The organism is Streptomyces sporangiiformans, assembly GCF_005768555.2.
Lineage (GTDB): Bacteria > Actinomycetota > Actinomycetes > Streptomycetales > Streptomycetaceae > Streptomyces > Streptomyces sporangiiformans.
Genome location: NZ_VCHX02000173.1, coordinates 1 through 87,350, shown reverse-complemented (window position 1 = coordinate 87,350; position 87,350 = coordinate 1). Strand labels below are relative to the sequence as shown.

At 66.2% G+C, this 87,350-nt stretch carries 72 protein-coding genes, 1 tRNA gene and 7 pseudogenes; 52 read left to right on the top strand and 28 right to left on the bottom strand.

The window, feature by feature from the left end; translation table 11 throughout:
* The first annotated feature begins 93 nt into the window (after positions 1-93).
* From FGD71_RS30320 to FGD71_RS30295, 6 genes are all read left to right on the top strand, one after another.
* Positions 94-1,533 (top strand): FAD-binding oxidoreductase, encoded by a 1,440-nt coding sequence (locus FGD71_RS30320; protein ID WP_119103735.1) that lies wholly within the window; start codon positions 94-96, stop codon positions 1,531-1,533.
* Positions 1,534-1,768: 235 nt separating this feature from the next.
* Entirely contained in the window at positions 1,769-3,127 is a 1,359-nt protein-coding gene (locus FGD71_RS30315) for an alkaline phosphatase PhoX (RefSeq protein ID WP_119103734.1), read from the top strand.
* A 170-nt stretch (positions 3,128-3,297) separates the two neighbouring features.
* Positions 3,298-3,756: an SRPBCC family protein gene (locus FGD71_RS30310; protein ID WP_240436845.1), complete on the top strand. Its 459-nt coding sequence runs from the start codon at positions 3,298-3,300 to the stop codon at positions 3,754-3,756.
* A 256-nt stretch (positions 3,757-4,012) separates the two neighbouring features.
* Positions 4,013-4,378, top strand: a complete 366-nt coding sequence (locus FGD71_RS30305) for a DUF1707 SHOCT-like domain-containing protein (RefSeq protein WP_119103732.1) — start codon at positions 4,013-4,015, stop codon at positions 4,376-4,378.
* Complete coding sequence (locus FGD71_RS30300; protein ID WP_240436846.1) at positions 4,375-5,085, top strand: helix-turn-helix domain-containing protein; 711 nt, start codon at positions 4,375-4,377, stop codon at positions 5,083-5,085. Before FGD71_RS30305 ends, FGD71_RS30300 begins: the two co-directional genes overlap by 4 nt.
* Before the next feature lie 231 nt (positions 5,086-5,316).
* Complete coding sequence (locus tag FGD71_RS30295) at positions 5,317-6,207, top strand: alpha/beta hydrolase (RefSeq protein WP_119103730.1); 891 nt, start codon at positions 5,317-5,319, stop codon at positions 6,205-6,207.
* Between the two features lie 189 nt (positions 6,208-6,396).
* Here the strand turns inward: FGD71_RS30295 and FGD71_RS30290 are convergent.
* From FGD71_RS30290 to FGD71_RS30270, 4 genes and pseudogenes are all read right to left on the bottom strand, one after another.
* Positions 6,397-7,094: pseudogene (locus tag FGD71_RS30290) on the bottom strand (IS5 family transposase); the annotation flags it as partial.
* A 70-nt stretch (positions 7,095-7,164) separates the two neighbouring features.
* Positions 7,165-7,689 carry a hypothetical protein gene (locus FGD71_RS30280; protein WP_140935982.1) on the bottom strand — a complete coding sequence of 175 codons (525 nt, stop codon included), beginning with the start codon at positions 7,687-7,689 and terminating at the stop codon, positions 7,165-7,167.
* Between the two features lie 877 nt (positions 7,690-8,566).
* Positions 8,567-9,010: an IS66 family transposase gene (locus FGD71_RS50265; RefSeq protein WP_162931266.1), complete on the bottom strand. Its 444-nt coding sequence runs from the start codon at positions 9,008-9,010 to the stop codon at positions 8,567-8,569.
* On the bottom strand, positions 8,961-9,611 hold the full coding sequence (locus FGD71_RS30270; protein ID WP_140935981.1) for a DUF6444 domain-containing protein: 651 nt from the start codon (positions 9,609-9,611) through the stop codon (positions 8,961-8,963). Before FGD71_RS30270 ends, FGD71_RS50265 begins: the two co-directional genes overlap by 50 nt.
* A gap of 317 nt (positions 9,612-9,928) precedes the next feature.
* Here FGD71_RS30270 and dpdE point away from each other — a divergent pair, with 317 nt between their 5' ends.
* Genes dpdE through dpdD form a run of 8 tightly spaced genes read left to right on the top strand, consistent with a single transcriptional unit; the run spans position 9,929 to position 27,446 of the window.
* Complete coding sequence (gene dpdE, locus FGD71_RS30265) at positions 9,929-13,222, top strand: protein DpdE (RefSeq protein WP_276147166.1); 3,294 nt, start codon at positions 9,929-9,931, stop codon at positions 13,220-13,222.
* On the top strand, positions 13,222-15,816 hold the full coding sequence (gene dpdF / locus FGD71_RS30260; protein ID WP_119103725.1) for a protein DpdF: 2,595 nt from the start codon (positions 13,222-13,224) through the stop codon (positions 15,814-15,816). Before dpdE ends, dpdF begins: the two co-directional genes overlap by 1 nt.
* Positions 15,816-16,679: a protein DpdG gene (gene dpdG, locus FGD71_RS30255; protein ID WP_140935980.1), complete on the top strand. Its 864-nt coding sequence runs from the start codon at positions 15,816-15,818 to the stop codon at positions 16,677-16,679. The genes dpdF and dpdG overlap by 1 nt, the downstream gene beginning before the upstream one ends.
* Complete coding sequence (dpdH, locus tag FGD71_RS30250; RefSeq protein WP_338120092.1) at positions 16,579-19,731, top strand: protein DpdH; 3,153 nt, start codon at positions 16,579-16,581, stop codon at positions 19,729-19,731. Before dpdG ends, dpdH begins: the two co-directional genes overlap by 101 nt.
* On the top strand, positions 19,728-20,411 hold the full coding sequence (locus FGD71_RS30245) for a hypothetical protein (RefSeq protein WP_119103723.1): 684 nt from the start codon (positions 19,728-19,730) through the stop codon (positions 20,409-20,411). Before dpdH ends, FGD71_RS30245 begins: the two co-directional genes overlap by 4 nt.
* A gap of 6 nt (positions 20,412-20,417) precedes the next feature.
* Positions 20,418-24,896, top strand: a complete 4,479-nt coding sequence (gene dpdJ, locus FGD71_RS30240) for a protein DpdJ (protein ID WP_240436844.1) — start codon at positions 20,418-20,420, stop codon at positions 24,894-24,896.
* Entirely contained in the window at positions 24,893-25,420 is a 528-nt protein-coding gene (gene dpdK / locus FGD71_RS30235; RefSeq protein WP_140935978.1) for a phospholipase D-like domain-containing protein DpdK, read from the top strand. The genes dpdJ and dpdK overlap by 4 nt, the downstream gene beginning before the upstream one ends.
* A complete protein-coding gene (dpdD, locus tag FGD71_RS30230; RefSeq protein WP_140935977.1) occupies positions 25,410-27,446 on the top strand; it encodes a protein DpdD in 2,037 nt (678 codons plus the stop codon). Before dpdK ends, dpdD begins: the two co-directional genes overlap by 11 nt.
* A gap of 122 nt (positions 27,447-27,568) precedes the next feature.
* On the opposite strand, the gene dbpB (FGD71_RS30225) is transcribed toward dpdD, so the two are convergent.
* Genes dbpB (FGD71_RS30225) through FGD71_RS30210 form a run of 4 tightly spaced genes read right to left on the bottom strand, consistent with a single transcriptional unit; the run spans position 27,569 to position 31,958 of the window.
* Positions 27,569-28,672 (bottom strand): DGQHR domain-containing protein DpdB, encoded by a 1,104-nt coding sequence (dbpB, locus tag FGD71_RS30225; RefSeq protein ID WP_119103719.1) that lies wholly within the window; start codon positions 28,670-28,672, stop codon positions 27,569-27,571.
* Between the two features lie 45 nt (positions 28,673-28,717).
* A complete protein-coding gene (gene dpdA / locus FGD71_RS30220) occupies positions 28,718-29,938 on the bottom strand; it encodes a tRNA-guanine transglycosylase DpdA (RefSeq protein ID WP_119103718.1) in 1,221 nt (406 codons plus the stop codon).
* Positions 29,935-31,068 (bottom strand): DGQHR domain-containing protein DpdB, encoded by a 1,134-nt coding sequence (gene dbpB, locus FGD71_RS30215; RefSeq protein ID WP_119103717.1) that lies wholly within the window; start codon positions 31,066-31,068, stop codon positions 29,935-29,937. Before dbpB (FGD71_RS30215) ends, dpdA begins: the two co-directional genes overlap by 4 nt.
* Positions 31,065-31,958: a hypothetical protein gene (locus FGD71_RS30210; RefSeq protein ID WP_119103716.1), complete on the bottom strand. Its 894-nt coding sequence runs from the start codon at positions 31,956-31,958 to the stop codon at positions 31,065-31,067. Before FGD71_RS30210 ends, dbpB (FGD71_RS30215) begins: the two co-directional genes overlap by 4 nt.
* Before the next feature lie 114 nt (positions 31,959-32,072).
* Here FGD71_RS30210 and queC point away from each other — a divergent pair, with 114 nt between their 5' ends.
* The 4 genes from queC to FGD71_RS30190 are packed head-to-tail and all read left to right on the top strand — an operon-like array spanning position 32,073 to position 34,529.
* Positions 32,073-32,765: a 7-cyano-7-deazaguanine synthase QueC gene (gene queC / locus FGD71_RS30205; RefSeq protein WP_119103715.1), complete on the top strand. Its 693-nt coding sequence runs from the start codon at positions 32,073-32,075 to the stop codon at positions 32,763-32,765.
* 2 nt (positions 32,766-32,767) lie between these two features.
* Positions 32,768-33,403 (top strand): 7-carboxy-7-deazaguanine synthase, encoded by a 636-nt coding sequence (queE, locus tag FGD71_RS30200; protein WP_119103714.1) that lies wholly within the window; start codon positions 32,768-32,770, stop codon positions 33,401-33,403.
* Complete coding sequence (gene queD / locus FGD71_RS30195; protein ID WP_119103713.1) at positions 33,404-33,760, top strand: 6-carboxytetrahydropterin synthase QueD; 357 nt, start codon at positions 33,404-33,406, stop codon at positions 33,758-33,760.
* A 1-nt stretch (position 33,761) separates the two neighbouring features.
* Positions 33,762-34,529 (top strand): GTP cyclohydrolase I FolE2, encoded by a 768-nt coding sequence (locus FGD71_RS30190; RefSeq protein ID WP_119103712.1) that lies wholly within the window; start codon positions 33,762-33,764, stop codon positions 34,527-34,529.
* A gap of 399 nt (positions 34,530-34,928) precedes the next feature.
* Here the strand turns inward: FGD71_RS30190 and FGD71_RS30185 are convergent, their stop codons facing one another.
* Both FGD71_RS30185 and FGD71_RS30180 read right to left on the bottom strand, forming a co-directional pair.
* A complete protein-coding gene (locus FGD71_RS30185; RefSeq protein WP_119103711.1) occupies positions 34,929-36,101 on the bottom strand; it encodes a serine hydrolase domain-containing protein in 1,173 nt (390 codons plus the stop codon).
* 73 nt (positions 36,102-36,174) lie between these two features.
* Positions 36,175-37,518 (bottom strand): NsdA family TPR-like regulatory protein, encoded by a 1,344-nt coding sequence (locus tag FGD71_RS30180; protein ID WP_119103710.1) that lies wholly within the window; start codon positions 37,516-37,518, stop codon positions 36,175-36,177.
* A 253-nt stretch (positions 37,519-37,771) separates the two neighbouring features.
* Here FGD71_RS30180 and FGD71_RS47580 point away from each other — a divergent pair, with 253 nt between their 5' ends.
* The 5 genes and pseudogenes from FGD71_RS47580 to FGD71_RS30160 all read left to right on the top strand — a co-directional run bounded on the left by FGD71_RS47580 (position 37,772) and on the right by FGD71_RS30160 (position 42,321).
* Positions 37,772-38,263, top strand: a complete 492-nt coding sequence (locus FGD71_RS47580; protein WP_240436843.1) for an ATP-binding protein — start codon at positions 37,772-37,774, stop codon at positions 38,261-38,263.
* A gap of 351 nt (positions 38,264-38,614) precedes the next feature.
* Positions 38,615-38,782, top strand: coding sequence for a hypothetical protein (locus FGD71_RS47575; RefSeq protein WP_162931265.1), 168 nt, complete (start codon positions 38,615-38,617; stop codon positions 38,780-38,782).
* An 87-nt stretch (positions 38,783-38,869) separates the two neighbouring features.
* Positions 38,870-39,814: pseudogene (locus tag FGD71_RS30165) on the top strand (JmjC domain-containing protein); the annotation flags it as partial.
* Between the two features lie 817 nt (positions 39,815-40,631).
* Positions 40,632-40,775 (top strand): hypothetical protein, encoded by a 144-nt coding sequence (locus tag FGD71_RS47570; protein WP_162931264.1) that lies wholly within the window; start codon positions 40,632-40,634, stop codon positions 40,773-40,775.
* Between the two features lie 37 nt (positions 40,776-40,812).
* On the top strand, positions 40,813-42,321 hold the full coding sequence (locus FGD71_RS30160) for a recombinase family protein (RefSeq protein WP_181359306.1): 1,509 nt from the start codon (positions 40,813-40,815) through the stop codon (positions 42,319-42,321).
* 725 nt (positions 42,322-43,046) lie between these two features.
* Here FGD71_RS30160 and FGD71_RS30155 read toward each other — a convergent pair.
* From FGD71_RS30155 to FGD71_RS30140, 4 genes are all read right to left on the bottom strand, one after another.
* The gene (locus FGD71_RS30155) at positions 43,047-44,198 is read right to left on the bottom strand and encodes a substrate-binding domain-containing protein (protein WP_119103708.1); all 1,152 of its coding nucleotides are present in this window, start codon (positions 44,196-44,198) and stop codon (positions 43,047-43,049) included.
* Between the two features lie 122 nt (positions 44,199-44,320).
* Positions 44,321-45,445, bottom strand: a complete 1,125-nt coding sequence (locus FGD71_RS30150; RefSeq protein WP_119103707.1) for an ABC transporter permease — start codon at positions 45,443-45,445, stop codon at positions 44,321-44,323.
* Entirely contained in the window at positions 45,445-46,971 is a 1,527-nt protein-coding gene (locus FGD71_RS30145; protein WP_240436842.1) for a sugar ABC transporter ATP-binding protein, read from the bottom strand. Before FGD71_RS30145 ends, FGD71_RS30150 begins: the two co-directional genes overlap by 1 nt.
* A gap of 188 nt (positions 46,972-47,159) precedes the next feature.
* Positions 47,160-47,957, bottom strand: coding sequence for an IclR family transcriptional regulator (locus tag FGD71_RS30140; RefSeq protein ID WP_119103705.1), 798 nt, complete (start codon positions 47,955-47,957; stop codon positions 47,160-47,162).
* Positions 47,958-48,161: 204 nt separating this feature from the next.
* Here FGD71_RS30140 and FGD71_RS30135 point away from each other — a divergent pair.
* Together FGD71_RS30135 and FGD71_RS30130 are read left to right on the top strand one after the other, a co-directional pair.
* Positions 48,162-49,040 (top strand): annotated as a pseudogene (locus FGD71_RS30135) (cyclase family protein).
* Between the two features lie 433 nt (positions 49,041-49,473).
* Complete coding sequence (locus FGD71_RS30130) at positions 49,474-50,133, top strand: helix-turn-helix transcriptional regulator (RefSeq protein ID WP_162931263.1); 660 nt, start codon at positions 49,474-49,476, stop codon at positions 50,131-50,133.
* A 121-nt stretch (positions 50,134-50,254) separates the two neighbouring features.
* On the opposite strand, the gene FGD71_RS30125 is transcribed toward FGD71_RS30130, so the two are convergent.
* Positions 50,255-51,526: an APC family permease gene (locus tag FGD71_RS30125; RefSeq protein WP_162931262.1), complete on the bottom strand. Its 1,272-nt coding sequence runs from the start codon at positions 51,524-51,526 to the stop codon at positions 50,255-50,257.
* Positions 51,527-51,712: 186 nt separating this feature from the next.
* Here FGD71_RS30125 and FGD71_RS30120 point away from each other — a divergent pair, with 186 nt between their 5' ends.
* The 16 genes from FGD71_RS30120 to FGD71_RS30045 all read left to right on the top strand — a co-directional run bounded on the left by FGD71_RS30120 (position 51,713) and on the right by FGD71_RS30045 (position 66,216).
* Positions 51,713-52,105 carry a cupin domain-containing protein gene (locus FGD71_RS30120; RefSeq protein WP_119103702.1) on the top strand — a complete coding sequence of 131 codons (393 nt, stop codon included), beginning with the start codon at positions 51,713-51,715 and terminating at the stop codon, positions 52,103-52,105.
* Entirely contained in the window at positions 52,102-53,388 is a 1,287-nt protein-coding gene (locus tag FGD71_RS30115) for a class I tRNA ligase family protein (RefSeq protein ID WP_119103701.1), read from the top strand. Before FGD71_RS30120 ends, FGD71_RS30115 begins: the two co-directional genes overlap by 4 nt.
* The gene (locus FGD71_RS30110; RefSeq protein WP_140935976.1) at positions 53,385-54,419 is read left to right on the top strand and encodes an NAD(P)/FAD-dependent oxidoreductase; all 1,035 of its coding nucleotides are present in this window, start codon (positions 53,385-53,387) and stop codon (positions 54,417-54,419) included. The genes FGD71_RS30115 and FGD71_RS30110 overlap by 4 nt, the downstream gene beginning before the upstream one ends.
* A 79-nt stretch (positions 54,420-54,498) precedes the next feature.
* A complete protein-coding gene (locus FGD71_RS30105; protein WP_119103699.1) occupies positions 54,499-55,752 on the top strand; it encodes a lysine N(6)-hydroxylase/L-ornithine N(5)-oxygenase family protein in 1,254 nt (417 codons plus the stop codon).
* Positions 55,752-56,153 carry an avidin-fold protein gene (locus tag FGD71_RS30100; protein WP_119103698.1) on the top strand — a complete coding sequence of 134 codons (402 nt, stop codon included), beginning with the start codon at positions 55,752-55,754 and terminating at the stop codon, positions 56,151-56,153. The genes FGD71_RS30105 and FGD71_RS30100 overlap by 1 nt, the downstream gene beginning before the upstream one ends.
* A 92-nt stretch (positions 56,154-56,245) precedes the next feature.
* Positions 56,246-56,737: a methylated-DNA--[protein]-cysteine S-methyltransferase gene (locus FGD71_RS30095; RefSeq protein WP_119103697.1), complete on the top strand. Its 492-nt coding sequence runs from the start codon at positions 56,246-56,248 to the stop codon at positions 56,735-56,737.
* Between the two features lie 184 nt (positions 56,738-56,921).
* On the top strand, positions 56,922-57,419 hold the full coding sequence (locus FGD71_RS30090; RefSeq protein ID WP_119103696.1) for a DUF3291 domain-containing protein: 498 nt from the start codon (positions 56,922-56,924) through the stop codon (positions 57,417-57,419).
* Positions 57,416-58,063, top strand: a complete 648-nt coding sequence (locus FGD71_RS30085; protein ID WP_240436841.1) for a nucleoside/nucleotide kinase family protein — start codon at positions 57,416-57,418, stop codon at positions 58,061-58,063. The genes FGD71_RS30090 and FGD71_RS30085 overlap by 4 nt, the downstream gene beginning before the upstream one ends.
* The gene (locus FGD71_RS30080; RefSeq protein ID WP_119103695.1) at positions 58,060-59,745 is read left to right on the top strand and encodes a GH3 auxin-responsive promoter family protein; all 1,686 of its coding nucleotides are present in this window, start codon (positions 58,060-58,062) and stop codon (positions 59,743-59,745) included. Before FGD71_RS30085 ends, FGD71_RS30080 begins: the two co-directional genes overlap by 4 nt.
* 27 nt (positions 59,746-59,772) lie before the next feature.
* The gene (locus FGD71_RS30075) at positions 59,773-60,630 is read left to right on the top strand and encodes a class I SAM-dependent methyltransferase (protein WP_119103694.1); all 858 of its coding nucleotides are present in this window, start codon (positions 59,773-59,775) and stop codon (positions 60,628-60,630) included.
* A complete protein-coding gene (locus FGD71_RS49230) occupies positions 60,627-62,054 on the top strand; it encodes an FAD-dependent oxidoreductase (RefSeq protein WP_119103693.1) in 1,428 nt (475 codons plus the stop codon). Before FGD71_RS30075 ends, FGD71_RS49230 begins: the two co-directional genes overlap by 4 nt.
* Positions 62,054-63,178, top strand: coding sequence for a hypothetical protein (locus FGD71_RS30065; RefSeq protein WP_119103692.1), 1,125 nt, complete (start codon positions 62,054-62,056; stop codon positions 63,176-63,178). Before FGD71_RS49230 ends, FGD71_RS30065 begins: the two co-directional genes overlap by 1 nt.
* The gene (locus FGD71_RS30060; protein WP_119103691.1) at positions 63,175-63,930 is read left to right on the top strand and encodes a DUF6182 family protein; all 756 of its coding nucleotides are present in this window, start codon (positions 63,175-63,177) and stop codon (positions 63,928-63,930) included. Before FGD71_RS30065 ends, FGD71_RS30060 begins: the two co-directional genes overlap by 4 nt.
* A gap of 2 nt (positions 63,931-63,932) precedes the next feature.
* Complete coding sequence (locus tag FGD71_RS30055) at positions 63,933-64,577, top strand: LysR substrate-binding domain-containing protein (RefSeq protein ID WP_162931261.1); 645 nt, start codon at positions 63,933-63,935, stop codon at positions 64,575-64,577.
* Positions 64,574-65,365, top strand: a complete 792-nt coding sequence (locus tag FGD71_RS30050) for an alpha/beta fold hydrolase (protein ID WP_240436840.1) — start codon at positions 64,574-64,576, stop codon at positions 65,363-65,365. The genes FGD71_RS30055 and FGD71_RS30050 overlap by 4 nt, the downstream gene beginning before the upstream one ends.
* The gene (locus tag FGD71_RS30045) at positions 65,359-66,216 is read left to right on the top strand and encodes a class I SAM-dependent methyltransferase (RefSeq protein ID WP_119103690.1); all 858 of its coding nucleotides are present in this window, start codon (positions 65,359-65,361) and stop codon (positions 66,214-66,216) included. The genes FGD71_RS30050 and FGD71_RS30045 overlap by 7 nt, the downstream gene beginning before the upstream one ends.
* Before the next feature lie 3 nt (positions 66,217-66,219).
* Here the strand turns inward: FGD71_RS30045 and FGD71_RS30040 are convergent, their stop codons facing one another.
* Positions 66,220-66,645 carry a peptide deformylase gene (locus tag FGD71_RS30040; RefSeq protein WP_240436839.1) on the bottom strand — a complete coding sequence of 142 codons (426 nt, stop codon included), beginning with the start codon at positions 66,643-66,645 and terminating at the stop codon, positions 66,220-66,222.
* A 198-nt stretch (positions 66,646-66,843) separates the two neighbouring features.
* On the opposite strand from FGD71_RS30040, the gene FGD71_RS49750 reads away from it, so the two are divergent.
* Positions 66,844-66,978 (top strand): hypothetical protein, encoded by a 135-nt coding sequence (locus tag FGD71_RS49750; protein ID WP_276147164.1) that lies wholly within the window; start codon positions 66,844-66,846, stop codon positions 66,976-66,978.
* A gap of 200 nt (positions 66,979-67,178) precedes the next feature.
* Here FGD71_RS49750 and FGD71_RS50260 read toward each other — a convergent pair whose 3' ends face one another.
* The 3 genes from FGD71_RS50260 to FGD71_RS30020 form a co-directional block, all read right to left on the bottom strand.
* A complete protein-coding gene (locus FGD71_RS50260) occupies positions 67,179-67,646 on the bottom strand; it encodes a hypothetical protein (protein ID WP_420878360.1) in 468 nt (155 codons plus the stop codon).
* 163 nt (positions 67,647-67,809) lie between these two features.
* Entirely contained in the window at positions 67,810-68,130 is a 321-nt protein-coding gene (locus tag FGD71_RS30025; RefSeq protein WP_119103688.1) for a hypothetical protein, read from the bottom strand.
* 546 nt (positions 68,131-68,676) lie between these two features.
* Positions 68,677-69,909, bottom strand: coding sequence for an N-6 DNA methylase (locus FGD71_RS30020; protein WP_162931259.1), 1,233 nt, complete (start codon positions 69,907-69,909; stop codon positions 68,677-68,679).
* A gap of 319 nt (positions 69,910-70,228) precedes the next feature.
* Here FGD71_RS30020 and FGD71_RS30015 point away from each other — a divergent pair, with 319 nt between their 5' ends.
* From FGD71_RS30015 to FGD71_RS30000, 4 genes are all read left to right on the top strand, one after another.
* On the top strand, positions 70,229-72,313 hold the full coding sequence (locus FGD71_RS30015; RefSeq protein WP_162931258.1) for a sensor histidine kinase: 2,085 nt from the start codon (positions 70,229-70,231) through the stop codon (positions 72,311-72,313).
* 44 nt (positions 72,314-72,357) lie between these two features.
* Positions 72,358-73,068: a DNA-binding transcriptional response regulator gene (locus FGD71_RS30010; protein WP_140935975.1), complete on the top strand. Its 711-nt coding sequence runs from the start codon at positions 72,358-72,360 to the stop codon at positions 73,066-73,068.
* 130 nt (positions 73,069-73,198) lie between these two features.
* The gene (locus FGD71_RS30005) at positions 73,199-74,134 is read left to right on the top strand and encodes a ComEC/Rec2 family competence protein (protein WP_140935974.1); all 936 of its coding nucleotides are present in this window, start codon (positions 73,199-73,201) and stop codon (positions 74,132-74,134) included.
* A 606-nt stretch (positions 74,135-74,740) separates the two neighbouring features.
* Entirely contained in the window at positions 74,741-75,265 is a 525-nt protein-coding gene (locus FGD71_RS30000; protein WP_140935973.1) for a hypothetical protein, read from the top strand.
* Between the two features lie 432 nt (positions 75,266-75,697).
* Here the strand turns inward: FGD71_RS30000 and FGD71_RS29995 are convergent, their stop codons facing one another.
* On the bottom strand, positions 75,698-76,276 hold the full coding sequence (locus FGD71_RS29995; RefSeq protein WP_140935972.1) for a hypothetical protein: 579 nt from the start codon (positions 76,274-76,276) through the stop codon (positions 75,698-75,700).
* Between the two features lie 690 nt (positions 76,277-76,966).
* Between FGD71_RS29995 and FGD71_RS29990 the strand changes: the two genes are divergently transcribed.
* Positions 76,967-78,763: an IS481 family transposase gene (locus FGD71_RS29990; RefSeq protein WP_420878363.1), complete on the top strand. Its 1,797-nt coding sequence runs from the start codon at positions 76,967-76,969 to the stop codon at positions 78,761-78,763.
* A gap of 15 nt (positions 78,764-78,778) precedes the next feature.
* On the opposite strand, the pseudogene FGD71_RS29985 reads toward FGD71_RS29990, so the two are convergent.
* Positions 78,779-79,735: pseudogene (locus FGD71_RS29985) on the bottom strand (DUF1152 domain-containing protein); the annotation flags it as partial.
* Here FGD71_RS29985 and FGD71_RS47560 point away from each other — a divergent pair.
* The 3 genes and pseudogenes from FGD71_RS47560 to FGD71_RS29975 form a co-directional block, all read left to right on the top strand.
* A pseudogene (locus FGD71_RS47560) lies at positions 79,728-79,868 on the top strand (tyrosine-type recombinase/integrase); the annotation flags it as partial. The pseudogenes FGD71_RS29985 and FGD71_RS47560 overlap by 8 nt on opposite strands.
* Positions 79,869-79,964: 96 nt before the next feature.
* Positions 79,965-80,588, top strand: a pseudogene (locus FGD71_RS29980) (transposase); the annotation flags it as partial.
* Between the two features lie 664 nt (positions 80,589-81,252).
* Positions 81,253-81,858: a dihydrofolate reductase family protein gene (locus tag FGD71_RS29975; protein WP_044577946.1), complete on the top strand. Its 606-nt coding sequence runs from the start codon at positions 81,253-81,255 to the stop codon at positions 81,856-81,858.
* 268 nt (positions 81,859-82,126) lie between these two features.
* On the opposite strand, the gene FGD71_RS29970 is transcribed toward FGD71_RS29975, so the two are convergent.
* Positions 82,127-82,972: an SDR family NAD(P)-dependent oxidoreductase gene (locus FGD71_RS29970; RefSeq protein ID WP_119103678.1), complete on the bottom strand. Its 846-nt coding sequence runs from the start codon at positions 82,970-82,972 to the stop codon at positions 82,127-82,129.
* Positions 82,973-83,000: 28 nt separating this feature from the next.
* Entirely contained in the window at positions 83,001-83,399 is a 399-nt protein-coding gene (locus tag FGD71_RS29965; RefSeq protein WP_119103677.1) for a PPOX class F420-dependent oxidoreductase, read from the bottom strand.
* 162 nt (positions 83,400-83,561) lie between these two features.
* On the opposite strand from FGD71_RS29965, the gene FGD71_RS29960 reads away from it, so the two are divergent.
* Entirely contained in the window at positions 83,562-84,101 is a 540-nt protein-coding gene (locus tag FGD71_RS29960; protein WP_119103676.1) for a TetR/AcrR family transcriptional regulator, read from the top strand.
* Positions 84,102-84,185: 84 nt separating this feature from the next.
* Here FGD71_RS29960 and FGD71_RS29955 read toward each other — a convergent pair whose 3' ends face one another.
* From FGD71_RS29955 to FGD71_RS50250, 3 genes are all read right to left on the bottom strand, one after another.
* Complete coding sequence (locus FGD71_RS29955) at positions 84,186-84,992, bottom strand: transposase (protein ID WP_420878362.1); 807 nt, start codon at positions 84,990-84,992, stop codon at positions 84,186-84,188.
* Entirely contained in the window at positions 84,875-85,336 is a 462-nt protein-coding gene (locus FGD71_RS50255; RefSeq protein WP_162931257.1) for a transposase, read from the bottom strand. The genes FGD71_RS29955 and FGD71_RS50255 overlap by 118 nt, the downstream gene beginning before the upstream one ends.
* A gap of 121 nt (positions 85,337-85,457) precedes the next feature.
* Complete coding sequence (locus FGD71_RS50250; protein WP_420878361.1) at positions 85,458-85,661, bottom strand: hypothetical protein; 204 nt, start codon at positions 85,659-85,661, stop codon at positions 85,458-85,460.
* 248 nt (positions 85,662-85,909) lie between these two features.
* On the opposite strand from FGD71_RS50250, the pseudogene FGD71_RS29940 reads away from it, so the two are divergent.
* Positions 85,910-86,342, top strand: a pseudogene (locus tag FGD71_RS29940) (transposase); the annotation flags it as partial.
* 151 nt (positions 86,343-86,493) lie between these two features.
* On the opposite strand, the gene FGD71_RS29935 reads toward FGD71_RS29940, so the two are convergent.
* Both FGD71_RS29935 and FGD71_RS29930 read right to left on the bottom strand, forming a co-directional pair.
* The gene (locus FGD71_RS29935) at positions 86,494-86,865 is read right to left on the bottom strand and encodes a VOC family protein (RefSeq protein ID WP_119103672.1); all 372 of its coding nucleotides are present in this window, start codon (positions 86,863-86,865) and stop codon (positions 86,494-86,496) included.
* Between the two features lie 324 nt (positions 86,866-87,189).
* A tRNA-Arg gene (locus FGD71_RS29930) sits at positions 87,190-87,261 on the bottom strand.
* Positions 87,262-87,350: the final 89 nt, after the last annotated feature.

Genomic DNA, 87,350 nt, shown 5'->3' with positions numbered 1-87,350 from the left:
ACCCCCCGGACCCGCCGGACCCGCCGGACCCCCGGACCCCGGATAGCGCCCCCTTCCGCCCGGCGTGATGCTGAAGAGACGGAGGTGACCACCATGAACGAGGACTACCCCCGAGGCGCGGAGACGGCATCGAGCGGGCCGATCAGCGACGACTTCGCCGCACGGCTGCACGGGCGCCTCATCCGGCCCCAGGACCCGGACTACGAGCCGACCCGAGCACTGTGGAACGGCATGATCGACCGGCGGCCGGCCCTCGTGGCACGGTGCCGTGGCGACGACGACGTGGTCGCCTCCGTGAACTTCGCCCGTGACAACGGGCTGCCGCTCGCGGTGCGCGGAGGCGGCCACGGCGTGGCCGGCCAAGCCGTCTGCGACGGCGGGTTGGTCGTCGACCTGTCAGAGATGACGGACACCGACATCGACCCCGACGGCCTCACCGGCCGCGCTCAAGGCGGCTGCACCCTGGCAGACCTGGACCGCGCAACCCAGCGGTACGGACTCGCCGCACCCATGGGCGTGGTCTCGGCGACCGGCATCGCCGGACTCACCCTGTCGGGCGGAATGGGGTGGCTCCGGCGCAAGTACGGGCTGAGCTGCGACAACCTCGTGTCCGCCAGTGTGGTCACCGCGGACGGGAGGCTGCTGACCGCGAGCGAGAACGAGAACGAGGACCTCTTCTGGGCGATCCGCGGAGGCGGCGGAAACTTCGGCGTCGTGACCTCCTTCGACTACCGCCTGCACCCCGTGGGGCCCCGGGTCTTCCTGTGCAACGTGTACTACCCCTTGGAACGCGCCGCAGAGGTGCTCAGGGCCTGCGAGCGCTACGTCGCGGAGGTGCCCGAGGAGGCGGCACCGCTCGCCGTCGTCGGCCGGATACCCAGGGCCGAGGCGTTCCCGGCGGCGGTGCACGGGGAACCCTTCGTCGCGCTCCTCGCCGTGTCGCCCGGCGCAGGTGGGGCCGCGGCCGAGGAGGGGGAGCGCGCGCTGCGGCCGCTTCGAGAGGTCACCGAGCCTCTCTGCGACCTCAGCGAGGTCACCGGCTACACCGAGGCGCAGCAGTTCCTGGACGAGGACTACCCGGACGGCAGGCTCTACTACTGGAAGTCCGTGAACGCACCCGAGCTCAGCGACAAGTTGATCGAGCGCCTCACCGAACACGCCGCCGCGGCCCCCTCGCCCGACTCGACCATCGACGTCTGGTACCAGGGCGGCGCGATGGCACGGGTGGGCGAACAGGAGACCGCCTTCGCCAACCGCGACGTGCCCTACCTCTTCGGAATCGAGGGGAACTGGGACCGCGAGGGCGACTCGGAGCGAAACGTGGCCTGGGTCCGCGACACCTTCGCCGACCTGCGCCACTTCTCCACCGGGGGCGTATACCTCAACTTCCCCGGCTTCCTGGAGGAAGGGGAGCAGCTCCTGCGGGAGGGCTACGGCGGAAACTACGAACGGCTGTCGGCGGTCAAGGCGAAGTACGATCCCGGCAATTTGTTCCGCCTCAACGCGAACATCCAGCCGACTCAGGGGAACTGAAGTCGTCGCCCAGAGCTTGGCGGTTCACGGCGAGGCGGGTCCCGCCGGCCGTCCCATCCTCTCCCCCCGTACTTCCGCCTGTTGGGAGTGCGGCCGTCACCCATGGCCTGAACAGTTCCCTCGCGGTGGCTGAAAGGGATTCTCCCAATGCTCACTTTCCGTTGGGAAAAGGATCCGGCGGCTGCTCCTAGGGTGACTCGCGCCGCCCCCGGTCCGTTGTATCGAGAGGACTCCCATGACAGGCAAGTCCGCCGGAAGACCGACCGGTTCCGGTTTTGAACGACGCACCCTCCTGCGCGGGGCTGCCGTGGCCGCTGCCGCGTCCGTCCCGTTCCAGGCCCTCGCGGCGCGGACGGCGGCGGCCGCGCCGGCCAAGCTCGAGTTCGATGCCGGGTACGGCCCGCTGCGGCCGGTCAAGGACCAGGCGACCGGCCTGGAACTGCTGCACCTGCCGCGCGGGTTCGAGTACATCTCCTATGGCTGGACGAACGACCTCATGGACGACGGGGTGCGCACCCCGGGCTCGCACGACGGCATGGCCGCCTTCCGGTACGGGGACCGGCTCCACCTCGTCCGCAACCACGAGCGCGGCGCCGGACCCGCCTTCACCGCCCCGGCCTACAACCCCGAGGCCGGCGGCGGGACCACCACCCTGGTCTTCGACCCGGACGCCGGCCAGTGGCTGGAGTCCTACGGCAGCCTCGGCGGCACCATCCGCAACTGCGCCGGTGGTCCCACCCCCTGGAACACCTGGCTCACCTGCGAGGAGACCTTCTCCACGACGGCCGGCAAGCGCCACGGCTACATCTTCGAGGTGGCCTCGGAGGGCAAGGGCAACCCCGAGCCCTACACGGCCATGGGCCGGTTCAACCACGAGGCCGTCGCCGTCGACCCGGCAACCGGCTACGTCTACGAGACCGAGGACCGCGGCGACGCCTCGCTGTACCGGTTCGTTCCGGCGGTGCCGGGCGACCTGGCCAAGGGCGGCCGGCTCGAGGCCCTGCGCATCGGCAGCACGAGGTACGACACCCGCCTCGACAGTGAGAAGGCGTACGGCACCGTCTCCTGGGTGCCCGTGGACGACGTCGACCCGGCGACGGACACGGTGCGGCTCCAGGCGCAGGCGAACGGCGCCGCGGTGTTCAGCCGCCTCGAGGGCGCCTGGTACGGCAACGACCGCATCTACGTGATCACGACCGACGGTGGTCCCGCCCGCCAGGGGCAGGTCTTCGAACTCGACCCGGCCACCGACGAGTTCCGGGTGCTCTTCGCCTCTCCCGGCGCCGATGTGCTCAACGCACCGGACAACATGTGTGTCAGCCCTCGCGGCGGCCTGGTGCTCTGCGAGGACGGCGGCGGCACCGAGTACGTGCACGGGCTGACCATGGAGGGCGAGATCTTCCGCTTCGCCGTCAACAGCGTCGACCTGCGCGGCGGCACCGCGGGCAAGAACGTCCCGGCTGACGACCACAGGGGTTCCGAGTGGGCGGGCTCCGTGTTCGAACCGAAGGGCGGCAACTGGCTTTTCGTCAACATCCAGAGCCCCGGCATCACATTCGCGATCACCGGACCCTGGACCCGGGGCGCGCTCTGATCCGTCCGCCGGGCACCGTCCGATCATCCCGGCGCGCAGAGGGCTGCCTTGCGCCATTGCCTCTCGGCATGCAGACCACAGGTCAGTCGACTGAGATCGTGGTCTGGGGCTGGGCTACGTAGGATGAGCGTGCTGGTCAATCTCGGGGCCTTCGGTGGAGGAGGTTCGTGATGACACACGATGGCGAGCTGAGACTGCATCTGCAGCGTGTCCTCCGCGCACCGCGCTCGGTCGTATTCCGAGCGTTGACCGAACCGCAGGAACTGACCAAGTGGTGGGGCCCTGACGGGTTCGCCATCCCGAGTGTGGAAAGCGACCTTCGGCCAGGCGGCAGCTATCGGATCGCGATGCAACCTCCGGAAGGCGATCTGTTCTACCTGGCGGGGGAATTCGTCGAGGTCGACCCTCCGGAACGCCTGTCGTACACCTTCCGGTGGGAGGATCCCGATCCCGAGGATCGGGAGACGGTGGTGAAGCTGTCGCTTCGCGATATCGGCGCCGCACGGGCCGAGTTGGTCTTGAGCCAGGGCGACTTCGCCACGGAACGGCGCCAAGCTCTCCACGAGGAGGGCTGGACTCAGAGTCTCGACAAGCTTGAGGAACTGATGTCGTCGTATGCGTCGACCTGAGGCCAGCAGTCGTTGTCGGGTCGTCGTCCAGGGCGACGAAGCCCAGGTCGACCCCGGGGCGACGAAGCCTGGGGTGGCGGCGAAGCCTGGGGCGGGCGACGGCCCCCAGGCCGGCCGATGTGCGGATCCACGCTAACCATCACATCTCCTTCTTGATCGGGCTGACCGGGATCCATGTCGCGATATAGCGTCAGTCCTCTAGTCGCGCCGCTGTCTGCGTCGCGCGAAGACGTTCGACAGGCACCAGGACGGAAGCATGTCGGGAGAGATCTCGCCCACCGGGAAGCCCTCCGGCCCCGGCTCGTCGCCCGAGCTGCGGGCCTCTCATGCGGACCGGGACCGGGCGGTGGACGTGCTGCGTGTCGCGGCGGGGGACGGCCGACTGACCGCGGCTGAGTTGGACGAGCGCCTGGAGGCTGCCCTGTCGGCGCGGACCGTCAGAGAACTGACCGCGCTCACTGCTGACCTGCCGCCCGTGTCGGCCTCGACCGGCGCGGCCGTGGCAGAGGTCAAGGACGTACTCCGGATCGACCAGAGGTTCAGTGCGGTCAAACGTGTGGGGCCGCCCGTACCCCCGCACTTGTCCGCCGGGCGGAGGGGGAGGACTTCTTCCTCACCCTGATCTGCGAGGGGTCCGGGACCGTGCGGCAGGACGACCGGTGGGGCGCGATGGGACCGGGCGACTTCACACTGGTCGACAGCGTCAGGCCGTACGCCTTCCGATTCGAGGAGCGCTTCCGCTCGGTGGTCTTGCAGATACCGCGCGGGATGCTCACCTCCCGGTGCGCGGCGGCCGAACGGATCACAGCCGTGCCGTTCCGGGCCACGGGCGGCCCGGGCGCGTTCGTCAGCCCCGTCCTGCGCGCGCTCGCCGAAGAGGGCCGCGCTCTCGACGAAGGGCCGGCCCGCTCGGTCACGGCGAACGTCCTGGACCTTCTCGCCACTGTGTGCGACGCCCATGGAAACAGCGTCGACGCAGCGGGGTGGGCCGTCCACCGCCGCGACCTGAGTCGGGCCAAGGAGTACCTGGACGAACGGCTGCACGATCCCGGGCTCACTCTGCTCGCCGTCGGCCACGCCCTCGGTTTCTCCCTGCGCTATCTCCACCAGCTCTTCCAGGAAGCGGGAACCACGCCCCGGACCTGGCTCTACGACCGGCGACTCGACCGGGCCCGCACCATGCTGCTGAGGCGGCCGGGCCATGACGCCCCGACGATCGCCGACATCGCCCTGCGCGTCGGCTTCAAGGACCCGTCACACTTCTCCCGGGCGTTCAAGGCACGGTACGGCACCAGTCCCGCCAACTGCCGTACTTCGCCCGGAAGTTGACGTCGGCCCCGAGAGCGAGGGCTCAGGGCCGGCCGGGGCGGTGGCGACCGCGACGCGATCACCAAGCTGCACGAGCCGGCGATCGCGATGATCAGCAGAGGCCCGGGGACGTGCCCGTCACCCAGTGCTCCCGTTCGGGAGACAGTGCGCTCACTGTTGCGCGACGCGAGATCAGCGTCCATTATCAGGAATCCTGTCATTTTAAACTTGTAGCGCTAGGCGGACCGGACCATGCCCATCAGTCCCAGAATCCAGGCCAGAGGGATCCAGCTGCTGCTCGGCGGCATGATGGCCCGCGTGCACAAGGACCTGCGCTTCACCGACATCCCGAAACGCACCGAATCCCTCCGGGTGGAGACCGGTGCCGGACCGGTGACCTGCACTGTCTACCGCCCGCCGGCCACCGGCACCCCCGCCCCCGTGTACGTCAACTTCCACGGCGGCGGCTTCGTCGTCGGCCGCCCCGAGCAGGACGACCACATCTGCCGCTACATAGCCGCCACGGCCGGCTGCGTCGTGATCAACGTGGACTACGCCGTCGCCCCGCAGCGGCCGTACCCCGCACCCGTCACCCAGGCATACGACGTCACCGCGTGGGTCGTCGAGAACGGCCCCGCCAACAACTGGGACGGCTCGCGACTCGCCGTGGGCGGACACAGCGCCGGGGCCAACCTCACCGCCGCGGTCTGTCGCACGGCCCGAGACCGCGGCACCTTCTCGCCCCGGCTCCAAATCATCGACTCCGCACCGCTCGACCAGCTCTCCGACCCCGCCACCAAGCTTTCCCCCATCGCCAAGCCGCTGCTCAGCCCCCACCTCATGCGTGTCTTCACCGCCGCCTACCTCCCGGATCCTGCCGACCGCGCCCATCCCCTCGTCTCTCCCGGTCTGGCCGACGACCTTGCCGGGCTCCCGCCCGCCCTGGTCATCACCGCGGAGAACGACCGCCTGCGGGACGAGGGCGACGCCTACGCCAAGGCCCTGGACGCCGCAGGCGTCCCAGTCACCCACCGCGTCTTCGAGGACGTCGACCACTACTTCACACACACCGGCCCGGTGCCGGCCGGCAAGGAGGCCATCGAACTGATGGCCAACGCCCTGCGCACCGCACTCACCACCTGACGCTGCCGCCGCGCACTCGGGCCGGCCTCGCGGACCGTGCGGATGGGTCCTTGCGCGGGCGACCGCCACGGTACGTCGAGGGCCGGGCGGCACGCCCGCCGGCGAAGTCGGCTCACGCGACCTCTTCGACCCGAAGCAACTCGGATCAGGGTCTGAACTGGGGTGAGTCTGGTTGCATTGCCGTGACGGTTACTGGTGCGGATGTGGTGCGGCAACCGCCAGGAAGTGCTCGGCCTTGCGTTCGTAGCGGCGGTGCAGGCGTTGGCATCCGGCGAGCCAGGACACCGTCCTCTCAACGACCCAACGGTGTCGGCCGAGCCGCTGTGAGGACTCGATGCCCTTGCGGGCGATGCGGTGACGGATGCCGCGCTTGCGCAGCCATCGGCGCAGGTGGTCGTAGTCGTAGCCCTTGTCGGCATGGAGCTTGGCAGGGCGCCGACGGCGCGGGCCGCGCCGTGAGCGGATGGGCGGGATACCGCGTGCGAGTGGTTCGAGGCCCTGGCTGTCGTGCATGTGGGCGCCGGAGACGCCCAGCGACAAGGGCAGTCCGTTCCGGTCCGTGATCAGGTGGATTTTCGATCCTGGTTTGCCACGGTCGGTCGGATTCGGTCCGGTCAGTGGCCCCCTTTTGCCGCCCTCACACTGACGGAGGCGATCGCGCACCGCGACCAGTCCAGCTCACCTCTGGCACCGAGTTCGTCGAGGATGACCCGGTGCAGCCTGGCCCAGACCCTCGCCCGGCTGCACTAAGCGAAACGCCCATAGACGGTGGGCCAAGCCGGACCGAACACCGGCGGCAACTGCCGCCACGTGCAGCCCGAGGAAGCCACGAAGATGATCGCCGCCAGCGTCTCCCGGTCACCGGCCCGCCGACGACCTCCGCCTTGCCGCGAAGATGTCCTATCTCGGGCCATCCCAGGGCAGTGGACTCGTGAGCGGGACTGCTGGACTTCATCGTCACGCCGGAACCGCGAGTGCGACCCGCTCTTCCTGCCCTTGCCATGTGACCCAAAGGTGCGTCGGCATGCGCGGGCTTCCCGTCCGATAGATCAAGAACTCGCGCGCCTCTCCAGGAGCGAGTTCCACGTTGCTGATCCCGGCTCGGAAGTTGAACGCTCGATCTTGGGTGCTGATGCCCGGGGCATCGTGAATCGTCACTCGCGTTGCCACGGCTCCACCAACGTTGCGAAGACGCAAGCGGCTGCCGCCTCCCGTGCGCTCGACTCGCAACTCCACCTGTGGCTCTGCCGCTCGTTGCCGCTCTTCAGCTTCCTGCCGCTGAAGAGCGAGTGAGCCCTCCGCCGCGCTTGCTGACCGCTCGGCAGCATCCGACGAACGTCGTGCCTCCCGTGCAGACACCTGCGATGCCTGAGCTGACTGCTCCGATGCCCGAGCAGAACGGACGCCGAGCCGGTAGCTGATGATCACCGAAACGATCGATACCGCCAGAGCTGCCCACCCAGGCAGGTCGCCTATCTCCATGGCTGGGGACGATACGACGCGATTGGCTGACTCAGGCCAGAGACTGAGTGCCTCCACGAGCACGTTGCAGTCATTCCGGCGGCCTCACGACCAAGCACTGACGCGGTGCATTGAGCGGCGAGAACGCGCAGCGCGCGCCTCAGTAAGCGTCCGTTGACCTGCTGTGAAGCGCCTCAAGATCAACACGTCATTACAACGTGATCACTGTCATGGAGCTGCATCCGGCGGCAACTGGCTGCACACACGCGAAGACCCCGACCACGGCGTTTCCGCTGATGACGGGGTCTTTAGGCACCTCATACAGGGTGCCCCCGGCGGGGGATGCGGGACATAGGAATGGGGGAAATCGTCGGTCGGGGGCGGGCAGTTGGTGATCGAGAGGGTTGTACCGCTGCATCTGCATCGGCGGCAGGTTCAAGCCCTCGCAGGAGCCGCTCCAATGGGCTGGTCGCGCCACATCCCCGGCGACCGTGGCGGACACGCTCACGGTGGCCGCCCCGCGTCGTCGGCAGACGCGTCGACATATTGATGTCCCTGGAATGCGACGACCGGAGGCGAGCGCCAGCCGGTCGTCGCATGCCGGGGCCTTCCGGCAGGGGAGGTCATCCTTCGGCGTCAACACCCCGTGATCATCACCGGCGGTGTCCTTGTGGCCGCGTGAGTCTGTCCGGATGCGTCGTCGAGGAGTGGCTGTGCCACGCCCCGTACCCGAAGCGTCTGGTGCTCTTGGCGGAAACGTCTTGTCAGTGGCCGGGTGCCAGGCTGCTCTTCGGAACAGAATCCGGCGTACAGCCCGACATATCTGCCGCTACCTGCGGTTTCATCTATGTGTAACCTGCGGTAATGCGCCTTTCGGGACTGTCGTGCACTTGCTGTCTTACGCAGTAAAAGTCTCTGAGAAGTCTCTCCGGCGGAGCTGAACGCCCCTTAGGAATCCCAAGAGATGATCTTGGTTCGTTGACGGTGTCGAGTTCATCGGCGTCGAGTGCGTCGCCCCGGCCGACGGCGCGGGCCGCACCTGCGAGGCGGTTGGCTGCCCAAAGGGTGTAGGCCATGGCGCAGGCCCACAACTGGTCCTCGGGGTCGGCGTTGTGGATGCCGCGCAGTCGCGCAGCAGGTGGACGCCGCACCAGGCGTGCAGAACGTGGTGGAGGTGGGTGTAGCCGTCGTAGCCGTCGCGTACGAGGACTCCAGCCAGGTGGTGCAGGACCCCGCTGGCGTCGATACTGTCCGCGCTGCGGGTGAAGTTCTCCTCCGCGTGGCGCGGGCGATCAGGCGCGGAGCGTCGGCAGGGAGATGTCCCCCAGCAGTCGCGCCGCACGTCCCCGCAGACAGGCAGCGAACCTGGTGGAGACCTTCAGCCCGCACAACGCTATGACCAGCAGCGTCGGACGGTGGATCGGCAGGTGGTGGCCAAGACCGCGTAGGCGACCTTGGTAGTGACCTTGGGCCCCTACTGGGCTGCGGACTCCACTGTGCGGGAACGCACCGCTTGCCCGCGCGCCGCAGCCCGGGCAGTACTTGGTCGCGGCCGCGCACTTGGTCACCTCAACGGGAGCGGGTTTTGGCAGGTCGAAGACCTGGCGCCATCGCACCCCCACCGCGGGTACGCCGGCCAGAAGCGTTGCCCAGCCCTGGCACGAGGCCGGTGCGAGGATTGCGGTCCGATGGTCTCCGACCTCGACCTCGCGCAGCGGGGTCGCGGGATTCTTGGACTGCTTGCCATGATTGCGGTCGGGCTTCCTACGCGAGGAGTTGCTCTTCGGACGGCCCCCGGGCCCATCCGAGGACGGCGGTCTAGACGAGGTGGAGGAGTCCTTCGACAGCCGCAGCACGATCTCTCGGACCTGCGCGGTCAGCTCCCGGACTTGCACGAGCAGCGCATCGATCCGAGCATCCTTCGCCGCCAACTTGGCACCCACCGCGGCGAGATCAGCATCACAACCCTCATCGGACAGCTACCCAAGATTCGATCGTTACCGACACTCCGGGCTCAGCGCCCCTGAGGGAGGGCAAGACTCGGGACCACTCGCTCACAGTATTCGCGCCTCTGGGGTGGCAGCCCGGAGTCGCGTCAGTTGCTCCAACCGCAGCGCTGCGCACCTGCGCGTTTTCGCTGGTAGCAGCACCGAACGGATTGGGGGCAGATCGGACTGTCAGTGGGTGGGGCTACAGTGAACGTACATAGCATGAACTACCGGGGGGTAGGAGATTGGGTAAACGTGCTATTGGTGCCTTTGTGTCGTTTCCGGGGGGATCTGGAATCGGCAGCGTTGGGGCCATGGACGGGGACCGTCTTCGGGTCGACTACTTCGAGTCGCCTGCGGACGTTGTGACAGAGTCGACCTGGGTGCACGAGTCGAAGGTGCGAGGCGAGGTGCTCGCACCGGAGGAGCGCATCTGGTGGCGCAGTCCGGACGGCCTGTGGAACGCAGGACGCGTTAAGCTCGCCGAGCCTTCACGGCGCTCCTACGTCGTGAGGTTCCCGAATGTCGAATTCGACCTTCCCGTACCTGAGGCGCAGCTCTACGTTCGGTGGGATCGCCCAGTGCAGGACCCTGTTGCGGATCTGACCGTCCGCGGCGGCAGTACGACGCCGTATCGGGACGCGAGGCTCCCGATGCTCAAGAGCCTCATCCGGCAGCGTGGCGCCTGCGCCGACATGAGCACGTTCCTCTCCTCGACGGTGGAGATCTTTCCTCACCAGGTGAACGCCGCTCTGACGGTCCTCTCCGACCCTGTCCAGCGGTACCTGCTGGCCGACGAGGTCGGCCTGGGGAAGACGATCGAGGCAGGGTACGTCGTTCGTCAGATCCTCATCGACAATCCCCGTGCGTGCGTGGTCGTCGTTTCACCGTCCGCTCTTCGACGACAGTGGCTGTCCGAACTGAAGGACAAGTTCCATATCGGGGACTTCCCCGATGCAGCGATCGTCGTGACCAGCCACGAGACGCCAGAGAAGTGGGCTGGATACAGGCATGCCGACCTCGTCGTGGTGGACGAGGCCCACGCGCTTGTGCAGGCAGGCCCGGATGAGACGCCATACAAGGAGTTGCGCGAGCTTGCGCACTCGGCGGAGCGGCTCCTGCTGCTCTCCGCCACGCCCGTAACGTCGGGCTACCTGACGAACCTCGGTCTCCTTCACCTGCTTGACCCGGAGCTCTACTCGTGGGAGAAGCGCCACGAGTTCGAAGATCGCTACCGCATGCGCGAGGGGCTGGCCAACTCGGTCTTCTCCCTGGACCCGGAGTACACCTATGTCATCCGGGACAGCATCGACGAGATACGAGAGCAGGTGCCTTCGAGCGATGTCCGGCTCGCTGAGCTCGCTGACCAGGCCCTCGACATGCTCGACGAGGAAGACGAACTGAAGGATCCCGACCAGCAGGACGAGTTCGCACGCCGGGTTACTGAGCTGCGCGCTCACATCAGTGAGACGTACCGGATCCACCGCCGAGTGATCCGCAACCGGCGTGAGGTGGTCCTGCAAGAGGGCAGTGGCCCGGACGCCCTGGTGCTCCCCTACGAGGTGCGCGGCCGACGCCGTCCCGAGGTCATCCACTCGCCTTCGCCGGTCGTGGAGGCCGGCGGTGACTTCGTGATGGGCTGGTGGAATGCGGTTCGCGAGCACCTGGAAAACGAGGGACTGAACGATCAGCTCCCGCAGTACGCCATGCCCCTGGCGGTCCTCACGTCTCGGGCTCCCGCACTTCCATACGATGCCATCGATGCCCTTCGGTGGCGGGTGACATCCGACACCGATGCGGCCGAGCGTGCTGGGCTCTCGTCGAACGAGCAGGAACTGCTCTCCAGTGTGCCGGTGGTTCCCTGCGAGCAGGCCATGCTGGCCGAGGCCGAGAGGCGGTGGCCTGCAGGGAGCGAGCCGACTGCGGAGAGCCTCAAGAACGTCATCCGGGCGTTCCTTCCGAAGATGCGCAAGGCGAAGCGCACCGTCATCTTCTGCGGGCCCGGCCGTCTGGCTGGCGCGCTCGTAGGGCGGCTGCGTTGCGACTTCCCCAAGGCAGTGATCGCCGAGCACACGCGTGCCCTGGGCGCGGTCCAAGCGGCGGCCGAACTTGCTCGCTGGACAGACCAAGCACTCGGGCAGGCGGTGCTCCTCGCCGACGACACCGCCGAAGACGGCCTGAACCTGCAGGTAGCCGACTGCGTCGTCCACCTGAGGCTTCCCTGGTCGCCCAACCAGTTGGAGCAGCGCTTGGGGCGCGTTGACCGCTATCCCGGTCCGGCTCTGTCCGGAGCGAGTGATCCAGCACCTCAGTTCCGGCTCGCTGAGGAGAACGGCCCCGACGGCTCCTTCACGGAGGCCTGGGCTGCCCTTCTGGCGGACGGCTACAAGGTCTTCGACGGTTCTGTCTCCGCCCTGCAGGACGCCATTGCCCAGTCGGTGACCGACGTATGGGTAGGCGCGGCTGAGGAAGGGCCGGAAGGGTTTGTCGCACAGCGGGAGGCTGTGACAGCCCAACTCGGCAGGGAGCGCGATGAGATCCGCAAGATGGACCTCTTGGAGTCCATCCACGTGTCGACGCGGCGCCTGCCCAGCGTTCCGGCCGCGTTGGCCGAGGTCGAGCTCGATTGGTCCGAGACGGAGAAGGCGCTCCTTGCCTACACGGACGCCACCAGCGGCGGGATCAAGCTCCGTTCCATCGATCGGTCCATTCAGGGATCCCCGGCTTGGCGCTATCTGATCAACGATAGTTCGACTTGTCCGCTTCTCGCTCCTCGCCATTGGAAGCGGGTCAAAGACCGCATTCCGGACGATGGGATCGCTCACGGCATGTTCAATCGGTCGCGCGCTCTTCGGAGTGGCGACGCACGACTGTTCCGCGTGGGCAACCCGCTGGTGGATATGTTGTCTGAAGCCGTCCTCAACGACAGTCTCGGCCAGAGCGCGGCCTTCCGGCGGATCGACCGCGGCATGCGACCGGGGCAGGAGCCGCAGCCATACTTTGCCTTTGACTTCCTCATCGAGGCGGACACCTCTGCCGCGCTACGGCACGTGAAGGACAGCCCTGACGCCGAAAAGGCTCTCCGGCGCCAAGCGGACCGGATCTTTCCCCCTGTCGTCAGGCGCGTCTGGATCGAGTCGGGAACCAATCGGCCTGTGACGAACGAGGCCCAGTTGGCCTTCTTGAACCGCCCGTACGACAAGAGCAAGGGCGACCGCAACTACAGCAGTCGACGTGCCTCAGAGCTGTTCGAGGTGTTCGGAGGACAGGACCACGCGGCGACGTACGCAGAGGACGCACAACAGGCAGCGCTGAGTTTCTTGCACAAGCACACGGACCTCGCGGCAGTCTGTCAGGATGCCCAGCACAAAGCGTTGGAAGTTTCCGCGGTTCTGCACTCGCAGGCTCAGGCACGAAAGGCGGCCGGTCGGCTTCTCCGGGACACGGAAAGCCTGGTCACCGACGCCGAGGTGTTGACCTCTCTCGCCGAGGGACTGTCGCAGCCCATTGTCAGCGTTGTGGCGGCTGCCTGCCTGATACGTCGCGGATTGGAACTGGCCTACTGATGTCCGAAGACGCATGGGTAAGCGCTCAGCGCCTGTTGAACAAATGGCCCGAGGTGAAGCCGGACATCCTGGCCAAGGGCGTCCTGCGCCGTCTGGGCGATGCCCTGTCCGGGCTGCAGCGTGGTGCCGCAGGTTGCCTGGACGTCGTCGCCCTGACTCGGCAACTCATCTTGCACCACCAGGCGTTGGGTCGGACGGGACGGTTGTCGGTCCCCTTGCGGGAGGGCCTGCCCACCGTCGATCAGTGGCGGCAGGGCGGCTGCGACGTGGTGGTCGATGGTAGCCGCGTTCTCCTGCGAGGACTGGAATGGGCTCCAGTAGAGGATGAGGGGCCGGCGCGAGAAGCGGGTCTTGCCCAGGTCCGTGAAGCAGTGCTGGGCAAGGACGCTGGCCTGCGCCGTGTCCTGGAAGCCGGACCGGCCGACCCGTTCTGGACGGACATCCTCGGTTACGACCATTATCTCTCCAAAGGGCAGCGCCAGGCTGCGCGCTCGGTAGTCCTGATGCCGCCGGGCGAGACACTCCTGGTGTGCCTGCCCACCGGCCATGGCAAGACGCCAGTGGCACTGGCCGGTGCAATGCTGGCTGGCCGGAGCAGTGGTGTGTCGCTGATGGTCGTGCCCACCGTGGTCCTGGCGATTGACATGGAGCGACGTGTCCGCGACTTGCTGAGCAGACGTGATCCTGACGCTCTGCACAAGCGGTACGCGTATTTCGGGGAACTGAATCAGGCCGACAAGGAGCAGATGCGATCGGATATCTCGGCCGGGCGGCAAGCATTGGTGATCGCTTCCCCGGAAGCTGTGGTTGCTGGGCTCAGCAAGGCGCTTCGGGATGCCGCCCAGTCCGGGAACCTGAACTACGTCATCCTCGACGAGGCACACCTCGTCGAGCAGTGGGGCAACGAGTTCCGCTCGGAGTTCCAGAGCCTCGCTGCCCCGCACCGGGCCTGGCGAGAGATTGCTCCAAAGCGGCGTTCGCCCAGGACAGTCGCGATGAGTGCCACGTTGACGGAACAGCAGATAGCGACGCTGCGGGATCTGTTCGGCTCCAGTGAAAGCACTAGCATGGTCTGGGCTTCCGAACTGCGCAGCGAGCCTGCCTACTTCCTGGACGCCTTCGGCTCAGAAGAGCAACGGGCCGAAGCAGTCCTGCAGGCTGTTGCGTGCCTCCCGAAACCGATGGTGCTGTACACCTCGCAGAAGAAACACGCCAACGAGTGGGCCGAGACGCTTCGCGCTGCGGGCATGCAGCGGGTGGCTGTCGTACACGGCGACGTCAACGACGTAGGGCGTCGTCGAGCGCTCGAGGGCTGGTCGGGCCGGACGAGTCACGGCGCCGTACCCACGGAGTACGACGTCGTCGTCGGCACCTCCGCATTCGGGCTGGGCGTCGACCTAGACGATGTACGAAGTGTCGTGCATGCATGCGTGCCCGAAACCGTGGACCGCTACTACCAAGAGGTCGGACGTGGTGGCCGCGACGGCAGTCCCTCGCTTGCCTACCTGGCAGCGGCGCCTGGGGACCAGAACATAGCCCAATCACTGAACGAGCAGAAGATCCTCATGCCGGACACAGCCTGGGGACGATGGCGGGCGATGTTCACCAAGGGACAGCACCTCCACGGAGACCGGTATCTGCTCGACTTAACGGTCCGGCCACCGCGGATGTCCGTTGGGTACGCCACGCATAAGGACTGGAACGTTCGCCTCCTCAACCTGCTGGATCGCCTCGGGTTGGTCAGGACTTTTCCTCCCACGCCCCCAGTCCGTGAGTCCGAGGAAAACTCCTCGGACTGGCAGCAGCGGATGGCGGCGCACTACGAAACTGCCCGGGACCGGATCGAGATCGAGTTGGTGGAGGGGCAGACCAACGATCCGGAGTACTTCCGCGTCGCATACGACCGCATCCGCTCGAGCATCAAGGACGCACAGAGGAAGTCTCTGCGCAGGATGCTGGACGTCTTGGGTCATGAGCGGTGCATTGCGAACACTCTGGCCGAGTACTTCTCGGTTGCGGGTGCCAAGGGCGGGCGTCACTACACAATGGCGGCCTGCCGCGGATGCCCGTTCTGCCGGCGTCAGGGGCTTCCGTCTGAGGGGGCGGCGTGTTATTACCGCAAGCCGCTCTCGCCGGACCCGGACCTCATCGAGTGGCCCTCACCTAAAAGCCCTTTGGCCCACCTGCACCCGCAGACCTCGCACTTCAGCATCTATTGGCAGGACCTTGCGGAGCGCAAGGAACAGTTGCTCCCTGTGCTTGTGAAGTTGGCGCGGTCGGGCGTATCTCACTTTGCCGGTCCTGGCGTCCGCGAGGAGATAGCTCAACAGATACAGCAGCAAGCACCAGGCCATCCGGTGATCGTCGACCATGATGGCAGCCTTGTCGACAGTGGTACAACAGCCACAGTCGCCTGGGTTGCTGATGACACGGCGTCACCACTCGAAGGAGCACTCCGGTACCGGCTTGAGGACGGTGATCCTCTGTATCTACTGCTCCCTCGGCAAGTCGAGGATCCGTCCAGGCCCGGTGTGCCCTTCGTGACTACCCACCCGTCGTTGAACATCCAGCAAGTAAGAAGCGAGTTCAGGTAATGGCATTGCTCAACACGCCCGTGCCGTATCCCGGCGAAATCTGGGTCGTCGTACGCTTCCTGGCTGCGCAATCCGGGCCTGTGGCCTACGACACGCTGCGAGCATTTCTCGAGCCACACACCCGCAGCTCGAAAAATCTTGCCACCGTTCACTACGCACTCTCCACGCTCCGATCCTTGGGGCTCGCACACGATAGCGAGGACCAAAAGTGGACCCTGGCGGGCTGCCTTACGTCGCTGCGTCCAGACGACTACTGGGCATTCCAGGCCGGTCTGCGATCCGCTGTACTGGGGCTTCGAGGGCACCGACCAGCCGAGACCGCTGACGATCTGAGACGAGCTCTGGCGTGGAGCTTGTCCCGAGACCCGTTCACCGAATCCTTCAACTGGGCCCTCGTGGACAGTCAGCACCAGAAGGATGCGCCAGACGGCGAGCTGGTCTTCGTGAATGATACGCGGTGGTCACCGTTCACGACTTGGGCGACGGCGCTCGGCCTAGGCGCCTCCGCTCCGCACGTAGCGCAGCGTTACGTTCCGGATTGCACCTGTGCTGTCCGGCAAGTAATCACAGAGCACCTCTCGCCGGGAGCTCCGGCAGATGCCCTGAGTGTCATCCGGCTCCTGCGCGAACAGATCCCCGTTGTCCCTGGCGGTGCCCTCTCGGAAGACCTGGGCTACTTGCTTCGCGACGAACGGACGGTCGGTACAGCAATTTCTTTCGCTCTCATGAGAGGCGAACACGAGAAGTGGCTGGTCATGAACAATGACTCAGACGCCAAGCAACCGGTCAAATTGCACGATCCCGATCGTCTTTCCGTTCGTCTTTGTTCATCCATCACTCGGCAGGAGTTCGCCGATGTCTAGTTTTAGGCGTTATGTCTGCTGGGATGTGGAAAGCGTGACTTCCACAATCCAGACCGAGGCCGTTGTCGCCTCGCCATCCGTTTTTTTCGCTACCCACACTCCGCTGGCCATTCAGCGTTCAAGGATTGACGGGCGGTCGTTCAACAACGCCGGAGAAACTGTCACGGAAGAAGATGTTCGGGACGACTTCCTCAACCGTCAGACAAGTACCAAAACACTGCTCATGCCCGTGGTCGGCGAGTCAGGTTCAGGGAAGTCCCACCTGATCCGCTGGGTTAGGGAGAGAATCCACGCATCCGATGACCGAAAGATCATCTATCTCGAAAAGTCGAAGACTAGCCTGCGACACGTCATCGAATCCCTCCTCGACGGAATTGAAGACGAGGAAATCGCGCAAATCCGTAAGGATATTCGCCAGGTAACCGGAAGTTTCGACGCCACTTCACTTGCGCGTCGCCTTATCATGCAGTTGAGCGTTGCTCTGGCGGATCTAGGCAAAGAGTCCGTATCTGGAAAGAAGCGCCAACTTGTCGGCCCGCGAGGTGTCTCACTACTGCTTCAGGACCCACTTCTGCAGGAGCAGATGCTTGAGTCCGGAAAGTTCATTCCGCAGTTCGCTCAACATTTCTTGAGCGACCGCGAGTCCGAAGTTGAGCGTCCGCCCCGTTTTTCCCTGGAAGATCTACCCCTCAGCCCTGAGGCCATCACAGGGGACATGGCTGCGCCTACCCGGCAAATTTTCGGCATACTAATGTCCCGACCGGAGTTGCAGGGCCTGACTGTCGAGTTGCTCAACGAGCACTTGGACAAGGCGGTTCGGGAAATCTCGACGCTGGGAGGCGGCCGCCTTCTCGGAGCGATGCAGAAGGTTCGCGAGATTTACGCCCGACAGGGTAAGGAGATCATCCTCCTAGTAGAAGACTTCGCATTGATCCAAGGAGTTCAGGGTGAACTCCTTGACGCGATCACCGAGACCTCCGAGCGGGAAGGGCGGAGGGTACTCGCCCCCATGCGGACTCTTATGGCGCTCACGAGTGGATACTTTCACGACCTACCCGAGACGGCGGCCACAAGAATCTCTGCATCTACAGGCGGTTTCGTATACAACTTGGATATTGTTCTGGAAGAAGGGAAGACGGGCACCGAGGAGCTCGCATCGTTTGTTGCAAGGTATCTCAATGCCGCACGGGTGGGTCGAACGGCACTGGAGGGAACCAGCAACGGATCGGTCCCGAACAAGTGCGAAGATTGTCCGGTTCGGAGTATTTGTCACGATTCCTTTGGTGTGTCGGCGCAAGGGTATGGCTTGTATCCCTTCAACCGTTCGGCGTTGACCCGCGTGGTCCACAGTTTGGCCCCCAAGGAGAACCCGTTCTCCTTCACTCCACGCAACATTCTCAGCAACGGAGTCATCCCTATCCTCAACGACGCTTACAGCGCGATCGAGAAGGGTGCATTCCCCAGTGCTTTCTTCCAGGATAACTACAAGGGCGTAAAGGGTATTACGAGGTCACTGCCCAACAGCGTCAGCGAAGAAATTGATGCGCGAGATCCCTTGAATGCCAAGCGTCGGCGTACTGCGCTCGAATTCTGGGCTGACTCTCCTACCCAGTTGTCGAACTTGGAGCAGGGTATCCGCGAGGCATTTTCCCTGCCCGCACTTGACAGTCTGACTGAGAAGCCCATCTCTACCCCGAAGGGCGAAGCCGCGGCTTCTGAACCCGACACGCCGATCACCCCGCCGCCACGCGCGGACGAATCACCGGTTCTTCGGCGAAAAATCCAGGTCGTGGAAGACTGGGCCGCTGACGGCTCCCGTCTCACCTCGGAGGAGGCAAACAATATCCGAACCGTCATTTCCAGATCGGTGCTGTACAGGGAAGACTGGCTCACTCCTCCCGTTAAGCCTGTCGGTCTCACGGAAGCCGACAAGTCGGGCTGGAATTTGAAAAACGTGAAATCTAGCCAGGTGTCGATCGAGGATGCCAGCGCAGAGGCGATGAACGCTGGTGCAGCAATCGTACTGAAACGCAACCCTGCGACCGGCGAGTTCTTCAAGAGCCTCATCAGAATTTACGCAGACGCCGACGGGATACGCGCACAGGACATTCTCCGCCTCGCCAGCATGGCTGAGCATTATCGTCCGGCTATGCGGGGGCGTGTTGTGCGGAGCTTGGAACGCGCTGACGAAGACTTGATCGTCGGGTTGAGAGTCTCTTTGCTCGGGGCCGCGCTTGCTGGGCAGGTCGTCCCTGGCATGCCCATCGAAGCCCTGTACGCCGCAGCCTTTGACAAGGGCCAGGAATGGCAGCGTCCTGATAGTTCCTGTCGCACCGAACTGTGGATGACGAGGCTTGATAACCACATGCAGCATCGTGCCGGTCTTGTGGACACACTTCTGAACTCCCTGGGACTTGGGCAGGGTGTCGGCACAGTGCATGTTATCGACGCGACTCGCGCCATGCCGCTTCTGCAAAAGGCCGCAGAAAAATGGGACCTTTCGGCCTTGGAACTTCCGAAGTGGGCCAAGAGCGCCGCGGCACCCCTGCGTGCCGGCTGGGAGCCCTTGTTGCGTGGACAGTTCCACGAACTTAAGACGCTTCTCGATGAAATCCGAGAGCGGTTCCCTCGAGCGAGTGGGCCCGGTGACAGGCTCGTCCAGCAGGTGTCCATTGCCATGCAGATGGCGAAGGCGGAGGGCATCACCGGACCACAGGGACCCGAACTCGAGACCCGGGCCGCCGCCATGGCAGACGCCGACTGGGGCTCTCTTAGTGCGTTGGAACGAGATCTGTCCCGAGTCGCCACGGATCTCTACGGTGAGCAGGTCGAAAGCATCCTTGCTGTGGTGGCTCCTATTCGCTCACCACATCTCAGGGCGATGTACGACTACCTCAAGGTTGCCGACTCCTTGCTGGACACGGCCCTGGCTGCAGCGCGACTGCAGACCGAGAACGCGGTCAGTGACGCCGCGGAGCAGTTGGCAGGTCTGCTCGAGGAGTGGAAGCAGGCCGCAGATGGCGCCCGTACCGACGCGGAGGCAGGCGAGTGAGCAGCGTTACAGTTCTGGAAAAGGCTCAGGAGTTGCAGAACATTGCTCGCAGCATCTCTGAGGGCCAGAAGCAGCGGGACGACCAGGAGCGGGTGCTCCGGCGCATCGATGAGGTGCGTACAGCGCTGAGGGCTGCGCTGGTCCAACGGCAGATTGCGGTTCTGCTGCGCGAACGTACAGGTCAGGCTCTGGACGTGCCCGGGTTCGATGCTGCAAGGTCCAAGCTCGAATCGAAGTCACGGGGTGGTCTGCCCGGTGACCGGGCTTTCGTCGATTCCAAGCGCGCCTTGGAAGCGTTCACCAGTGAGCTGAGTGCTTCGATCAAGCAGCTCTGGAAGGCGTGGGCCACGGCGGGAATCCAGGAGGTCTCGCCGGCTCGGTTTGCCACTCTTGGCCCCGATGAGCGGCTTGAGGCGACTGAGCTCTACGAATCGATGAAGGCGAATGCAAGTCGGACCAAGGTCGACAGCGCCAGCATCGTCACGTTCTGCAGCCACCGTAACACGCTGCTGAGGCTCCTTGAGAACGCGCCGGACGATGCTCCGGAAGAGCTCCTCGAGCTCATCAACCGGCTCGACGCAGGCGGGGTCACTCTTCGAGACCTCACTGACGCGAACATCGCCCTGCTGCGAAAGTACGACCAGGACAGCTGGTTCACCGTCACTCGGAAGGCAGACTGACAAGCTGTGGCACCCACGACACTGCGCCGCACCGTCCTGGGCGAGGCTCTCACTGCCCTGGAGAACCAGGAACTGCCCCTACTCTCTTGGGGCGTCACAGACGGCATGCTCTCCGAGGAAGAGGTGGTGGACGCTCTCTGGTCGGTAATCGAGAAGAACGAGGACGCCGCGTCGCTGTTCTCCGACGCCGACCAATTGAAGGATGCGCTGCTGAACCAGCAGCTTCTCTTCCGCGTGCCTTACGGCGGGCCCGGGCGGTACCGCACCAGGTTCGCCGAAGGGGTTCGACTGACTGCCTCCTTGCGGCAGATCTTCGGCCCGAGGCCGGGTGCGCAACTACAGCCGAACTGGTGGGAGATGGGTCGGCCCTTGGTTGCCGACTACCGTCTGCATGTCTCCGAGCGCCGCTATCCGAAGCGTGACGTCGCGGCCGCCAAGGCGATCGCCGAAATGACGGTGACGCCGGGGTGGACGGAGACCCACTCCAAGGTCGCCGGGGTGCTGATCGGTTCTTACTTGCTCTCGCGCTTCCAGGTCGACGCCACCAAGGCAGTCACCAATTCCTTGGCCTATGGAGATTCGCGTGGCGTCGTGGTAGGTGCCGGCACGGGCAGCGGCAAGACCCTCGCGTTCTATCTTCCGGCGTTCGCCGCCATGGCCAACGACAAGCGCAAGACGGTACATACACTGGCGCTCTACCCGCGGATTGAACTGCTTCGCGACCAGTTGCGCGATGCGATCAAGAATGCCCTTGAACTCAAGCAGCGAGGCCTGCCCAGCCCTCGGATCGGCGTGCTCTACGGGCGTACACCGCCCAGTGCCGATGATGTTGCCGGAGGGACGTACGAATGGGCAGGACACGGAGGAGCCCGCGTCTGTCCATATCTGACGTGCCCCACGGGAGACGGCGGCGCCATGCTTTGGTCTGACGCGGACAGGGCCCGGCGCTCTGAGGTGCTGCGGTGTTCCGTGTGCCGGCGGGAGATACCCGATGGCCTCCTGTCCCTGTCGCGGGAGTCGATCAACGGCCTTCCGCCCAAACTGCTCTTCACAACGACCGAGATGCTCAACCGCAACAGTGCTGGGTCGAAGTTGAGTAGGACCCTCGGCTGGACGGACGATGGCCCCCGTGTGGTCCTGCTCGACGAGGTACACACGTACTCCGGCTCTACGGGCGCGCAAACTGCCTTGCTGCTCCGACGCTGGCGTCACGCTCGCCGTGGTCGGGTCACCTTCGTTGGGCTCAGCGCCACCCTGCGTCAGGCCGACCGTTTCATGGCGGAACTTGTTGGATTGCCTGCGGAAAGCGTCACCCTCATCGAGCCCCACAGTGAGGACATGGAGGCAGAGGGGCGCGAGTACCACCTGGCGCTCCGCGGCGACCCGTTGTCGGGTACGAGTCTCCTGTCTACGACGATTCAGACGGCGATGCTCCATGGGCGCCTACTCGACAGGAATCGTCCTCCGAGGACGACACTCCACGGAACCAAGGGGTTCCTCTTTACGGACGACTTGGACGTCACCAACCGATTGTATGACGACCTCCGGGACGCGGAAGGAGGGCAGTACGGAAAGAGCCGCAGAAAGCCGGGTTCCGCGGTGCTGGCTGCTCTGCGTTCCATGGACCTTCCTGCGGAAGAAAATCGTTACCTCACGGGTCAGTCCTGGAACCTTCCGGAGCAGATCGGGCACAACCTAAGTTCCGATCTCAGCGAGAGGCCTTTGAGGATCGGCCGGACTTCGTCCCAGGATGCCGGCGTAGACGCGGATGCCGATCTTGTCGTCGCGACGGCCTCTCTCGAGGTCGGCTTCAATGATCCCAATGTCGGACTGGTGGTCCAGCATAAGGCGCCGCGCGACCCGGCCTCCTTCCTTCAGCGCCGGGGGCGAGCCGGTCGTGAGAGGGGCACTCGACCGCTCACCATTGTTGCCCTGTCTGACTTCGGGAGGGACCGGCTCGCCTACCAGGGGTACGAGTCTCTCTTCGCTCCGGAGGTAACGGCTCGCACCTTGCCTGTAAACAACCGCCACATCATCAAGATCCAAGGTGCTCAGGCATTCGTTGATTGGCTCGGAGGCCGCCTCCGTAGCCGGAAACTGTGGGTCAGTGCACGGACGTTGCTGACCGGGAACACTCAACCAGACTTTGCTGCATCACAGTTGCCGGAAGCTAGGCAAGCGGTTGTTGAGGATTTGGAGAAGCTCCTTGACGGGGACGATGCCCTCCTGCACTCCCTGGCCCGCCATCTACGAGGCGCGCTGAGCCTCAGCACCGACGAAGTGCAGGCACTGCTGTGGGAGCAGCCGCGGTCCCTCTTGTTGGCAGTAGCCCCCACGCTCTTGCGGCGTCTCTACGCCGGCGCATCGCCCATACACAAGGATCCTGGCACGGAGCGGCGGGCCTTCCTGCCCGAATTCGTCACAACCTCGCTCTTCGCTCCGCTGAATCTGCCAGAGGTGAGCTTCACGCTCCCCTTCGCTACTTCCGACGATGACGAGGACAAACTGCCCGTAGGCCGAGCCCTCCGTGAGGCTGTGCCTGGCCGCGTCAGCCGCCGATTCGGGTATCGCGATGATCGCCACCGTACGTGGCTGGAGGTACCCACCACGGTTCGTGACGCGGTGATCGATCTGAGCGACATTCTCCATGCGACCGAACCGCAGGGCCGCTGGGACACCGGTCTTGCGGAGGTGAAGACGGTTGCGGTCACTCGCCCGCGACGGATAAAGCTCGCTCAGCCGGACAAGGAGATCGCAACCTCCTCCCAGGGCACTCCCTTGTGGGCAACCCAGTTCGTGGACAACCCTGCGGGTCCTCCCATTGCCGCGGACGTGCCCAAGGTCCCCGAATGGCGGGACCGTGTGCTCTCCGTCGGATTTGCCGTTCACGCCTCGGGGAACCCCACCGAGGTGCGTCGCATGACCTACGGCGCTCTGGCTGAAGTGATCAAGGGCACGCCGGGAAAGCGGCATAAGGTTGCGATCGGCTATGTCCATGAGGGTGAGAAAGCAGCCATGGGCTTCTCCTCCTCCGTCGACGCGGCTCAGATTCAGGTCAAGCCGCTGGACTTGTCCCTGCCGAGCGTAGTGGCGCATCTGAACTCTCCGCAGTGGCGTTCCAAGGCATTCATGAACACTGTCATGGAAGACAAGCGAATAGCTGAAGCGACCAATTCTTTCCAGCGTGGGTGGCTGACCTTGGTCTACCTCTCCGCCTTCGCACTGGAGGGGCTCGAAGGTAAGAAGCCTCAGGCTATTCACGCTGAACTGTCATTGGGTGCTTGGCGCGGCAGTATTACGCAGGTAATTCCGCTGCTCTACAGGCAGGATCCGTCGGCCTCACCCACGGGCGCCGGCGGTCCCGCAGATCGCGTCATCAGTGACCTGCAGGCGCTCAGTCAGAATCCTGACGTCATCACGGTGCTTGACGAAGCGGGCTCACTGCTGTTCGGCGAGAAACTCCATGCCCGCACGGTCGGCCTCGCCCGGCGCGCCTATCTGGACACCTTGGCCGCAGCGGTCCTGGAGGCGGTCACACGAGCCTGTCCCGACGCCCGGGAGCAGGACCTGACGCTCGACGTGGTGCCCGGTGCAGGCTCCGTGCCGGATCAGATTTGGATCAGCGAGACTTCCGAGGGCGGGCTCGGAGTCTTGGAGAAGTTGGCGGAGACGTACGGGCACGATCCTGCCCGGTTCTGGAGCCTGGTGAGCGCGGCTCTCCGTCCCAACAGCTTCGAGCAGACCGATGCACGACTCAGCAGGCTGCTCCACCAGGTGGTGGAGACCAAGCCGTATGGTGATCTCGCTCAGGCAATGAACCAGATGCGTAGTGCGTCTTCGGCGCACGAGAGCCAGGACGCTCTGGACCGCATAAAGTCAGCCTGGGCCGAGTTGGACGGTGCGCCTCGACACCGCGATGTCGCGTCTCTCGCGACGCGCCTACTGAGGCGCGGCTCCGACAGCCTCACGGACGCGACGGCCCTTGAACTCCTGAAGGCCTGGGACCAGTTGGAAGAGGCAACTGGGATTGAGGTCGACTCGAGAGTCATTGCTTATGCCGTCGGCACCGGCAAGGTGCAACTGCCTCGAAAGATCAGCCCCGACCAAGCTTTCAGTATGCTCTGGCCGCGAGGTGATCAGGCACGGAACTACCACCTGGACTCCTACCAGCCGTACCGTGCGGTCGACAACCCGCAGATCCTGGACCGGCTTCTGGCAGCCGCCGTGCACACGGAAGCTTGGCCGCGCATCGATGCCATGTCGTCGGACTGGCAGAGCAGCTATGCCCAGTTGCTCTCCTCGCATCCTGCAGTCGAAGTGGTCGTTCCTCTCGACCGGCCTGATCTGCTCCGTCATGTCCTGCTGACTATCCCTGCTCTGCGAGTGGACCGTGGGGACCTGAAGCTGTTCGGCGAGGTGACACACGTGCACAGGGACAGCCGCAAGGTCGTCGTCAAAGCCGTCATCAAGGAGTCCGAGCAGTGACTGTCCCTTCTCGTACGCTCCGCACGAATGGGCGCAGTGCCCTGCGTGCGGACTCCCTGATTCGGACGGCGCTGCTTGCTCAACTGGCGGCACCGGGCGGTGAGGTCTGGCTGGTGTCTGCGTGGGTCAGCGATGTGGACCTCGTCGACAACGCCGACTGCTCCTTCGACTACCTGTTGGGTGAAGACCCTCCGGTGCAGTGCCGACTGTCCGACCTCCTCCTGATGCTGGCCAGGAGTGGCACCGCCGTCCGAGTGGTGACACAGGGCACTCAGGCGAACACGATCTTCCTGGAGCGTCTCGCTCTGGGCCGTGACGAGCGTACGGATCTAGAGGTGTTCCTGGACGACAACGTTCACGAGAAGAGCCTGGTAGGCCCGGGATGGATGTTCAACGGCTCCATGAACTTCACCCGTAACGGCCTTGCCCGGAACAAGGAGCAGATCAGCTATGCGTTGGACGAACAGGCGGCGGCGCAGGCAGTGATGGATTACCAGCATGAATGGATGGCACGTGGCGTCTGAGGCAGAAGTGGCGGCACAGGCTGTCAGCACGCGGGAGTTCGTAGATTGCTTCCTTCATTCGGCGCACAATGTGGCAGGTCGCTATCCCCGGGGAGTCAACCTGCTGCGGACTGCAGCGATCAACCATCGCAAATCGCCTATGGTGCTGCCCTGGCTCGACGAGCAGAGTCAGCGAATGGCGTATTACGTGATTCCCCGACAGAGTGAGCACCTGACGTCTGTCCGTGACCTTCTGGTGGCTTTTGTCGGACCCTCCCTTGCAAAGCCCGGTTACGACATGCCCGCGGCCCTCGACAAGTCTCACGAGGCCCCGATTCGAGAGCGCTCCGGCCAGGGGAGCACGTTCATCGTCCAGGCGCCCACAGATAAAGAGGAACGGCAGCGGCTGAGGTCGGCCTTGGAGCGCATGGTGACGGCGGTGGAGCGGAGCCCCGAGCGGGGATGGTCGGCTCCCAAGCCCTTGGGGCGTCTCCTGGCAGACTTCCAAGCGGCTCTCCTCAGCGGTGCGCCGCAGGCCGGAGAGGCGCTCCTTCAGCAGATCGACCGGCAAGGCGGTCTCTCACCGGCCAACGTCAAGCACTTGAAGATCAGGCTTCTGACCGCCCAAGGCAGAGCGAAGGATGTCCTCGCTTTGCCGGGGCTCCGAGAAGTGCTGCTCCAGGACCCGCCTGTTCCAGTGAAGGAGATGGTGCTGTCGGCCCTCTTCACAGCGCACGTCGAGCCTGCGCTTGCTGAAGGGGACATAACCGGCGCATTAGAAGCTCTAAAGGCATCCCACAGCCTCTCGTTGTTGGCAGATGGAGACCTGCTGACATTCAGTGACCAGGCGGTGATGGTGCTGCTCGTCGGTATGCACGGACGAGGTGATGCAGAGGAACTCTCCCGCAGCATCGCTCTGCTCGACGCCGAGGGCCGTGGGGACACCGTCCCTGACGAGTTGGCCTCGCATCGCCGCCAGTTCGTGGAAGCGGACACCGCGGCAGCGGAACTTGCTGAGCCCAGGTCGGCAACCACAGTGGAGCCCAAGCCCGAAGACGCGCCAGCCAAGGTGCCGCTCAACACCTGGGGAGACATAGTCAGGGCTATCGCCCAGGGCGACAAGGAAGTCTTCGAGCTGTGTCGCAGGATGGACGTCCGCCGAAGCGACGCCCCGATCCAGTTGGAGGCGGTCTCCGACGCGGAAATGGCAGGCATTCTTGCCCACCTCAACGACTCCGAGTACGAAGCCGTATGGCAGTACGGACTCGGGCCGTTCCTGCAGGAACTCACCCGCTCAGAGGTCTTCTATCCGCAGACGCTGACTACAGTCATGCGAAGCATCGTGAACCAGCGCTGCGACCCCGCGAACCTCGCCGTCCTGGACCTCCTTCTGGAGCTGTTCCTCCGCACCGCTCCGAACGCCCAGGAGTACAGCGAATTCCTGGAACAAATGAGCGTCGGCTTCGACCAGTGGGTGGCACCGGAGACAGCCGGTCAAGCTCTCGACTTCGTCGACCGACTGGCGGCCTTTGCTTCACCGGTGCCAGAGGCCCGTGTTCAGACGGCCCAACTGCTGCTGGGTCCCCTCTGCGCCCATGCGCGGCGCCTCGATGAGGCGTATCTCTCCACGGCCCGCTCCCTCAGCGATGAGCTTGGCCTGGGACTGGGATGGCCGGAACGAGCCTCATCAGAAAGCGACGAGGATCCGCCGACTGTAGGAGCGGCGCAGATCCTCGTTTACGGTTTGGATGAAGGCGTACTCCAGCGCGTCCAGAACCGCATCATCCAGCAGTTCCCCCAAGTGAAGGTCGTGCTCTCAGCAGAGAAGGTCGCGTCTCGGCACCTGAAAGACGCAGCACGCAACTCGGATTTCAGTGTGATGATCACGCAGTGTGCCGCACATGCGGCTACCCACTGTATCGGACAGTACGCCAAAGAAGTCGTGTATCCCCGGGGTGCAGGTTCGGCATCCGTAGCTCATGCAGCCATCAGCGCCTTGCACGACCTGGCAGCCCGGCAGCAGCATTCTCAACGGCGACGGCAGTGAGGTCTCGGGCGCAGACTTGAAAAAATGCCATCGGCAAAGACGTGAGTCGGGAGCCCGCGAATTCAGAGAAAGCCATCATGACGGTGGGCCTTCCTCTTGTGGGAAGGCCCACCGAGCGCTGGCTATCCGCGGATTGTGCGCACGAGCAGATTGGTCAGCAGACGTACATCGTTTGGCGTGTTCTGAAGCCCATTCCAGCGGCGCTGGTCGCCGTCGGGGAATCGCCACATGCCTGACGTCCAGGAGCAGATCGGCATCAAGCTTGCGATGGATGCACGGAGTTCGTCCGAGTCGACCTCCTCGGCAGGCGTGCCCTCGGTTAGAGCGTCCATTACGAAGCCCATAGCCTGGATTCCTACGCCGTGGGTCAGGCGGGATTGGCGGGGTGGCAGACGCCAGGCGTCGGAGAATGTCTCTCTGACGATGTTCCAGTACGACCGCAGGTGCAGCAGCATCCGGTCGATGTCGCCGGAGCCGTCCTCCGGATTGCGGTACTGGTACAGCGCACCCTCGAAGAGGCTGTGCTCCAGCATCTTGAGGATGCTGTTGTCCTTGATATTGCCCAGCGGTGAGGTCGGGCTCTGAATGCGTCCGTAGAAGGGTCCGTTCTTGTCGATGTTGAGGCTGGTCATCAGCCGCGCCGGGAGGCGCCGCTTGGCGTAGGCCGGCGGGAGCTGCCCGACCGTCTCCGGAAGCAGTTCGTGGATTAGCCCCTTGGGCAGAGGCTTGGTCGAGTTGACGAGGATGAACTGGGAGCGCTGGTCTTCCTGGTTATCGGCGATGAAACCAACCGCGGCCACCGGGAACTCGGCCACGTCGGCATCCCTGATTGCCGCACTGCGCTGCTGGCCGTCGACCAGCCAGGCAGGCTTGTCGCTCTCGTCCATCGTCTCCGAGTAGCGGATCTCCAACTCTCCAGGCGTAGAAGGAGCATCGGGGGAGGCCATGCGCTGGCTCGGGATGAACTTCACCGACGGGTCGAAGGCGAGAACCAGGGCGTTGGGCAGCATCGCGCCGTCCGACTCCAGGTAGCGGCGGATCGAGCGGATGTGACTCAGCACCTCTGGGCGCTGGTAGCCGTGCAGACCCGCGTCCTCGTCCCTGCGCACACGCGAGACCGCCGTGAATCGGTGCAGTTTCTTGCCGTCCACGGCAAAGCAGTAGATCCGGCGGCTCCCCTGGCGGAGTTCAAGGGCGGGAAGTCGCAGGGTGTGGTCATCGGCCACCGTGTCTCCTCGTGCAGGTTCGGACGCTGTCCAATGGGGCTTTTGTCAGGCGAAGTTGAGCGAGCGCATTTTTGTCTCGAGTATGGACAGGTTGTGGAAGCCGCGGCGCTTGTTGCGCTCGGTTCCGCGGAAAATGGCGATCTCGACGCCGTGCTCTCGACAAAGGGCGCAAGGGCAGTCCTTCCAAGGGGCCCCGCGCAGCGTGCGCTCGTAGGCAGAGAGGTAGCTCTTCTTCTTCGGACCGAGGATGAGAGCTTCGTATTCCTTTATGGCGGTAAGGACTTCTTCGACGCTTACGTTCCCATTGCCATAGCCCCGCAGGGCGCGAAGGCATGCGCGCTCGCCGGCGATGGCATCGGCCTGTGAGACCGTTCCGGAGAGAATCATGCGCTTGAGGGCTGGATTACCGTCCACCTGCGGGACCCGGATCGCGGTGTAGGAGTCGGTCGCCGTGTGGTAGTTATTCCGGTCGTCCATGAAGGCCTGGCGAAACGCTGAAGTGCTGTCGAAACTCGTCACGCCCAGCCGAGCGAACTGTTCCATGCTTTCAACGCGGTTGACACCCAGGAGATGAAGGTCCACGCCCCTCCGGTGGACCTCTGAGATGGCCTCGAGGCATGCGAGGATCTCGTGTGACTTGAGGGGGACCATGCCTCCAAGGGCGATGCGCTGGTACCCCATCTCCTGCAACTTGGCGACGCTGTGTGCGTAGCTCTGCGGGCCCCATCCCTGGGCTGCACCGACGGGCTGGAACTTCTCTCCGCGCCGTCGTGTCTCGTCGAGGAACTCTTGCGCCAGCCGGAGTGAGATCTCCTGCCGCTTGACCCAGGCAGGGTCGGGTTCCTGGCTGGAGCCGCTGGGGATGTAGCCGAAGATGATGTGGTCGATGCTCACGCCCGCATCGAAGCCGCACGTCTCGTAGAAGCTGACCACTTCGTCGACGGTGTAGGGCGGGATTTCCTCGTTGATGTAGTTAAAGGCCCCGCAGTCGCCCAGGGTCTCCATGTCCTCGTTCAACCGGAAAAATTGGCGGACACCCAGGCGGTACAAGCGTTCGCGTTGCGGAGTGGAGTACTTCCCAGCACCCTTGACCGAGCCATCAATGATGGCCTTGCTCACCAGGATTCCGTCGTACGGAATGGGCGTGACGATCTCGTGGGCGTAGACGTCATCGCGCTGGCGCACCCGGTACGGAGAGTATTCATCGTTGATGAAGTCATAGGTCGGGCTGACCAGGTCCTGACTGTCAGGAAAATAGAATTTCAAGAGGCGTTCGCCTTTTCCTGTACGTAAGTGCGGAGGAGGAAGTTTGAGAGAGTGCTGATGTGGCGAGGGTTGTTCTGGAGTTCATTCCAGGGGATGTTCAGGTCTGGCCAGCGCCCACGCGTCCAGCGGCAATGCGGCTCGATCAGTTCGAGCTCAGCTTTTGCCTCCTTCACCGCCAAGGGAGATGAAGGGGAGATGTTCATCATCACTCGATCCATCAGGCGTCCCATTGATCTGATCCCCACGCCGTGCATCAGGCGGCTCTTGGTCGGAGGCAGCCCCCAGGCGTCCGGGAAGGTCTCGCGAACCGCCGACCAGTAGGTGACAAGGATGGAGCGGATCGTTGCTGTGTCCACCGTGCCGTTGGTTAGGTTCTTGTACGGGGAGAAGACCCCAGCCGGCAGGTTCAGTGACTCCTGGATGGCCAGCATCAGGCTGTTGTCTGCGACGACCGTGGAAGTCTTCTGCTTGGCAGCAGTAGAAGCGCGACGAATCAGTCCGCGGAAAGGGGAGTCCCTGTCCTGGTTCAGTGCTTCTACGAGGGCCGAAGGCAGTTTGCGTGCCGAGAGCTTCGTGGGCAGTGCTGTCCCGACCTCGGGCAGCAACTCGGAGACGAGGTTCGTCGGCAAGGGGGAGACGGTGTTCACCCGCAGGAACTGGTCACGCTGGGTCTCAAGATCCTCTGCAACGAACGCCGCAACCGTTACCGCCAGACGGGAGTTGCGTGTACGCGCCAGCGCGAGGCTGCGCTGCTGGCCGTCCACGATCCACGCGGGCCGGGGACCGTCCGGAGTATCCGGAAGGGGGATCTCCAGAGTGCCGCTGGTGCACAGCCCGTCCGAACTCGCCGGACCGGGACTTGACCGGAAACGAACGGTGTTAGGTAGAGCGAGGATCAACCCGTTGGGGAAGAGGACCTCATCGCGGTCCAGGTACTCAAGAATCTGCCGGACGTGCTGCTTCTTTTCGGGACGCTGGTAGCCGATCAATCGCCCGGCTTCGTCTCGGGAGATCCTGGCGACATCTGCGACCTGGCTGACCTCTTCGGCAGCAAGCGCGAACATGTACAGCGGAATGGTGGGATGTTGCTCGACGCGGAGAGCGCGTCGCTTAAGAACATGTGCAGTCATTGGTTCTTCCCCACCGTTGCGGCGTAGAGATCGGCGAAGCGCTTCTGTTCGCAGGCCAGCCCCTGATCCCGCAACATGCGTAGCAGACGGGTGCGCGAGTGGACGGGATTTTGGGCAACGCTCTCCCGGATGAAGGAGATGACCCTCTCGTCGGTCATCGGAGCGCGGTGGTAGCGCTCCTTCTTGGATGCCTGTGCGACCCAGTCGTTCCATGCCGCACTTGTGTCGGGCTGAGTGAGGCGAGCACCCGAGCAGTGCTCGAGCCACCAGGCAGCCATCCGCACATTGAGGCTGGTGAGGGTCCCTCCGAGCGCGCTACGCAGCGAGCCGTCAGCGGGGAGCCGTGTCAGGCCTGGAAGATCACGCGCGCCACCGATGAGGAGCGCCTCGCCGCCTATGGCGGCTAGCGCCTGCAGTTCCGTCTCTATGGCAGCGGCGTACACCTCGGAGAGGACGAGGAGTATCGGACCCTTGCAGGCGAGGTCCGTCAACCGGGAGGCGCCACGTTCCTCCTGGAGGTGGTGCCACCAGGTGCCGCGTTCGTCGAAGGTGCCGCCCACCGAATCCTCGTGCCGAGAAGTGAAAGTGGCTGCATAGGCAGGAGCGGAGGCTGATACTGGTTGCAGCCCCAGTCCGGCTGAAGCGACCCACAGTTCGGCGGTGAAGCCGGCCTGTGCTGCGCTGGCGGGCAGCCGCAGAGAGCGAACCCAGTGGTCGCCCTTGTAGAGCTCCGTCAGGGGGCGAGGATCTGCGGCTGTGTCGAGGCGCCGCCCCCACTCGGCGACCCGCTCGGCCACGTCACCCTGAGGCAGGTTCCGTACGCGCAGCCGTTCGGCCGGAGGCGATGCCTTGCGATCGGTGCACGTCACCACGATGGAAAGTTGGCTCACCGTGGGGACTCCCGGGACTCGGTAACTCGGATCTGGTCAGGGTTACTGTAGCGTCTAGTTAGTGGGTTATAGATCAAGCGCCGCCACGGTGCTAACTACAAGGGGAGTATGAGCATGGATCGTTCCGCGATTGTGTTGCTGAGCGGGGGGCTGGACTCCACCACCGTGCTCGCCATCGCCAAGGGCCAGGGCTTCACCCCGTATGCCCTCAGCTTTCGGTACGGCCAGAGGCACAGCATCGAACTTGAAGCTGCGAAGCGGGTGGCCGAGGCGCAGGGCGTCGCTCGGCACGTGATCGCGGACATCGATCTCCGAGTGTTCGGTGGCTCCGCGCTGACGTCCGACATCGAGGTCCCTAAGCGGGAGAACGTGGACGAGGTCGAGGAGTCGATCCCCGTCACCTACGTACCGGCCCGCAACACGATCTTCCTCTCCTTCGCCCTTGCCTACGCTGAGGTCGTGGGCGCCAGCGACATCTTCACAGGCGTGACCGCGGTCGACTACAGCGGGTATCCGGACTGCCGTCCGGAGTACATGGACGCCTACGCCAAGATGGCCAACCTTGCCACCCGCGCGGGCGTCGAGGGAACCCAGGAGCTCAAGATCCACTCGCCGCTGATCGCCATGTCGAAGGCGGACATCGTGCGCGAAGGGCTGCGACTCGGTGTCGACTACTCCCTTACGTCGAGCTGCTACGACCCGGACGAGCAGGGGCGAGCCTGCGGGAAGTGTGACACCTGCCTGCTCCGCCTGAAGGGCTTTGCCGAGGCCGGTGTGACCGACCCCGTCCGGTACCAGGAAGCGTGAGCATGACCTATCTGGTCAAAGAGATCTTCTACACGCTCCAAGGAGAGGGGGCCCACGCGGGTCGGCCGGCCGTCTTCTGCCGCTTCTCGCGCTGCAACCTCTGGACCGGTCGCGAAAAGGACAGAGCAAGAGCGATCTGCCAGTTCTGCGACACGGACTTCGTGGGCACGGATGGCGAGGGCGGCGGGCGTTTCCCCACGGCCGAGGCACTTGCCGACGCGGTGGGAGCGACCTGGCCCTCTCAGGCCCAGGAACACCGCTTCGTCGTCTGCACGGGTGGGGAACCCTTGCTTCAGTTGGACAGCGAGGCTGTGTCTGCGCTGCACGACCGCGGCTTCGAGATCGCTGTGGAGACCAATGGCACCAGGCATGCCCCTGAGGGCATCGACTGGATCTGCGTGAGCCCGAAGATCGGCGCAGACCTTGTACTCACGAGTGGCGACGAACTGAAACTTGTCTATCCGCAGGTGGGCGGCGACCCGTCTCAGTTCGAAGGTCTCGACTTCCGGCACTTCCGTCTGCAGCCCATGGATGGTCCGGCCCGGGACGAGAACACACGTGCGGCGGTCGAGTACTGCATGAAGAACCCGCGCTGGACACTCTCTCTCCAGACGCACAAGTATCTGGGAATTCAGTAAATGGAAATCTTTCGCGAGTTCACGTTCGAAGCGGCACACCGTCTGCCCAACGTTCCCGAGGGGCACAAGTGTGCTCGGCTTCACGGGCACTCGTACAAGGTCATCGTCCACGTGGAGGGGGATGTTGACCCCGAGGCCGGCTGGGTCATGGACTTCGCGGACGTCAAGCGGGCCTTCAAGCCCATCGAGGCACAACTCGACCACTACTACCTCAACGAGATCGAAGGGTTGGAGAACCCGACCAGCGAGGTCCTGGCCAAGTGGATCTGGGAGAGGCTCGGGGGGGACCTGCCCACCCTGTCGGCCGTGACTGTCCGCGAGACCTGCACTTCTGGCTGCACATACCGGGGGGAATGACGTGCACGACATCCAGAACGAGCATGATCCACGCGGCATCGAGATCGACGAAGTCGGTATCTCAGGCGTCCGGTTCCCAACTTGCCTCGATGACGGGGCCGTTCGGCAGAATGGGATTGCCGAAGCTGCGGTCACGGTACGGCTCCAGGCCGATCGGCGTGGTACGCACATGAGCCGCATGGTCGCCCTGGTCCAGGACGAACTGGCAACACTGGATCCCCGGGACATGCCGCGAGTCCTGAAGGAGGGTGCAACTCTCCTCGATGCGCCGGCCATCACCGTAAGGATCAGCATGCCGTTCGCCCAGCGTGTGACGGCTCCGGCCAGCGGCAAGGGGTCCTGGCAGGTGCACGACCTCACAATCGAGGGGCGGTTGGCGGACGGTGAGGCCACTGTCGCTACGACGGTGAGGGCTGAAGTCACGAGCCTTTGCCCGTGCTCGAAGGCTATCTCTGACTACGGGGCGCACAACCAGCGCAGCGAGATCACGCTCAGCGTCACGGGTGACGGTGACGACCCCTACCCGTTGTCGGTGAACGAGGCCGTTGCCATCCTGCGCTCTGCCGGTTCAGCACCCATTGTGCCGCTTGTGAAGCGGCCGGACGAGCGCGTGCTCACGATGCAGGCTTTCGACCACCCGGTCTTCGTCGAGGACATGGCCCGCACCGTTTCCGCGGAGTGTCGTGCCAGGGGACTGTGCCACACCGTCGAGGTCCGGAACCTGGAGAGCATCCACAGTCACGACGCGGTCGCTATCGTCAGGGGCTGAGGCTTCGTAAAGTCTCCAACTTCCTTGTGATCCAAGAGGGTTCAGGCCTCTCCCTGGTCCCGCAGGCCGCTTGCCCCACCAGCCCAGTGCTGGTGGGGCGCGGCAGGCCCGCGGGCGTTGGCGGCCGACGGTCCGTCGAGGGCTGGGGGCGGGCGGCTGACTCGAGTCGGATGGGGCCGTCGATGGAGCCTATGTACACCATCGCTGCTGGTCAGCGTTTCCCCTCCTACCGAAGGACGACAGCCGTGAGGTGACCTGCCGCGGAGTGCCGCCGTGGGCTCCGACCGCCCGGACAGTGCCACAGTTACGGGCACCACAACGGCCGCCGATGGCACCTTGCGGGGTGGCGCAAGGCGGGACATGGCCAGGGCGGAAATGTGGTCCTCGGGTAACTGCCGTCTACGCCAGAGACCTTTGCACTGCCTCGACCAGTAACGTCGCACGCACATCCCCGGGGCCTCCGATGACGTGGTTCATCGCGTAGCCGAAGGCAATGCCGTGCTCCGGATCGGCGAAGCCCAGCGAGCCGCCTCGGCCGGTGTGGCCGAAAGAGCTTGGCCCGATCATCGGGTTGGTCTCAGTAGGCAGCATGTACCCGGAGCTGAATCGGCTCGCGATCAGCATCACCTGGTCCTTTCCGCTGGCCTGCTCCCTGGTTGCCACCGCCAGGGTTTCCGGTGTGAGCAGGCGCATACCGTCCACCTCGCCGATCAGCGAGGCATACATGCGCGCCAGTCCGCGTGCGGTGCCGACGCCGTTGGAGGCCGGGAGTTCCGCCGCCTGCACCTCGGGCGAGGCGAAGTCGATTTCGGCGGGGTCGGTGACCGCATACGCTCGGTTGCTGAACGAGTTCGGGTCGCGCCAAGCGGCAACCAGTTCGCGGAGATCCTCGGGAATCGACTCGGCTGGCACGGTGGTGAGGTCGACCTCGGGCCGCTGGTACACCATGCGGCTGACCCGGTCGCGTTCACCCGCGGGCAATCCGATGAAGAAGTCCAGCCCAAGGGGAGTTGCGATCTCGTCGGCGAAGAAGCGGCCCGGCATGCGGCCGGAAACCCGGCGGATCACCTCGCCGACAAGCCAGCCCCAGGTCCGACCGTGATACCCGTGCGCCGTGCCCGGAGTCCACAGGGGGCGCTGAGCAGCCAGTGCGGCCGTCATCGGATGCCAGGCCAACGCCTCGTTCAACGGAACCGGTTGGTCCAGCGCGATCAAGCCTGCCTGGTGGGACAGCAGCCAGCGCACCGGGATGTCCGCCTTGCCGTTCGCGGCAAACTGCGGCCAGTACTTCGCCACCGGCGCGTCCAGGTCCAGCGCACCGCGCTCAACCAGCATGTGTGTCGCGGTCGCGGTCGCCCCCTTGGTGGCCGAGTAGACCAGTTGCAGCGTGTCCCGCGTCCACCGACGATCGGTCTTGGGGTCGGCGACGCCACCCCACAGATCCACCACCGGTCGGCCGTGCTGGTACACGCACACCGCCGCGCCGATGTCCCCGTGCTGGGAGAAGTTCGCCGCGAACGCCTCACGCACCGGTTCGAATCCAGCCGCGACCTCACCGTCGATCGTCGTCATACCGTCCATCCTGGCATTCGGACCGACTACTCCGGCGGGGTGGGCTCGCCCTCGAAGTTCGAGAAGGTGCCTGTCAGGCTGCCATGGGCAGAGCTTGAAGGCGCTCCCGGAACTCACGCACAGCCGGGACGGAGTTGCGCGGTTCGAGCCGGGCGGAGAACTCCTTCAAGCGGTCGAGAGCCCGTACGGAGCTGACACTGTTCTCCAGGAGTCCGGCGCCGTAGTTCGCGGCGTCCAGCGCCCCTTCCAGGTCGCCACCGGCGAGCCGGGCCTCAGCCAAGCGACTGGACCGTACGGCCTTGTCCCGAGGCGCCGCGCTCTTCACGGAGGTCTCCAGGGAACCCGTCGCGCGCTCCACCTGCCCGGAGCGCAGCAGGACCTTGCCCTCCGTCGACTTCAGCTGGGCCTCGCCGAACCAGTCGAGCCAGTCCGTTTTCTCCTCCGCCGCGTGGCGCTCCCAGAGGGACACGGCACGGTTGAGCGCCGTTCCGGCTTTCCGGTGGTCGCCGTCGTGCGACAATGCCTCGGCCTTGTGCAGGTAGAGGAAGGACTGGGTGTACGGCGACAGCGTTCGAGGGGCGTTGTCGATGGCGGTCGAGATGAGGTCGACTCGCTCGGCGGTACGTCCGGCTTCGGAGACGTGAACGCCCATCTCCGCGAGGATGAAGGCGCCGAAGGCGTTGTCCCCAGAGGTGCGGGCGCTGCGCAGGGCTCCGACGTAGTACCGCTGGCCGGCGGACCGCAGCCCTGCGTCGTAGGCCATCCAGCCGGTCAGGTGCGACACCCGGGCCGCCAGGGCGTAGAGGCGGACGCGCACCTTGTCTGTGTACCGGCCGGCGCTCAGGAGACCGGTGACCAGGGCGAGATCGCCGCGTGCCTGCTCCAGGAGCCTGGCGCCTCCGAGTTGGTCGTCGAGGCTGCGGAGGGTGCTGATGCGCTGCTCGATCGTCGAGACCATCGCGTCCGTGACTTGGTCTCCGTTGAGGGCCGAGGCGAAGGCGGAGGGCGCGTCCACCCAGCTCGCCGCGAGGCTCGTCAGGGCGGCGCCGGTGATGGTGAGAAAGCCCCGGCGATCCATGCGGCCACTCCCCACGAGTTCGGACAACGCCTCAACGGTACCGGCCTCGGTCCACGGGGCGGCGAGCCCCGTCACCTCCCAGACCGGAAGCCACCGGGGCCATCCTTCCTCCCGCACCTGCTCGTACGGGACGCGCAGCAAGTCGGCGAGTACGCGCTGGGCATCCGCGTCCGGCTCCTGCCCCTGCTCCCACTTCCACACGGTCGTCCGGTTGGTCGCGAGCGGGATTCCGAGTGACCTCCCGTGTGCCTGCATGAGTCGGGCAAACTCGGCCTTCCCCCATCCGCGCATCTGGCGGAGGAAGCTCAGCGGGTGGACTGCCAACGGTTCACCAGGCACGTCATCACTCCCGTCATCCCCTCACGGCGTAGCGGGAAGACTACTCCGCGTGTCCGCGTACGGGGGTGGGTGTCCCCACGAGGAACCCCCTAGAAACGTGCCGCCGTGCGTGCGGGGGTCGTTGACTGAGTATCAGCCGTCCGCAGAGCACGCCCAGGGCGTCCGCTCCCGGAACGGCTCCTCAGATCGGCGACTCCGTCCCCGTTTCCCCGTCGGGATGGAGCCGCTCTCCAGCTCTTCGGAGGCGTCTGCCATGCCCACGCTCGTCCATCGGTTCGTCCTCGCGGGTACAGAAAGGGAGGTGCCCCTCGCCCGGCGCATAGTCGTCGACAAGGTGCGTGCGTGGGGCGTGCCGATGGACGAGGAGACAGCTGACTCCGTCCGCCTAGTCGCATCCGAGCTCATCACCAACGCTGTGGTCCATGGGGAGGGGCCCGTCACCGTGGCGCTGCACTACCGGCTCGGTCACCTGGTGATCGAGGTCCTCGACGCCAATCCCTCGGCTCCGCAGATGAGTTGTCCTCAAGCCGACGACGAGAGCGGGCGCGGACTGGCGCTGGTCGACCTTCTCGCTTCACGGTCTGACTGGGAGCCCTCCGGTCGTGGGAAGCGTGTATGGGCGGAGATCGCGCTTCCCACGGCGGCGCCTGCTATGCGAGCCGCCGTTCTGCGCAGGCTTTTCGCACTGTGGCCGAAGGGCGAGGGCGTAGCTGAGCCCGAGCCGCTTAGTCTGGCGGTCGAGTGATGGGACGGCACGCGTTACGAGCGACTCCGCTTCCTGACCCCGATGTGGTCTTCCGGCCTACCCGACGCGACATCGCCCCCGTCACAGGGGAGCCCAGTGCACGCGGTCCTCTCGCCTGCCATGCGTGTCTGTACGAGCTGGGCCAGCGCGTTCTGGAGACCAACATGCGCCAGGACACGGGCGCCTTGGCGATGAATAGCGGACCTGCCCGGTCGCGGGTGTAGGACCGCAGCTCGTCGCGACCTCCAATGACCGCCGACCCCCGGCAATGCGCATTTCCCGCAGCTGTGGGGCGGCCATCGACCTCCCGCCGGAGCCCTGGCGGGTGAACCGAAGAGGAAGGAGCACGAGGTGTCAGAGCGCACGGCACCGCCTCCGGCCCGGAGTGACCTCCTGGTGGCGGTGGAAGAGCTGACGGCCGTCCATGACCGGTACGACAGCCTCCGGTCGGACAACGCCGGGAGTTCCGGCGACGCGCCGTGGCCGGGCGGCGACGGCAACCTGCACGACAGCGAGTAGGCACCAAGCGGTGGGGGCCGGCGCGGTCGGCCGTGCCGGCCCCCACTGTGTCCGAACCACGTGGTCGAACTCATGGAGGACGCAGCGATGGAACACCGGTTGATCAGCGCCATCGAGACAGCGCTCGGATGGAGCGGCGCGGAGGAGTTGGGCAAGGGCTTCGTGCGGGGGAGCATGGGCGACTCCGCACTCGTCTCCCGCATCATGACTCCGAACCGCCTGCTCGACATCGCGATGCGCAGGAGCCTGAACCGCCCGCAGTTCCGATGCTTCCAGAAGGGCGAGGAGGTCCACCCGGCCATCTACTACACCGACAGCGTCAGTCCCCGGGGCCAGAGCATCCCCATGGTCAACATGCGTAGTGTGGGCAGGCTCCTGCGGGAAGGCGCGACGGTGATCCTGGACCAGGCCAACGTCTTCGATCCGACGATGGAAGTCGCGTGCCGGGCCTTGCAGTGGTGGTCCCGCGAGCGAGTCCAGGTCAACGCGTACCTGACGACGAACGATGCCGCCGGCTTCCCCCTGCACTGGGACGACCACGATGTCGTGATCGTCCAGCTCGCGGGTGATAAGGAGTGGGAGGTGCGCGCGGCCTCCCGCAAGGTCCCGATGTACCGGGACTCCGACCCCAACAACACCCCGAGCGATGAAATCATCTGGTCCGGCGTCATGCGGACCGGTGACGTCATGCACATCCCCCGAGGCCACTGGCACCAGGCGACTCGGACCGGCAGCGGCTCCGGCAAGAGCCTGCATGTGACCTTCGGCGTCACCAAGCGCACGGGAGCGAGCTGGTTTGCGTGGCTGGCCGACTGGTGCCGCGAGCGCGAGATCTTCCGTTACGACATCGACCGCTGGCACGGATCCGGCGGCGAGGCCCTGACCGCTGCTGCCGCTCAGCTGGTCGGCGAACGCTCCCCGGCCGACTTCCTGGCCGCGTACGAGCAGGAGACGATGCTGCCACGGCATGTGCCGTTCCTCGACATACTCGGGCCGCTCGACGCCGTTCCGTGGCATGTGGATTGCACGACCTCGGCGACTGCCGATACAGCAATCCGGCCGACTGGCGAAGCCAAGCCGCCCCATCGCGCGGCATGAGCAGACGGTGGCAGGGAGAGCGTGTTGCCGATCGGTAGAGAGATCAGTTGCGGATGACTGATCGGTGTCTCATGGTTCGCAGGTACCCGGCAGCACGCCGCAGCAGATCTCAATGCACGGCTGGCCCATGCGCGTGACGAGAGGAGCGTTGGCCGCACGCCCGGTACCACCTGGCCGCTGTCGCGGCCTATAGCGCTCGTGTCGGCGTATCGGTGGCATGGCCTGCCGGGCGAGGCGTTGGCCATGTCCGGATACCCGCCGCCGATCGGAGTCCAGTCCGATCGGTGGCCCGATCTGAGTCTGGGGGAGTGGCGCACTCGATCGATCGGTCGAGGGCGGTGCAGCCGCCCCAGCACCCCAACCCGGAATCTTTCTCGATCGGGACGAAGCCCAACCGAGGGGCTCGCTGTTGGCTCGCCACTGGCACGTTTCCCCCTCTACCTGCGGCGAGTTGCTCCTGATCGGCGCTCGATGCCAAAGAATCACGAACGGTGGATACGGCACCCTGCCATTCCGACGGAGGTTGAGACGGTGTCAAATGTGCCGCGCGGAATCTCTATTACGTGACGTCAGCATCAGAACTGGGCTGGGCCCCGTAGCCACCGGAGCGACCCTGAACCACCCCTCGCGTCCTCTCACCGACACGCCGGACGCCGGCCTTGACGACACGGCCGAGACGGAGCGTCCATGGACGCCGACCGCCAGCCGCACCCCGGGAAAGCCCTGCTCAGCCGAGGGACCGCGGCTGGTCGTGGAATACGTCGATGTCGACGGGGAGGACGCTCAGGCGCTGGCCCAGCGCCAAGGTGCCGCGATCCGGGAGGTGCTGGAGTGGCTGTACGCCCGCCACAGCGCCCCACCGGAAAGCGGACAGGCTGCAATCGGCCGGCCCTGAGCCTCCCCGCACATAACCAAAGGGAGAGGGACGCCACATGCCCGACACCCCACCCGCCCACCGGTCGTCCTGGGCGCCTCCCGTGCCCGGCCGCCCCTGGGCCACCGACGGCATCCCGGACGCCGCGGCGCTTCCGGTGACCGTCCCGGTGGCCTGGCTCGGCCGGACTTCCACGGAGGATGCCCAGGACCCGACACTGTCGCTGCCCCGGCAGCTGCGCAACGCCAGAGCCGCGCTGCCGCCCGGCTGGGTGATCGTCGCCCACTTCTACGACGTCGAGTCCGGCCGCAAGGAGCTGCACGAGCGGGGCAACTCCCTGGCTCACCAGAACTTCAAGATCCCCATCCCGCGCGACGGTAGCGTCGCCGATCTCCTTGAAGAGGCCCAGCGTCCCGATCGCCGCTTCGCTGCCGTCATCTGCGAGTCGATCGAACGCGTCGCCCGCCGCACCTACTTCGGCACAAAGATCGAGTACGAGCTGGAGCAAGCCGGAGTCGCCCTGTGTGCTGCTGATGAGCCGATCGTTACCGGCCCCAGGGCCAAGCGCGCCACACCGACCCTCACCCGGCGCGTCAAGCAGGCCGTCTCCGAGTGGTACGTGCTCCAGATGCTGGAGTTGTCCTGGGACGGCTTCATCGAGCATGTCTCCCAGGGCTGGAACGTGGGCAAGCCGCCCTACGGATACATGGCGGAGAAGGTGCCCCACCCCGTCCCCGCTCGCCGAGCCGACGGCCGTACCAAGCACCGGCTCATCCCCGACCCGCTGCGGGCCTCAGCGGTCACCCACATCTTCCAGCTCCGCGGGCTGGACAAGCTCGGTTACGACGGCATCGCCGATCGTCTGAACTTGGACCTTGTTGCCTACCCGCCTCCGGAGCCGACCCGCCCCGATGTGGCCCTGGGGCGCTGGAGCGGATCCGCCGTGCGAGAGATCCTGCGCAATCCCAAGTACACGGGCTACCAGGTCTGGAACCGCCGCTCGACGAAGAAGGGCGGCTACAACAACGACCCGAAGGAATGGGTGTGGTCTCCGCGACCCACGCACGAGCCTCTCGTCACCAAGGGACTGTTCGACACCGTCTCCACTGTGGGCCGTACGCGCCAGGGCTCCCGCACCACCCACGGACCCAACGCTCACCCGGCCACCAAGCGCTCCTATGTCCTGCGGTCGTACATCTCCTGCGACATCTGTGACCGCCGCATGTTCGGCAAGACGCGCCACCAGATCGCTTACTACGCCTGCCAGCCCGACGCGAACCAACATCGTGATCAGCCGTGGTTTCCCCACCACCCCAAGAGCTTGTGGATCCGCGAAGAGATCCTGATCGCGTCCGTCTCGCGTTTCTTCGCCGATCGGATCTTCGGGTCCGATCGGCGCAGCCACCTCGCAGCCGCGCTCGAGGCCGATCGATCTGCGGATGACGCCAGCGATCGCATCGCCAAGGAGCGCGCAGCTCTGGAGCGGTCCATCAGTGCCATCGGCCAGCGCCAGGCCCGCCTCATCCGCACCCTCGCCGACGGCTTCGGCCGGCGACGACGAGGCTGACGATCTCGATCCGGATCAGGAGAAGCAGTTCCGTGACGCGATCCGCCAGGAGCACGCCACGCTGGGCGCACAGCGCAAACAGCTCGCCGAGCAACTGGCTCAGCTGCAAGCACCGAAACAGGCGGCAGATCCCGCCGACCACGCGGCCCTACTCGACGCGCTCCCGCACCTCGACGTGGACCTTGCCCTGGTCCCGGAGGAGATCCAACGGCGGCTCTACAACGCCTTCGGACTGGAGGTCCGCTACAGCCGGCCCCGCGAGGAGCTGACCCTGCGGGTGACGATCCCGGGGTACCTGATTGACGGACTGGTGTCCGTCACCCGCGAGCTGGACCCATGGAACAAAAAATCGGGCGCCCGCACCGAAGTGCTGGCACCCGATCATGGCACTCGGGGCGGACAAGCCCGGCAAAGCCGACGCGTCCATTCCCATCTTTCGAGTGCCCCCGGCAGGATTCGAACCTGCGCACACGGCTCCGGAGGTCGTCGGATTTTCAGGTTCTCCCGCGCGACGCCTTGGGCGTACGGCGGCTGGCGGGCATGCGGCGGGAACAGCGTGACTGTCACCTGCACGGACAAGCCCACCGGCCCGGCGCCGACGATGACGCCGACCTCCTGTCCGGTGGCGAGGATGCCGGTGAGGAAAGACGTGCTCGTGGGGAGTTCGCTCGTCCGCCTCGACGAGGACTGGCTGATTGGGCCGTTCCCCGTGTGACGGCCGGAGGCTAATTGCCCCAGATCTTCCGGTACGCCTCCCGGTAGCCCTGCGGGTCCCAGGACGTACCGCCGCCGCTGTTGTCGGCCGTCGTGATGTGGACGGGGGCGATGTAGCCGCTGGCGGGCTCGTTGGCGAAGGCGCGGTTGAACTCGTCGACGATCTGCCAGCCCTGCTCTGAGAGCGGTTCGGGCACCGTCGCGGCCTGGTACTGCTTGCTGTTGAGGCGCTGGAAAGCGGACGGGTCGCCGTCACCGGCACCGATGTTGAAGGGCGCGCCGTCGCCCTGCCTGCCGGCCGAGCGCAGGGCGGGGGCCGCGTCGGCGAAGTAGAGATCGTTGATGGCGACGGAGTTCGTCCACTTGCTGCCGAAGCGGGAGATCAGTGCGGAGACCTCCTGCGGGGTACGGCTGCTGACGTCGGCGATGGGGATGTTGGCGGTGGCCAGGACATCAATGTCGGAGCAGGTGGCGAGTTCCTTTTCGATCAGGTCCGACTTCCCCTTGGCGAACGGGATGGAGGCGTCGGTGAAGACCACTACACCCGCGCGCCCGTTGGACTGGCTGATGATCCAGTCGGCGCTGACCTCCGCGACCGCTTCCACCTTCGTGGTGATGTTGGTGAAGAGCTTCGGTTCCTTGCTCGGGCCTGGCGTGGCGACGGCGTGCCAGCCTATGAGAGGGATGCCGGCGGCGTTGGCCTGGGCGACCTGCTGGGCGGTCGACTTGGGGTCGAAACCGGACAGGACGATGCCGTCGGGCTTGACGGCGACGGCCTGGCTGACGGCGGCCTGGATGCCGCCAGGGGTGCCCTGGCCGTCGATGACCCGGACCTTCCAGCCGATGGCCTTGACCGCCTTCTCGACGCCTTCCGCGGCGCCCGCGACTCCCGGGTTGGTCATGCTCTGGGCGACGTAGACGATGGTCTTGCCGACAGCCGCCTCGGGCCCCGTGGTCGGTCCGGTCCAGGGGGCGTCAACGGCCTTGGCCCTGGAGACCACCTTCTTCGCATCGGCGAGGACATCGGGGCAGCCTGCCTTCGAGGAGCCGGCGGCGGAGGTACCGCTCTCCGATCCTCGCGTGCAGCCCGCGACGGACGCGGTGACCAGGCTCAGAGCGGCTACGGCGGTGAGGGTTGCCTTGGGGGTGGCGAGGTACGACACAGGTCGGTTCCTTGGGGATGTGCGGCGGGGGGGGGGGGGGGAGGAGCTGCGGGCCGTTTGGGGTGGGGTGCGAGTGGTGCGGAACGCGTGGGGAGTGAGGGACGTGTCCGGGGTGTTGGCATCTAAGGCGTCGGTGTCTCGGGCGTCGACTTCGCCTCCGCTTCGGACGGCGACTGCCGGGTCGCCGTCGACCCTGCGCGCAGCCTGCGCCGCGCGGAGTAGCCTGCCAGGCCGACCGCGAGGAGCAGCGTGCCACCGTTGAACAGGGGCGTGGCCCAGAAGTCGGCGCCGAATTGCTGGATGCCGGCGAGGCCTATGGCCAGGACGGCTACGGCGACGACGGTTCCGGCGGCGTTGGCGCGGCCGGGCTTGATCGACGTAGAGCCCAGCAGGGCGCCCACGAAGGCGGGGAGCAGGTAGTCCATGCCGACGCTGGGGTTGCCGATGGCCTGCTGGGCGGCCAGCAGCACGCCGGCGAAACCGACCACGAGGCCGGAACCCGCGAAGGCGTAGATGCCGTAGCGGCGCGTGGGGATGCCGACGAGGTCGGCCGCGCGGGCGTTGGAGCCGATGACGTACAGACAGCGGCCCAGCGGGAGCCGTTCCAGCAGCAGCCACAGGGCGGCGGCCAGGGCGAGGACGTAGAACGCCGGTACGGGCAGGCCGAGGAACTTGGAGGTGTAGAGGTCGGTGAAGGCCGGGGGGAGGCCCTGCGGTCCGGGGACGATCCGGGCGCCGTCGGTGATCCAGCCGGTCGCCGCGTACAGCACGCTGCCGGTGCCGAGGGTGGCGATGAACGAGTCGATCTTGGCGAACTCGACCAGCAGTCCGTTGAGGACACCGACGAGGCCGCTGCTGAGGATGACGATGACACAGGCGAGGGGCCAGGGCCAGCCGTTGTTGACGATGAGCTGCATCGCCACGACATGGGCGAGACCGAGGCCGTAGCCGACGGAGAGGTCGAACCTGCCGGTGACGATGGGGATCATCGCGCCGAGCGCGAGGATCGCCGGAATGGACTGGTTGGACAGGATCGAGGAGGCGTTGTCCAGGGTCGGGAAGGTGTCCGGCAGGGCAAGGGAGAAGACCAGGAAGAGGAGGAGGGCGAGGACGGGCAGCCCGTAGGTGCCGACCAGCCGGCCGCGCCCTCGGGCCGGGCGGCCGCTGCCCGCGCCGTAGCCGAGCCCGGGCGCGGACCGCCGCTCGCGGTGGCCGGGTCGGTGGGAGGGTTCGGTGCCGGTGGCCATCACGTGTCCGCCGTTCCGGTCGGCGCCGGCATGGCCGACGCGGCGTGGGTGAGTTCGGTGACGGTGAGGGCGGCGCCGCTGAGCTCCGCGGCCACGGCGCCCTGCACGAAGACCAGGGCGCGGTCGCACACGTGGGCGACCTCCTCGAAATCGGTGGAGACAAGGAGGACGGCGAGTCCCTCGGCGAGCGCGCCGTCGAGCAGGCGGTAGATCTCGGCCTTGGCACCGACGTCCACCCCTGCGGTCGGCTCCTCCAGGATTACGACGCGGCGGCTCAGCCGCAGCCAACGGCCGATCATGACCTTCTGCTGGTTGCCGCCGGAGAGGGTGGAGATCGGCGCCTCGGAGTCGGCGGGGCGGACATCGAACCGCTCAACCAGGGAAGCCGCTTGGGCCCGCTCCCGCCGCGGGCTGATCCAGTGCCACGGGGAGTGGTGGTCGGCGCGCGGATTGGCCAGGAAGTTCTCCCGCACGGTGAGTTCGAGGGCGCAGCCCTCCTCCTGGCGGTTGCTCGTGACGAAGCCCAGCCCCGCGTCGAAGGCCGCGGCGGGGGACGTCGGGCGGTACGGCTCGCCGCCGAGCAGGACTTCGCCGCCCGTCAACGCTTGGGCGCCGGCGAGGGCGCGGCCGAGGTCCAAGTGGCCGGCGCCGGTCAGGCCGACCATCCCCAGTATTTCGCCCGCGCGTAGCTCCAGGTCGACGGTGCCTGCGCCTTCGGTGCTGGCACCGGTGAGGCGCAGTACCGGTGCGCTGCCGCTACGGACGGCGGACTGCGGTCGGTGGCTCTCTGCCTCGTGGCCCACGATGTCGTGCACCATCCGGTCGGGGCCGTGGTCGGCGAGGCGGCCTCGGCTGATGAGCCGGCCGTCACGCAGTACGGCGAAGCGGTCGGCGACCCGGTAAACCTCGTCGAGGCGGTGGCTGACGTAGACGATGCCGTGGCCGCCGTCGCGCAGGGTGTGCAGTACGTCGAAGAGGCGGGCGCAGTCGGCGGCGGGCAGGCTGGCGGTGGGTTCGTCGAGGACGATGAGCCGGGCCCCGGTGGACAGGGCGCGGGCGATGGCGACGAGAGAGCGTTCGGCGCGGGTGAGGTCGGCGACCGTCGCGTCGGGGTCGAGGTGACCGGCGATGATGCCGAGCGCCTCGGTGCAGCGTTCGCGGACTTGCCGCCAGGAGACGAGTCCGGCGCGTCGCGGATAGCCGGTGCCCAGGGCGATGTTCTCGGCGACCGTCATCCACTCGACCAGGCCGAGGTCCTGATGGATGAAGGACATCTCGGCGGCGGACGCTTCACTGCCGAGCGGATGGCCGGCCACGGTGATCCGGCCCTCGTCGGCCCGGTGGACGCCGGCGAGGATCTTGATGAGGGTGGACTTTCCGGCACCGTTGTGTCCCAGCAGGGCCAGGACGCTGCCCTCGCGGATGTCGAGGTCGACATCGGCGAGGGCGAGTGTGCCGCCTAACTGCTTACGCAGGCCGCGGATGCTCACGAGGGGTGCGGTGTCGTCGTCGGAAGCGTCATGCACGGACTTCTCCGAGAGATCTGGCGGCCGGGAGCTACTCCGCAGTTCAGACCAGAATCCTGTGCGCCACTCGACTTGCTGGTCAATAGTCTGAATGTGAATCATGCGTCAAAGTTCGGCGGCCATACGGAGTTTGTTCCGTACGGCCGCCGTGACCCTTCGAGCCGTGACTCCTGTGCGCCGGCTCCGGATCATCCGGCGTCGATGGGCGCCCCCTGGGGAAACATGGGGTTCTCCAGCCCGGCGGCGATGGTGCGCAGGTCTTTCAGCAGAGCCTCGCGGAACTCGTCGTCGAGCCGCGCCTTGAGCACGGTGACGCTGATCGCGAAGGGTGCGGAGTCGGTGCGGAAGCCCTGGACCGGCACGGCCAGGCAGAGGATGCCCGTCGTGGTCTCCTCGTCGTCAACGGCGTACCCCCGCTGCCGGGTCAGCTCCAGGTCCGCGAGCAGCGCGGGGACGGAGGTGAGGGACCGTCCGCTGAGCGCGGGCAGGGTGCGGCCGCGCAGCCGGTCCTCGGCCACCGCCGGGTCCAGGGCAGAGAGGATGGCCTTGCCGGTCGCCGTGCAGTTCGCGGGGAAGCGGTCACCGATGTTCGCGGTCAGCCGCAGCGGCTGTGTGCCGTCGTAGCGTGCCAGGTAGAGCACATCGAGGCCGTCCAGTACGGCGACCCGCGCGGTCTCCCGGGAGACGTACCGGCTGCGCCGGCACAACTCGTAGAAGTCCCGCAGCTGATCGACGGTGGCGAGGTAGCGTCCGCCGAGCTCGGCCAGTTTGCGGCCCAGACCGAAGCCCGTGCCGTTACGTGCGATCATGCCCGCCGCCTCGAGCGAGGCGCACAAGTTCCCCGTCGAGGACTTCGGCAGACCCAGGGCGCGGGCGAGTTCGCTGACCGACAGGGGCCGGCCTTCCGCCGCGGCGAGCGTGTCGAGGATCGCCACCGCCCGCGTGACCGCGGGGACAAGACCTCCTGGATCGCTTGCACCCGCCATAATCTCCCCCCATCATTCTGTTCGCAGTTCAGCATACTGGTAAGTGTCTCTTCTCTATCCCGAACGGCAACGTCGTTGGTGTTCCCTTCGCCGTCGAGACGTGCCTGGGTCCCCGCGGCTCCGGGAACGGCCTCTCGACCGTGCCGCGCCTGTCCGGCCGGCCGGCCGACAACACCATCCGAGCCTTGGAGCGCTGAGCAGTAGATGACCAGCACCCCGTTCGACTCTCCGTCCTCTCCCACAGCCCCCGACTCGCCCGGGAACACCCCGGACGACGGGCCCTCCCTCACTCGTGAGGAGTTCGACGCGCTCTTCGACGCCGTGCGCACCTGGGGCCGCTGGTCTCCGGAGCAGGCCGACCGCGGCGCCTGGAACCGGGTCACACCCGAGCACGTGCGACGCACCACCGCTCTGGTGGGCACCGGGGCCACCGTTCCGATGGCTCTGCCGTGGAACACCATGCCGGGACCTGACAACGGCAAACCCGCCCTATCACTACATGTCCGATCTCTGCGATGTGGAGGCGTCGGAGCCCTCCTGTCACAAGGACTTCATCGCGGCGGACTACCACGGCAAGGGCGTCAGCCACCTCGACGCGCTCTCCCACATCGCCTACCGCGGGCAGCTCTACGACGGCCACACCGCCCGCGAGGTCGTCGACGCGGGCGGCGCCCGCTTCGGTGCGGTCTGTGCGCTCGGCCCCTTGGTCACCAAGGGTGTGCTCCTCGACCTGCCGGCCGTCCTGGGCGCCGACTGGCTGGAGCCCGGTACGGGGCCGTGCACGCCCAGGACGTGCTCGCCGCCGAGAAGGCGCTCGGTGTGACCATCGAGGACGGTGACGCGGTCCTGCTGCACTCCGGGCACATGCGCCGCCGTGCCGCACTCGGCGCCTGGAACCCTGACGGCTCCGGCGCCGGCCTCCACGTGGATGTGATGCCGCTGCTGGCCCGGCGCGGGATCGCCCTGCTCGGCGGCGACGGTGACAGTGACGTACGACCCTCGCCGGTGGTCCTGCTGGTCGTTGCGCCGCTCAACATCCCCGGCGGCACGGGCTCGCCCGTCAACCCGGTCGCGGTGCTGTGATGGCGGGTCCGCAGGGTTCACGCTGCCGTTGTCCGCCACAGTCGCCCGCCCGCACGCGGCGGTCGACGCACAGGGCCTCGGCGACCTGGACAACGCGTCGTCCTCGACCTGCTGAGCGACACCACGAAGTAACAATATTTCGCACTCGGATCAACATAATGAACGACATGCTTAGACTTTCAAGTGTGTCTTCTGTGAAGTTCCCTCTGAGAGCCTTGTAGGTGCCCACGCCTGCCGTGCAGGGTATTGGCCGCAGTACAGAATACGGTATAGGGCTTCTGGTGTCAGGACACGCGGAGGTAGGGCTGGCCGAGCTCGGAGTCATGGGCCCGGCATGCTTCCTCTCGTGCTCCACCTCAATGCTTCAGAAGCCGAGGCGGTAACAGGCTCAGCAGGCCTTCCGCAGGCATGGAAACTGAACAGGAGCCCGACGATGGAGATCCTCGCCGGACGACAGGCCGACGGACTTGTGCACGACAACCTGACCCGGTGCACCAAGGAGTTACTGGCGGCCCGCCCCGCCGCCGATCCGATCGCGGAGTTGTGCCGCCACACCGATCTGCTGCAGCGCGGCGTCCACCTCCGCGCTCTCTACCACCACACCGCCCGCGCCTCCGGAGCGATGCGCGACCACGCCCACACTGCGGCCGGACTGGGCGCCCAACTACGCACCGTGGAAAGGCTGCCCTGCGAGGTCCTCATCATCGACCGACGGCTGGCGCTGATGGACCACGGTCCCTCCAGGATCATGGTGATCAGCGAGCAGCGCGTCGTGGACCACTTCGTCCGGGTCTTCGAGCACGTGTGGGAGGAGGGATGGGTGTTCCCCGCCGTCACCACGCGCCACCCCGACTTCGCGAGGCCCGCGGAGGCCGACCCCAAGCTCGCTATCCTGCGCATGCTCAGCGAAGGGGCCAAGGACGAGCAGGTGGCCCGCCGACTGGGCCTGTCCCTGCGCACCTGCCGCCGCCACATCGCCGACGTGATGTCCAACGTCGGTGCGGTGAGCCGGTTCCAGGCGGGCGTGCTGGCCGCCCGGTACGGGCTGCTCAGCCTGCCCTCGGTGCCGGACGACCTCGATGGCGTGAAATGACGTCAGGTGCCGTTCCCTGCGATGGGGCGCGCCGGCACCGGGTCCACGGTGCCGGCGGTCGGCCACCCGGTTCCCCCGACTTGGCCGACCGCACGGCGAGTCGCTGATGGTGGTACGTGGCTCACACGCTGCGCCGGCGCAGCACGACGTACCCGCCCGTCGCCGCGAAGGCCAGTACGGCCAGCAGCGACGGCAACCCGCCGCCGAGCAGGAACGCGGCGCTCGCCGTCAGCGCCACGACGCACACCGTCCGCATCGCCCTGTCCTCGAACAGCCGCATGCCCGCGGCGAAGGTCAGCAGGTACACCACCAGCGTCGATGCGCTGGCGAACGGAACCAGGTTGTGCTCGTCGCCGCCCAGGACGTACAGGCCCACGATGTCGAGGGCGTAGCACACCCAGCACACCCAGAGCGCGGCCATCGGAGTGCCGGCGCGGGTGACCGCCGACAGGCGACGCGGCACCGCACCGTCGCGGGCCATGGCGTACAGCAGCCGTGAGGCGCCGAAGACCCAGGCGTTGATGTTGACCACGATCAGGAAGACGGCCAGCGCCGAGCCCAGCCGAGCCGCGCCCTCGCCGTGACTGATCCGCAGCAGCGCGGTCAACACGGCCGTGTTGTCCGTGCCGGCCCGCGAGGGCACCACCAGCGCGACGACCAGGGCGAGCGCGCAGTAGAGCGCGCCGATGATCCCGGCGGCTGTCAACGCGGCGCGCGGATAGCTGCGCCGCGGGTCGCGGACCTCGTCGGCGACATGCGAGACGTGCTCCCAGCCGAAGAACGAGAAGAAGGACACCAGTACCGCCGCGCCCACCGCGCTCCACCCGTACGGCGCGAACGGGGTCAGCCGCTCCGGCTCGGCAGCCGGAGCGGACACCGCTATCACGGAGACCAGCCCGGCGATCAGGCTGAAGACGAGGATCAACTGCACCTGCGAGGCGAGCCGGATGCCGAGCATGTTCGCCACCACGCCCAGACTCATGGCCGCGAAGCCGACCAGCAGGATCACCGTGTGTCCCTGCCAGCCCATCAGCGCCGCGAAGTAGCGGGCCGCGGCGAGCCCCAGGACCGGATTGACCACCAGGTTGAGCAGCAGCAGGAACAGGCCGGCGGCCGCGCCCAGCCGGTCGCCGAACGCGCGCCTGATCAGATAGCTGGTCCCGGCAGCGCTGGGGTACGCGGCCGAGAAACGAGCGAAGGCCGCCGCGAACGGGAACGCGACGACGGCCAGGACCAGCCAGGCCACGAGGGATGCCGGACCCGCCAGCTCCAGCGCGATGCCGGGCACCACCAGGATGCCCGTGCCGACCAGTGTGGACACGTAGTAGACGATGAGGTCACGGGTGCCCAGCACCTTGCGCAGCTGCGTCGGGGCAGCCGAATCCACACTCACCACACACTCCCAACAAATATTGGTGAACAGCCGTGAGGTTGTTATGCATTTCGCCGTCAGGCCGGTCGAATTTCGCGTCTGCTATAACGGCCCCGACGGTAAGATCACCGCGCGGACTGGTCAATGGGCTAAAGTGGCAAGTTCTTGCCAGCACTGTCAGAGCATCAGTTGGGCACAATCGGCAGCATGGAAAAGCTCAATGCCGAAACGGCCAGGCTTACCGATGAATACTCAATTCGGATCGGCCGCTGGAGCCAGTACGCCATCACCGAGCAGCTGCCCTTCGACGCCATGTGGTGCGTCATCCCGCCCGGCGGCAGCAGCCAGCGCGACTGTCACGACGAAGTGGAACTGGCCGTGGTCGTGGGCGGCAACGCCGACTTCGAGCACGCGGAGGACACCCCGGGGGCGGCGGAACGGACCGAGGCCGCGCAGGGCACGGCGATGCTGCTCGGCAGCAACGAGCCGCACATCGTGCACAACCGCTCGACCACCGAGCCGCTGGTGGTGCTGAGCGTCTACTGGCCCCAGCAGGCCCCGGCGCCCGCCGCCTCCGCCGGGACGGAGGCGGGGTCATGACCGCGGACGGCCGCCTCACCGTGCTCACGACCCCGCCACCGACACCCAACGGGCCCCTGCACGTCGGCCATTTGAGCGGTCCGTACATCGCCGCGGACGTCGCCGCCAGGGCCGCCCGTCACCGCGGCGAGCGCGTGCTGACCATGACCGGTCTCGACAGCCATCAGAACTACGTGGCGGCGAAGGCGGCGGCCGAGGGGCGCCCGGTGCCGGACGTGGTGCACACGTACGGCACCGAAATCCGGGCGGCGTTCCGGCAGGCTCGCATCGACTATGACGTCCTGGCCGATCCCACCGAGGACGCCGACTACCGCAAGGCGGTGGACCGGCTCATGGCCGAACTGGTGGGTACCGGGGCGTTCGTCATGGAGGAGACCGTCTACCAAGCCTGCGCCGAGTGCGGGCGCACACTCCACCACGCATACGTCTCCGGCACCTGCCCTCGATGCGGCGAGGGAATGGGCGGCGGAGCCTGCGAAGGCTGCGCCGGCTTCGCGACAGCGGGCACCATGGTCGAGGCGCGCTCGACCTGCTGCGGTGCCCCGGCCGTCGAACGGCGGGCGGAACTGCCGGTCCTGCACATGGAGTCGTACCGCACACAGCTGCTGGAAACCTGGGCCCGCGCCCATGTACCGGCCTCCGCCATGATGCTGATCCATCACTATCTGGACGCCGGGCTGCCCGACGTTCTGGCCGCCTACCCCACCGACTGGGGCATCGAACTGGGCGCATTGCCGGGGCTGCGCGCCGACGTCTGGATCGAGATGGCCGTGGGCTACCTCTACGCCATCGCCCGCGCCGTCGACCCCGCGGTCTTCTCCCTGGCGGAGTGCGTGAACGCCTGGCAACAGGTGGGAGAGCTCTGGCACTTCCTGGGCATCGACAACGCCTTCTACTACACGATCGCGATCCCGGCGGTGTTCGCCGCTGCCGGAGTGCCCGCCGGAACGCTCGGCGGACTGGTGGTCAACGAGTTCTACCGGCTGGAGGGGCTGAAGTTCTCCACCAGCCGCAACCACGCCATCTGGGCCAACGAACTGCTCGCCGCCGAAGACCCCGGCCTGGTGCGGCTGTTCCTCTGCTACGACCGGCCCGACCGCTACGGAAGCGACTTCACACTCGACGCCTTCCGGGCCTTTCAGAAGGCTCCGCCGCGCGGCGACGGCGACCTCGCACGGGCACAGGCGGCGCTGCGGCTGCCCGGCTTCGACCCGGCCCTGGCCGTCCGCTGCCTCGGTGCGGCACCGAACCCACTGCGCCCGCTCCTCACCGGCGAGTCATGAACGGGCGACGCATAGGGGTGGCGGGTGCGGGCATCGTCGGCACACTCCTCGCCTGGCGGCTCAGGCTCGCCGACCGGAACGTCCGAGTGGAACTCGTCGACACCGTTTCATCCGAGCGCGGCGCCACCGGGGCGTCCGGGGGACTGGTCCGCGGGTACGATCCGGAACCGCGCCAGCTCTACCTGGCGGCCTCCAGCCTGGCCGAACTGCGCGCCAGCCGCCTGTTGCGGGCGTGGAGCTGCTACCAGGAGACCGGCTCGGTCTATCTCCAGGCCGACTCGGGCCATCCCGCGGCGCTCGCCGAACTGGAACGCCTGCTCCCTGGATCCGTACAGACCCGCGGCCCCGGCGAGGCCCCGTACCTGGCCACCCGGCACGCCGTCGTGGAGCGGCACGCCGGCTTCATCTCGCCACGGCGGTTGCGCGACGAGGTGCTGGCCGACTTCGTCCGGATGGGCGGTGACCTGGTCCACGGTCAGGTCGGCGGCATTCGCGCCGAGCCCGACGGCACGGTCAGCTGGCAGGTGGATGGCCAACAGCGCCGATACGACACCGGCGTCCTGGCCACCGGCCCATGGACCCCGGCGCTACTGCCGGGCGACGGCTACCGGACCAAACTGATCCAGTACGGCGTCTACGAGGCGAGCGGGACGGTCCCCGCCCCATTTGTGGACGAGGTCACCGGCCTGTACGGGCGGCCCGGGCCCGGCAACGGAGTCCTCCTCGGTGTACCCAGCGACACCTACGACATCGACCCCGCGAAACTCCGGCCCGACCCGGCACTCGTCCGGCGCACCACGGAACTGGCCACCCGCGTCTTCCCCGGACTGGGGATCGCCGGACTGCGCCACATTGTGGTCGCCGCCGACTGCTACACCGCCCCGCAGGGCCTGCGACTGCGCCCCGCAGCCGAGGCCGTACCTCACCTGTTCACCTTCACGGGCGGCAGCGGCGGCGCAGCCAAGACTGCGATCGCGGCCGCCCGCCAGAGCGCCGACAGCCTCCTGCACCACCTCGCAGTCCCCGCCTGATGTGACGGTTGGCGAACCCACCCAAGCACAGACCACCGGACCACCACACACCGGACAACAACCGCTGGAGGACACCGTTATGCACCACTACCACACCGTCGGCGTCGGAGCCGGCCCGGCCAACCTGAGCCTGGCCGCGCTCTTCGAATCCGCCGCACCGCACCAGATAGCCCTGCTGGAACGGCGACCCGGCCCCGCCTGGCATCCGGACCTGCTGCTCAGTGGCGTACGCATGCAGACCTCGTGGCTGAAGGACCTGGTCTCCTTCGTCGACCCGTGCCACCGGCTGTCGTTCCTCAACTACATGGTCACCACCGGGCGGGCGTGGGGCCTGCTCAACGCCCAGTTCGACTTCATCCCCCGGCAGGAGTACGCGCAGTACCTGCGCTGGGCGTCCGAGCGGCTCGGCTGCATCCAGTACGACACCGACATCGACCGGATCAGCTTCGACGGCGGCTTCGCCTACCACGCCGGCGGCGAGGTCGTGGCCACCAGCGACCATCTGGTGCTGGGGCTCGGCAGCAAGCCGTACGCGCCCCCCGAACTGGCGGGCGTCCTGGGCGATCGGGCCTTCTTCCCCGAGGAGTTGACCGCCCGGCTGCCCCAGCTGGACCCGGCGGAACCGATCGCGGTGGTGGGCGGCGGACAGACCGGCGCGGAGAGCGTCCTGGAACTGCTCGGCCGCGGCTTCACCCGTATCTCCTGGCTCGGCCGCCGGCCCTGGTTCCAGCCGATGGACGACTCGCCGCCCGGCAACGACTTCTACCGCCCGGCGTACGTACGGTTCCTGCAGGACGTGCCGCAGGAGACGCGCCGCCGCCTCGTGGACGACCACGTCCTCACCGGGGACGCCATCACCCCGGGCACGCTCCGCGCGATCTTCCAGGCCAACTACGACGGGATGCTGCGCCACGGCGAGTACCCGGTGACGCTCTACCCGGAGCGCGACGTGGTCACCGCCGAGGCCGACGGCGACGGGCTCACCCTGCACGCCGTCTCGCCCGTGGGGCGTGAGGAGCACCGTCTCGCGCACGCCGTGCTGGCCACCGGCCGGCAGCCGGCCGAGCCACCGCTGGATCCCGAACTGCGCGAGCGGATCGAACTGGACGACGCCGGGGAGCTCATGGTCGAGTCCGACTACTCGCTGCGCTGGAAGGGCCCGGACGGCCACCGGATCTTCGCGCTCAACCGGTCCCGCCACACGCACGGCATCCCGGACGCCAACCTGACCCTGCTGCCGGTGCGCAGCGCCACAGTGATCAACTCCCTGTTCGAGCGCGAGATCTTCACCATCCGCGACACCAGCGTCAGCACCCGCTGGAAGGTGGCGTGATGACGGGCCCGGTCACCGGGTCGACCGACTACGACGGCAGGTCGTTCCGGTCCGCCGCCACCGAGACGGCCACGTCCGCCGGCGTCCCGGTGGGCCGCTACCACCAGAAGGGCGACATCGTCTGGGCGGAGTTCTCCGGCGGCGCGGTGGTAAGCGGCTACCTGGTGGGGCGGCAGGCCGGCGACGGCCGTCTCGACCTGGCCTACTGCCAGGTCCTGGCGGACCGGACGGTCGTGTCCGGCCGCTGTGTGAGCACCCCGGAGATCCTGCCGGACGGGCGCATCCGGCTGCGTGAGGACTGGGAACGCCACGGTGTCGGCGCATCCCGCGGAGTCTCCTACATCGAGGAGATCGCTGAGCCCGAGCCGTCGGCCGGGCTCGTACGACGCGACCTGACGTGACGTCCTGTCCCAGAACGGCGGGCCTACACGTCCACTACGTTCGGGTAAACGGACAGTGCCCCATCAACTCACCGCCGACCTGAGGACGTTCAGTGCATTCCGCGAGGCACCACACCGTCGTAGACAGCCCATACGGCGCCCTCACCCTCGTCGCCGACGACGGCGTCCTGTGCGGCCTCTACCTGGACCAGCGGCGCCACGAACCTCCCAAAGACGCCTTCGGCGCCCGCGACGACACGCTCTTCGGGGAGACGCAGGAGCAGTTGGACGCCTACTTCGCGGGCGAGTTGCGGAAGTTCACCGTCGAACTGCGGCTGCACGGCACGCCGTTCCAGGTCAGCGTATGGGAGCAGTTGCGCCTGATCCCGTACGGCGAGACCCGCTCCTACAGCGAAGTGGCCGACGCCCTGGGCAACCCGAGGGCATCCCGTGCCGTCGGCCTCGCCAACGGCAAGAACCCCATCAGCGTCATCGTGCCCTGCCACCGCGTCATCGGCGCGAGCGGCAGCCTCACCGGGTACGGCGGCGGCCTGGAGCGCAAGCGGCGGTTGCTGGACTTCGAGCGGGGAACGCCGCTCTTCTAGCCGGCCAACCGGGCTGCGATTCTGTGTCTGTTTCGGGGGATTGCCCGGGGAAATAATTGCCGTCCATCTTTCCCGAATTCTCACACCCTGTAATTCGCGCAACTGGCAAGTTGTTGCCAACTCCGCTCTGCCCCGCGCTGCCAGAATTAACGGTACGCAAAAGCCCACTGATGGAGTGACAGGTATGACTTTCGAACTCGTGCACGTGAACGTCGGCAGGATGGTGGCACCGGCGGACGATCCGCAGATGAAGGAGTTCATCGACAATCTCGGCCCTGTGTTCGCTCTGGCGGAGGCGGCCCCGGGTTTCGTCTGGCGGCAGACCGACGACGACCCCGGGTTCGAGTGGGACGCGGGCGACAGCGCGGGCGTTCTCGTGAACATATCGGTATGGGCGTCGCTCGAGGAGCTGGAGACCTTCACCTACTCCGGCGAGCACCGCGAGTACGTGCGCAGGCGGCGGGAGTGGTTCCAGCACATGACCATGGCCGCGTACGCCCTGTGGTGGGTCCCGGCCGGCCATCGCCCGACCACGGCGGAGGCCGAGGAGCGCGTCAGGCACCTTCGGGAGCACGGTCCCACGCCGTACGCGTTCACTTTCCAGCAGAACTTTCCGCCCGGCGCGCACACGCCGGGGCCCGTCCCTTCCGAGCACGTGGCACCGGCCTCTCCGCTCGCGTGAGCGCCCGCGAGGCGGCGTACGAACGGCCGTTCTACGTGCTGCTGGGCCCCGACGGCGCGGGTAAGTCCTCGGTCATGGCGGAGGTCGGGGCCCGCCTGCCCGGATGGCGGATGCTGTCCACGGACAACGCCTTCCTCGGGCCGGAGCACGAGCTCGTCCGCCGGCTGCGCCGCCATGTGGTCGAGGACGTGCTGCCGAACCTGGGGACGTCTTACTCGGCGGACTTCCTGGCCAGCCTCCTGCAGACTGCCGTGGTCCATCTCAAGGACCAGGTGGGGTGCCAGGACGGGGACGTTCCGCTGCTGATGGACTCGTACTACTACAAGATCCTCGCGAAGTGCCGCCTGGCCGGCGTCGGGTCGAACCCCATGTACAGCTGGTGGCGCTCCTTCCCTCAGCCACGCGCGGTGGTCTACCTCGACGTGTCCGCCGCGTCCGCCTGGCGGCGCTCGGCCGAAGGCGCTCGGCTCAACCCGCTGGAGTACTTCGGTGAGCACCCCGAATGGCTGGGCTTCGAGAGCTTCCAGAAGAGCCTTCGCAAACTGATGCTGGAAGAGGTGAGGGATGTGCCAGTGACCATCATCGAGGAACGGCCCAGCGTGGGCCGGACCGTTGACGCGGTGGTGGAGGTGCTCACCTCGTGACCACCGGCCAGGGGTGGGCGCACGCCGGCCACGCCGAGCGGTACCGGGAGCGAGTCCTCGCCGAACGCGAGCGGTTGGCCGACGCGCTCACCGACCCGCACGGGCAGCAGCGGCACGTTCTCGCCGACCTCCTCGACTTCAACTCGGGAACCGAGTTCGGCAAACGGCACGGCTTCGCCCGTATCCTCGGCATCGACGACTTCCGCAAGGCCGTCCCGGTGCAGGACTACGCCGCACACGCGCCGCTGATCGAACGTACCGCGGCGGGCGAGCCGAACCTGCTGTCGGCGGACCGGCCGGTCGTGTACTTCACCAGCAGCGGAAGCACCGGCGCCCACAAGAAGATCCCGGTCACCCCACGGTTCATGCGGACCACCTTCTTCCCGTTCTACTACGCGGCCTGGGCGCCGCTCGTCGAGAACTTCCCCGACGTCGCGAACCGGCCCGACGCCGTGCTCAATCTCAAGCACGACCCACTCGCCGCGCCCCCCACCACGGCCGACGGCCGCCCCCATGTCGGAGCCAGCCAGGTCGACTTCGGGGAGAGGTTCGGCGAACCCCTCTCGGCCGAACTCGGCACAGCGGCGCCCTGGGCCACCCTCCCCGTGGACGTCGCGCCCGACGACCACCTGGAGAAGATGTACCTGCGGCTGCGGCTGGCGGTGCAGAGCGATGTGCGCTGTCTCATCGGCATCAACCCGGCGATGATCGCGGCTGTGCCGTACCAGCTGACCCTGTGGTGGGACCGCATCGTCAAGGAGGTGCGCGACGGCACCCTGGGCGGCGTGCCCCACGGCAGCTCCGACCCCGGCCGCGCGGCCGAACTGGAAAAGCTCGCCGACTACTTCGGCGCCGTGTCCCCGGCCCAGGTGTGGCCACGGGTCAGGGCCCTGTTCGGCTGGACGACGGGCGTGGCGTCGCTCTACCTTCCAGAACTGCGCGAGCGGTTCGGCATCGGGGTCACGGCGCTGCCCGCGCCGGTCGCCGCCTCCGAGGGGCCTGTCGGCGTACCGCTGGACCGGCACGGTTCCGCGGGCAGCCTCGTCGTGTCGGCCGCCGTGTACGAGTTCGCGGACGCCGACACCGACCTCGAGCCCGACACCGAGACGCTGCTGCCCCACGAACTGGAACCGGGACGCGAGTACCACGTGATCTTCAGCCATGTCGGCGGGCTGTACCGGTACGCCGTCGGTGACGTCGTCCGGGTCGTCGATCTGGTCCACGGTGTGCCGCGCGTGGAGTACGCGGGCCGGGCGGGCCGCTCCGACGTGGCCGGTGAGCGGCTGCGCGAGTCCCAGGTCGTCCGCGCGCTGCGCAGCGCCCTCACCGCCACGGGCCTCGGACTGGCCAACGTCGCCTGCCGCGTCGAACCGGCACCCGGCACGGTGGTGCCCCGCTACGTCTTCGCCATCGCCCCGCTCACCCCCTGGCAGGACGGCGAAACCGCACGCTTCACGGCCCTGCTGGACACAGCACTGACGGAAGAGTCCGCCGGCTACCGGCGGGCCCGCACGGACAGTCGGCTCTCCGCCCCCGCAGTGCACCTGCTCGACCCGGACGCCTTCCACCGGGACTGGCACGCGGCCGTCGGCAGCGGCATCCGCCCGACCCAGGTCAAGGACCGGTTGTTCCGGCAGGACGACGCCCTGTGGCAGCGCCTGACCGGTACGGCACCCCTCTGACCATACGCAGCATGAGGAGCCCCCCACATGACCGACCTGCTGAACGCGGTGGAGCGGACCGCCCTGCTCACCGCCGCCCTGCGCGCCGCCGAGACCCGGCGTGAGGACCGCCTCTACGAGGACCCCTACGCCGCCACACTCGTCGGCGACGCGGGCCCCGGACTGCTGGCCGAGATACGCGCGGCGACCTTCCCGCCCGACAGGCCGCGCACCCTGCCCAGCACCCCCGACTACAACGCGATCCGCACCCGGTTCTTCGACGACTTCCTGTTCGGCGCCGCTGGGCACCCAGGCATGACCCAGATCGTGCTGGCCCCGGCGGGCATGGACTCCCGCGCCTACCGGTTGCGCTGGCCCGGCCACATCCGCTACTTCGAGGTCGACCGGCCGGCCGTACTCGAGTTCAAGGCCGATCGCCTCCGGGACGTCACCCCGCGGGTGGCCCATCACCCCGTCGCCGTCGACCTCACCGCCGACGACTGGGAGCAGCGGCTCGTCGATGCCGGGTACGATCCGTCGCTGCCCTCGACCTGGCTGCTCGAAGGGCTGCTCTACTACATTCCCGAGGCCGACACGCACCGCATGCTCCAGCGCGTGGCGGCCGTCTCCGCGCCCGGCAGCCGGATCGCCGCCGACCTGGTCAACGCCGCCGCCCTGACCTTGCCGCACATGCGGGGGCTGCTGGACGTCTTCGCTCGCTGGGGCTGCCCCTGGGTGTTCGGCAGCGACGAACCCGAAGCGCTCTTCGACCAGTACGGGTTCGACGTGGAGGCCACGCAACCCGGGGAGCCGGGCGCCGACTTCGGCCGCTGGCCCGACCCCGTGCCGACGCGTGATGGCACGGACGTCCGCCGGGTGTTCTTCGTCCACGGACGGCGCCGTTGACCGCGCCCGCCGTGGTGGTCGTGGGCGGCAGCGTCGCTGGACTGGCCACCGCCCTGGCCCTCGCCGAACGCGGCTTCGCGGTACGGGTCCTGGAACGTTCCGCCCCGCCGCCGGAGGGACCGGTCGAGAAGGCCGCAGAACTCTGGCACCGGCCCACCGTCGCGCACAGCGGCCACTCCCACATCCTCAACTCGCTCGGAGTGCGGGTCCTGCGCCGCTCGGCCCCGCGCCTGCTGGACACGGCCCTGGAGGAGGGCGCGCGGCTGCTGGACCTCACCTGGGCGGCACCCACTCGCGCGGACCGCGAACTGGTGGCCCTCGCCGTACGCCGTCCCGTCCTCGAACTGCTGCTCCACCGGGCCGTATCGGCCCTGCCCACCGTCACGATCGACCACAGCGCAGCGGTCCGGGGCCTGCTCCTGGACCCGTCCGGCTCACAGGCCCGCGGCGTGCTGACCGACAGCGGCGCACAGGTGCCCGCACGGTTCGTGGTGGACGCCACCGGCCGAAAGGCCGCCGCCCGCGCCTGGCTGAGGGACGCGGGCACACCGGTGGGCGAGGACCTGACCGACCCCACGCACCTGCGCTGTTTCACCCGCTTCTACCGGCTGACCGAGCCGGACGGCACCTTGCCCGGCCCCCTGAACCGCGGCAATGCGGCCGGCGGCATCTGGGACCATTACGCGGCCGTCGTGCACCTCGCGGACAACGGCACCTTCGCCATCGCCCTTGGAACGCTCACCTCCGACCCGGCCACCACCGTGCTGCGCGAGCCCGAGGCCTTCACCGCCGCCGCGCGGCTCTCCCCGCACGTGGCGGAGTGGACCGACGAGCGGGTCGCTACGCCGCTGACCGGCGTCCGGGCCATCACCATGCCGCCGAACACCCTGAGCTCCACGATCCGTCCCGGACAGCGGCAGGCGGCCGGACTGTTCCCGGTCGGGGACGCGGCCTGCGTCACCGACCCGCTCTACGGTCGCGGCATGTCGCTCGCCCTCGAACACGCCTTCCGGCTGGCCGAACTGCTCGATGCCCACCCGACCGCGGGGGAGCGGCAGAGCGATCTTGCCGTGCACCTCGCTGACGAGATCCATCGCCCCTGGTACGAACAGGCCGTCCACGACAGCCGGGCCCGCACCGCGCTGTGGCGAGCCAAGGCCGACGGCACCCCGCTGTCCCCGGTGTCTCCTGCCGCTCCGGGCCGGCCGGCCCTCGCCGAGGTGGCACGGGCCGCCGTCGATGACGCCACTGTCCGGCGCGGCCTCGTCCGCGTCCTGATGGGCCTCGACATGCCCGCGAAGATCTTCGACGACGCCGGCTTCCGAGAGCGGGTGGACGGCGCACGGGACGCCGTCGCACCGGCCGGCCTGCAGCCACCGACCCGGCAGGAACTACTGGCAGCCCTCGGCTCGGAGGAGGAGTGATGACAGGGGGACGCCGTCGGGTGCTGCTGGCACCGATCACCGTCACTCCGTCCAAGCCGCTGACCCCCAGCCACCTCAAAGGCCTGCTCTGGACGGATGTGATGTTCCGGGCCACGGCACATCTGGCCGACGTCACGTACCGCTACAGCCACACCACGTACCACCCCACCGAACAGACGCTGGGCTTCTGGGAGTTCCTCGATCGCAGCCACGGCGACGTCGACTACGACGCCCTGTCCGAGGAGGAGGTCGGCGAACTGTATGTGCGCTTCCGGGCCGAGCGCAGGCCGCTCACCGCCGCGGACGTACGCCCGTACGCCGAGGCCGTCGAGCGCACGGGCTATGTGCACCCCGCCAGCGCACGCGTGCTGCGGCTGTGGAGCCGGCACTACGAGCGGCTCGGCCTGCACGACCCGGGACTACTGGCGCGCCAACCGCCCGGGTTCGGGCTGGAGGAGATGATCCGGCATCTCGTGGCGGCCGGCCTGGGCCTGGACCAGCGGTACGTGGGTGGCCCCGTGTACCTCGACGCGACCCGCCACGGCCTGCCCCTGCGGCAGATCGTCACCGCGGACGGACGCCCCAACTATCTCGCCTGCGCACTGCGCGAACTGCTGCCGCTCGCCCCCTGCTACGACGAGACCGTGCTGCTGTACGACCGGGAACTCGATCCCGATTACCAACTCGTGGAACGGGCGCTGACCGGCACGGGGACCACCGTTCACCGGGTGCCCATCGGCCGGGTGCCGATCGACGGCAAGATCACCTCCGCCCGGCACGGCGGCTGGCACAGCCACACCACGGACGTACTGCTGCGCACCCTCGGCGACGAATACGACCCGGCCGCGCTCCGCCTCGGCATGCGCCTGTACTTCATCGCCACCCTCGGACCCGGACAGCGGGAGTCGTTCCGCTACGACCTGCTGCGCAAGAGCCTCGCCCGCGCGGAACAACTGCTGAGCCGTGCGCGGGAGACGCCACGGGTCCCGGGCGCACTGCCCGCTCTGCTGGCCCGGCATCGGCGCGCTCACACGCATGTCGATCCCTACCGGCTCACCTCGTCGCTGCTCGGCCGCAGCCGCCGGCCCCCGGCCAACGACCTGCTGACCACGGTGTTCATATGACTCTCAGCCCCGAAATGCTGCTCACCGTCGCGGCCGACAGGCTGCGTACGGCCCGACCCGAAATGGCCGCCCGGCTGGACGTGTCCACTCCCGACGCGCTGCGCGACGCCAAAGCCGCCATCGCCTCCCGGGAGGTGGACGGTCCGGCCGACGGTGCCGTCGTCGCCGTCATCGGCAGCTTCTCCCTACCGCGCTGGGTACACGAGACCTGCCGCTTCGCGTTGTCGGTGCCGGCTGACCGCGCCGTACCCTGGCGGCGCTCTTTCACCCGCACCCTGTTTCTGGCGGGGCGGCCCGACAACCTCAGGGAGCGGTTCGCCTTCGACCACATCGCCGACGACGCGTCATCGGCCTGGGTCGGGCCTGCCGCCGACCGGACCACCACCGCCCTGCGCCGGCTGCTCAAGACGTTCAGCGGCGCACGTGAACTCTCCGCGTGGGCTCCGGTCGCCATAGCCGTGTCCGGGCCTGCCGCGTCCGGTGCGCCGAGCCCTCCGAGCCGCCCCCACGTCCACCGTGACCTGTACATCGCCACGTCGGGACTCACCGTCTCCGACATGCTCGTCCAGGTGAACCACCTTCTCGTCGAGGCAGTTCTGGACGGACTGATCCGGCCCGCGGACAGGCTGACCCTGCGTGCAGTGCCCCACCTGTCCGGCTTGGCCGTGCCGTTCGCCGCGCTGCGCGTCGACACGGACGTGCACCGCCCCCACGAGCTCCAGGCATACGCCGCACTGACCGAGGAGACCTGAAAGTGCCCGATCCCCTGCTCACCGCAGCACCCGACGCCACGCGTCCCGTCCGCCTCGGCGTCCATGGCTCATCGCACCTGGCCTCCCGTGTCATCACCGCCGCGGGGCACAGCTCGCACGAGGTGGAATTCGTTCCGTACGAGGTGGCCGAACCCTTCCGCCCGCTGCGCGCCCGCGCCCTGGACGTCATGATCGTCAAGTACGCCGTACAGGAACCGGACATCGTCGTCAGCCGGCCCGTGGCCTTCGACGGCCGCGCGCTGATCGTCGGCAAGGAGCACCCCCTCGCCGACCGCGATACGGTGTCGATCGAGGAGGCCGCCCGCTACGACTGCTTCCGTTGCCCCGGTGACTTCCCGCCGTACGTCTGGGACAGGGTCGTGCCGCCGCACACCCCGTCAGGTACACCGCTCCGCCGCATCCACCGGATGACGACCGTGAAGGCGATGGTCGGTGTACTCGCTGCCGGCCAAGCCGTCCACGTGTCGTTCCAGTCGCTCGGCGCGATGCTGCCGCCGCACATCAGGGCCGTTCCCATACATGATCTGCCGCCCGCCCCGGTGAGCCTCGCCTGGTTGCGCGACGTGGATCTCCTCCCGCGGGCGGCCATTCTCGTCGCCGACGCCGAGCGGAGCGCCGAGCAGTGACCCGCACCGAGGACGTCCCCGTCGTCCTGCTGCACGCCCTGCCGCTGGACTCCGCCATGTGGCAGGCCCAGGCAGCGGCGCTGCGCGCACGCGACCGCACGGTCATCACTCCCGACCAGCGCGGATTCGGCGGCACCCCCTTGGGTACGGCGCCCCCCTCGCTTGACACCGTCGCCGACGACCTCGCCGCGCTGCTCGACCAACGCCGCGTCGGCTCCGTGGTGCTCGCCGGATGCTCGATGGGCGGCTATGTCGCGATGGCCTTCCTGCGCCGTCACCGTCACCGGGTCCGGGCCCTCGCCCTGCTGGCCACTCGGGCGAGGGCCGACAGTCCCGAGGAGGCCGCCGAACGCATCCGTTTCGCCGACCTGATACTCGACGAAACCCGCCGCGACCAACTGGTCACCCACACCGCCCCGTTGCTGCTCGGCGCGGCCACCCGAGCCCGACGGCCCGACCTGGCCGAGCAGGTGACGGCGATGGCTGCGACCGCGGCTCCCGAGTCGGTGTCCTGGGCCCAACGCGCCATCGCGACCCGCCCCGACTCCCTGTCCGTCCTGCGCGGCACCGACGTGCCGGCCGTCGTCCTCAGAGGGGCCGAGGACGACCTCGTGGCCGCCGACGAGGCGGCAATCACGGCCGAGGCCCTCCCGCGCGGGCGGCTCGTCACCGTGCCGACGGCCGGCCATCTCCCACCGCTCGAGGCCCCCGATCACGTCACTCGGCTTCTCACCGCACTGCTCGACGCCTCCGCCGCGGAGAACCGGAAAGGAGACAGCGAATGGTGACAGAGGATCATGCGTCCTGGGGCCACACTGCATCGACCGGGCTGGGATTCACCCACGAGTCGATCGTCGACGCGCACTTCGAGGCGTGCCTGCCGCACTACCGGGCGGCCCTCGATCAGGTCGGCATCCGCTCCAACTGGCATGTGCTGGACGCGGGCTGTGGCAGCGGTGCCTTCCTGCCCTGGCTGGCCGATCTGGTCGGTCCCGGGGGCCGTGTGTCGGCGATCGATCTCGCGGCCGAGAACGCGGAACTCGCCGCCGAGCGGATGCGGCGCCACCCATCCCGCTGCGCCGTCGACGTCCGGCAGGGAGACGTCCTCGGCCTGCCGTACGAGGACGACACCTTCGACGCCGTCTGGTGCGCGAACACCACGCAGTACCTCGACGACGACGAACTCGCTTGCGCCCTGCGGGAGTTGAGCCGGGTGGTACGGCCGGGCGGGATCGTGGTGGTCAAGGATCTCGACGCCTCCCTGATCACCGTGCGGCCGGCGGACCCCTTCCTGCTCACGGACTTCTTCCGGCACGCCGCCCGCAGCTCCGGTTACGCCCGGCAGCTGTTGCGCACCCGCGATCTCCACCGGTACCTCGACGACGTCGGCCTGGTGTCGGTGCGACAGCGGACGATGCTGATCGAACACTTCGCACCGCTCGGGCCGGCAGCGCTGCGGTTCTACACAGCGGCCTGCGCCCGCATCGCCCAGCAGGCCACCGACCGGCGCCTGGCGGGAGACTGGGCGCCCTTCCTGGACCCGGACGGCGCGGCCAACCCGCTGCGGGACCCGCAGGGTTACCTGAGCGAGGGCAACACGGTGACCGTGGGCACCGTCCCGCCGGCCTCCGACCGGTGACGCTCACCGGTACCCAGCACCGTACCTGCGACGGTCGGCCGTCACCCGGGCACCCGGGGTGCCTGGACAGACACCCTTCGTACTGCTCGTCGGTCTCCGCTGAGGCGGCGGTGATGCGGGGGTTGAGCAGCACGATCGCGTCGGCGCCTTCCTCGGCGGGTTGGACGACGGCCGCTCCCGACCGATGCCGATCTGCGGGGCGGCGATGCCCTTTCCCTTGGCGAAGTGGTGCACTCGGGCGATGCGCTCTACGTGGGCGAACAGCATCTCCACGGTCTGTTCCGCGGCGTCCCGCTCGGCGGGCAGGCCGATGGGGCGGGCGGGCTCGGTCAGGACGGGGGCACCGTGCTGGACGACTCCGCGCCCGCCGGAGGACACCCGTCCGGTGCCGCTTCCGCCCGAGCTGGTGGCGCTGTGGCGAGAGAGCATCAACACTTTCGGTACCGCTGGCGCCGGAAGGCCGTTCTTAAACGAACGCGGTGGCATTCTCGCCTCCAGCACGTACGACCGCGCCTGGCACGAAGCCTGGGAACTGGCCCTTCCATCCGACCTGCTGAACACACCTCACTCGCGGCTCGCCCCTATGACCTGCGTCACTCGGCTCTGTCCACCTGGATGAATGCCGGAGTGGACCCCACCGAGGTCGCGGAACGCGCCGGCAACAGTGTCGAGGACCTCATGGCCAAATACGCCAAGCGCCTGTACGGACGGGCCGCGATCGCCGGCCAGCGCATCCAGGCGCTGCTGGGCGAATACGATTGAGCGCCTTTCCAATCCCCGGGGCTTCCTTCCGAGTCCGGGAATGGTGGCTGGTCGGCGTGCCGTGGCATGGACTGAGGATCAGCCGCTTCTGCGACGGCCACTCGGTTGTGAACGTTCGGGACGACCGGGGCCAGGCGACGGATGTTTCGCGTTGGCGACCGTGTCTTGGCGCACGGGCTGTTGGCTGGATGGCGAAGCGGTTACTGCTGTGGCTCGTTCCTCTGCGGGATTCTCGTCCTGCGGAGCGATGAGTTGGCGTTGGCAGTCGGCGAATCGCTCGCGCAGGGATGCGGCTTCGGCCCGCGGTAAGGTCGTAGGCGGCGAATTGCTTGTCGGTGTAGCGCTGGATGCGGGCGAGTGAGTCGGCGAACATGTACGCGGGCCTTGAGGAGGCCGTCGACGTCGATGGCGTCGCGGACCTCGGCCCGGCCGTCCAGTGCGATGGTCTTCCAGGCGGCGACGTCGTCGGGATGCAGGACTGGGCCGAGCTCGGAGGGCACGGGCGGGTTGTTGAGGAACTCGGCGACGAGTTCCACCTTGTTCTGGATACCACTGACGGGATCGGTGTTCAGCCGCGTGTAGGTGTGCTCGGAGTTCTGGTGGGCCAGCTCCACGGTGAAGCCAGCGGCTTCGTAGGCGGCGACGACGCGCTCGGTGGCCGCGGGCATCTCCGCGGTGGCCCGGTTGATCGGGGCGAAGAGGTCGACGTCGTCACTGACCGGTTGACGATCTGATGGGCCTGGACGGCGTAGCCACCTGCCAAGGCGTAACCGAAGTCGTCGGCGAGCGCGTTGAGCCCGATGCGGATCAGTCGGCGGTGCAGTTCGTCCATTACCCCGCGGCCGCCGCAGGTGCGAGTTCGGGGAAGCGGTCCTGCCAGGCCCTCCGGGCCGGAGCGGGCAGGAACAGGTCCGTCCAGTGTCGGCGCAACATATCGGCGCTCAGGTGTGCTCGCAGGTCAACGGTGGACTGGGCCTCGCGGATGACCCGCTCGTACATCAGGAGCAGGTCGGCCGCGTCGGCGAGGTCGTATTCGTAGTGCGGGCCCCAGCCGATGTGCCGGGGCAAGGTCACGGCACCGGAGGTCGGCCCGACCAACTCGTCGAGCGACTCCGGAAGCTCGTAGATCCTGGCTGCGGCGTACCTGCTCATATGCCAGCATCGTAGACCGTCATTGATGGCAAACATGCAGGTCACGGCAGGTATCCTACGGTGCTGGCTCCGCCTTGTGCCGTTTCCGTCCCGCACATGTCCCGCGCGAGGCGACTTCGCGAGATCGGATATTTGGGATTCCATCGGTTTGACACCATAAAGTTGCAGGTCATAGCCCTGTCGGGTCGAGTGGTCATCGCGGAGTGGGCCGTGTGTGTTTTGGCATGCACAAGAACGGCGCTGATCTGCATTTCTGCAGTTCAGCGCCTTGATCCGGAGTGCCCCCGGCAGGATTCGAACCTGCGCACACGGCTCCGGAGGGCCTTTCCACTCAGCCTGTTTTGCCTGGTCAGTGAGCCGTAGCCAGACAACTGAGGGCCAGCGGTCCACGCCTTGTCCGCGGCGCCGGAGCAACCCCAGCGCCCGACCCACGAAGCGTGACACTTTGAGTCCATGCCGCACGGTAGCCGCATATCTCGTCCGCGCTCGGCCAAAGCTCATGTGGCCGCCCGGTCCGACAACTGAACTGCAGTGGGAAGGCCTGTTCTAGGTGATATCTGTCCAAGGGATCTCGCGCACAGCCCCAACTGTGAGATGGCGACATCTAATCCGATTGTCTAGCCATTCGCTTGCGGACTTGCTCGAAAGTACCTTGAGCAGTGTCTGGCAGGATTTGACAGATCCATCTCTTGGCGAGGCAACAATCAGATGATTGTCCACTGCGACCGATTCCTCTCCTGTAACCAGCACGCCCGAGAGCCGAGACTGTTGTTGCGCAGTTGAAGGTCGCGACGTTCTTCGTACCAATACGAAGGGAGGCTCAAATACTCGACGAGAGAATTTACGTCGACGTGCCGGAGTGGAGATTTCGCCAGATGATGGTAGATCCCGCGCTCGAGCAAATGGAAACTCAGGGCCATCTAGGGGATCACGATTATCGACAACTGTGCCAACTCGCACCGAGAAAAAGTCATTTACCGACCGCGAGCTCGCTGCATCAGAACCCCCAATGTTCCACCACTCGTTTGAGTTTTCCAACAATCCTCGGCGAGCAACTTTGGCGCTTAGCAAGAAAACATCTACATCAGCATGCTCGTCAAATTGTCCATAGGTGTCCAACGAACTGCGACTCAGAATCTTGTTCACCTGTGTGCGCCAAGCAGAGTAACGACTGCCGCTCCTCAAGACGTCCGGGAGGATGGCTGTTAGGTGGCTTCCGTCAGCCAAGTGATGTGCTGCTTGATAGGTGAATAGCGCCGCAGCCGAGGTTGGGCGTGATGTCCATGGCCGACTCAAAGGCGATGAAACAACACTGAAGGGCGGATTCAGCACGACGTGGCCCACGAATGATTCTTGGTTTCTTAGCGCCTCAAGCCCGTCTTTAGCAGTAATGTTGGTGAAGTATGTAGATGTATTCGAAATCGGCAATTTACTCTGCGCCTGATATCCATGACGCAATAGGGCGGCGATGAGCAATCTAAACCGTGCCGCTTCCACGAACTCGCTATTTATATCCCAGCCGTGTAGGCGATCAGTCCAGTCTTCGAGTGTCCCCTTCAGCGATTCTTGAATTGGCAACGCCTGCGACGCTGCCAATAGCAGGTCACCGGAACCGCACGCCGGATCAAGGTAGCGTTCCGAACGGGCTCCGGACTTCAACATGTCACTTACACGCTGCTTGAGTGGTGCGGGGGTAAAAAAGGCGCCGACTTGCCGGCGATAGTCGAGCGGCACAAGTCGGCGCAGTTGCTCCGAAGCCTCGCCGTCGACACTGGCCAAGAGGTGATGGTGTTGGACCGACCGACCTGAGGCGACGTCAGTGGTCAGTTCTCGCAGGCGAGTGGTGTACTCGCTATAGCCGTGCGCCCCAGTCATCCCGGACCTACTCCCTGTTGATCTAGTTCACAGCCCTGACGTTGCGCCACTATCGGCCATGAGAGCTTGCTTTGAGTCAGAGATGACCTCCAACGTAGTGCACAGATCTACGCGCAGCACTACGCTGGTTGCGAGGGGTGAGCCGCCGACGCCGTCTCAACGGGCAGCGCTAGCTGTGCTGTTGAGCGCGAGCATGGCCTAAGACGCGGGGGATATGGGGCACATGGGTACAGAACGTCTGCGCTTCGCGCCGGAGATGCTCGCTCGACTCGGCGAGGAACTCATCCCCCATCCGGACCTGGGAATCGTCGAGTTGGCGCGAAACTCCTACGACGCTGACGCAGTCAGCTGCGAAGTCAGCTTGCTGGATGTCGGTGAAATCGGTGGAACCATCGTTGTGACCGACGTTGGCGAGGGGATGACCGCTGAAGATATTAGAGACGGATTTCTAATTCTCGGGCGCTCCGGCAAAGTAGAAGATTCTGTTACGCCCCGCGGTCGGCGAAAGGTCGGTGAGAAAGGGCTCGGCCGACTCGCAGCCTTGAGGCTTGGGCGTGAGGCCGTAGTTCGGACTCGGCCCAAATCGGAAGCAGGAGTCGAGTATGTCGTGCAGATTGACTGGGCTCGGTACGATCAGGCTGCTGCCATCGAGGATGTCGACCTTGAAGTAACCTCCAGGGAAACATCGGAGAAGCCAGGAACGACTATTGAAATCAAGAATCTTCGAGCTCCGCTTGCAGATTCTGATGTGAGGCGACTGGCTCGGTCCCTAGTCATGTTGACCGGCCCTTTCCCCGACAAGGGTGAAGATTTCACTATCACTCTCGACGCGCCAGATTTTGTTGAGCTTCAAAAAGTTGTAGATACAGGCTTTTTTGAAGGTGCCAATTATATGCTGCGGGCAACTCTTGACGAGAATGGTCAAGCAGCAGCGTATCTGCTGGATGGTGCCGGAACCGTACTCGCGTCCGGAGATCATTTTGCTGTCGCGTCAAGTTCCGCGATGGGGAACCATTCTGGATACATGGCTCCTACGGCAGAGCTCGAGATCTGGATGTTCAACCGCACTCGTCCATCCTTTAACGCACAACTGACTCCAGCACTCAGGAAGGCCTATTTGGCCTGGCTCGACGAGGTTGGCGGGGTCCACTTTTATCAGCGAGGATTGCGGGTTCATCCGTATGGAGACCGCGGTTACGACTGGCTGGACATGAACGTCCTGCAGAAGCGGAATCCAGAGGAGCGGCCCGGAACCAATAACTCTGTCGGACGCGTGATGGTTGTTGCTGATAATGGCCAGTTGGTACCGAAGACTGACCGTAGTGGTTTTGTCGAGAATTTCGCCTTTGTGGAACTGAAGGAGTTTGTTCGCGCCTCGCTCGAATGGGCGGCTGATGTACGGCTTGAACGGCGAGATAAGCGGAAGGTCGAAGAAAAGAAGAAAACTCGAGAGAAGGTAAAAGAAACTCGGGATAAGGTTGATGCGGCGCTACGGCTCGTGCCGGAGAGTGTCCGCCCGATGGTTCAACAGGCTGTGCGCGAGGATAGGGCGGCCATGGCCGAGAGGTTGGAGGTCGTAGAGAGCGACCTCATGTTGTATCGCACTCTCAGCACAGTTGGCACTACTACTGCAGTTTTTGCGCATGAGACTCTTCGCCCAGTCGACACCATCGAACAAATGGTTGGGTCCATTGCTCGGCGTGGTGAACGAGAACTGGGTAATGAGCGCTTTGTTTCAGTCCTCGGCGATCCGGTGGACCTCATTCGTAGGTCAGCAGCATCTCTGCACACCTTCGCCGAATTGCCGTTGGAGCTGTTGAAGCAGCGTAAGCGCAAATGGCGGGACGTTGACGTCAACGCGATTGTGCAGGAGATGACGGAAAGTTTCGAACCGTATTTTGCTGAAGCGCAGGTCTCTGTGTCAACGGATCTCGTCCAAGCCCCCTCTGCGGTCGTACGTTCAACCATCGCGTCTATCGAAGCTATCTTGGCCAACTTTCTTGCGAATTCTGTGGCCGCTTTCACGAGTCCTACGTACCAGTCAAGCACTCGAGAAATAATTGTTCGTACCGAGGTTCACCCGGAGGAGGTGACCCTGGGAGTACTGGACTCCGGGCCTGGAATTGTTGGACTGGATAAAGATGACGTATGGAAGCCTGGTAAATCTACCAGGAACGAGGGTACTGGTATGGGGCTTACCATCGTTCGAGACATCGTGCTCGACCTTAAGGGAAAGATCTGGGCAGTCGAGAACGGTGAACTGGGCGGCGCAGAGTTTTACGTCTCATTTCCTCGGATTAACTTGTAAGGTCAATCGAATTCATCGATGTGCACCGCGTAGTTGGGGTAAAAGTGCAGAGCGTTCTTGATACCTTGAGGCCTGGCTCCAAGATCGCAGTGGTAGATGACTCGCTTGATGATATGAGGCGTACTTCTATCCTGTTGGAAGATGCAGAATTTGTACCCATCGCTATCGATCCGACGTACCCAACCCTCCAAGAGCTCCTGGATACAGTTGCTGCTAGGGCCGAGGGACTTGTTTGCGACCACAGGCTGAGTCATTCGGCTACTGCTCCATTTACCGGAGCTCAAGTTGTCGCTGCCAGCAACAAGCGGCGAGTCCCGGCAGTCCTCATCACGGGCTACGCTGACCTCGACGAACAGACCAGTATTCGCAGGTACCGTTCCAGTATCCCTTGCATGCTTAGAAAGCGTTTTGAGCCAGCGGAGATTGAATCAGCACTGACACGAGCTCATCGTGAACAACTGATAGGGCCAGCTCCAGAAAGGGTTGGGCATCGAACGGTCGTTCGGGTGCTACGGGTGGACCGTATCGGGTCTGAGCCGATTGTCGAAGTAATCGTCGTTGCTTGGGACCCTGTCGATGCCGTGATTCTTCCGGCAGACATGATCACTTCGTGTGTGGGCATGACGGAGGATGAACTGCCCGGGAAGCGTTTTATGGCCAGGGTAAATATCCACGCGAGGTCCTCTGAGGAGCTCTTCTTCGAGAATTTCGAATTGGCTCCTGAGGTTCCACGCAGCTGGCTGTCGACGTTCTGAGGGGGTACAGGTCGTGACTAGTAAAGCAGAGCTCCCGAACCAACGGACGTCTGTTGGGCCGGCGGCCCAGATTCTAAACGTCGGGCATGGGAACTGTTCGTTCATCCACGATGGGCCAAGTGGGGTCGTAGTGGATGTGCCAGCTATTATGCCGCTCCTGGAGGCAATGGGCCGCGTTGGCGCGAGCACCGTCGACCATCTCATTCTTTCGCATGCAGACAACGATCACATTAAAGGCGCTGCAGCGCTCATGGCGCACGACGAAGTTGCCGTAAAGGCGTTATGGGCAAATCCAGATTCCACAAAGCTATCCGAAGCCTTCATTGACCTTCTCACTGTGGCAGCCGATCGCCACAAGCGGGGGTTGATTGATGTTCGCACCAATCTCAATGTGGGCGCGAATGGGGCTCTTGATTGTGGAAGAATAGGCGTACGCATCCTTCATCCGGGGATCCTGTGGGCCGGGGTTGGTCCCGCGAAGGGTAAGCACCCTGTTGGGTCTATTACCTCCAACGGTATGTCTGCAGTAGTTCGAATCGAACTGGATGGCAGTCCGGCCGTCTTGCTGCCCGGGGATCTTGATGCCAAAGGTTTCGCTGAAATGCAACGGGTCGGTGTCGATATGACGGCGCCAGTTCTGGTGTTTCCGCACCATGGCGGCCGATCGGGTGCTGCGGATAATAGGGAATTTGCAAGGGAGTTAGCGATAGCCGTTCAGCCGGACCTGGTGATTTTCTCCCACGGGCGATCAAGCTTTTTGAATCCGCGCAAAGAAATTGTAGATGGTATTCGGGACGCGCTGGGGTCCAAGGTGCAGATAGCCTGTACTCAAGTCAGTCGAGCGTGTCACGCATCTTCACTTCCTGCTTCGACCAGTGGCCAGTCAGGAATTTATTCCAGATTTGCTTGTGCAGGATCGCTGAGCATCACTGCAACCAGCAGGGGTATCTCATGGTCTCCGGGGGTGAGGCGGCACAGTGTTACCGTCGATTCTTTGGAATCGCCGATGTGTCGAACGCGGGAACTCGATGCGGACCATAGGATGCTGCAGATAGAAAAGGAGTAGCGTCGCGTGTTAGGTCGGTGGAGTCTCAATGGGCGAGTCAAGTGCTGCCGCCCGAGCTGGGGACGACCCGGACTGCGCGTAGCGGCCGGCGTTCTCCGTGCGGCTGCCAAAGAAGCTGACGGCTATCTAATGGGCCTCGGCAAGGTCCATCTTGGGCAAGCTAGCCAACTGAGCACCGCCTTGTAAGGGCGGGTGTGATCGGCAGCGCAGGCGCCCAGGTCACACCGGCGGTAGCGGCAGCTCAGGCCAGCGAGCATCTCGACTGTGGCGAGCCGTCGTTGACCGTGGTTGACCGCACGATGTGGCCGACTGTGGCACCCGACAGCTTCGTCCCGAAGTAACTCAGATGGAGGCCCGAGCGGGCAAGTGCGTCTCTGACGTGCGGTGGTGGCCCATCAGTGTCTGCGCCTGTTCTGTGCTGTCCGTCGCGGTTGTCACGCTGGTAGACACTCACCGCTGTCGGCCTTGCTCTGGCAGAGCCTCCTGCTTCAGATCTGGAGGATCCGGCCTGTCTGTTGTGGGCAGCACGCAGTAACTCATCGAGCGGACCTGTGTCGTGTGTGGTTGTTTGATCACTGCGACAGTCTTGAGTGTAGGAAACCGACTGTGTCGACCAAGCGGGAGGCAGGGATGGATGCAGATGGGTGGACAGTGATTGTAGCTTTCGCGGCTCTGGCGGTGAGCATAGGCACATGGTTCCACGGCCGGCGGGAGAAGCAGCGCGACCTGTTCCTGTCACTACATGAGCGCCTGACGCATCCGGACCTCCTGAGTGGCCGCCAGATCCTATGGGACGAAATTCGCGGTAGTGGGAATGTTCATGACCTGCTCCAAAGGCCACATGACTACCGGCAAGTTGTTAGCGCCATCGCAATGTTCGACATCCTCGGCCTGTACGTGGCAAAGAGGTACGTGAGCAAGGAGGCGGTACTGCAAGAATGGGGATCAACCTTCGCCAGAACCTACCTCCATGGGGTCCACGTTCTTGATGCTCGCGAGCCAAAGTTCGGCTGGCGACCCTGGCCACACTTCGAGGAGTTCGGTCAGGAGGCTGTCCTCTGGCACGTTCAGATGGAGCGAGGGCACCCCGTAGAAGTTTCTGAGGCTTTCGATAATCGACTTCTCCGGTGATCTTGAAAACCGTCGTGGCGCGAGTCACCGGGGGTCAAATCCCACACCCACCGCGCAGCTTGATGGCCCCTGACCAGGTAAATCGGTCAGGGGCCGTTGTGTCGGGCGTTGCCCGTGGGCGCCTGCCGTTCCCCGCTGTTTCCCGCTCGATCGGGCACGCCTGGGGCACGGTCGCCTACAGCGCTCTCGCTCCGGGCTCAACGTCGCCTGCGTCCCAGGGCGGCCTGCACGGCGTGTTGAACCTGTGGCCTCACCTTTATCAGGTCGATCACCGTAGTGCTCTGACACAGCAAGTCAGCAGCCACGCGGGCTAGCGTTGGCCGCTGCAGTCCGCCTCGGTGCGTGTGCGTTCACCGTTGTTGGTGTCAGGTGCTGATGTCAGGCATCTGCGGTCGCTTGACAAGAGCTGTGCCTTGAGACTGCTTCGGCGAGCTACTCCGGGAGCCTCCGTATGCCGTCGGCACCAATCACCTCCGAGGCCTGCTTGAGGAACGCGTGATAAGCGTCGTACGAAGCGCGATGCACTTCTCCGAGCTGTGCGAGGTCGTCGGGAGCTGGGCTTCGTCCGCCTTCGAAAGCCTGAAGGCACGCCAAGACACGATTTTCGTAGTCATTGAAGGCTCCGCTGATCTGCACAGCGGACCGAGTGATAGCTGGAGGGCCCTCAACGGCCACCTCCGCGTAGCGGCGTTCAAGATCCCCCCACTCGTCCTGTACGGCTCTGTACTCCGTCCGCGCCGCTCCTACTGCTTCAGCCCGGTCGTCCCCCTCGGCGTGTGCGGCCATCTCTAGATGAGTACTGGCGTCGTTCAGCCTCTCGTGCTCTTTGAGAACTGCTGCCGTGTACGCGGTGTAGGCAGCCTTCCGCTGTTCTCTGATGAAACGCGCGTACTCTGCGCTCAGCTGAGAGCGACCTTGAGAGCGTGCGAGTAGGGCTGCAACGATGCCTGCGCCGCCGGTGCCTACCGCACCAACAGTCGCTCCCAGTACAGCCGCAAGTCCTGCATCCATAGCCTGCAGCTTCGCTGATCTTTCGGAGCGCCGTGGGTGGTTGACGAGATAAGGGACCTGCTCGGCGTGGTCATAGCGGGTGTGCGAGATCTTCTGCTCTCCCCCTCACCCACCACTTACCCCAGCTCCCATCCCGTCTGCCGTCGACCCACACACCGTGGAGCGGGCGTGGTTCCTGGCGTCCAGGTGGAGCGCGCAACTGTACGAACGACCTGGACGCCAGGGGCCGCGTCTGCTCGGCTCTGCCTGGGTCGATGGCAGACGGGATGGGAGCGCCCTCGCGCACGCCACTACCCCGCCGGCACTCGCGAACGGCGCCCCCGCCATCTCGGAGCCTGAGCGCCCCCGCCGGAGGCATGCTTTGGCCGCGGTCGTGCTATGCGGTGCTCGACTCATGGCCTCCCGGCCCTATTCACATGTGGGCGCGCGTCGGCGCAGCGCCCGCAGCGCGGGCCGGAGGCATGAGCGCGGAGGGCGGCGGAGCCGGGAAGCGCGCCCGGCGGAGCGGAGCGCAGCCGGGGCTTGAACCCGTAGAGAAAGTTGTAACTCAGTCGCTGGCCTAGGGGCTGTCCGGTCCCGGGTGATGCTTGACAGTTCGGTCCCAGCTGATGGTTGACAGTGGCCGTGTTCGGCTTTTCTGTGCGCGTCGTTGCGGCGTGTGGCGGGAGGCCGGGATTGGCGCTGGTGGAGTTGTCGGTTGTCGAGCAGAGATACCGGGCTGTCCTGGCGGTGCTGGCGGGTGCGACGGTGACGGAGGTCGCCGCCCAGCTGGGCGTCTCCCGGCAGACGGTGAGCGGGTGGAAGTCCCGGTATGAGGCTTCGGGGCTGGCCGGGTTGGTGGACCGTTCACGTAGGCCGGCGTCGTGTCCGCATCAGGCTTCTGCCGAGGTGGAGGCGGCCGTGTGTGAGCTGCGGCGTAAGCATCCTCGGTGGGGTCCGCGGCGGATCGCTCATGTGCTGGAGCCGTCCGGGGCGGTGAGCCCGGTGCCGTCACGGATAACGGTGTATCGGATTCTGGTCAGGCATGGGCTGGTGGAGCCGGGGGTGCGGCGCCGGAAGCGGTCGGATTACAAGCGCTGGCAGCGGGATCGGCCGATGCAGTTGTGGCAGATGGACATCGTCGGCGGGGTGATGCTGGTCAACCCGGTGACCGGTGAACTGACCGAGGCCAAGGTTGTGACGGGTGTGGATGACCACTCCCGGTATTGCGTGATCGCTTCGGTGGTCGAGCAGGCGACGGGACGGGCGGTCTGCGCGGCGTTCGCCCGGGCCTTGCAGGCGTTCGGAGTGCCGGAAGAGGTGCTCACGGACAACGGCAAGCAGTTCACCGACCGGTTCGGGCATGGTGGTGAGGTGTTGTTCGACCGGATCTGCCGGGAGAACGGGATCGCGCACCGGCTCACCCAGCCGGCCTCACCGACCACCACGGGCAAGGTCGAGCGGTTCCATCAGACGCTGCGGCGCGAACTCCTCGACGACTGCGGAGCGTTCGAGAGCATCGAGGAGGCTCAGGCGGCGCTGGATGCGTGGGTTCAGGAGTACAACTCCGTCCGGCCGCATCAGGCCCTGGACATGCAGTCCCCGACGGACCGGTTCACCCCGGTTCCTGAGCAGGAACGGGACGTACTGGGCCTGAAGATCCCCGGAGTGCTTGCACTGGTGCCGCAGCAGCGGACGGCTCCCGCTGCGGTGCCGGGTCCGGTCGAAGCGGCGCCTGCTCCTGTCCCTCTTCCTTTGGTGGTGCAGGTGGACGAGGGCGGGCAGGTGGAGTTCGAGCGGGTGGTGCCCGCGAGTGGGAATCTTCAGGTCGCGGGCAAGCAGTTCTGGCTCGGCCCTTCCCGCTCGGGGCTGACGGTGACGTTCTGGGCCGACACCTCGGTGATCCATCTACTGATCGCCGGGACGCGGATCAAGAGCGTGCGTTCACACCTGTCCGTGGCGGACCTCGCGCAGCTGGCCGCCCGGGGAGGACGTGCGGCCGGAACGGCCCCGCTGCCTGCCGGCGACGCGGCGGCGTTCGAGGTTGACCGGGCCGTGAACAACAGCGGCCTGGTGAATCTGGGCGGGCACCAGGTGCTGGCAGCGGAGATCCTCGGCGGCCGCCAGGTGGGCATCCGGATCGACGACGAGACGCTGTCGTTCTTCGATCTGTCCTCGCGGGAACTGCTGCGGGTGTGGCCCAACCCGCTCACCCTCGATGCGGTGCAGCGTCTGCGGGGACTGCGGCCCGCGGGACCGGCCCCGCGGCCCCGCGTCGAGCCGGTCCGCGTGCAGCGGCGGGTCAGCGCGGTCGGCACGGTCATGGTCTGCCGCCAGAGCGTCTCCCTCGGCCGCCCCTACGCAGGCCAGACCGTGACCGTGCACGTGTCGGACACGACGATCACCGTCGAGCTGGACGGCCAGATCCGGGTTATCCGCCGCACGACCGACGTCCCGGTCCGTAACGTGAAAGCGAACAAGCCCCACAAGGGGTCCTATGTTGTCTAGGCCCACCGTCAAGCATCAGCTGGGATCCGACACGTCGGCTGGGATGTGCCAGAGCGGGGCTTGGTACTGCTCCGGACGGCTGCTCAGCAGCAAAGCCCTGAGGTCCTGGCGCTGCTTGCCGTTGAGGCCAAGGGCCTCGGTGATGCGGCGGAACGTCGTGTGGGTGATTCTGCGGTTGCGGGCTTCGGCTTCGAACTGGTCGAGTTGGCGGAGCGCGGTCTCGGGGTCGAGCTTCTGTTCCGGCTGGGTGCCGAGCCAACTGGCCTTGTTGCGTTCGTAGTCGATCTCCGAGTAGCCGCAGATTTCGCGGCTGTGCTGCTCGGCTTCCTCGAGGGTCTCCGTTGCGAGGATGGCTCGGGCGAGTTCGTTGCGGTTGAGGGCGTTGTCCAAGTCGGCTTCGTGGACGGTGGGGCCTTCGTCGGTGAGCGGCACTGGTAGGCCGGCGTCCCTCACTTCGCACAGACCTCGGACTCCACGGGCCGTAGCCGCGAGCATCGCTGTCGCTTCGGACGGGTGCCATTCCAGAACAGAGCTGACCGGCTCGACGTGCTCGGCTGTGAGCGTCAGGACGGTTGGGCCCATGCGGTCGCGCAAGTCTTCTGCAGGTACTTCGCCGTCCAGGCCGGGACCTGCCACTAGGAGCCTTATGGGCGCGTTGACATGGCAGCATGCGGCCAGCGTGAGGGCGTCAGCCAGTGGGCTGCGAAGTGTGGGCTCGTCGCCCCTGGCCAGGATGTCGCCGCCGACGTCCAGTAGGTCGGTGGACTCGGGGGCCAGGTGCTCGGTGAGTTCTTCGAGCTGGCGGGTGATGCCCTCGGCGCCGTGGTGCGGGTCGATCAGGGCCAAGACGTGCGGCAGTTCGGCGGCGAGGCGAGGGAGTGTCGAGCCTGCCGGTACGATCGGCCTTGCGTCGGCAGGTACGGCCTGGACGCTTCGGGTGAGGGGCTGGAAGCCGGTGAAATTGGCCGGTCCGGACCCGACAGAGGTCGCCGAGCGCGCGGGCAACAGCGTCGAGGTCCTGCTGAGCCGCTACGCCAAGTGCATCGACGGTCGGCAGGAGATCGCCAACCGCAAGATCGAAGAGCTGCTGCGCGAGTACGAGTGACCGCGCGTGAGTAGCGTGTGAGCCGCGCCAGGCTTCGGGCCCCTGGACTCGCTTAGGTTCTAGTGGTCGTTGCAACACCCCAGTTCAGGGGATGCAATGGACTTCGAGATCCGGGTGAGCCGGAGGCCGCAGGGACCCAGGCAACTGGTCCAGGAGCGGGAGGCATACTTCCGGCTTGTGGATCAAGGAATGGGTTACGCCAAGGCCGCCCAGGTCATTGGCATCAACGTCCGGACCGGCAAGCGATGGCGGAACGGACGCGGCGCCTCGGGCAAGAACAAGGCGGCACCACCGGTCAACGCGGTGGTGCCGCCGCCTGTTGAGGCCAGCCCGCCCGTCCCCTCGCGCTACCTGGGTGAGACGGACCGCATCCACATCGCCGACGGGCTGCGGGAAAGGGCCACCGTCCGGGCCATCGCGGCCGAGCTGGGCCGCAGCCCGTCGACCATCAGCCGGGAGATACACCGCAACCGGCACCCCACGAACGGTCAGTACCGGCCTCACGCCGCCCAGGCCCGCGCCGTCGCCCGCCGGCCCCGCCCCAAGCCCGGCAAGATCGGCCAGAACCCGGAACTGCGGGACTTCATCCAGGACCACCTGACCCTGCGCTGGAGCCCCGAGCAGATCTGCCACGCTCTGCGCAGAAGCTTTGCCGACCGGCCGGAGATGCACGTGACCCACGAGACCATCTACCAGGCCCTCTACGTCCAAGGCCGGGGTGATGGCGCTCTTTGAGGCCACCCCCTGCTCAGGGGTGTCCCCACACCTGCTCGCGATTCCCCAGCTGTGGAATGACCTCCTGGGGCAGGGGCCCGTTTGTCCTCGGCCGATGATTAGGTCTGGTTCGCGATCCGGCGGCCGAGCTGTTCGAGGAACTCCTGCAAGCTGGACGCGGTGACCTCGAAGTCGTCAAACCAGGAGGCCGTGGTGGACTTCTAGACTTGTCCGCCGGCTCCGATCGCGAACAGATGGCCCCGCCGTCGCTGGCGAAGACCAGCGCGATCGGGTCGCCGTCGATCGGAGCGGGGCCGTACTCACGGAAGTGCTCCGCCGCCGTCGCAGGTGAGTGGATGAAGTACCCGCTGTCGACGTCGGGCAGCGAGGCCTCACCGATCACCCAGGAGAGCGTGGTTGGCCGTTTCGCGGGTGGGGCTGAGCTGGGGCTTTGACAGAACTCAAACCGCCGTTCCCAATCGCGTGGAGATCATTACCAGACTGCGTGCATAGTGCAATCATGTAGGCCTCCGGCCCTCCGAAGCAGTGCCGCTCCGCCGACCTGATCGGCTGCAGCGTCATGGGTTTTCTCGTTACTCCACAGCGCGGCCGATGAGTTTGTGGCTCCCGGCCGGTCCAAGCTCATGACACCCTAGGAAAGGACACCGCCATGTCGGAGCTTCTCGTCGACTTCATCACCTCCCTCGACGGCCACGCATCGGGAGAGGGATGGCCCGGGTTCTGGGGCCTTGAGGGCCCGGAGTACCTCGCATGGCTCGGCGAGCAGCCCGAGGCCACCTACCTGATGGGAGCGAACACCTACCGTCTGATGTCGGGCTTCGCCGCAGGCGAGGTCCCGAATGGCCAAGACGAGTTCAGGCCCGAAGAAGAGGCGTCCGTCGACGAGCTCACGCAAGCGTCCAAGGTGGTGTTCTCCTCCTCACTCGAGGAGCCACTGACGTGGGCCAACTCCACGCTCGTCCGCGACGACGCCGTCGAGGCGGTCCGCGCCATGAAGTCGAGTGGCTCGGGGCTCCTCAGCACGATCGGCAGCCTCAGCCTGTGCCGGTCCCTGCTACGAGCCGGACTCGTCGACCGCTTCCGGGTCGTGATGTTCCCGGTGATCACCGGGGCCACGGGCGAAGAACGCATCTACGACGGCTATCCGGATGTTGCCCTCGAGATGATCGAGCACCGCACCTTCGACGGCCGCATCCAGCTGGTCGAGTACAAGCCCCGCGTGCTCGAGCACCCGCCGCTCGGCGTCCCTGCGTGACGCCGCCCCGTCCGCCGGTCTGGACGGCCGCCAGACCGGCGCCGGCGGCTTCGGTCGCTGGGCCCTCACACGCGCTCTTCACTCCCCACATTCCCCACACGCTTCAAGACGCAACGAAGTGGAGGGAAGAGCGTCCCTGGCAGATTTCAAGGCTCTGTCTGCGGTTCCGTGAATCGACAGGTAACTTCGCTTCGCCCAGTGGACGAGAGTGGCACTCGGAAGGCTGGCCGGAGGATCAGTAAGTGTGGATGAGCTGAGGTCTGCTGTCTCAGCCTCTCGGCGTCCTTGCTGCTGAAGCAGCCAACAACTTCTGGGTGTGCTGGTGCAGCCGCCGTGCTTCCTCGATGGTGAACCCGGGCCCGTGTGGACTGAGCGGCTCGCCCTGCACAAAGGCGCTGAGCGGTGTGGTGGGCGGGTCGTCCAGCACTTTGAGGATCGGCGTTATGGCCTCCTCGACCGACTGGGCGGACCGGCGGATGACCTCGATGTGCGCCATGATGTCCGAGGCGTACTGCCCTGAGAAGCTGGTGTTGACCGTTCCTGGGTTGAGCAGCACATACCGCACGTTGGTGTCCGGTCGGCGGTCCGCGAAGTCGACGCCGAGCAGGTCATTGAGCCGACCGCCTTGCATGAGCGCCCGTTGCCCGTCGTACTCCCGGGCGAGTTGCAGGTCTTCCCAATGGATTTGAGCCTGGCCGCCGGGGCCCGCGACGTTGAGGATGACTGGGGTGTCGGCGGCTTCGAGCAGGTCCACCAGCCCATGGCTCAGCACGAAGCGGCTCAGGTAGAAGTGCGCGAAGGTGTTCTCGAAGCCTTCGGCCGTGACCAGGCGGGTGGTCCGAAAATGCCGGGCGCACAGCACCAGGGTGTCAACCCTCGCAAAAGACGACCGGACGCTGTCAGCCGCTGCTCTGGTCTCGGCTATCAGGCTGAGGTCGGCATTTACGAAGTGCGCTCGCTCGGCCGCACCTCGTTGCCGCGCGGCGTCCAGCCATGCCTTGCCCTTCTCCGCGTTGCGTCCGACGACCACTACCTCGTGTCCTCTGTCCAGGTAGTGGTGGGCGACGGCCTTGCCGATTCCGTCCGTGCCGCCGGTGATGACGTGGGTCTTCATCGCCCTGCTCCTTCGTCGTTGCGGCGACTCACAGGAACCGGGTCGCGATCTTTTCCGGGGTGACGTGGATGGTGACCAGTTCCGGGAGCGTGGCGTACGACTGCGGGTTGTGTTCGGCGTAGGTCTTGCCGGTGTACTTGACCGCCAGTTCGTCCATGCGTTCGCGGGCGCCCACGCTTTCGAATCGGGCGGTGCCGCTGATCACCGCGTATCCGTAGGGATCGTCAGGCGGGTTGACTGTCACGCTGAGCCGAGGGTCGCGCCGCAGATTGCGCACTTTGACCTTGGCCACGCCGGTCACGAAGAGCAGGTTGTCTCCCTGCCTGCCTACCCAGACCACGGACTGGTGCGGACTGCCGTCGGGCTGCAGGGTCGCCACGGTGACGAAGACCCTGGAGTCGAGGACTTCCTTTAACTTCTCGGACATGTGGACCGGGCTCACGTATGACTCCTGGGGTGAGATGACCTGACGACAGGCACGCTGAACCGACGAAGAGCCACAACTATGTGACATTTGATTGGTGATTTGCAATATCCATGTGCCATCAACTGGGTGATCAGCCTCACTCTTGCGTATGCTTCGGTCACGATGAGAGCTGACGCGGCACGCAACCTGGACGCGGTCCTGCAGACCGGAGCACGTCTGCTGGCACACGACCCGAGCACGAGCATCGCGGCGATCGCAGCGGCAGCGGGCCTCGACCGACGTACCGTCTACCGCCGCTTCAAGACCCGCGAGGCACTGATGACCGCCGTCTACGCGGCCAAGCTCGACGCCTGCGAGAAGGTCGTCGCCCAGGCACGGCTGACCGAGGCCCCCGTGGCGGTGGCACTGCACCGGTACGCGGAGGGCATCGTCACCGTCAGCAGGCGGTGGCCCGTGGACGTCCAACAGGTGCACGACGAAGCGATGGCCGCCCGCCTCCAGCGACTGCTCGAGCAACTCGACGCCTTCATGGACCGCGCGGTCCGCGAGGGTGTCATCCGGCCCGGTCTTCCTGACCGCTGGGCCCGCTCCCTACTCGTCCACCTCACCAACATTGCCGCACACGAGATGCCGGAGCTGTCCCCCGCCCAGGGAGCCGACATGGTGGCCCAGTCCCTGATCACCGGACTCGGCGCCACCTGACGCGGCCGGCCCAGCCACGGCCGACCGGTTCACGGACGCGGGATCAGCCGACCAGCCGGGCCACCCCGAGCGCCGGATGACCATTCAGAGGCTGCGACCGGAGTCGGGTGAAGGCCATGGCTGGATGAGGATCCGGGTCCGGAGGAGTTCGAACGAGGCCCTGCCGTACATGGCCCGCTTGAGCGTTTTCACCCGGTTCACGTGGCCCTCTACAACTCCTGAACTCCACGGGAGGGTGAGGCCAGCGGTGACGGCGTCGAGGTCCTGGCGAAAGAAGCCCGCGAAGCCCTGCATCGGCTTCGGGGCGTCCTGTTCGGCCTGGCGGATCCACTCCAGCAACAGGTATCCACGCCGGTGACGGACGAGATCGGCGAACGCCCGGGCGAGATCGCACGCCCGGGTGATGTACGGGCAAGCGAGCCGGACCTCCAGGAGCCTCCGGTCCTGGCTGTCGGTCAGGGTCTCGCGGGGGCGCATGATCCATGAGGTGATCTTGCGCGGGCTGGGGATGTCGGCCCGGACCGGTTCGGCGGTGCCTGCCCGCAGGGCGGCGAGATGTTTGCGGACGACCTGGCGGCTGCCCTGGTAGCCGCGCGCCTGGATTTCCAGGAAGAGGCGGGTGCCGCTGACCTGGCCCTGGGTCTCGGTGAAGCGCGCGTTGAGGTATGCCTTGAACGGCTCCAGCGCGCCGTTGGGGCGGCGGTCGCGGGCGGAGACCAGCAGTTCATCGAGGGCAGTGTCACGGAAGCGGCGCACGGTCTTGCGGTCGAGGTTCAGCCGTCGGGCGATCGCGCTGATCGTCCAGCACTTCTCCACGAGACGATGGATGTCCTCGTAGCGGTGGCGGGTCCGCTCGATGATCTGTGTGCGGGGCAGTTCCGGCACCGGTATCTGCATCGGGACTGGTTCCGGAACCGTCGGCGGATCCTCCGGTTCGGCGTGTTTACGCAGGCAGTCGCGGTGCTGATGGCAGGTCTTCTCCACTGCGGCGGACAGGTTCTGCAGCAAATGCCACCGGTCCGCGACCTCCAGGGCATCGGGGCGGCTTCTTTGATCGCCTTGGTGTAGGCGGTGGCCCGGTCGCGGCAGATGATCTCCGCGCCGGGATGGTCCTTGAGCCAGGCCGCGAACGTTTCCGAGGTGCGGTCGGGCAACACGTCCACGACCCGGCCGGCCTCGACATCAACCAGCACGGTGCCGTAGGTGCAGCCCTTGCGGAAGGCGAACTCGTCCACCCCGAGCACCCGCGGAGCCCGCTCCGGCACCGGCGGCGCCTCCAACAGCCCCAGCAGCCGACTCCGGCCCGCCGCCAGCCGTATCCTTCGGCACAGCCGCTCACCAGCACGACCGCCCAGCTCAGCTGCGATCGACCGCAGCCAGCCCGTCAGGCCGACGCTCGACCGGCGGTGCCGTTCGGTCAGACCACCGACCTGCTCCACGAATGTGCGGCGGGCACAGCTCCTGCTGGTCGCAGAAGTACCGCCGCACCCGGAGCCGGACCATGACCCGCCGGTCACCCAACGGCCGCTCATCCAAGGTGCGTTGGTACGAGCTGTGCACCCGGCTCGCCCGCTTCCGGCAGTCCGGACACCGGCCCGGCTGACCGGTGGCTATCGCCTCCACCACCAGACCGGCCGAGGAGTCGCTGACGTGCTCCACTCGCACACCGATCCCTGGGAACAGCAAATCCTCGACAGTCTTGCTCGCCACGGCAGGAAACACCCTGCCGAAACGATCCCCCGTTCCCCTCGCTGAGCGGGGGATTCACGGAACTGCGGCCAGAGCCGATTTCAGAGATCCTCATCAGCGGTGAACTCAGACGCGAGCTGACCCGGTCGCTACGAACCGGACGGGCCATGCGCAGGCCCCACCGTCACGCCGCCAAGCGGCAGCCGCGCTACTCGCACCCCATGGTGATGATCAGTGAACGGCCCGCCGAAGCGGCCGACCGGGCCGTCCCCGGCCACTGGGAAGCTGGTCGAACGCAGCACCCGCTACCTGCTGCTCGTCCACCTGCCCACCGACCACAGTGCCCCGGCCGTCCGCAATGCTCTGGTCGACACGATCAAGTCCCTCCCTCCGCACCTGAAGTGGTCCCTCACCTGGGACCAGGGCAGCGACCTGTCCGCCCACCCCCGCGAAGACCTCGACGCCGTCGCCGCCGAACTCAACAACCGCCCACGCAAGATGCTCGGCTGGGAAACCCCAGCCGAGCGTCTGTCTAAACTGCTCGCAGCTTGATCAACTCACCGCGTGTTGCGACGACCCATTGAATCCGCCCTCGTCCGGGGGCCTTCTGTCCTGTCTCCGCGATGTGTAGGTAGTCCCGCTCTTCTGTAGGCACGTGCGGCTGGGGCCCGGTCATGTGTAGGCAAGCCCCCTGAACCCCCAGTCAGCCTCGGCAAATGCAGAAGGGATGACCAGCCGGATCAGTGAGGACCCGCGCCCTGGCGGCCTCATGAGGCTGGTGATCCGGCTTACCCGCGCCCAGCTCCAGCAGCCGGGCCTCGGCCTCGTCCAGATCCACGACGTCGAAGCAAAGGTGCAGCTGCTGGGGAACGGTCTGGTCAGGCCAGCGCGGAGCCCGGTAGTCGTCGACCCGTTGAAAACCGATGAAGAGCCCGTCCTCACGGTTGAGACCTGCGAAGTCGGCATCCGACTTCGGGTGGGGTTCGAAGCCGGTGGCCTGCTGATAGAACGCCGCCAAGGCCATTGGATCAGGGCAGTCGAGCGTTATCGCAACCAACTTCATCTGCAGGGACATGGCGCCTCCGGGCCGACCAGTGGACTTCCGCGACGAACACCCTGGATGCGGCTGCCTACGGTTGAGCGGGAGACCGGCCGCCGAGCTGTCCCACTCAACCGTAGGCACCGCAGGTCAGAACCTCGCCCTGCCCACAGTTGTCTGGGACAGGACACCTTCGCCATTCGTGAGGCTGCCCAGGGAAGATGCCTCAAGATCCTGTCCACGAATAGTCCACAGGGGCCGACGTAGAGCCGCTCAGGGCCGCATACGCCTGCACAAACACAAAGACCCCGCACTCAGCGAACTCGCTGGTCACGGGGTCTTTAGGCACCTCATACAGGGTGCCCCCGGCAGGATTCGAACCTGCGCACACGGCTCCGGAGGCCGTTGCTCTATCCCCTGAGCTACGGGGGCGTGTCGGTCCGCTGTGTGTGCGGCGACGGGTAGAACCCTACCAGCTCTTTTGGGGGTGGCATGAACGGGTTTTGAGGGGTGGGGGAGTG

What these genes read in the sequence shown, in the direction of transcription:
- FGD71_RS30320 (WP_119103735.1), top strand. Translation starts at nt 94, where the DNA reads ATGAACGAGGACTACCCCCGAGGCGCGGAGACGGCATCGAGCGGGCCG.
- FGD71_RS30315 (WP_119103734.1), top strand. Translation starts at nt 1,769, where the DNA reads ATGACAGGCAAGTCCGCCGGAAGACCGACCGGTTCCGGTTTTGAACGA.
- FGD71_RS30310 (WP_240436845.1), top strand. Translation starts at nt 3,298, where the DNA reads ATGACACACGATGGCGAGCTGAGACTGCATCTGCAGCGTGTCCTCCGC.
- FGD71_RS30305 (WP_119103732.1), top strand. Translation starts at nt 4,013, where the DNA reads ATGTCGGGAGAGATCTCGCCCACCGGGAAGCCCTCCGGCCCCGGCTCG.
- FGD71_RS30295 (WP_119103730.1), top strand. Translation starts at nt 5,317, where the DNA reads ATGCCCATCAGTCCCAGAATCCAGGCCAGAGGGATCCAGCTGCTGCTC.
- FGD71_RS30280 (WP_140935982.1), bottom strand. Translation starts at nt 7,689, where the DNA reads ATGGAGATAGGCGACCTGCCTGGGTGGGCAGCTCTGGCGGTATCGATC.
- dpdF (WP_119103725.1), top strand. Translation starts at nt 13,222, where the DNA reads ATGTCCGAAGACGCATGGGTAAGCGCTCAGCGCCTGTTGAACAAATGG.
- dpdG (WP_140935980.1), top strand. Translation starts at nt 15,816, where the DNA reads ATGGCATTGCTCAACACGCCCGTGCCGTATCCCGGCGAAATCTGGGTC.
- dpdH (WP_338120092.1), top strand. Translation starts at nt 16,579, where the DNA reads ATGACTCAGACGCCAAGCAACCGGTCAAATTGCACGATCCCGATCGTC.
- dbpB (WP_119103717.1), bottom strand. Translation starts at nt 31,068, where the DNA reads ATGACTGCACATGTTCTTAAGCGACGCGCTCTCCGCGTCGAGCAACAT.
- queC (WP_119103715.1), top strand. Translation starts at nt 32,073, where the DNA reads ATGGATCGTTCCGCGATTGTGTTGCTGAGCGGGGGGCTGGACTCCACC.
- queE (WP_119103714.1), top strand. Translation starts at nt 32,768, where the DNA reads ATGACCTATCTGGTCAAAGAGATCTTCTACACGCTCCAAGGAGAGGGG.
- queD (WP_119103713.1), top strand. Translation starts at nt 33,404, where the DNA reads ATGGAAATCTTTCGCGAGTTCACGTTCGAAGCGGCACACCGTCTGCCC.
- FGD71_RS30185 (WP_119103711.1), bottom strand. Translation starts at nt 36,101, where the DNA reads ATGACGACGATCGACGGTGAGGTCGCGGCTGGATTCGAACCGGTGCGT.
- FGD71_RS47580 (WP_240436843.1), top strand. Translation starts at nt 37,772, where the DNA reads ATGCCCACGCTCGTCCATCGGTTCGTCCTCGCGGGTACAGAAAGGGAG.
- FGD71_RS30160 (WP_181359306.1), top strand. Translation starts at nt 40,813, where the DNA reads ATGCCCGACACCCCACCCGCCCACCGGTCGTCCTGGGCGCCTCCCGTG.
- FGD71_RS30150 (WP_119103707.1), bottom strand. Translation starts at nt 45,445, where the DNA reads ATGGCCACCGGCACCGAACCCTCCCACCGACCCGGCCACCGCGAGCGG.
- FGD71_RS30140 (WP_119103705.1), bottom strand. Translation starts at nt 47,957, where the DNA reads ATGGCGGGTGCAAGCGATCCAGGAGGTCTTGTCCCCGCGGTCACGCGG.
- FGD71_RS30130 (WP_162931263.1), top strand. Translation starts at nt 49,474, where the DNA reads ATGGAGATCCTCGCCGGACGACAGGCCGACGGACTTGTGCACGACAAC.
- FGD71_RS30120 (WP_119103702.1), top strand. Translation starts at nt 51,713, where the DNA reads ATGGAAAAGCTCAATGCCGAAACGGCCAGGCTTACCGATGAATACTCA.
- FGD71_RS30115 (WP_119103701.1), top strand. Translation starts at nt 52,102, where the DNA reads ATGACCGCGGACGGCCGCCTCACCGTGCTCACGACCCCGCCACCGACA.
- FGD71_RS30110 (WP_140935976.1), top strand. Translation starts at nt 53,385, where the DNA reads ATGAACGGGCGACGCATAGGGGTGGCGGGTGCGGGCATCGTCGGCACA.
- FGD71_RS30105 (WP_119103699.1), top strand. Translation starts at nt 54,499, where the DNA reads ATGCACCACTACCACACCGTCGGCGTCGGAGCCGGCCCGGCCAACCTG.
- FGD71_RS30100 (WP_119103698.1), top strand. Translation starts at nt 55,752, where the DNA reads ATGACGGGCCCGGTCACCGGGTCGACCGACTACGACGGCAGGTCGTTC.
- FGD71_RS30090 (WP_119103696.1), top strand. Translation starts at nt 56,922, where the DNA reads ATGACTTTCGAACTCGTGCACGTGAACGTCGGCAGGATGGTGGCACCG.
- FGD71_RS30075 (WP_119103694.1), top strand. Translation starts at nt 59,773, where the DNA reads ATGACCGACCTGCTGAACGCGGTGGAGCGGACCGCCCTGCTCACCGCC.
- FGD71_RS30065 (WP_119103692.1), top strand. Translation starts at nt 62,054, where the DNA reads ATGACAGGGGGACGCCGTCGGGTGCTGCTGGCACCGATCACCGTCACT.
- FGD71_RS30060 (WP_119103691.1), top strand. Translation starts at nt 63,175, where the DNA reads ATGACTCTCAGCCCCGAAATGCTGCTCACCGTCGCGGCCGACAGGCTG.
- FGD71_RS30045 (WP_119103690.1), top strand. Translation starts at nt 65,359, where the DNA reads ATGGTGACAGAGGATCATGCGTCCTGGGGCCACACTGCATCGACCGGG.
- FGD71_RS30040 (WP_240436839.1), bottom strand. Translation starts at nt 66,645, where the DNA reads ATGCTCTCTCGCCACAGCGCCACCAGCTCGGGCGGAAGCGGCACCGGA.
- FGD71_RS50260 (WP_420878360.1), bottom strand. Translation starts at nt 67,646, where the DNA reads ATGCCCGCGGCCACCGAGCGCGTCGTCGCCGCCTACGAAGCCGCTGGC.
- FGD71_RS30025 (WP_119103688.1), bottom strand. Translation starts at nt 68,130, where the DNA reads ATGAGCAGGTACGCCGCAGCCAGGATCTACGAGCTTCCGGAGTCGCTC.
- FGD71_RS30015 (WP_162931258.1), top strand. Translation starts at nt 70,229, where the DNA reads ATGGGTACAGAACGTCTGCGCTTCGCGCCGGAGATGCTCGCTCGACTC.
- FGD71_RS29995 (WP_140935972.1), bottom strand. Translation starts at nt 76,276, where the DNA reads ATGGATGCAGGACTTGCGGCTGTACTGGGAGCGACTGTTGGTGCGGTA.
- FGD71_RS29975 (WP_044577946.1), top strand. Translation starts at nt 81,253, where the DNA reads ATGTCGGAGCTTCTCGTCGACTTCATCACCTCCCTCGACGGCCACGCA.
- FGD71_RS29970 (WP_119103678.1), bottom strand. Translation starts at nt 82,972, where the DNA reads ATGAAGACCCACGTCATCACCGGCGGCACGGACGGAATCGGCAAGGCC.
- FGD71_RS29965 (WP_119103677.1), bottom strand. Translation starts at nt 83,399, where the DNA reads ATGTCCGAGAAGTTAAAGGAAGTCCTCGACTCCAGGGTCTTCGTCACC.
- FGD71_RS29960 (WP_119103676.1), top strand. Translation starts at nt 83,562, where the DNA reads ATGAGAGCTGACGCGGCACGCAACCTGGACGCGGTCCTGCAGACCGGA.
- FGD71_RS29935 (WP_119103672.1), bottom strand. Translation starts at nt 86,865, where the DNA reads ATGTCCCTGCAGATGAAGTTGGTTGCGATAACGCTCGACTGCCCTGAT.